At 72.3% G+C, this 115,343-nt stretch carries 93 protein-coding genes (2 of these 93 only partly in view); 41 read left to right on the forward strand and 52 right to left on the reverse strand.

Annotated elements, in window-relative coordinates; translation table 11 throughout:
* A protein-coding gene (locus tag J421_RS28625; protein ID WP_148306606.1) for an AfsR/SARP family transcriptional regulator crosses the window boundary here: on the reverse strand, positions 1-37 show its 5' end (the start). Its footprint begins 2,171 nt before the window's first position; 37 of the gene's 2,208 nt are visible here — the first part of the coding sequence; it begins with the start codon at positions 35-37; its stop codon lies beyond the left edge, outside the window.
* Positions 38-181: 144 nt separating this feature from the next.
* Between J421_RS28625 and J421_RS28630 the strand changes: the two genes are divergently transcribed.
* From J421_RS28630 to J421_RS28675, 10 genes are all read left to right on the forward strand, one after another.
* Complete coding sequence (locus tag J421_RS28630; protein WP_025414550.1) at positions 182-661, forward strand: hypothetical protein; 480 nt, start codon at positions 182-184, stop codon at positions 659-661.
* Positions 662-790: 129 nt separating this feature from the next.
* A complete protein-coding gene (locus J421_RS28635) occupies positions 791-1,204 on the forward strand; it encodes a PIG-L family deacetylase (protein WP_025414551.1) in 414 nt (137 codons plus the stop codon).
* A gap of 386 nt (positions 1,205-1,590) precedes the next feature.
* Complete coding sequence (locus tag J421_RS28640; RefSeq protein ID WP_025414552.1) at positions 1,591-1,920, forward strand: PadR family transcriptional regulator; 330 nt, start codon at positions 1,591-1,593, stop codon at positions 1,918-1,920.
* A 47-nt stretch (positions 1,921-1,967) separates the two neighbouring features.
* A complete protein-coding gene (locus tag J421_RS28645) occupies positions 1,968-4,616 on the forward strand; it encodes an ABC transporter permease (RefSeq protein WP_025414553.1) in 2,649 nt (882 codons plus the stop codon).
* A gap of 4 nt (positions 4,617-4,620) precedes the next feature.
* The gene (locus J421_RS28650; protein WP_025414554.1) at positions 4,621-6,096 is read left to right on the forward strand and encodes a serine hydrolase domain-containing protein; all 1,476 of its coding nucleotides are present in this window, start codon (positions 4,621-4,623) and stop codon (positions 6,094-6,096) included.
* Positions 6,097-6,216: 120 nt separating this feature from the next.
* Positions 6,217-6,612: an SDR family NAD(P)-dependent oxidoreductase gene (locus J421_RS28655; RefSeq protein ID WP_158508958.1), complete on the forward strand. Its 396-nt coding sequence runs from the start codon at positions 6,217-6,219 to the stop codon at positions 6,610-6,612.
* Between the two features lie 81 nt (positions 6,613-6,693).
* Complete coding sequence (locus tag J421_RS28660; protein WP_025414556.1) at positions 6,694-7,041, forward strand: PadR family transcriptional regulator; 348 nt, start codon at positions 6,694-6,696, stop codon at positions 7,039-7,041.
* Entirely contained in the window at positions 7,038-9,758 is a 2,721-nt protein-coding gene (locus J421_RS28665) for an ABC transporter permease (RefSeq protein WP_148306607.1), read from the forward strand. The genes J421_RS28660 and J421_RS28665 overlap by 4 nt, the downstream gene beginning before the upstream one ends.
* A 94-nt stretch (positions 9,759-9,852) precedes the next feature.
* A complete protein-coding gene (locus J421_RS28670) occupies positions 9,853-10,299 on the forward strand; it encodes a hypothetical protein (protein ID WP_148306608.1) in 447 nt (148 codons plus the stop codon).
* Positions 10,300-10,367: 68 nt separating this feature from the next.
* Positions 10,368-12,863, forward strand: a complete 2,496-nt coding sequence (locus J421_RS28675) for an ABC transporter permease (RefSeq protein ID WP_158508960.1) — start codon at positions 10,368-10,370, stop codon at positions 12,861-12,863.
* 187 nt (positions 12,864-13,050) lie between these two features.
* Here the strand turns inward: J421_RS28675 and J421_RS28680 are convergent, their stop codons facing one another.
* Genes J421_RS28680 through mtnK form a run of 3 tightly spaced genes read right to left on the reverse strand, consistent with a single transcriptional unit; the run spans position 13,051 to position 17,472 of the window.
* A complete protein-coding gene (locus J421_RS28680) occupies positions 13,051-15,117 on the reverse strand; it encodes a bifunctional aldolase/short-chain dehydrogenase (RefSeq protein ID WP_025414560.1) in 2,067 nt (688 codons plus the stop codon).
* 16 nt (positions 15,118-15,133) lie between these two features.
* Complete coding sequence (mtnA, locus tag J421_RS28685) at positions 15,134-16,204, reverse strand: S-methyl-5-thioribose-1-phosphate isomerase (RefSeq protein ID WP_104023597.1); 1,071 nt, start codon at positions 16,202-16,204, stop codon at positions 15,134-15,136.
* Between the two features lie 5 nt (positions 16,205-16,209).
* A complete protein-coding gene (mtnK, locus tag J421_RS28690; protein WP_025414562.1) occupies positions 16,210-17,472 on the reverse strand; it encodes an S-methyl-5-thioribose kinase in 1,263 nt (420 codons plus the stop codon).
* Between the two features lie 427 nt (positions 17,473-17,899).
* On the opposite strand from mtnK, the gene J421_RS28695 reads away from it, so the two are divergent.
* Positions 17,900-18,481, forward strand: coding sequence for a hypothetical protein (locus J421_RS28695; RefSeq protein WP_148306609.1), 582 nt, complete (start codon positions 17,900-17,902; stop codon positions 18,479-18,481).
* Here J421_RS28695 and J421_RS28700 read toward each other — a convergent pair.
* The 4 genes from J421_RS28700 to J421_RS28715 form a co-directional block, all read right to left on the reverse strand.
* Positions 18,470-19,282 (reverse strand): hypothetical protein, encoded by an 813-nt coding sequence (locus tag J421_RS28700; protein ID WP_025414564.1) that lies wholly within the window; start codon positions 19,280-19,282, stop codon positions 18,470-18,472. The two genes, J421_RS28695 and J421_RS28700, sit on opposite strands and share 12 nt — an antisense overlap.
* Positions 19,279-20,394, reverse strand: coding sequence for a DUF6544 family protein (locus J421_RS28705; RefSeq protein WP_148306610.1), 1,116 nt, complete (start codon positions 20,392-20,394; stop codon positions 19,279-19,281). Before J421_RS28705 ends, J421_RS28700 begins: the two co-directional genes overlap by 4 nt.
* Positions 20,394-20,636, reverse strand: coding sequence for a hypothetical protein (locus J421_RS28710; RefSeq protein WP_148306611.1), 243 nt, complete (start codon positions 20,634-20,636; stop codon positions 20,394-20,396). The genes J421_RS28705 and J421_RS28710 overlap by 1 nt, the downstream gene beginning before the upstream one ends.
* 66 nt (positions 20,637-20,702) lie before the next feature.
* Positions 20,703-21,293, reverse strand: coding sequence for a porin family protein (locus tag J421_RS28715; RefSeq protein ID WP_025414567.1), 591 nt, complete (start codon positions 21,291-21,293; stop codon positions 20,703-20,705).
* A gap of 296 nt (positions 21,294-21,589) precedes the next feature.
* On the opposite strand from J421_RS28715, the gene J421_RS28720 reads away from it, so the two are divergent.
* Together J421_RS28720 and J421_RS33485 are read left to right on the forward strand one after the other, a co-directional pair.
* Positions 21,590-22,168: an ArsR/SmtB family transcription factor gene (locus tag J421_RS28720; protein WP_236646391.1), complete on the forward strand. Its 579-nt coding sequence runs from the start codon at positions 21,590-21,592 to the stop codon at positions 22,166-22,168.
* A complete protein-coding gene (locus tag J421_RS33485) occupies positions 22,087-22,506 on the forward strand; it encodes an SRPBCC family protein (RefSeq protein ID WP_236646401.1) in 420 nt (139 codons plus the stop codon). Before J421_RS28720 ends, J421_RS33485 begins: the two co-directional genes overlap by 82 nt.
* A 78-nt stretch (positions 22,507-22,584) precedes the next feature.
* Here J421_RS33485 and J421_RS28730 read toward each other — a convergent pair whose 3' ends face one another.
* From J421_RS28730 to J421_RS28755, 6 genes are all read right to left on the reverse strand, one after another.
* Positions 22,585-25,524, reverse strand: a complete 2,940-nt coding sequence (locus J421_RS28730; protein ID WP_025414570.1) for an MEDS domain-containing protein — start codon at positions 25,522-25,524, stop codon at positions 22,585-22,587.
* Between the two features lie 154 nt (positions 25,525-25,678).
* A complete protein-coding gene (locus tag J421_RS28735; protein WP_025414571.1) occupies positions 25,679-25,936 on the reverse strand; it encodes a hypothetical protein in 258 nt (85 codons plus the stop codon).
* A 60-nt stretch (positions 25,937-25,996) separates the two neighbouring features.
* The gene (locus J421_RS28740; protein WP_025414572.1) at positions 25,997-26,977 is read right to left on the reverse strand and encodes an aldo/keto reductase; all 981 of its coding nucleotides are present in this window, start codon (positions 26,975-26,977) and stop codon (positions 25,997-25,999) included.
* A gap of 38 nt (positions 26,978-27,015) precedes the next feature.
* Positions 27,016-27,672 (reverse strand): ferritin-like domain-containing protein, encoded by a 657-nt coding sequence (locus J421_RS28745; protein ID WP_025414573.1) that lies wholly within the window; start codon positions 27,670-27,672, stop codon positions 27,016-27,018.
* Positions 27,673-27,761: 89 nt separating this feature from the next.
* Positions 27,762-28,679 carry an NADP-dependent oxidoreductase gene (locus J421_RS28750; protein ID WP_025414574.1) on the reverse strand — a complete coding sequence of 306 codons (918 nt, stop codon included), beginning with the start codon at positions 28,677-28,679 and terminating at the stop codon, positions 27,762-27,764.
* A gap of 420 nt (positions 28,680-29,099) precedes the next feature.
* Entirely contained in the window at positions 29,100-30,062 is a 963-nt protein-coding gene (locus J421_RS28755) for an AraC family transcriptional regulator (RefSeq protein ID WP_025414575.1), read from the reverse strand.
* A 374-nt stretch (positions 30,063-30,436) separates the two neighbouring features.
* On the opposite strand from J421_RS28755, the gene J421_RS32420 reads away from it, so the two are divergent.
* From J421_RS32420 to J421_RS28770, 4 genes are all read left to right on the forward strand, one after another.
* On the forward strand, positions 30,437-30,730 hold the full coding sequence (locus J421_RS32420; protein ID WP_025414576.1) for a DUF2191 domain-containing protein: 294 nt from the start codon (positions 30,437-30,439) through the stop codon (positions 30,728-30,730).
* Positions 30,731-31,216, forward strand: coding sequence for a PIN domain-containing protein (locus tag J421_RS28760; RefSeq protein WP_025414577.1), 486 nt, complete (start codon positions 30,731-30,733; stop codon positions 31,214-31,216).
* 568 nt (positions 31,217-31,784) lie between these two features.
* Positions 31,785-32,639: an inositol oxygenase family protein gene (locus J421_RS28765; RefSeq protein WP_025414578.1), complete on the forward strand. Its 855-nt coding sequence runs from the start codon at positions 31,785-31,787 to the stop codon at positions 32,637-32,639.
* A gap of 465 nt (positions 32,640-33,104) precedes the next feature.
* On the forward strand, positions 33,105-34,529 hold the full coding sequence (locus J421_RS28770) for a PQQ-dependent sugar dehydrogenase (RefSeq protein ID WP_236646392.1): 1,425 nt from the start codon (positions 33,105-33,107) through the stop codon (positions 34,527-34,529).
* A 373-nt stretch (positions 34,530-34,902) separates the two neighbouring features.
* Here J421_RS28770 and J421_RS28775 read toward each other — a convergent pair whose 3' ends face one another.
* A complete protein-coding gene (locus J421_RS28775) occupies positions 34,903-35,505 on the reverse strand; it encodes a hypothetical protein (protein ID WP_148306612.1) in 603 nt (200 codons plus the stop codon).
* 434 nt (positions 35,506-35,939) lie between these two features.
* Here J421_RS28775 and J421_RS28780 point away from each other — a divergent pair, with 434 nt between their 5' ends.
* The 3 genes from J421_RS28780 (at position 35,940) to J421_RS28790 (ending at position 40,546) form a co-directional block, all read left to right on the forward strand.
* Positions 35,940-36,137 (forward strand): hypothetical protein, encoded by a 198-nt coding sequence (locus J421_RS28780; protein ID WP_025414581.1) that lies wholly within the window; start codon positions 35,940-35,942, stop codon positions 36,135-36,137.
* 200 nt (positions 36,138-36,337) lie between these two features.
* Positions 36,338-37,774, forward strand: a complete 1,437-nt coding sequence (locus tag J421_RS28785) for a sensor histidine kinase (protein ID WP_025414582.1) — start codon at positions 36,338-36,340, stop codon at positions 37,772-37,774.
* A 108-nt stretch (positions 37,775-37,882) separates the two neighbouring features.
* Positions 37,883-40,546 carry an alpha/beta fold hydrolase gene (locus tag J421_RS28790; RefSeq protein WP_025414583.1) on the forward strand — a complete coding sequence of 888 codons (2,664 nt, stop codon included), beginning with the start codon at positions 37,883-37,885 and terminating at the stop codon, positions 40,544-40,546.
* Between the two features lie 152 nt (positions 40,547-40,698).
* Here J421_RS28790 and J421_RS28795 read toward each other — a convergent pair whose 3' ends face one another.
* Positions 40,699-41,475: a hypothetical protein gene (locus J421_RS28795; RefSeq protein ID WP_148306613.1), complete on the reverse strand. Its 777-nt coding sequence runs from the start codon at positions 41,473-41,475 to the stop codon at positions 40,699-40,701.
* A gap of 383 nt (positions 41,476-41,858) precedes the next feature.
* On the opposite strand from J421_RS28795, the gene J421_RS34435 reads away from it, so the two are divergent.
* Positions 41,859-41,993 (forward strand): hypothetical protein, encoded by a 135-nt coding sequence (locus tag J421_RS34435; protein WP_260525871.1) that lies wholly within the window; start codon positions 41,859-41,861, stop codon positions 41,991-41,993.
* A gap of 49 nt (positions 41,994-42,042) precedes the next feature.
* Here J421_RS34435 and J421_RS28800 read toward each other — a convergent pair whose 3' ends face one another.
* The 5 genes from J421_RS28800 to J421_RS28815 form a co-directional block, all read right to left on the reverse strand.
* Positions 42,043-42,588: a hypothetical protein gene (locus tag J421_RS28800; protein WP_025414585.1), complete on the reverse strand. Its 546-nt coding sequence runs from the start codon at positions 42,586-42,588 to the stop codon at positions 42,043-42,045.
* A 295-nt stretch (positions 42,589-42,883) separates the two neighbouring features.
* Positions 42,884-43,324: a PAS domain-containing protein gene (locus tag J421_RS28805; protein ID WP_158508962.1), complete on the reverse strand. Its 441-nt coding sequence runs from the start codon at positions 43,322-43,324 to the stop codon at positions 42,884-42,886.
* Positions 43,325-43,518: 194 nt separating this feature from the next.
* Positions 43,519-43,695 carry a hypothetical protein gene (locus J421_RS33220; RefSeq protein WP_158508964.1) on the reverse strand — a complete coding sequence of 59 codons (177 nt, stop codon included), beginning with the start codon at positions 43,693-43,695 and terminating at the stop codon, positions 43,519-43,521.
* Between the two features lie 71 nt (positions 43,696-43,766).
* A complete protein-coding gene (locus tag J421_RS28810) occupies positions 43,767-45,713 on the reverse strand; it encodes a YceI family protein (RefSeq protein WP_104023459.1) in 1,947 nt (648 codons plus the stop codon).
* Between the two features lie 127 nt (positions 45,714-45,840).
* On the reverse strand, positions 45,841-46,608 hold the full coding sequence (locus J421_RS28815) for a DUF3108 domain-containing protein (RefSeq protein WP_025414587.1): 768 nt from the start codon (positions 46,606-46,608) through the stop codon (positions 45,841-45,843).
* A gap of 603 nt (positions 46,609-47,211) precedes the next feature.
* On the opposite strand from J421_RS28815, the gene J421_RS28820 reads away from it, so the two are divergent.
* A complete protein-coding gene (locus tag J421_RS28820; RefSeq protein WP_025414588.1) occupies positions 47,212-47,496 on the forward strand; it encodes a hypothetical protein in 285 nt (94 codons plus the stop codon).
* Between the two features lie 212 nt (positions 47,497-47,708).
* On the opposite strand, the gene J421_RS28825 is transcribed toward J421_RS28820, so the two are convergent.
* Together J421_RS28825 and J421_RS28830 are read right to left on the reverse strand one after the other, a co-directional pair.
* Positions 47,709-48,008, reverse strand: a complete 300-nt coding sequence (locus J421_RS28825) for a hypothetical protein (RefSeq protein WP_025414589.1) — start codon at positions 48,006-48,008, stop codon at positions 47,709-47,711.
* A 349-nt stretch (positions 48,009-48,357) separates the two neighbouring features.
* Positions 48,358-49,332, reverse strand: a complete 975-nt coding sequence (locus J421_RS28830) for an NAD(P)-dependent alcohol dehydrogenase (protein ID WP_025414590.1) — start codon at positions 49,330-49,332, stop codon at positions 48,358-48,360.
* A gap of 993 nt (positions 49,333-50,325) precedes the next feature.
* Between J421_RS28830 and J421_RS28835 the strand changes: the two genes are divergently transcribed.
* On the forward strand, positions 50,326-50,511 hold the full coding sequence (locus J421_RS28835) for a hypothetical protein (protein WP_025414591.1): 186 nt from the start codon (positions 50,326-50,328) through the stop codon (positions 50,509-50,511).
* Between the two features lie 261 nt (positions 50,512-50,772).
* Here the strand turns inward: J421_RS28835 and J421_RS28840 are convergent, their stop codons facing one another.
* The 3 genes from J421_RS28840 to J421_RS28850 are packed head-to-tail and all read right to left on the reverse strand — an operon-like array spanning position 50,773 to position 53,804.
* Positions 50,773-51,567: an ABC transporter permease gene (locus J421_RS28840; RefSeq protein ID WP_025414592.1), complete on the reverse strand. Its 795-nt coding sequence runs from the start codon at positions 51,565-51,567 to the stop codon at positions 50,773-50,775.
* Positions 51,564-52,487 (reverse strand): ABC transporter ATP-binding protein, encoded by a 924-nt coding sequence (locus J421_RS28845; protein ID WP_025414593.1) that lies wholly within the window; start codon positions 52,485-52,487, stop codon positions 51,564-51,566. The genes J421_RS28840 and J421_RS28845 overlap by 4 nt, the downstream gene beginning before the upstream one ends.
* Before the next feature lie 9 nt (positions 52,488-52,496).
* Entirely contained in the window at positions 52,497-53,804 is a 1,308-nt protein-coding gene (locus J421_RS28850) for a glycoside hydrolase family 53 protein (RefSeq protein ID WP_158508966.1), read from the reverse strand.
* Between the two features lie 170 nt (positions 53,805-53,974).
* On the opposite strand from J421_RS28850, the gene J421_RS28855 reads away from it, so the two are divergent.
* Positions 53,975-55,345 carry an LIC_10091 family protein gene (locus J421_RS28855; protein ID WP_025414595.1) on the forward strand — a complete coding sequence of 457 codons (1,371 nt, stop codon included), beginning with the start codon at positions 53,975-53,977 and terminating at the stop codon, positions 55,343-55,345.
* A 31-nt stretch (positions 55,346-55,376) separates the two neighbouring features.
* Here J421_RS28855 and J421_RS28860 read toward each other — a convergent pair whose 3' ends face one another.
* From J421_RS28860 to J421_RS34440, 10 genes are all read right to left on the reverse strand, one after another.
* A complete protein-coding gene (locus J421_RS28860) occupies positions 55,377-56,576 on the reverse strand; it encodes a pyridoxal phosphate-dependent decarboxylase family protein (RefSeq protein WP_312845258.1) in 1,200 nt (399 codons plus the stop codon).
* A gap of 166 nt (positions 56,577-56,742) precedes the next feature.
* On the reverse strand, positions 56,743-57,501 hold the full coding sequence (locus J421_RS28865) for a LytR/AlgR family response regulator transcription factor (protein WP_025414597.1): 759 nt from the start codon (positions 57,499-57,501) through the stop codon (positions 56,743-56,745).
* A complete protein-coding gene (locus J421_RS28870; RefSeq protein ID WP_025414598.1) occupies positions 57,498-58,640 on the reverse strand; it encodes a sensor histidine kinase in 1,143 nt (380 codons plus the stop codon). Before J421_RS28870 ends, J421_RS28865 begins: the two co-directional genes overlap by 4 nt.
* Before the next feature lie 165 nt (positions 58,641-58,805).
* Positions 58,806-61,280, reverse strand: a complete 2,475-nt coding sequence (locus J421_RS28875; RefSeq protein ID WP_025414599.1) for an ABC transporter permease — start codon at positions 61,278-61,280, stop codon at positions 58,806-58,808.
* Positions 61,281-61,492: 212 nt separating this feature from the next.
* Positions 61,493-63,742: a serine/threonine-protein kinase gene (locus tag J421_RS28880; protein WP_025414600.1), complete on the reverse strand. Its 2,250-nt coding sequence runs from the start codon at positions 63,740-63,742 to the stop codon at positions 61,493-61,495.
* A gap of 74 nt (positions 63,743-63,816) precedes the next feature.
* Positions 63,817-64,836: a zinc-binding dehydrogenase gene (locus J421_RS28885; protein WP_025414601.1), complete on the reverse strand. Its 1,020-nt coding sequence runs from the start codon at positions 64,834-64,836 to the stop codon at positions 63,817-63,819.
* 7 nt (positions 64,837-64,843) lie between these two features.
* Positions 64,844-66,514: an alpha-L-fucosidase gene (locus tag J421_RS28890; protein ID WP_484494439.1), complete on the reverse strand. Its 1,671-nt coding sequence runs from the start codon at positions 66,512-66,514 to the stop codon at positions 64,844-64,846.
* 81 nt (positions 66,515-66,595) lie between these two features.
* Positions 66,596-67,765: a sensor histidine kinase gene (locus tag J421_RS28895; protein WP_148306615.1), complete on the reverse strand. Its 1,170-nt coding sequence runs from the start codon at positions 67,763-67,765 to the stop codon at positions 66,596-66,598.
* Entirely contained in the window at positions 67,762-68,550 is a 789-nt protein-coding gene (locus J421_RS28900; RefSeq protein WP_025414604.1) for a LytR/AlgR family response regulator transcription factor, read from the reverse strand. Before J421_RS28900 ends, J421_RS28895 begins: the two co-directional genes overlap by 4 nt.
* A 407-nt stretch (positions 68,551-68,957) precedes the next feature.
* A complete protein-coding gene (locus J421_RS34440) occupies positions 68,958-69,083 on the reverse strand; it encodes a hypothetical protein (protein ID WP_260525872.1) in 126 nt (41 codons plus the stop codon).
* A 24-nt stretch (positions 69,084-69,107) separates the two neighbouring features.
* Here J421_RS34440 and J421_RS28905 point away from each other — a divergent pair, with 24 nt between their 5' ends.
* The 4 genes from J421_RS28905 to J421_RS28920 all read left to right on the forward strand — a co-directional run bounded on the left by J421_RS28905 (position 69,108) and on the right by J421_RS28920 (position 73,294).
* Positions 69,108-69,830 carry a DUF4397 domain-containing protein gene (locus tag J421_RS28905; protein WP_025414606.1) on the forward strand — a complete coding sequence of 241 codons (723 nt, stop codon included), beginning with the start codon at positions 69,108-69,110 and terminating at the stop codon, positions 69,828-69,830.
* Positions 69,821-70,807, forward strand: a complete 987-nt coding sequence (locus J421_RS28910) for an alpha/beta hydrolase (RefSeq protein ID WP_025414607.1) — start codon at positions 69,821-69,823, stop codon at positions 70,805-70,807. The genes J421_RS28905 and J421_RS28910 overlap by 10 nt, the downstream gene beginning before the upstream one ends.
* Positions 70,808-70,911: 104 nt before the next feature.
* Positions 70,912-72,102 carry a serine hydrolase domain-containing protein gene (locus J421_RS28915; RefSeq protein ID WP_025414608.1) on the forward strand — a complete coding sequence of 397 codons (1,191 nt, stop codon included), beginning with the start codon at positions 70,912-70,914 and terminating at the stop codon, positions 72,100-72,102.
* Position 72,103: 1 nt separating this feature from the next.
* Positions 72,104-73,294 carry a serine hydrolase domain-containing protein gene (locus J421_RS28920; protein WP_025414609.1) on the forward strand — a complete coding sequence of 397 codons (1,191 nt, stop codon included), beginning with the start codon at positions 72,104-72,106 and terminating at the stop codon, positions 73,292-73,294.
* Positions 73,295-73,975: 681 nt separating this feature from the next.
* On the opposite strand, the gene J421_RS28925 is transcribed toward J421_RS28920, so the two are convergent.
* Entirely contained in the window at positions 73,976-75,856 is a 1,881-nt protein-coding gene (locus tag J421_RS28925; RefSeq protein WP_104023465.1) for an alpha/beta hydrolase family protein, read from the reverse strand.
* Between the two features lie 56 nt (positions 75,857-75,912).
* Between J421_RS28925 and J421_RS28930 the strand changes: the two genes are divergently transcribed.
* The gene (locus tag J421_RS28930) at positions 75,913-76,569 is read left to right on the forward strand and encodes a TetR/AcrR family transcriptional regulator (RefSeq protein ID WP_104023466.1); all 657 of its coding nucleotides are present in this window, start codon (positions 75,913-75,915) and stop codon (positions 76,567-76,569) included.
* 8 nt (positions 76,570-76,577) lie between these two features.
* Here J421_RS28930 and J421_RS28935 read toward each other — a convergent pair whose 3' ends face one another.
* Positions 76,578-81,377 carry an efflux RND transporter permease subunit gene (locus J421_RS28935; RefSeq protein WP_025414612.1) on the reverse strand — a complete coding sequence of 1,600 codons (4,800 nt, stop codon included), beginning with the start codon at positions 81,375-81,377 and terminating at the stop codon, positions 76,578-76,580.
* Entirely contained in the window at positions 81,374-82,498 is a 1,125-nt protein-coding gene (locus J421_RS28940) for an efflux RND transporter periplasmic adaptor subunit (RefSeq protein WP_025414613.1), read from the reverse strand. Before J421_RS28940 ends, J421_RS28935 begins: the two co-directional genes overlap by 4 nt.
* A gap of 222 nt (positions 82,499-82,720) precedes the next feature.
* Here J421_RS28940 and J421_RS33225 point away from each other — a divergent pair, with 222 nt between their 5' ends.
* The 4 genes from J421_RS33225 (at position 82,721) to J421_RS28960 (ending at position 87,790) form a co-directional block, all read left to right on the forward strand.
* Complete coding sequence (locus tag J421_RS33225) at positions 82,721-83,458, forward strand: TetR/AcrR family transcriptional regulator (RefSeq protein WP_158508968.1); 738 nt, start codon at positions 82,721-82,723, stop codon at positions 83,456-83,458.
* A 457-nt stretch (positions 83,459-83,915) separates the two neighbouring features.
* Positions 83,916-84,863, forward strand: a complete 948-nt coding sequence (locus J421_RS28950) for an RCC1 domain-containing protein (protein ID WP_025414615.1) — start codon at positions 83,916-83,918, stop codon at positions 84,861-84,863.
* A 13-nt stretch (positions 84,864-84,876) separates the two neighbouring features.
* Positions 84,877-86,490, forward strand: a complete 1,614-nt coding sequence (locus tag J421_RS28955) for an aminoglycoside phosphotransferase family protein (RefSeq protein ID WP_148306616.1) — start codon at positions 84,877-84,879, stop codon at positions 86,488-86,490.
* Between the two features lie 109 nt (positions 86,491-86,599).
* Positions 86,600-87,790: a glycosyltransferase gene (locus J421_RS28960; protein WP_025414617.1), complete on the forward strand. Its 1,191-nt coding sequence runs from the start codon at positions 86,600-86,602 to the stop codon at positions 87,788-87,790.
* 33 nt (positions 87,791-87,823) lie between these two features.
* Here the strand turns inward: J421_RS28960 and J421_RS28965 are convergent, their stop codons facing one another.
* Entirely contained in the window at positions 87,824-88,948 is a 1,125-nt protein-coding gene (locus tag J421_RS28965; RefSeq protein WP_025414618.1) for a radical SAM protein, read from the reverse strand.
* A 306-nt stretch (positions 88,949-89,254) separates the two neighbouring features.
* Between J421_RS28965 and J421_RS28970 the strand changes: the two genes are divergently transcribed.
* Entirely contained in the window at positions 89,255-89,695 is a 441-nt protein-coding gene (locus J421_RS28970) for a hypothetical protein (protein WP_025414619.1), read from the forward strand.
* A gap of 39 nt (positions 89,696-89,734) precedes the next feature.
* Entirely contained in the window at positions 89,735-90,856 is a 1,122-nt protein-coding gene (locus J421_RS28975) for an alpha/beta fold hydrolase (protein ID WP_025414620.1), read from the forward strand.
* Between the two features lie 37 nt (positions 90,857-90,893).
* On the opposite strand, the gene J421_RS28980 is transcribed toward J421_RS28975, so the two are convergent.
* Together J421_RS28980 and J421_RS28985 are read right to left on the reverse strand one after the other, a co-directional pair.
* On the reverse strand, positions 90,894-93,470 hold the full coding sequence (locus tag J421_RS28980; RefSeq protein ID WP_025414621.1) for an ADOP family duplicated permease: 2,577 nt from the start codon (positions 93,468-93,470) through the stop codon (positions 90,894-90,896).
* Positions 93,471-93,508: 38 nt separating this feature from the next.
* Entirely contained in the window at positions 93,509-94,354 is an 846-nt protein-coding gene (locus J421_RS28985; RefSeq protein ID WP_025414622.1) for a DUF4097 family beta strand repeat-containing protein, read from the reverse strand.
* Positions 94,355-94,503: 149 nt separating this feature from the next.
* Here J421_RS28985 and J421_RS28990 point away from each other — a divergent pair, with 149 nt between their 5' ends.
* Positions 94,504-95,211: a hypothetical protein gene (locus tag J421_RS28990; RefSeq protein ID WP_025414623.1), complete on the forward strand. Its 708-nt coding sequence runs from the start codon at positions 94,504-94,506 to the stop codon at positions 95,209-95,211.
* 42 nt (positions 95,212-95,253) lie between these two features.
* On the opposite strand, the gene J421_RS28995 is transcribed toward J421_RS28990, so the two are convergent.
* The 4 genes from J421_RS28995 to J421_RS29010 all read right to left on the reverse strand — a co-directional run bounded on the left by J421_RS28995 (position 95,254) and on the right by J421_RS29010 (position 99,479).
* Positions 95,254-96,312, reverse strand: a complete 1,059-nt coding sequence (locus tag J421_RS28995) for a glycoside hydrolase family 43 protein (RefSeq protein ID WP_025414624.1) — start codon at positions 96,310-96,312, stop codon at positions 95,254-95,256.
* Positions 96,313-96,341: 29 nt separating this feature from the next.
* On the reverse strand, positions 96,342-97,757 hold the full coding sequence (locus tag J421_RS29000) for an FAD-binding oxidoreductase (RefSeq protein ID WP_025414625.1): 1,416 nt from the start codon (positions 97,755-97,757) through the stop codon (positions 96,342-96,344).
* Positions 97,754-98,380, reverse strand: a complete 627-nt coding sequence (locus J421_RS29005) for a DJ-1/PfpI family protein (protein WP_025414626.1) — start codon at positions 98,378-98,380, stop codon at positions 97,754-97,756. Before J421_RS29005 ends, J421_RS29000 begins: the two co-directional genes overlap by 4 nt.
* 85 nt (positions 98,381-98,465) lie before the next feature.
* Entirely contained in the window at positions 98,466-99,479 is a 1,014-nt protein-coding gene (locus J421_RS29010) for a DUF3592 domain-containing protein (protein ID WP_025414627.1), read from the reverse strand.
* A 160-nt stretch (positions 99,480-99,639) separates the two neighbouring features.
* Between J421_RS29010 and J421_RS33230 the strand changes: the two genes are divergently transcribed.
* Positions 99,640-100,146 carry a YybH family protein gene (locus J421_RS33230; protein WP_158508970.1) on the forward strand — a complete coding sequence of 169 codons (507 nt, stop codon included), beginning with the start codon at positions 99,640-99,642 and terminating at the stop codon, positions 100,144-100,146.
* Between the two features lie 82 nt (positions 100,147-100,228).
* Here J421_RS33230 and J421_RS29020 read toward each other — a convergent pair whose 3' ends face one another.
* Positions 100,229-100,987 carry an antibiotic biosynthesis monooxygenase family protein gene (locus tag J421_RS29020; protein ID WP_025414629.1) on the reverse strand — a complete coding sequence of 253 codons (759 nt, stop codon included), beginning with the start codon at positions 100,985-100,987 and terminating at the stop codon, positions 100,229-100,231.
* A gap of 34 nt (positions 100,988-101,021) precedes the next feature.
* On the reverse strand, positions 101,022-101,975 hold the full coding sequence (locus J421_RS29025; protein WP_025414630.1) for a PepSY-associated TM helix domain-containing protein: 954 nt from the start codon (positions 101,973-101,975) through the stop codon (positions 101,022-101,024).
* A gap of 230 nt (positions 101,976-102,205) precedes the next feature.
* Here J421_RS29025 and J421_RS29030 point away from each other — a divergent pair, with 230 nt between their 5' ends.
* On the forward strand, positions 102,206-102,652 hold the full coding sequence (locus J421_RS29030) for a hypothetical protein (RefSeq protein WP_025414631.1): 447 nt from the start codon (positions 102,206-102,208) through the stop codon (positions 102,650-102,652).
* Between the two features lie 14 nt (positions 102,653-102,666).
* Here the strand turns inward: J421_RS29030 and J421_RS29035 are convergent, their stop codons facing one another.
* Positions 102,667-104,442, reverse strand: a complete 1,776-nt coding sequence (locus J421_RS29035; protein WP_025414632.1) for a sensor histidine kinase — start codon at positions 104,440-104,442, stop codon at positions 102,667-102,669.
* Positions 104,443-104,477: 35 nt separating this feature from the next.
* On the opposite strand from J421_RS29035, the gene J421_RS29040 reads away from it, so the two are divergent.
* Positions 104,478-105,191, forward strand: a complete 714-nt coding sequence (locus J421_RS29040; RefSeq protein ID WP_025414633.1) for a response regulator transcription factor — start codon at positions 104,478-104,480, stop codon at positions 105,189-105,191.
* 9 nt (positions 105,192-105,200) lie between these two features.
* On the opposite strand, the gene J421_RS29045 is transcribed toward J421_RS29040, so the two are convergent.
* The 3 genes from J421_RS29045 to J421_RS29055 all read right to left on the reverse strand — a co-directional run bounded on the left by J421_RS29045 (position 105,201) and on the right by J421_RS29055 (position 112,554).
* On the reverse strand, positions 105,201-106,223 hold the full coding sequence (locus J421_RS29045; protein ID WP_025414634.1) for a serine hydrolase domain-containing protein: 1,023 nt from the start codon (positions 106,221-106,223) through the stop codon (positions 105,201-105,203).
* Positions 106,224-106,370: 147 nt separating this feature from the next.
* On the reverse strand, positions 106,371-109,031 hold the full coding sequence (locus J421_RS29050) for a protein kinase domain-containing protein (protein ID WP_025414635.1): 2,661 nt from the start codon (positions 109,029-109,031) through the stop codon (positions 106,371-106,373).
* Between the two features lie 442 nt (positions 109,032-109,473).
* The gene (locus J421_RS29055) at positions 109,474-112,554 is read right to left on the reverse strand and encodes a CHAT domain-containing tetratricopeptide repeat protein (RefSeq protein ID WP_158508972.1); all 3,081 of its coding nucleotides are present in this window, start codon (positions 112,552-112,554) and stop codon (positions 109,474-109,476) included.
* Between the two features lie 297 nt (positions 112,555-112,851).
* On the opposite strand from J421_RS29055, the gene J421_RS29060 reads away from it, so the two are divergent.
* Complete coding sequence (locus tag J421_RS29060) at positions 112,852-114,729, forward strand: M48 family metallopeptidase (protein WP_025414637.1); 1,878 nt, start codon at positions 112,852-112,854, stop codon at positions 114,727-114,729.
* On the forward strand, positions 114,730-115,343 hold the 5' end (the start) of the coding sequence (locus J421_RS29065) for a CHASE2 domain-containing protein (protein WP_025414638.1). Its footprint extends 2,161 nt past the window's final position; 614 of the gene's 2,775 nt are visible here — the first part of the coding sequence; its start codon is at positions 114,730-114,732; its stop codon lies off the right edge, out of view.

A 115,343-nucleotide genomic window follows, 5' to 3' on the forward strand; every position in this document is an offset into this window, starting at 1 on the left:
CGCGACCGGCGTGGTCGGCAACGATGGCGTGGGACACGCGGGCCACGTTCGGGGCCCGCCGGCAGCCCGTCAAGTGACGACGGCGCAAGCCATTGACGCGTTGACGCCCGTTTGACGCCCGGTCGCGATCGTGGACCTGCGTCCACGCTTGTTAGGCCGCCCACACACGGGGACATTCGGAATGCGTCACGCCCGCACTCGTCGACACGCGCTGGCCCTCACCCTGGCGCCCGCCGGCGCCCTCGCGTTCCTCGCCGCGGCATACGCGCCGACGGCCCCGCACCGGGTGCGGGTCGTCGCGCGCGACTACGCGTTCGAGGCCGCCGACACCGTTCCGGGGGGCGACGTCAGCTTCGAGCTCGAGAACCGCGGCGCGCACTTCCACGAGCTGATCGTCGGGCATCTGCGCCCCGGCGCGACGGGTCAGGACATCGTCGCGGCGCACCAGCGCGGGGTCACGCTGCGCCAGCTCCAGGAGGCGTACCTGGCCGACGCCGCCGGCGGGGCGCTGCTCGCCCAGGCCGGCACGCGCTCGCCGGCGCGGCTCGTGATGACGCTCGCGCGCGGGCAGGCGTACGTGCTGCTCTGCCAGCTCCGCGACACCGGCACCGCCCCGCAGCACGCGGTGCTCGGGATGTTCCACCTCGTCCACGTACGATGAGAGGAAGCGGAGCGCGCCACTGCCGATGGAAAACGGCCGGATGCCCATGACGTCGAGGTAGCGGGACTCATCGGCCGGGCGCGTCCTCGTTCCTGGCACGCCGGGTGACGACGTCTCGACGACGAGATCTTGCACGGCGGAGCGCTCGCGCACCTGAGCGAGCGCGGCGTGCGCGTGACGCTCGTCTGCGCCACCGACGGCGAGGCTGGCAAGGCGCATCCATCGGTCGGGCCCGTGGAGGACCTGGGCGCGACGCGCGTGGAGGAGCTCAAGCTGTCGTGCGCGCGACTCGGGATCGAAGCACCCGTGCGGCTCGGCGACGCTCGCCGCGCGCACGCTCGCGACGACGCCCACGATCTCACGCAGCGCGGTGTCGGCGCCCATCGTCGTGCCCACGCGCAGCCGCTGGCCGACGGCCCGCGCGCCGGGGAAGAAGCGGCGTGCGAGCGTCTCATCCACCGCGACGACGGGTCGACCACGCGCAACGTCGTCGGGACCCACAGACGACCACGCACGAGACGGATCCCGATCGCCTCGAAGTAGCCCGGCGTCACGACCACGAGCTGCGCGCGCGGCGTCGAGCGTGACGTCGCGCTTCAACCGCGCGGGCGGGCGGACGCTCGAAGGCATCGTCCCGGCCGTCTGCGTCGCGGCCAGCGGCCGAGAGGAGCGACATGGTGCGGTTTCCGGCGAGGAGAGGGAGCGGCGAATATGCGAGCACCGCCGCCGGATGTCACGGCGACGGGACGCCGCTCGAGCGACCCGAGACGAGTCGCCGCCCGGCCGCCCGACGGCGCCTAACGATACGCGGACGCGAACGCGCGCGGGGCCGAATGCACGGAACACGAGTGCGCCACGCCTTGCTCTTTTCGCGCGCGTGCCGTATGGTATGCCTCGACTACTGAGGCCTCAATCCTCGAGGTATCGGCATGGCCGACGCGTCGGAGCTCCTGCACGGCACGCTCGACACCCTCGTCCTCAAAACGCTCTCGTGGGGGCCGCGCCACGGCTACGGGATCGCGCGGCTCATCCAAACGTCCACCGACGACGTGCTCACCATCGGCGAGGGCGCGCTCTACCCCGCGCTCTACCGCATGGAGAAGAAGGGGTGGGTCGCCCACGAGTGGGGGCTCTCGGAGAACAACCGCGAGGTGAAGATCTACCGCCTCACGCCCGCGGGACGCGCGCGGCTGCGCCTGGAGCTCGCGCAGTGGAACGAGTTCACGACCGCCGTCGGCAAGATCCTGCACGCGAACTGACCCCCGGCGCGCAATACGCAAACGCGAGACACGAGACGGAGGCGTCCATGACGAGGCTCGGCCGCTTCACGCGGCAGCTCCGCGCCCGGATCTGGAAGGTGCCCGTCGAGCGCGAGGTCGACGCGGAGCTGGCGTACCACCTCGAGATGCGCACCGCGGAGAACATCGCCGCGGGAATGGACCCCGGCGCGGCGCGCGAGGCGGCCCTCCGCCGCTTCGGCGACGTCGCGCAGATTGCCTCCACCTGCCGCACGTTAGGCGAGGAGCGGGACCGCGCCATGGAGCTCACCGACCGGATCGCCGAGCTGCGCCAGGACGCGACGTACGCGGCGCGCCACCTCCGCGCGAATCCCGTGTTCGCCGTCGTCGCCGCGCTCACGATCGCGTTGGGCATCGGCACGTCGACGACCATCTTCGGCATCGTCGACGCGGTGCTGCTCCGCCCCCTCCCCTTCCGCGAGCCCGACCGGCTCGTGCGCGTGTGGGAGGCCAACCCGACGATCGACCGCTTCGGGGTCTCCGAGCCGAACTACCTCGACTGGCGTGCACGCGCGCGGAGCTTCACCGAGCTGGCGGCGTACGCCGGCACCGTCACCAGCCTGACCGGGGGCGGGGACCCAGAGCGGCTGCGCGGCGCCGTCGCCACGCCCGCGCTGTTCCGCGTGCTTGGCGTCGCGCCGGCGCTCGGCCGCGCGCTCGTCGACGACGACGCGCGCCCGGGCGACGTGCGCCGCGTCGTGGTGCTCTCGGACGCGCTGTGGCGGCGGAGCTTCGGCGCCGATGCGCGCGCCGTCGGCCGCAGCATCACGCTCGACGGGCGCGCCTACGAGATCGTCGGCGTGATGCCGGCCGGGTTCGACTTCCCCGGTCGCCGCGAGCTGTGGCTGCCGTACGCGCCGTCGACCGAGGCGTCCCGCGGGAACCACATCCTGAGCGTGGTCGGGCGGCTGAAGCCGGGCGTGGCCGTCGCGGCGGCGACCACGGAGCTGCGCGGGATCGCCGGCGAGCTGTCGCGGCAGTACCCGCAGAGCAACGCCGACTGGGGCGTCACCGTCGCGTCGGTCGCCGACTGGATCGTGGGACCGGAGCTCAGGACGCGAGTGCTCGTGCTGCTCGCAGCGGTCGGGCTGCTGCTGCTCATGGCGTGCGTGAACGTGGCGAACCTGCTGCTCGCGCGCGCGACCGCGCGGCAGCGCGACATGGGCCTCCGGGCGGCGTTAGGCGCCGGGCGCGGTCGGCTCGCGCGCCAGCTCCTGACCGAGAGCCTCGTCCTCGCCGCGTCAGGCGCCGCGGTCGGCATCGCGCTCGCGTTCGTGCTCGTGCCGGCGCTGCGCGGCGCCGCGGCGGACACCGTGCCGCGCCTCGACGAGATGCGCGTCGACTGGCGCGTGCTCGCGTTCGGCGTGGGCGCGTCGGCGCTCACCGGGCTGCTCTTCGGGCTCGCGCCGGCGGTGCAGGCGTCGCGCACGAACCTGGCGACGCTGCTGCGCGGCGGCGGTCGGGTGGCGGCGGCGAGCGGCGCGCGCAGCGCGCTCGGCGCGCTCATCGTCGGGTCGGTGGCGCTCGCGACGCTGCTGCTCGTCGGCGCGGGACTCATCGGCGGCAGCTTCGTGCGGCTGATGCGCGTCGACCCGGGGTTCGACCCGGGCGGCGTGCTCACCGCGCAGCTCGTGCTCCCCGACGCGCGCTACGGCGACGAGGCGCGGCGCGACGTCTTCTGGAGCGAGGTGGTGCGGCGGCTGTCCATGCTTCCCGGCGTGCGGGCGGCGGGCGCGACGAACGTCGCGCCATTCAGCGGCGGGAGCACGAGCACGCCGTTCACGGTCCCCGGCCGCGCCGACGCCGGGGCGTACCGCCAGGCCGACTGGCGCGCCGTGACGCCGGGCTACTTCGCGGCGTTAGGCATTCGCCTGAAGCGGGGCCGGCTGGTCGCCGAGTCCGACGCGCGCGACGCCCCGACGGTGATCGTCGTCTCGGAGGCGATGGCGGCCCGGGTGTGGCCCGGCGAGGATCCGATCGGCAGGCAGGTCCTGGCGCAGGGCAACAAGGATCCGTGGACGGTCGTCGGCGTGGTGGGCGACATCCGCGACGGCACGCTCGAGGCGGAGCCGCGCGAGATGATGTACCTGTCGTACCACCAGAACGCGTGGGGCTCGATGTGGCTCACGCTGCGCATGCGCGGCGACCCGATGCGCGCCGCCGACGCGGTGCGACGCGAGATCTGGGCGATCGACAGGGCGCTCCCGGTCGCCGAGGTGCAGCCGCTCGAGCGACTCGTCGCCGACGCGGCGGCGCAGCCCCGTCTCACGTCGCTCGTCTTCGCGCTGTTCGCCGGTGCGGCGCTCGTGCTCGCGGTGGTCGGCGTGTACGGCATCGTCGCGTACGGCGTCGCGCAGCAGACGCGCGAGATCGGCGTCCGGCTCGCCCTCGGCGCGGGTCGCTCGCGCATCCTCGCGCGCGTGGTGGGCCACGGGTTGCGCCTCGCCCTCGCCGGCACGGCGTTAGGCGCGGTCGCCGCGCTCGCGCTCTCGCGCTACCTGACGGGGATCCTCTACGACGTGGCACCCACGGACGCCGCGACGTACGCGGCCGTCGTCGTGGTCCTCGCCACCGCCGCGGCGCTGGCCAGCGCACTCCCGGCCACCGCGGCCGCGCGGCTCGATCCGGTGCGCGCGCTGCGGAACCCGGGGAGCTGACGCCGTGCGCGCGCTGCTCCGTGCGTCGATGATCGCGAGCGTCGGGCTCGTCGCCGCGGCGTGCGCGGCGGCATCGTCCGCCACCCCGCCCACGCGCACGAATGCGGCGACACGGGCCGACGTCGACTCGCGAACGATCGACGCCCGCGACCTCGAGCGGTTCGTGGACTCCGTGGTGACCGCCCATCTCGCGCGCACGCACCTGCCCGGCGCGGCGTTCGCGTTCGTGCAGGACGGCCGGACGCTCGTCCTCAAGGGCTACGGGGTTGCCGACGTCGCGAGTGGCCGCCGCGTCAGCGCGGAGTCCACGATCTTCCGCATCGGCTCCATCAGCAAGGTGTTCACCGCGACCGCGGTCGTGCAGCTCGCCGACCGCGGACGGCTCGAGATGACGCGCGACGTGAATCAAGTGCTGCGCAAGGTGCGCGTCCCCGACGCGTTCGGCGCGCCGGTCACCGCCGAGCAGCTGCTCGACCACACGGCGGGGCTCGACGAGATACGTCCCGGGACTCAGGCTGCGTCGCCGACCGAGGTACTCACGCTCGCCGAGTTCCTTCGCGGACGGCTCGTGCGCGTGCGGCCGCCGGGCGAGACGATCAGCTACTCGACGTACGGCATCACGCTCGCCGGAGAGCTGCTGGAGGAGGTCTCTGGATCGGACTACCAGGACTACCTCACGCACAACGTGTGGGCGCCGCTGCGCATGACGCGCACGAACGTCGCCATCCCGACCGCGTTCGCGCACGACGTCGCGGTCCCGTACGAGGTGAGCAACGGCGCGCCGGAGCCGGCGCCGTGGGAGTGGTATCACACGACGCCCGCGTCGTCGGTCAACAGCACGGCGGCGGACATGAGCCGCTTCCTGCTGGCGCAGCTGAACGACGGCGAGCTGGAAGGCGCTCGCATCCTCAGCCCGCGCGCCACGCGCTACATGCAGCGGCAGCACGCGACGATGCATCCACGTCTCCCCGGGTTCGCGCTCGGCTTCTACGAGGATTACGTGGGCGACGTGCGCGTCCTCGAGCACGGCGGCCAGGTCGCGGGCTTCAGCTCGCTCCTGCTCATGATCCCGGAGGCGCGCGCCGGCTTCTTCGTCGTCTCGCACGGCGAGCAGAGCACGCTGCGCGACGAGTTGAAGTACGCGCTGCTGACGCGCTATTTCCCGCGCGCCCGGACCCACCTCGCGGTCCCGCCCGCGCCGCCGAACGCGGCAGCCCGCGCCGAGCGATTCGCCGGTCGATATGCGTGGACCACGTCGTGTCATAGCTGTGGCGCGCGCGCCGCACCGTTGACGATGACGGTCACGGCGAACGCCGACGGCACGCTCGGCTTCTCCGGACGGCGGTGGATCGAGGCGGAGCCACTGCTGTTCGTGCGCGACGACGGCTCCGGCTACATCGCGTTCCGCGCCGACAGCGCCGGCCGCATCACGCACATGTCGCCCGGGTCGTTCTGGTCGTTCGAGCGGCTGCCGCCGTGAACCGACCGCAGCAGCGCGCGGAGGTCAGACTTCCGGGAGCTCGTTCCCGCTCCTTCGCGTGCTTGCAACCCCGGCACACTCCGCGCGCGCCCGAGACCGATGCGCTATACGAGCCTGTCGATGCGCGAAGTGAGCGCGGCACTCCATGACGTCGCCGAGGACGCGTGGAACACGCTCCGCGGTCTCGACGAGGCCGGCGCGGACGCGGTCGCGACGATGCACGGCATCGTGCATCTGCTCGTAAACAACTCGGTGATCTCGGTCGCCGGCACGGTCGAGGACCTGCCCGTGGCCCGCATCGAGGACGCGATGGCGGTCAACTTCTGGGGCGTCGTGCACGGCTGCCGCGCGTTTCTCCGGCATCTCCGCGCGGCGGTACGACGCGGCGAGCCAGCGGCGATCTGCAACGTGCTGAGTGACTTCGCGCTCTTCGCGCTGCCGACGAAGGCGGCCTACGCCGCGTCGAAGCACGCCGCGCGCTCGGTCGTCGACTCGACGGCGGAGCCGCCGCGGTGACCGGGTGCCTCTTCTCCCATTGACAGTCTACGGGGCGCTCCTACGTTAGCAAAGACATTCTATGGGAGAAGCCAGGCCACCGTGACCTCACTCGACCTCCTTCAGGGCACCCTCGACCTCCTCGTCCTGAAAACGCTCTCGTGGGGGCCCGCCCACGGTTACGACGTCGCCCGCTGGATCCAGGACGTCACGGCCGACGTATTGCGCGTCGAGGAGGGCTCGCTCTACCCCGCCCTCCACCGACTGGAGAAGCGGAAGCTGCTCAAGTCTTCCTGGGGGCTCTCGCGCAACAACCGGCGCGCCAAGTACTACGAGATCACCGCCAAGGGTCGCGAGGCGCTCGCCGCCGAAGCCAGCACCTGGTCCGACTTTACGAAGGCCGTCTCCGCCGTCCTGACGTCGCCCAATCGCCCCGCGTGGGCTCGATGAGCCGCACCGCGAAGTCCGCCTGGCGCTACCTTCGCTTCTGGGGCCCGGATCCGCAGCGCGACCTCGACGACGAGATCGCGTTCCACATCGAGGCGCGCATCGAGGATTACATCGCCGACGGAATCGCTCCCGAGGCCGCGCGCACTGCCGCGCTCGAGCGATTCGGCGACCTCACGCGCTATCGCGGCGAAGTCATGGCGATCGAGAAGCGGGACGCCCGCCGGCGCACGATCGCCGACGTCGTGCATGCACTCGTCGGCGACGTCCGCTTCGGCGCGCGCCAGCTTCGCCGGAACCTCCCGCTCACCTGCGCCGCGCTCCTCTGCTTCGCCCTCGGCATCGGCGCGAACACGTCGATCTTCTCCGTCGTCAACGCGGTCCTCTTCCGTCCGCTCCCGTTCCCCGATTCGGAGCGGCTCGTGATGGTGAGCGAGGGCCTAACGAAGCTCGCCGTCGACTTCAACGCCATCTCCGCTCCGGACCTGATCGACTTCAAGGAGACGGAGGGCCGCACGTTCGACGCGCTTGCCCTCATGCAGGCGAGCGCCGTGACGCTCTCCCTCGGCGGCGACGCCGAGGTCGTGCACGGAGCGGCGATCACGCCGTCGACCTTTCGCGTGCTTCGTGTCGCGCCCGCCCTCGGCCGCGCGTTCGTCGACGGCGACACGCGGGTCGATGCGCCGGCCGTCGTCATCCTCAGTGACGCGCTCTGGAAGCGCCGCTTCGGCGGCGATCGCGGGGTCGTCGGCAAGACGATCACGTTCTACGGCGGGCGTACGGCGGAAGTCGTCGGCGTCATGCCGCCGGACTTCTCCTTTCCCGTCCCGGGGCTCGGCCTCCCGGTCGGCGACGTCTTCGTGCCGTTCGTCTTCTCGGCCGCGATCATGAGCGCACGCGCCGACAACTTCGGCCGCATCGCGTTCGGCCGCCTCAAAGACGGCGTCGGCGTGGCGCAGGCCGAGGAATCGCTCGCCGAGATCGCGCGGCAGATGCCGCGGCGCTATCCGGACAGCTACGGCCCGCTCGCGAGCGTGGACGGCCCGCTGCTCGTGCACGTGAAGAGCCTACGTGAGGCCGCCGTCGGCACGTCGCGCCGGCCGCTCCTCGTGCTCCTCGGCGCGGTGAGCTTCGTGCTGCTCATCGCGTGCATCAACGTCGCCAGTCTGTTCGTGGCGCGCGCGTCGGCGCGACATCGCGAGATCTCCGTCCGCGGTGCGCTCGGCGCCACCCGCGGACGTCTGGCGCAGCAATTCCTCGCCGAGGCGCTGATCCTCCTGGGCGCCGGCTCCGTGCTCGGCGTGATCGCCGCTCACTGGAGCACGCGCATGCTGGTCGCGTCCGCGCCGGGAAGCTTCTACCGCGCGTTCGACGTGCGCATCGACGGACGCGTGCTCGCCGCCACGGCCGGGCTCACGGTCTTCACCGCACTCGTCTTCTCCGTGCTCCCCGGCCTGCGCGGTCGCGCGTCGGCGACCGGTCCGGCGCCACGAGACGGAGGCCGCTCCGGAACCGCGACGCGTACACGCCACCAGGCGCGCCGCGCGCTCATCGTCGCTGAGGTGGCGATGGCGCTCGTGCTGACCGTGGGCGCCGGCCTGACGCTGCGCAGCTTCGCCCGCGCGCGCGCGCTCAGCCCGGGCTTCGACCCCGAGCATCTCGTCACGTTCACCGCAACGTTCCCCACGGCGAGCTTCCCGAACGCGGACCGCGTGAAGCACGCGGAGATGCAGGTCCTCGTGCACTTGCGCCAGATCCCCGGGGTCCAGGCGGCGAGTGGAACGGCTCCGCTTCCGATGCAGGGACTCTGGGAGATCACCTTCGCGCCCGACGGCCCGTCGCTCGAGCATTCGCCCGCGGCAACGAACAGCGTCGTGCTGCCCGGCTTCTTCGAGACCATGCGCATCCCGCTTCGCGCCGGGCGCTACTTCACGGAGCGCGACGTCGAGGGCGCGCGCGATGTCGTGATCGTCAACGAAACGATGGCCACGAAGTACTACGGCACGCCCAATCCAGTCGGCCGCCGCTTCAAGTGGGGCGGACGCGACGCGGAGCACCCCTGGAAGACGATCGTCGGCGTCGTCGCGGACGTGAAGCACCGCCAGCTCGACGCGGAGCCGTCCGCGGCGGTCTACGAGCCGGTGCTCCAGCAGGACACCGGACAGAGCGCGAGTCTGTACCGGGTGATGTCGTTCCTCGTGCGCACGGACCTCACGCCGGCGGCGCTCAGCGCGCCGATACGCACGGCGGTGCGCGAGGTCGATCCGCGGCTGATGGTGGTCGACCTGCAGCCGATGAACGCTGTGGTCGGGCAGACGATCGCTGGGCGCAAGTTCAACGCGCTGCTGCTCGGCCTCTTCGCGCTCGTCGCGCTGGCGCTCGCCGCCACCGGTGTGTACGGCGTGCTCCACTACTCCGTCATCCAGCGCACGCGGGAGATGGGCGTCCGGTTGGCGATGGGCGCGCGCGTGTCCGACATGCTGCGGCTCGTCGTGGGGCAGACCGTGGCGCTTGCGTGCGTCGGTGTGGTGATCGGTCTGGCGGCCGCGCTCGTGCTGAGCCGCGTCATGCGCACGTTGCTGTTCGACACCGACCCGTTCGACGTGCCGACGTTCGCGGTGAGCGCCACGCTGCTGTTGATCGTCGCGGCGCTGGCGAGCTACCTGCCGGCGCGCCGTGCGTTGCGGATCGACCCGACGGTCGCGATCCGCGCCGACTGAGCGGTCGCCGCCGCGGGCCCGTTGGTCACTTTTCTCATTGACATTCTAGGGGACGAGTCTATCCTCCCCAGAGACATTCTATGGGAGGCGGCCGATGCGCGCTCGATCTGTGTCGCGATCTCACGTTCTGCCGTCATGCAGCGGGATCGCGCTCCTCGCCGTCCTCGGCGGCTGCGCGGCGTCCACCGGCCGGGCTGCGCCGCGCACCGCAGCCGGCGCCACCGCACCGCAGACGTTCCGGCTCGACAACGGGACACTCGACCGGCTCGACGTCTACGTGGTCGAGGAGACGCGCGAGTGGTTCCTCGGGCGCGTGGAGCCGGGCACTGTCGCCCGGCTGCTCGTGCCGCCTAACGCCCGCCTCGACGGACGCGCGACGGTCCGGCTGGCGGTCCTCGCGAACGCGCCGCGGACGGGGCGCCCGAGCCGAGCGGCCGGGGCGGTGCTCACGGTTGGGCAGCCCCTCTCGCGGCTGCTTGCCCAGGAATGGCTGTTCGCGCAGGGGCAGCTGCTCGGCGTCGCGGGGCGCCGGCCGCGTTAGGCGGCCGATCGGCGCGCGCACAGGACACGTCGACCATCGGTCGACCATCAACGGGAGCGGAGACGATGATGCTGGAGCGATTCGACACTCTGCGCGGCGACGTCTCGTTCGCCGTGCGACAGCTGCGCCGCACGCCGGTGCTCTCGGCCGCCGCCATTCTCTGCTTCGCCCTGGGCATCGGCGCGAACAGCGCCATCTTCTCGATCGTGAACGGCGTCTTGATCCGTCCGCTCCCGTATCGCGACGTCGACCGCGTGGTCGCCATCAACGACGGGCTGCCGAAGCAGGGGCCGGGCTTCCTGCGCGGCATCTCCGCGCCCGAGCTGCTCGACTACCGCGCGCTGGACGGACGCATCTTCCAGGCGACGGCGATCTACGAGCAGCGCACGTTCACCGTGGCCGCGCCCGACGGCGCGCTCGAGCGGGCGCAGGGCGCGCTCGTCTCCGGAAACTTCCTGCGCGTCCTCGGGCGCGAGCCGGCGCTCGGCCGCGTGCCTGCGACGTGGACCGCGAACGCGAGCGACCCGACTGCCGCGAGCGCCGCGTCGGAGGTCATCGTCAGCCACGCGTTCTGGCAGACGCACCTTCGCGGGGATCCGGACGTCGTCGGCAAGTCGATGCCGTTCGGCAACGGCGTCGCAACGGTGGCCGCCGTCATGCCGCCGGACGTGCAGTTCCCCATCGGCGCCATCGGCGCCGAGCCGGCGCAGGTGTTCGCGCTGTACGCGCTGACGCCGGACGTGCTGAAGACGCGCGCGGATCGCTACGGCACCTGGGCGTTCGGCCGTCTGGCCGACGGCGTGACGGTCGCGCAGGCGTCGGCGGCGGTCAACAGCGTCGCGTCCGGATTGCCGCAGCGGTATCCGGACATGTATCGCGGCGCCACCGAACGGGTGCTGGCGGAAGCGGCGCCCCTGCGCGAGACGATCGTCGGACCGGTCCGGCGGCCGCTGCTCGTGCTGCTGGCCGCCGTCTGTCTCGTCCTGCTCATCGCCTGCCTCAACGTCTCCAGCCTGCTCGTCGCGCGATCCGTCGCGCGTCAGCGTGAGATCGCCGTGCGTCGCGCGATCGGCGCGTCGCGATCCCGCCTGGCGCGGCAGTTCCTCACGGAGAGCATCGTCCTCGTCGCCACCGGCGGCGCCCTCGGGCTCCTGTTAGGACACTACGGCGCGGTGCTGCTGACGCGGCTCGATCCCAACGCCTCGCTGAACGGCTACGACGTCGGGTTGGACTGGCGCGTCGTCGCCGCGACGGCGGCGGTGACGGCGCTGACGGGAATCGTCTTCTCGGTGCTCCCCGGCCTCGCGGGGCACGACGACTTCCACACGAGCCTGCGAGAGCGGGAAGCGTCGGCGCGAGGCGCGGGAACGTCGCGCAGCGGGCTGGTGGTGGCGGAGATCGCGATCGCCCTGTTGCTGACGGTGGGGGCGGGACTGATGGTGCGCAGCTTCCTGCATCTGCGCGCGGTCGATCCTGGCTTCGACGTCGATCAACTCCTGACGTTCCGGGTGAACTTCCCCGAATCGCGCTACCCCACGCACGACGCCGCGATCACGTCGGAGCGGCTGCTCGCCGACCGATTGCGGGCGATCCCCGGCGTCGCGGCGGTCGGCGCGGCCACCGACATCCCGCTCACCGAAGGGTCGCAGATCGTCTTCACGCCGGATCCGGCGGTCGGGCCGCCGCCTGACAAGATGCCCGTCGTCGCGCTCAGTCTCGTGCACCCCGGATACTTCGAGGCCGCCGGGATCCGGCTGCGGCTCGGGCGCGCGTTCACGGTGGCCGACGATCCTGGCAGCGTGCCGGTCGTGATCGTCAGCGAGGCCGTCGCGAAGCGGTACTACGCAGGCAACGCCATCGGCCGGCAGTTCAAGTGGGGCGGGCCGGATTCCCCGCAGCCGTGGCGCACCGTCGTCGGCATCGCGGGCGACGTGAAGCAGGGTGGTCTCGCGGACGAGAACCCACCGCTCGCCGTGTACATCCCGGCGGCGCAGATCAACACGGGACCCGCCGCCGGACAGGTGCGCGGCACGAGCTACCTCGTCCGCACGTCCGGTGATCCGCGTCGATCGATCAACCCGGTGCGCTCGACCGTGAAGGACTTCGACGCGCGCATGCCGGTCGCGGGGCTGCGACCGATGAGCGACATGCTCGCCAGGTCGATCGCCGACCGGAAGTTCAACATGTTCCTGCTCGGCGCGTTCGCGGCGGTCGCCGTCAGCCTCGCGGCAGTCGGCATCTATGGACTGATCGCCTACTCAGTCGCCCAGCGCACACGCGAGCTGGGAATTCGCATCGCGCTGGGCGCGGTACCTCGTGACGTGCTCCTCCTCGTGGTCCGTCAGGGTGCGTCACTCGCCCTCATCGGAATCGTGATCGGAAGCCTCGGTGCGGTCGCCGTGACGCGCTGGATGCGGTCGATGCTGTTTCAGATCGACCCGCTGGATCCGATCACCTTCGGTCTCGTCGGCCTCGGGCTGGCGGCGGTGGCAGTCGGGGCGAGCTGGTTTCCGGCGACGAGGGCGGCGAACGTCGGCCCCGTCGTGGCGATGCGCACCGACTGAACCGTGGTGCTTCGCGCTCCGGTGTCGATACGACACCGACCGGCGCTGGCGATGCTCGCTCCCGTCTCGCTTCGGATGAATCGTGACGGGCGTCGAGCGCTCGATGCCGAGGACGCGCCCATGGATCCCGCGGCAGCACGCGGCGTGAGGCGCCCGGGACGTATCGCGGACATCACCCACATGCCAGCTACCGCAGCGCCGCCGCGATGTTGCCGCCGTCCACCGTGGTCACGCCGCCCGTCGTCTTCATCGCCAGCGCCTGGTGCAGGAACGCCTCGGCGACGTCCTCGGCGCTGACTTCCTCTCGCAACAGGTTCCCTCGCATGTACGCGGCCTCGTCCACGCCGCGCGCCGACGCCCGCGCGGCGATCATCGCGTCGGTCAGCAGCCCGCTTCGGATGCGGTCCGCGTTCACAACGTTGACGCGAATGCCGTCGGCGCCGTGCTCCAGCGCGTACTGCCGCGCGAGCAGGAACGTGGCCGCCTTCGGTGCGCCATAGGCGCCGAGGCCCGGGCCGGGATTGACCGCCTGCTTGGACACATTGAAGAGCAGCGCGCCGCCGGTCCCCTGCGCCTTCATCACCCGCACGGCATTCTGCGCGACGCTCTGGTGCGCGAAGAAGTTGAGTTCGAAGCTGCGCCGCAGCACGTCCTCCGGGAGCGTGGCGATGGCGCCCTCCCACGCGGCCCCGGCGTTGGACACGACGATGTCGACGCCCCCGAACCGTCGGCACGCCGCGTCGAACGCCGCGCGCACGGCCTGCGGATCGGTGACGTCACACGCGAGCCCGAGCGCGTGACGGCCGCACGACTGCGCGACGCGCTGCGCCCCCTCGCCGTCGAGGTCGAGCACGACCACTTCCGCGCCCTGGCGCGCGAACAGGCGCGCGGTCGCCGCACCGATCGCTCCCGCGCCACCGGTGACGAGCGCCGCCTGCCGGGCCAAGGGCCGCTCCGCGGTCTTCCCCAGCTTCGCCTGCTCGAGGGACCAGTACTCCATCTCGAAGAGCTCGGCCTCGGGCAGCGGCTCGAAGCGCCCCACCGCCTCGGCCGCGCCTAACGTGGCGATGGTGGTCTCGGCGACGTCGGCCACGATGTCGGCCTCGGACTTGGACGTGCCTAACGCGACGACCCCCACCCCGGGCACCAAGAGGACGCGCGGCAGCGGATCGAGCATCGTGCGCCTTCTGCCTTCCCCATCGCCGGAACGTGCGTCGTGGCGCTCGAAATACGCGCGGTAGTCGTCGCCGTACTGCGCCACGCGCCGGCGGACGTCCTCACGATACGCGTCGAGGCTCCCGGCCTCGGGCGCGCGCAGCACCAGCGGGCGGTGCTTGATGCGGATGGTGTGGTCCGGCGTGACGACGCCGCGCCACGCGGCCTCCGACAGGTCGGCACGGTTGCAGAAGGCGAGTGCCTGCGGACCGTCGCGCAGGCTCGCCACGAAGCGACGGTAGCGACCGTCCCCCAGCGGCTCGGCACACGCACCGCGCAGCACGGGCAGCACGTCCGCCGCCGGGGCCGGCGAGGCGGGCAACGACGCCGCCGCCGGCACCACCACGCGGCCGCGCGCGATACGCGCCTCGGCCAGCGTGACCATGCGGATCATCCGCTCGTACGCCTGCTCGGCGCTGTCGCCGAACGTGAAGATGCCGTGCTTGTGCAGCACGAGGCCTTCCACGGCCGACTGCTGCTCGAACGCGAGCGTCGCCGCTTTCGCCAGTCGGAACCCGGGCATCACGTACTCGACGACGGTCATCGCGTCGCCGAACACCTCGCGGCAGATCTCGAGACCGTTAGGCTGGTCGGACAGCGCGAGCACCGCGTTGGCGTGCGTGTGGTCGACGTACGCGTGCGGCAGGAACGCGTGCAGCAGCGTCTCCACCGATGGCGTGGGCGCCATGGCGTCGAGCAGGTTGCAGCGGAGCGCGTTGACCATGTCCTCGTCGCTGAGGCGATCCAGCGCCTGCAGCCGGCGCAGCGGCGCGAGCCGCACGGCGGGCAGCCCCGCGGGCTCGATGGCGGCCAGGTCCCAGCCGGAGCCCTTCACGCACAACACCTCGACCTCGTCGCCCGCGATGTCGCGCACGCGCGTCTTCACCGACGTGTTGCCGCCGCCGTGCAGCACGAGCGATGGCTCGGCGCCGAGCAGGCGCGAGGTGTACACCCGCAGCGCGAGGTCCGCACCGTGGCTCTGCCGGCCGTAGTCGTCGACGAAGCGGCGTGCCTCGGCCGCGGACCAGCGGTTCTGCATGAGACGGGGGTGGGAGTCAGCTGAAGAGGGAGGCGAGATTGTGCTCGAACGGCGGGCCGACCAGCCCGCGCTCGGTGATGAAGCCGGCGACCAGCGCGTGCGGCGTGATGTCGAACGCGGGGTTCCTCACCGCCACGCCCTCCGGCGCCGTGCGGCGCGCGCCGAAGCTCGTCACCTCGTCGCTCGCGCGCTCCTCGATCACGATGCCCTCGCCCGCGCGCGTCGCGAGATCGAGTGTGGAGGACGGGCACGCGACGTACAGCGGGATGCCGAAGTGCTTCGCGAGGATGGCCACGCCGAGCGTGCCGATCTTGTTGGCGAAGTCGCCGTTGGCGGCCACGCGGTCGGTGCCGACGATCACCAGGTCGACGAGACCGCGCTGCATCGTGGCGGCGGCCATGTTGTCGGTGAGCAGCGTGACGTCGATGCCCGCACGCTGCAGCTCGAACGCCGTGAGGCGCGCACCCTGCAGGAGCGGCCGCGTCTCGTCGGCGTACACGCGGAAGCGTGTGCCGCACCGGTGCGCGAGGTACATCGGCGCGGTGGCCGTCCCGATGCCGGTGGTGGCGAGCGCGCCGGCGTTGCAGTGCGTGAGGACCCCGCAGCCCGGGCGGATGAGCGCCACGCCGTGCCGCCCGATCCCCTCGCACAGCGCCTGGTCCTCGGCGTGGATGCGCGTGGCCTCGTCGACCAGCGCGTCGTACAGTGCGGCCGCGTCGGCGGCGTCCTCCTGGCGCGCGAGGCGGGCGTGCAGACGTTCGAGCGCCCACTGCAGGTTGACCGCGGTGGGCCGGGCCGAAGCGAGGTAGGCGGCCCGCTCGGCGAGGCGTGCGCGGAAGGATTCGACGCTCTCGGTGCGGCTGTCCTGCATCGCCACGCACAGCCCGTAGGCGCCCGCCACGCCGATGGCCGGGGCGCCGCGCACCTTCAGCTCGCGGATCGATTTCCACACCTGCTCGACGCACGCCTGCCGCTCCACGACGATCTCCAGCGGCAGCCGCGTCTGGTCCAGTAGGTAGAGCGTGTCGTCCCGCCACTCGAGCGTTGCCGGGATCGCGTTAGGCACCGACGTGGCGGCGTTAGGCATGCCGCTCATGCGTCCAGCGGCGTGGCGCCCAGGCGTTCCACGGCGGCGACCACCGCGCCGATCGAGCCGAACGCGTGGCGGCTCAGGATCAGGTGCTCCGCGATGCGCAGCGCGCGCACCTCGGCCAGCGTGCGCGCCGCCACGTCGGTGATGCCCGCGATGTCGGCCACCTTGGCCAGGCCCACGATGCGTCGCATCATCTTGCAGGCGGCGAAGCCGAGCGTGTCGGCGAACACGTGGCGCATGAAGGCGGCGCGGAACACCTCGGCGCTCTCGCCGTCGAGGTCGCGTCCGATGAAGCCCGTGCCATCGGCCTCGTGCTCGCGCCACAGCGCGAGGAACTTGCGCTCGAAGCCCTCCCAGGTCTCGACGGCCGACTGCAGCAGCCACTCGCGATACGGCGCCGGGTCGCGACCAGCGTCACGCTGGCGGTGCTCTTGCGCGACGTAGGCGAGGAACAGGTTGGCGATGAAGGCGCCGACATCGAACCCCATCGGCCCGTAGAAGGAGAACTCCGGGTCGATGACGAAGGTCTCCTCCGCGTTCGCCATCACCGAGCCGGTGTGCAGGTCGCCGTGCAGGCGGGCTTCGGTGGCCGTCATGAATGCGTATTTCATCTCGCCCACCGCGGCGCGCAGCGGCGGGTTTCGCTGCAGGCGCTCGATGGCCCGCGGCGGCAGTCCCGGCGGATAGGCGTTGGTGGGGCTGTCGTCGTAGGGATGCGTGAAGACCAGGTCCTCGGTGATCCGGCACAGTTCCGGGTTGCTCGCGCCGGCCACGGCGGCCTTCTTCGCGTCGGGCGCCAGGTAGAGGTCCGAGGTGAAGAACAGCGTACGGGCGAGGTACGTGGAGATGTGGTCCGACATGCGCGGGTACACGAGGCCATCGATCAGCCCGAGGCGCAGAATGCGGTGATTGCACAGCCGCTGCATCACCACGAGCGACATCTCGCTGTCGGCGGCATACACCGCCGGCACGTGCTGCGGGCACAGGGCGCCGAACTCGCGCAGCGCGCGCACCTCCACGTCCATGCGATGGCGTGTGAGCGGCCAGCTCTCGCCCACGCAGCGCAGATAGGGCACGGCCTGCTTGACGCACACGGTTCGCTCCGGCGCGCCGCGCTGCGTCACCAGGAAGACGAAGTTGACGTTGCCGTCACCCACCTCGGCGACGTCGAGCGCCTCGAAGTCGGTGAAGCGCTCCTGCATCGGCGGCAGGGTGGCGAGATACGCGGGTAGGGCGGCGGCGGTCAGGACCTGGAAGGGCATGGCGCTGGACGGCCTCGATGTCTTGGTGCAGACCTTGGCCCCAATCTGGACCGGACTTGCACGGGCTCGCCAGTGAGCGCAGGTCCATCGTGACGTTACGGAAGTGCGGGAGCCTCCATGCTGCAGAGGCGTCCCGTGAGCGTACAGGCCGGTGCTCAGGGCATTCACGTCGACCGGCGCGAAGCATCCGACGCAGCGCCTGATCATTGCCGTTCACGAGCGCGTTGCCCGACGAATCTTGTTGACACGCGGTCTGGCATGCCGGAGGTTGGAGGCGGGTCGCGTGTCGCCGGACGTCGCGATGCTCCTGGCAGACCAACGCGTTCACGTCGGCACCGAGGTGAGCTCGGCGCGACGCGGGTGCGCTGTGGCGAGCGCCGGTCCTCGGGACCGGAGGCACATTCACCGTGTCGCTCGTGAGGGCCCCATGCACGCATCAGCGCGTCTCGTGTTGGCGCTGCACGGCCTCGACGCCCTGCACGAACGAATCGGCGACGAGTTCGTCTCTCTCTGCCGACATGAGCTCGATCCGCTGGTGCAGGCGGCCGGTCGGAGTCTCGGCATCACGCTGCGACACACGGCACACGGCGATCTCGAGCTCCACTTCGACGTGCGCCCCGAGATGGGGCCGGAGCGCCCATGTGGTTTCGCGATGCTCGGGGAGGGCGGCGACGTCGTGGTGGTCGAGGCGCACCGCTCGCTCGGCGTGTGCACGACGGATCCCGTGACCGGCAAAATCCATCGCCGAGGCATCCTGACGTACGACGTACTCCTGGCGCGCGCACTGTTCAACACAGGCATGCATGAGCTCGGGCATTTCGTCGCGGCGCTGCCCCATGTACACGACCCCAACAACTACATGGTGACGGGTAACCCGCCCGTGGACATGCGCACGCGGCGTGGGCGACGCGCGTTCTTTGCGGGCTCGAAGCGCTTCACCTCGGAACAGCGTGGTCGGCTGGTCGAGCAGCTCCGGTCGGGGACATGGCTCGAAGGTTCAGAGGAGTAGCGACCGTCGGATCGTGTCGGCGGCCGGCGGCTCGGCGCGATCGTGCACGTCGACCGCGGTTCGCGTGAGCCCTCCGGACGGGTCAGCGCGCGCGCTGGCGCCGGTGTTCCGGAGTAGAGGCCTCCGCTCCCTCGCTGCCAAGGCCGCGGCGAGCGTCATGGCGACCACCAAAGCGTTCCACACGCCGAACGCAGCGAGGCCGACGCCGCCGAGTACCCACCCCGGCCGTAGCGCTGTCAAGACCGCGGTCGCGACGCTGAGCGGACCGTTCCAGACGAGCAGCACCGCCGCCGTGTGCGACCATCGTCCCGGCGCCGCGCTGCGCAGCACCGGCGCCGCGAGCCACGTGGCGGCGCCGAGCACGGCGTAGCCCCACATCTCGAGTGCCCAGCCGAGGGACCGCGGGTTCGCCATCGTGAGCGTGCCTAACACGGCGCGCGCGCCCGGCGACGCGTCGCGGACGAGCGCCGGGACGAGCGTCGTCTGCACCGCGTAGTTCGCGAACACCATGGCCGCGAACGCGGCGGAGAGCGCGAGCGCCACCGCGGCGCGCGGCCGGAGCGCCTCGGGCGCGGCCGCGTGTAGACAGCCGATGAGCGCGACCATCCCGCCGACGAGCGCGAAGCCGCAGAAGAACGGGACGCTCTGCACCGGGTGGAACGCGCGCGCGAACGTGTCCGCGTCACGCCACGCCGGCTGCGGGTGCGTGGCGGCCACCAGCCAGAGCCCGAGCGGCCCGGACGCCAGCGTCCCGGCCAGCGCGACCCACGCGGACGCGGAGAGCGCGCGGCGCGGTGTCACGGGGTCGCCCCGGACGGCGCGACGTTGTACGCGACGCGCTCGAGCACGAGCCGGCCGTAGGTCCACGTGCGGCCGCCCTCCGTCCACCGCGCCTCGCCGCGCGAAGCGAGCCGCGCACCGCCGAACTCGCGGTAGTCGCGCAACGGTGTGGTCCACGTCGCGGTGCGCATCGTGACGCCGTCGGCGCGCAGCCGGTCGTCGGAGCGGAAGTCGACCAGGTCGCCGCTCGCGTCGAACGCGAGCACCGCGCTCACCGTCTCGCCGGCGTTCGTGAACGTGGCGCGCACGCGATCGTCCTCCACCGGGGTCCACGTCACCGGCGCGTCGACGAGCGCGGCGGGCGCGAAGACGCACAGGTCGTTGAGCAGCGTGACCGTCTCGCTGCGCGTCATCGCGCGGCCGCCGAGCTGCGTCACGGGGACGATCCCCGCGACGCGGGCCTCCATCGTCGCGCGGTCGCCCACGTAGCGGTGCAGCACGTCGACCGGCACGCCGCGCCGCGAGGCGCGCATGAAGAAGAGCCGCGCGTTAGGCGCGAACAGCTCCACCTGGTCGGCGCGCGCGTGCATCCACGGCTCGTCGGGCCCACCGCGAATGTCCATGGCGAACTCGGCGTGCACGCTGCGCACGCGCGGGCGGCCGACGACGCCCGCGCGCCGGAGGTAGCGCTGCACCAGCGGCGGCAGCGGCGCGAGGTCGCGCTCGGTGACGACCGGCGCCGCGCGCGGGCCGGACGCGAGCGCGGCGCGGACGTCACGCCGGTACGTCGAGCGCAAGCTGCCGGCGCGGAAGTCGAGCAGCACGACGAGGAGCGGCACGAGCGCGACGAGGTTCGCGACGGTGCCCCACTTGGCATCGGCCCACGTCGCGACGACGAGCGCCTGCGAGAGCACCACGCCCGCGAGCGCCGGCGCCCACCACGCGCGCGCGCCGAGCGCGACGAGCGCCGCGCCGGCGAGGAGGAGCAAGCCTGCGGCGAGCCACAGCGCGCCGGCGCGTGGGCCGATCGGCTGCCGGAGCTGCGCGACGTCGGCCAGACCGAGCCCCTTCGCCGCGCCTAACAGGTGGATCGCGCCGTGGAGCGCGAGCAGGAACGCTAGTGCGAGGCGCATCATATGCCCAGCGCCTCGGTGTGCTCGCCGACGCGCCGCGCGTACTGCACGGCGTAGATGCGGATGAACGGCGACACCGGCGAGAGCTCGACCGCGTTGTGCTCGGCCGGCGAGTCGTTAGGCGCCGCCATGTTCGTCGCGGTGGGTGGTTGCGGTCGCGCGTCGGCGGCGCCGAGTGTGGCCGCGAGGAGCGGCGCGGCGCACGACGCCGCGAGGCGCGACACGTCAGGGTGACCGGACATGGACACTCCCTGTTGACGGCCTGGCGCCGCGCGCCGGTCGACGGCGCGCGGCGTGGGCCCGAACGGTCAGAAGCTGAAGGCGACCCCGACGCCCGTCGTCACGTACGAGAGCGTCGACGACCGCGTGCGCCCGCCGACGGTGATGTCGCGCGAGAGCTCGCGGTACCGCACGCCCGGCGTGAGCGCGAACCGGGTGCCTAACGGCAGCGTGAAGCCGGCGCCGCCCTCCCAGCCGAGCCCGTGGCCGCTGTCGTGGATCGTCTTGCCGTCCGCATTTTCGACCTCGATGTGGTCGTACAGCCCGCCGGCACGCAGCCAGCCTTTCGTCGTGCCGACGATCGGGTGCTCGAAGCGCAGGCCGAACGTGTAGCCGTTGTCGTTCAGGTCGAGCGTCTCACCCGGCAGCAGCTGCTTCGTCTGCTGCATGTGCCACTCCCACCCCGCGTACGCCGCGAGGTGCGGCTGCAGGCGGACGCGCACGTTCGCGCCGAAGCCGCCGCCCGTCTGCAGGTCCGCGCCGGCGAGCGTGCGGGTGGGGAACGCCGCGTCGCCGGAGACTTCGGCGGACCACCGCGGCAGCGTGCCGGGCTGCGCGAGTGCGACCGTGGAGATGAGCATCATCGGCACGGCGGCCGCAATCCGATTGAGGCGCCGCATGGGTGTATCCCTCCAGCCACTGGTGGGAACCCGTCGGTCGAGCGCGCGCGAGGCGATGCGCGAGCGAACCGGGGTCCACCACGCGCGACACGTCCGGATACCCGCGGTGTGCGGGTGGTCACGCGTGGCGACTCCATGATGGCCACGCGGTCGACCGGGCGCCGTCAGGCGCTACCAGACACGGTGGCGGAACCCATGCGCCGCGCCACGCTCGGCGGCGCCGAGCCCGCCGGGAGGGTCCACGCGTAGACGCGCCGCCTAACGAATCACCCCGATGTGCCGGCGAGAAGCCGAGCGTGCGCGTACTCGACGTCGCCCGCGGCGCTGGCGTCCTGACGGCTCGCCGCCGCCTCGCCGACGGTGTGCCGCCATTGACGGCAGCCGGGCCGCATACAATAGTAAACCATATGGTTTACCATTCGCCGACGCTCGACGCCACGTTCGCCGCGCTCGCCGACCCGACACGGCGCGACATCCTCGAGCGGCTCGCGGCGGGCGACCGCACGATCAGCGAGCTCGCGTCGCGGTTCGACATGACGCTGCCCGCCGTGTCGAAGCACGTGCGCGTGCTGCAGCGCGCCGGCCTCGCGCGCGTCGAGCGGCAGGGGCGGGTGCGCCGGGCCACGCTCGACGCGGCGCCGATGCGCGCGGCGCTCGCATGGATGGCGCGCTACCGGAAGTTCTGGGAATCGGAGCTCGACCTGCTCGCATCGTACCTCGAAACCCCCTCATCCTCGGAGCCCACATGGCCAAAACCACCGCCGCCGTCCCCGCCCTCGAAGTCCGCCGCATCATCCGCGCGCCGCGGCAGCGCGTCTTCGACGCGTGGACGCAGCCGGCGCAGCTCAAAGCGTGGCACGCGCCGGGACCGCTGACGGTCTCGCTGGCCGAGATCGACCTGCGCCCCGGCGGCGCGTATCGCATCCACATGCGCGCACCCGACGGGACCGAGCACCGCGTGACGGGCGTGTACCGCGAGGTCGACCCGCCCAGCCGAGTCGTCTACACGTGGGGCTGGGAGGGCGACCACGTCGTGAAGGACAGCGTCGTGACGGTCGAGTTCCACGACCGCGGCGACACGACGGGCGACGCCACCGAGGTCGTACTCACGCACGCGGGCATCTTCGACGACACGGAGCGCGCGAACCACGCGAAGGGGTGGACGGCGATCCTCGACAAGTTCGAGGCCCTGTACCCGGGCGGTGCCGCATGACGCCGAAGGAGCCGTTCGCCCAGGTCTTCGCAACGGAGCGATCTGAACGACCCTCTCGCTGATCCGGATCGGCGTCGGTCAACCCGCGTCGAGGACCTCGCGCACCCGACGCGCGAGCTCGTCAGGCGTGAACGGCTTGGCGAGGAAGCTCACCCGCTCCTCGTTGATGCCGTGTCGTGCCATCGTGTCGTCGGCATAGCCGGACATGTAGAGAACGCGGAGCCCGGACTGCGAGGCCTCGAGCCGCTGGGCGAGCTCTGGGCCTGGCATCCCCGGCATGACGACGTCCGTGATCACGAGGTCGATCGCGCCGTCGCGGCCGGCGGCGAGCCGCAGGGCGTCGCCGCCGTTCGGCGCCGTGAGGACCCTGTAGCCCGCACGCTCGAGCGTCGCCTCCGCCAGGCGACGGACCATGGCGTCGTCCTCCACGAGAAGTACCGTCTCCGAGCCGCGTGCGCCGGGCTTCGTCGCCGCCGGCATCGGGGCGGTGGCCGGCTCGCCGGCCTGGGGGAAGAAGATCCCGAACGTCGTCCCCTTCGCCGGCGCCGAGTCGACCCGCAGCCGCCCGTGCGACTGGGTCACGATCCCGTAGACGGTCGACAGCCCGAGCCCCGTGCCTTTCCCCGGCTCCTTCGTCGTGAAGAACGGCTCGAACGCGTGCCGCAGCACCTCCGGCGACATCCCCGTCCCCGTGTCGCTCACCGTTAGGCGCACGTAGCGACCCGGCGAGAGCGGCGTGGGCTGTGCCGGCGCCTCGCGCTCCAGGACGGCGCTCTCCGTGGCGATCGTGAGGCGTCCGCCTAACGGCATCGCGTCGCGCGCATTGACCGCGAGATTCAGCAGCACCTGCTGCAGCTGGCCGGCGTCCGCGCGGACGGCGCCCGCGTCGGGCGCGAGCTGCAGGTCGAGCGCGACATCCTCGCTGAGGAGCCGGCCGAGCATTCGGCTCGCCTCGCCGACGACAAGGTTGATCTCCATCACTTCCGGCCGGAGGACCTGTTTGCGGCTGAACGCGAGGAGCTGCTGCGTGAGGACCGCCGCGCGGTCGGCAGCCTGGCGGATCTCCTCGGCGTCGGCGCGGTGCGCATCGTTAGGCGCGCCGGCGGTCCGGATGAAATCGCTGTAGCCGCGGATGACGGTGAGCAGATTGTTGAAGTCATGCGCGATCCCGCCGGCGAGCTGGCCGATCGCCTCCATCTTCTGCGCCTGACGCAGCTGCTCCTCGAGCAGCAGTTCGTCCGTCACGTCGCGGCCGTTCCCGATCACGCCGCCGACCGCGGGGTCGTGCCGGCGGTCGGTGAACGTGAGGAGCACGTTCCGCACGCGGCCGTCCTTGGTGACGACCCGCAGTGGTCGTGGCAGACTGGCGACCGATCGCCGCGGGACCTCGGCGAACTGCTCGCGCACCCACGCGAGATCCTCCGGGTGCACCAGCGACGAGAGGCTGGGCATGACGTACAGCTCCTCGGCCGTGTATCCCAGAACCCGGGTGTGCGACGGGCTCACGTAGAGCGCGCGGGCGCGCTCGTCGATGATCGAGATGAGGGCGTCGTTGCGCTCGACGAGGGCGCGGAACCGCGCCTCGCGCGCCTCGATCTGCTCATGAGCCCTGACCCGGTCGCTCACGTCGCGGATGATGGTCAGAACGTGCGGCGCGTTTCGGTACTGGACCCGCGAGCTCCACGCCTCCATCCAAAGCCACGCGCCGTCCGAGCGATGGTAGCGGAAGGTGAAGCTCGTCCGCTCGCCGGCGAGGAGCCGCTGCCAGGCCAGGTGCGCCGCATCGAGATCGTCCGGGTGCACACCGTCGAACGGGTTCTCTCGGAGCTCACCGAGGATCTGCCGCGCCGAGGGACTCGCGTAGACGCGATGCCCGGCGGCATCGTACAGCCCGATGATGGTGCTCGGGTCGTCCGCGATGACGCGGAACACCTCGTCGCTCTCGCGCAACGCCGCTTCCGCGCTTTCGCGCTCCCGCATCTCTCGCCGGAGCTCCTCGTTCGCCGCCGCGAGCTGCTGGGTGCGTTCGGCGACGCGTCGCTCCAGCTCCTCGTTCTGGCGCTGCACCGCAGCCCGAGCCTGCGCGAGCTCGAGGACCTCGATCGCCTCCCAGCGCCCCCCGCGCCGCACTACCGCGGACTGGTGTGCACGCGCCACGTCGAACATCTGCGCGGCCGTGGCCGTGTCGAGCGGATAGGTGCAGAGGACGATCATGCGCTGGCCAGCGATCGCCGCACTCAACGCATCTTCGTACGCCATGAAGGCGGCGCGCGTTTGCTCCGTCAGCCACGCCTCGATCCCGCTCACACGCAGGCCGGCGTGGCCGCGCTCCAGCGCGTCAGCGAGCCTGGCATTCCACGCGTCGATGACGCGGCTGGTGTCGAACGTGCCACCGTCCAGATAGCAGTGCACGTGAGACACGACTTCCAGGTTGCCGGCGGCCAGATGGTGATCGGCGTCCACGATGCCGCGCCGGAGTGCGTCCTTCGCGGCATCGACCGTCAGTGGATCGCAAACGGCCCATACGCACTGCTCGTCGCGCTCCAGACCCGCGCGGAAATAGGGGAGCGCGATGTCGAGGACGTCCTGGACGGTCTCATAGAACTGGCAGATGTGCGTGCCCCACGGCAGATCCGCGACGCCCGCCACACCCGTCTCGAGTACGTCGGGGGTGACCGCGGCGCAGCGCGGGCACGCGGCGTTAGTCACGTCGGCGAGCGTGATGAGCAGACCGTCCGACGACGGATGCAGTCGCACATCGAAGCACCGCTCATCCGCCGCGTCGTAGGCCTGCAGCCGGCGGCCTTGCCCGGTCGCCATGGTCTGCGCGGCCGGCTCCCGGATCGCGGCCGCTATAGGGCCGGGTACCTCGTCCCACAGGCTGCGGCCGAGAAGCTGGTCAGGGGAACCGCCGAAGACGCCCCCTGCCGCCAGGTTGGCGTAGATGACGCGCAGGCCGCAGTCGAGCACGACGCAGCCATCCGAGAGTCGCGCGAGGACCTCATCGAACACTTTCATCTGCTGCGTCGCGTCTCCGTCGCGTTTCCGTCGCCAATCACTTCCAGCGGGCTTCACGGTTTCGTCATCGTGCCACCCCGGGGTCGGGGTCAAGTCTCACGGCGAGCGCCGCGTGTGCGGCATACCTCAGGCCACTCGAGCTATGACTGCGTCGTCAGGTCGCGCGTTGCTCCTCCAGCGTGTCCAGCGTCGTCGCGTCGACGATCACCACGTCGTCGCGCACGGCACCCAGCCGCTCGAGCGTGTCGGCGACCGCGATTCTGCTGCCCACGAGGATCAGCAGGTCGGACGCGCCGTAGGGTGTCGCCGTCCTCGCGTCCTCCTGTATCTGGCCAACGGTGTGTCCGGCGCGCTTCGAGAGCTGTGTGAGCGGAGCGGCGAGCGCTCCGTCACCGAGGATGGAGACATGCATCGCAGTGGATGTCGCGTGTGGAGGACCCTCCGCGCGGGCGGAGCGCCCAGGAGCCGCAGATCAATTCCATGGAAGCGCGCCGCGCTCGCGCCAGTACTCCTCCGGTTCCATCGTGAGCGAGCGGAGGCGCGCGTCGGTCTCCGCACTCCACGACACGTCGACCGCGCGAAGGTTCGAGCGGAGCTGCTCCGGCGTCGCGGCGCCGCTCAGGACGACATCCGCCCACGGCAGCGCGAGGGCCGCGGCGAAGGCGAGTGCGTCGACGGTAGCGCCGAGCCGCGCCGCTTCCGCGCCTAACGCCGTGAGGCGCGCCGCGAGCGCGGGATCGGTCTGCGGTCCGGCGAGCCGCCCGTTCGCGAGCGCCTCCTTCACGATCACGCGCATGCCGGCTCGGTGGGCGTCCTCCAGCGCAGCGCCCGCGCTGCGCTCGAGGAGATTCCATGTCGCCTGCACGCTGTCGAACACGCGCACGCCGTCGCGTGTGATCTCGAGTGCGCGGCGGAGTACCTCGGCCTGTGATGCGCCGGACAGCGTCAGGCCCACGCGGAGCCCCGTCGCCTTGAGGCGCGCCAGCCCGTCGATCACGGCCGCGTCGTCGAGCACACCGCTCTCGAACGTCGCCGAATGGATCTGATAGAGCGCGAGGTGCGAGCCGAGCCGCGACTTCGTCTCGGCGAGCTGCCGCCACAGCGCGGCAGCCGAGTGGTCCTTCACCTCATGCCGCTCGGCGTCGACGCGCCAACCGGCGGTGTACGTGTAGCCCCACTTCGAGGCCACGAACACCGCGCCCGGCGTGATACGCCGCGCCGCCAGCCACGACGCGAGGAAGTCTTCCGCCCGGCCGTAGGAGCGCGCTGCGTCGACGTAGCGCACGCCCGCGGCGTAGGCGGCGTCGAGCACGGCGTGCGTCCGTCGCTCCATCGCGCTCGGCTCGTAGTCGCGTGTGAGATCATGGGCGTGCGCGATCGTGATGTACCCGGGCCGGCCGAGGGCCGCGAGCCCGAGCCCGACGCGGCGAATGCCGGGCGGGACCACGTTCATGTCCGCTCTCGTGACGCCGTCATGCCCCGGCGATCGGCTCACGCCGGGACGGAATGGCTCACCGGTGTCCCGACGCCGCGCGCGACGGGGTCGCCCGCATACTCGTAGAACCGGCCGGCGCCGCTGCCTTGCCTGCCGTATCCGATGCCGAGCCGCTCGAGCGCGTCGCGGGCGGCGGCCACCGTGGGCCCGCCGAAGTGCTCGAAGCCGACGTCGTTAGGCACGCCGACGTTCTTGCCGAGCTGCCCCTGGGCGAAGCGCACGAGCGCCCGGTGCACCGCTTCGGTGCCCATCGCCTCGGCGCACAGCCGCGCGCCGAACTCCTCGCCCGCCCGCGCGTACGCGCTCACGCCGATGAGATAGAGGCTGATCTCCACACTCTCGACGATCTCCGCGGTCGAGAAGACCCCGACGCCGCCGTTGTCGAAGGCCGCGTCGGGGATCCAGTACTTCGTGGTCAGTGGCTGCGCACCGACCTTCTCGAGCGCCTGGACATGGTGGAACTCGGTCGTCACCGCGTTGCGCAGCACGGGCAGGAACGCGGCCGACGGCGTGCCGCCGGCGCGCTCGATGGCGGCGCCGACGAACGTCACGCTCAGCTGCTCCTGCGTGACGAGGAAGTCCAGGATGTCCTGCAGGCCCTGGTCGGTTCCGGCGTACGCCGCGTTCGCGGCGTCGGTGATGATGGACGACATGGTGTCTCCTCGCTGCGAGCGGACGGAATGGACACCCACGTTAGGCCCGCTCGGAGCCTGACCGGGTGATGGGACGAGGCGTTCGGCCTTCACGGACGAACGCGGATGATCGTCTTCCCGGAGCGCCGTGCGGTCGGGTTCAACGCGGCGACGGCATCGTCGAGCGGCGCGACGGTGCCGATGTTCGTCCGCAGCCGTCCGTCCCGCACCCGCTCGACGATCTCACCCAGTTGGGCGCGGTCGGACTCGACGACGAAGTCGATCGCCAGGCCGTCGGCAGGCCGCGCCTCGACCGGCCCGACGACCGACACCAGCGTTCCACCGGCTCGTATCAGACCCGCGGATCGCTTGCCGATGTCGCCGCCGATGACATCGAACACCAGGTCGACGCGGCCGACGTCTTCCAGCGTGTCGTCGTCCAGGTCGACGAACTCGTGGGCGCCGAAATCGAGCGCCTTCTGGCGGTCGCCCGCGCGTCCGGTGCCGATCACGTACGCGCCCGCCGATCGCGCGAGCTGCGTCACCATCGTCCCGACGGCGCCGGCCGCGCCGTGCGCGAGGACGCTCTGCCCTGCCCGGAGACGACCGTGGTCGAACAGTCCCTGCCACGCCGTGAGGCCGGAGATCGGCAGGCTCGCACCCACGGTGAAGTCGACGTCGCCCGGGAGCGGCGCGAGGTTGCGTGCCTCGATCGCCAGATACTCGGCCAGGGTGCCGTCGCGATACCAGTCCGCGAGGCCGAACACCCGCTGTCCCACCGACAGACCGGTCGTGCCATAGCCGAGCGCCGTGACCACGCCGGCCAGCTCGTGTCCGGGGATCGCCGGTGTTCGCGCGCGGCCGACGCGATCGGTCCACGTCGACGGCCACGTCAGCTCGGTCGGGACGAACCCCGACGCATGGACCCGAACGACGACGTCGTTGATCGATGCCTGCGGCTCTGGCCGCTCGACGAGCTTCATCGCGGCCGCTCCCGCCGCCTGGTCCGTGACCACGATTGCCTTCATCTCATTTTCTCCTCGGTGAATCGACGCTGAGGGAGGCGACTCCGTTCGCCAGCATCAGCGTCACGGCGCTTCCCACGAGAGCGGCGGCGACGGCGATGCCTAACGTCCTCGAGATGTTCGTGCGCGGGCTCCTTCGGTGTTCGCCCACCGGATCGGGGCGACGGTCTCAGCGCGCTTGGCAGCTGGCGTGTGTGACCGTGCGCGATAGCGGACTGGAATGCTCTCGAAGAGTAGGCTGAACCGTCGGACCCGGAGACCTGAAAACGTGTCCAGAAGTCCTTCACCACACAGGCGCATAGCCGAGCACGATCACCTGAAGCCGCACTGCACGGACCCTGCGTCCGCCCCGAGGGGGCCATGCAGAGCGGTGGCAGCGCACGAACGAAGTCCGTCGGCAGCGTCGCCGACTCGCCGGTGTGGCTACTCGCTCCGAGCGTGCGACCTGCGGTACGAGGCCGGATCGCAGCCATGCGCCTTGCGGAACGCGCGCACGAAGCTGCTTCGACTCGCATAGCCCGCATGGCGTCCGACTTCGTCGATCGTCATCGTGGTCGAACGGAGGTGATCGGCTGCCTGCCGCATCCGAAGATCCCGCAGGATCATCATCGGCGACCGGCCGACGACGCTGCAGAATCGCGCCACGAACGCCGACCGACTGAGGAACGCGCTGCGTGCCAGGCTGTTGACCGAATGCCGTGCGCCCGGATGCGCGACCATCTCGGCAAATGCGCGCGCGATCTGCGGATCGCTCAACAATGAAAAGCGCTCCACCCACAGATCCATCGAACGAAGCGAGCGACGCAGCAGTGCCACGATGACCTGCTTCAGCAATGCGGCACTCATGGCGCCGAAGCCGACTTCCTGCGCCACGAGCTCCGCGAGCGCGGTCCTGAGCGTTCCATCGACCTGATCGCCCTCTTCGAACTGTTCGACGATCGGTCCTTTCAGAGTTCCGAACAGATCGGTCGAGGCTCCATACGATGCGTGGAAGTATCCACAGATGAGCACGATGACGGGCTCCCCATCGTTCGCGACGTAGCGACGCACCGCGCCCGGCTCGCTCGGCATCGATCGCCCGTTCACGGTCCTCCACGTGCCGCGCGGGCCGCGCCGTGACGGCACCTCGATCCGGAAGAGCGTGTTCGCAGGAAGGACGACCAGCGTGTGCGGCTGCAGCGGGATCGGCTCGCGGTTGCCGACGATCAGCCGGCCGTTGCCGGAGAGGTTGTAGTGGAGCCCGGGCGCGTCGATGCCGCCCAGCTCGAGGCGATAGCCCTCGCCGACGAGGCATTCCGACAGCCGGACGAACTCCACCATCAGGGCGTCGAGGAGCCGGTCGAGCTCCGCCGCGGCGATGGGTACGACTGGACGGTTGTCGCTCATGAGCGCGGTGTCCTCATCGCTGGAATCGTACGGCGCGTGTCGATGCAGCCCGCTGCACCGACAGGCACAACGCGGTGACCATGGAGCTTCACCATGCCGAGGCGCGCAGGAGGGTCGGCGAGCAGCCGCTCACCGATAGATTCTGGCTGCCCGATGCCGCGTTCGACAGCGGCGGGGTCGGACTCTTCTCGCCGATAGATCGTGGCCATCCCGGATGGCGTTAGGCGGCCCCGAGGTGCGGGCACGTCCGACGGTTCCGTGCCGCGCGCCCAGCGCACCCGAGGGCGCGGGCGGGCAGGAGACCGTCCGCGGCGCGGTGGCACGTGCCATCTACACCCGTTATTCTATTTTCATACACACCACCGGGAGCTCACGTGCCGAAGACCACCTCGAAGTCACGCCGGCGACGCACGCCGACGACATCGAAGCCCGGGAAGCCCGGGAAGCCCGGCCGCCCCGCGCGGGCCGCCGGCCGGGAGCGTCGCCAGATCGTCGTCGACGCTGCGCTGCTCGACGCGGCCATGCGGCTCACCGGCCGGGGCCAGTCGGACACGGTGAACGTGGCGCTCGCCCAGCTCACGGAGAACGCCGCCATCCTCGAGGGCCTCTTCGCCCTCCACGGCGCGTTCCCGACGCACCCGGACCACGAGGCGGCGGAGGACCGCTGAGTGGCGGCCGGTGGCCGGGGTGCGCGCGACGCGCGCGACGCGCGCGAGACGCGCTACATCCTCGACACCCAGTTCTACGTCGACGTCCTGCGTGGTGCCCCGGGCGCATCGGACACGCTCCGGCTCCTGGCCGCGCGCGTCGCGGCCGTGGATTTCCACGCGCTCGTCGGGGCCGAGCTGCTGATCGGGGCGGTCGACGCGGCCGCGGCGGCGGCCATCCGGCGGAGCCTGGTGGACCGCTTCAAGCCCGCGCGGGTCCTCGTGCCCGACTGCGACGACGTGCTGGCGGCGGGCGACGCGCTGCGCGCGCTTCGGGAGAAGGACGGCGCGCACCCGGAGCACGAGCGGCGGAGCTTCTGGAACGACGTACTGATCGCCGTCTCCTGCCGCCGGCGCGGGCGCGTGCTCGTCTCGCGCGACCGGGACCACGACCGCATCGCGCTCGTGGTGAAGCACCGCGTCGTCGCGAGTCTGCCGGAGCTCTGACGTTAGGCGCCGAGGCCTGACGTCCGGCAACCGGCCGCGTGTAGTCGACGGAGAGGTCGTTCACGGAGGCGTCGCGACCGGCCAGGCTGGGGTTGTCTGGGATCCACTCGACCGGCAGCCCGCCAGAGGCCCCTCTGAGCACCCACTCTCGTCCACCGCTCGAGCCGCCCGCATCCGCCCGCATCGCCTCGCGCGCCGGCGCCCCCGGCCCCAGCGCCGATGCTGCTGGCTAGCGCGGCTGAACGGCAAGCGCCGTCGATCCTCGGGCGTTGGATGTCGCTACGGGCGAGTGCATGAGGTGCCTAACGGTACACGGCCGAATCACGCGCGAGAGTCCGCACGTTCGCTCCACGCCTAACCATCCGTGCCGTGCCGGGGTGCCGACAGCGTGCGGCGGGAGACGATGAACCCGGAGCGTTCGGCGAGCGTCTGGTACGCCGAGCCGACGCGGCGGCCCCGGGGGGCAAGGCGTCCGACGTGGACTGGCGCCTGCGGCCAAGGAATGCCATCCATAGGCGAACGCGTGCCCGAACCTCTACCTGGTCGCGCCATGACGAACACTGGGCCCATGGATCACCTCGACGATTGGGAAGAGTCGCTCGCGGCCCGCTACCCGGCCGGCGACTCGCGCCCGGCACCCGAGCGCAACAGTGCGGGCGCCGCGTTCCGCGACTACTCGCCGAACGTTCGTCCAGGGATTCGCGAGTTCTACCGGTTGAACCATCGCCATCAGACCGTCGCCTTCGTCGAAGCCAAGAAGCGGCAATACCTGCCGCTGCGGACGAGGCGCATGGGCGTCTGGGAGGCGATGGAGTTCCTGAACACGCTGGTGGACGACAGCGACCCGGACGCGGACTTCAGCCAGATCGAGCATCTGCTCCAGACGGCGGAAGCGATCCGCCACGACGGCCATCCCCGGTGGTTCGTGCTCACCGGACTGGTGCACGACCTCGGCAAGATTCTATGCCTCTTCGGCGAGCCCCAGTGGGCCGTCGTCGGTGACACGTTCCCGGTGGGGTGCGCGTTCAGCGACACGGTGGTGTTCCCCGAGTTCTTCGCCGAGAACCCGGACAGCCGGACGGCCGAGTACCGGACGGCCTGCGGCATCTACACGGAGGGCTGCGGGCTCGACGCCGTGCACCTCTCGTGGGGACACGACGAGTACATGTACCACGTCGCGAAGCCCTATCTGCCGGCCGAGGCGCTCGCGATGATCCGCTATCACTCCTGCTACGCGATTCACCGCGAAGGCGGGTACGCCCATCTGCTGAACGAACGGGATCGCGAGCTGCTGCGCTGGGTACGGGCGTTCAACCCCTACGATCTCTACTCCAAGGGCGACGAACGGCCCGACGTGCGCAAGTTGCGCCCGTACTATGAGGAGCTGGTGGCCGAGTACTTCCCGTCGGTGCTCGATTGGTAGGTCCGCACTGCCGGGCGCGCGCCGGATGACGTGCGGGTAGCGCTGGTACCCGGGCGGGACGTCGCCGGGCGTCTCGAAGTTGGGCAGTGGATGCCTAACGAACAGCAGGCCCTGGCGCCGCAACATGTCAGCGGCCTAACGCTACGATAACCACCTCGGGGCGCGCGTGCGCCCGTGAGCGCCGGACGGACGGCGCCACGGCCGCCGGAGGACGAGCGGCTCGCCGGTGCGCGACTCGCCCGGGCGCGACTCGCCGGGTCGCGGTACGCTTGCGTTAGGCCACGCGCCATCGCGCCGGACTCGGCTGGGAATAGCCGTCGACTTCGCGGCGACGGTTCGGACACTCGAGGTGGGCTCTCGCGTCGCGCCAGTTCCGGTCCGAGTCGTCGCGGACGCGTTCCGGACGCGCGGAGCTGCGCCACCGTAGAGGGCCGCACCGCTGAACCCGAGTTTCCGGAGGTCCCGATGCGAAGTCTCGAACGTGCCATGGTCCTCGCGCTCGTCGTGAGCGCCGCCGTCGCGTGCAACGACGCCCGGCCACCGCTGCAACCGCGTGCCGTCGCAGCGGAACGTGGCGAGCGCGGCGAGCGCGGGGCGACGGCGACCGGCCCGAGCCCGATGCTCGGTGAGGGACCTGCGATCGGCCTGACGCTGGTTGCGAGCGGCCTCGTGCACCCGGTGGCCCTCGTGCAGGCGGCGGACGAGAGCGGTCGGCGGTTCATCGTCGACCAGGCCGGCGTGATCCGCGTGCTGCTGCGGGACGGGACGCTCCTCGCGCAGCCGTTTCTCGACGTACGCTCGAAGATGACGCCGCTCATGCCGCAGTACGACGAGCGCGGGCTCCTCGGGCTGGCGTTCCACCCGGACTTCCGCACGAACGGCAAGTTCTACGTCTACTACACGGTGCCGCCGCGCCTCGCGGGCTACGACCACACGAACGTCGTCGCGGAGTTCCACGCCGCGTCGCGCGCGAACGTCGCCGACGCCGCGTCGGAGCGCGTGCTGCTGCGCGTGGACCATCCGCAGTTCAACCACACCGCCGGCCAGCTCGCCTTCGGGCCGGACCACTTCCTGTACATCTCGATCGGCGATGGTGGCGGCGCGAACGACGTCGGGTTCGGGCACGTGCCCGACTGGTACACGTTCAACGAGGGCAGGAACGGGCAGGACGTCACGCACAACCTGCTCGGCAACATCCTGCGCATCGACGTGAACGGCGGCACGCCGTACGCCATTCCGTCCGACAACCCGTTCGTCGGCAAGCCGGGGCTCGACGAGATCTGGGCGTACGGGTTCCGGAACCCGTATCGGTTCTCGTTCGACCGCGGCGGCACCCACCAGCTCTACGTCGGCGACGCGGGGCAGAACATGTGGGAGGAGGCCGACGTCGTCACGCGCGGCGGCAACTATGGCTGGAACGTGAAGGAGGGCACGCACTGCTTCGACGCCGCGCATCCGCTCACGATCCCGCCGAGCTGTCCGAGCGTGGACGCCGAGACGGGCGATCCATTGATCGACCCGATCGTGGAGCTGCCTAACGAGGAGAACCCGGTCGCGCAGCCCGGGATCGTCGTGATCATCGGCGGCTTCGTGTACCGCGGCACGACGCTGCCACAGCTCGCGGGGCAATACGTCTTCGGCGCCTTCAGCAAGGACGAGGACGCACCCGAGGGCGCGATCTACCGTGCGCTCTCGCGCCCGGGCGGGCTGTCGGCGGTGCAGGAGCTCCCGATCGCCGGACACCCCGACGGCGAGCTGGGTCACTACGTGCTCGGCTTCGGCGAGGATCTGCACGGTGAGCTGTACGTGCTGACGACGGACAACGCGGGGCCGTCCGGCACGACGGGAAAGGTGTTCCAGCTCGTGCCGACGGGCGGCAGGAGCAAGTAGCCGCCGCGCCAGAGGTGAGGCACGCCTGACGCTGCGCGGGCGGGCGGACCACCGACGTGGCATCCGCCCACCCGCGGAGCGTCGGCATCACGGCGCCACGGCGTGCTGCGATGTGCCGAACCGGGTCACGGCATTGCGGCTCACGATAGCACGCCTTGACGGCACCGCGACGTACTGCTTGCCGCGCACGCTGTGCGTGACGGGGCTACCGTGAATCCCGCGCCGCGTCGCGCGATACGACACTGGCATCGCGCCTAACGGCAACGCATGCTGTGAGGCTGCGCGGCGGTGGCGGACGATTAGGCGACCATCGATGGAATTGTGGGCTCCGATCGGTGTCGAACCAAACGCGGGCGCGACGTCGGACGTCAGCTCATGGCCGCGCCCTCTGCGGCAGGTCGGCCCGCACGAGCGCGTCGATCTCCGTCTTGTGCGCCGTCACGAACGCGACCTGCGCGGGCGTCACGGGGAAGAGCCGGTCCATCTGCGCCTTCGCGTTCGGGGCCAGTGGCCTCCCTCGCGCCTGAAAGTTGGCGATCGCCTGCGCGCCTCCATACGCTCGGCTGCCGATCGCGAACTCGTGCGCGGTCAGCCGACCAGCGCGCAGCGCCGCCGCGGCCTTCGGCAGGTGTTCCAGCAGCTCGCCTTGCGCGGTGATGCTCTCGTTCGACATCCCCTTGACCGATGCGTCGAACGCGGGGTCGGTCGCCTGCAGCCGCAGGAGCGTGCCGGCCGTGGCGATGATCCGCTTCACGTTGTCCATCGACAGCGGGTAGGCGCCGATCTCCCCGCGCTCGGTCGGCGACAGGGCGCGTTGCTGTTGCGCACCGAGCCGGTGACTGGCCCCGGCGAGGGCGGCGAGCGTGAGGAGCAGTACGCCGAGCGTGCGCCGGGAGCGGCGCGCGGAAAGCATGCGGGTCATCGAGGACCTCCGGGGTCCGGCCGGCAGGCACACCGGCGGTGCGCTCGCGGCCACGGAGGCCGGCAGCCCGGCGCACAGTCGTGAGAGACCTGCACGATGCGGCCGGCCGCACGCGCGCGCCATGGCCGCGGGGTCGCGATCTACCGAGCGCTGGCGCTCGGGCTCGACGGTCCGGAGCGGGTGCGTACGCGTAGAACGCGCTGATTCGCGGCGAAAAAAGACGTCGGAGTCTCGGTCGAACGCCGGTTCGTGGCGATGGGAGCGCAGGAGCTCCGCTACTCCATGTCGCCGACCGCCGAGCGTCTCCACTTCGACGACGCGTTAGGCCTGCGGCTTCAGGACGTCAAACCTCCGGGCAGCTCCGCCACAACTGGCAGTACACCGCCGGGCTGAGCATCGGCCTCGGCCGCCGGCTCTCGCCGCCGCGCGTCGCCACGCGCACGCGTACCGACATCGTCTACCTCGACCCGACCGGCGCGCGCGTCGTCGTGGGCGCCGACTCGCTGCGCGCCGACACGGTTCGCCGGCGTGACAGCCGCACGGTCCTCATCACCGCGCGCAGCGACACCCTGCGCGGCGCGGCGGCCGACAGTGCGTTAGGCAGGTACGCGTCGGGCGTCGGTCCGCCGGTGCGGGCCGCCTCTTACGTCAACCGGCTCCTGTTAGGCATCACCGCGCGCCGCTAATGACGCCGCGTCCGACCATCGCGACTCGTGTCGAGCGGGCGGATCAGCGCGATTTCTTATGCGCGCTGCCTCACTTAGTGCCCGCCCGGAGGTAGATTGAAGATCCTGCGGTACTCCACCAGCGCAGGGCGACGCTCCTCCCGGCGGCGTCGCGACCGACCGTCTGGCGCTCCTGGCGACGCCCCTTCGAGGAGCGACGCATGCCCGGACCACCGAACGACCGGCCACCGCTTTCGGCGTTCGCGCTCGCGGCGCTGCGCCTGACGCATCCATCTGCCGACGAGTCTGGGGCGGGGATCTCGGGGGCGAGCGTGCGTCTGCGCGCGCTCGCCGCCCTCAGCGGCTCGCTCACCGACGCCCTCGGCCCGCAGGACGCCGCCGACCTCGTGGAGCAGCAGGCGCTGTTCGCCCTTGGCGCGACGAGCGCCGTCGTCGTCACGTTGGGGACGTTTCCCCCTCGCACGACCGTGGTCGCCGAGCGCGGAGTGCCGGTGGAGACGGCACTGCACGTCGTTCACGCGATCGGGCTGCCCCTCGAGGTCCGCGCGGCCCTGGACGAGCTGCCGCTCGACGCGCCGGTGCCGTTCGCCGAGGTCGCGCGCACCGGAGCCCCGCTGTTCCTGCCGAACGACGACGCGCTCCGGCTCTACCCGGACTGGGGCGCCGCGATGATCCACGCCGGCGCGCGCGCGGCGGCCATCGTGCCGGTGTGGGCGAACGGCGAGCTGCGCGGCGTCCTGGGACTCTCGTGGGCCGCGGCGCGGACGTTCGACGAGGACGAGCGCGCGTTCGTGCTCACGTTGGGCACCATGTGCGCGCAGGCGATCATGCGCGCGCACCTCCGCGACGCCGAGCGACTGGCCCGCGAGGCGGAGCGGCAGGCACGCGAGGCGGCGGAGCACGCGAACCGATCGAAGGCGCACTTCGTCGCGACGATCAGCCACGAGCTGCGCACGCCGATGAACGCCATCCTCGGCTACACGACGCTGATGGGCGAGGGGATCTACGGCCCGGTCAGCGCGGACCAGCAGGACCATCTCGGGCGCGTGCGATCCTCGGGCGAACATCTCCTCGGCCTGATCGAGGAGCTGCTCTCCTACGCACGCGTCGAGGCCGGCGAGGCCGTCGTCCGGCCCGAGCCCGTCGCGCTGCTCGACGTCGTGGAGCAGAGCCTCGTGCTCGTGCGGCCGATCGCGGAGCAGAAGGGGCTGCGCGTCCGCGTCGAGGGCCCCGCGGAACCGGTGGAGCTGTTCACGGATCCGCACAAGCTGCGGCAGATCCTCGTCAACCTGCTCGCCAACGCGGTGAAGTTCACCGCCCGGGGCGAGGTCGTGGTGCTCCTCCGGGTCGAGGGCCGTGACGCCGCCGTCCGCGTCGTCATCGAGGTGACCGACACGGGCCGCGGCATCGCCCCCGAGTCACACGAGCACATCTTCGACCCGTTCTGGCAGGCGGACCCGACATCGACGCACAGTGGCGGCAGTAGTGGGCTCGGGCTCTCGGTCGCCCGGCAGCTCGCCCGACTGCTCGGCGGCGACCTGACCGTGTCGCGCAGCGCACCGGACGAAGGGAGCACGTTCGTCGTCTCGCTGCCGGCGCACTACCCCGGACGGCCGGAGCGCCGCGCGGTCCACTGAGGCGGCGGGCACCAAGCCGTGGGGCGGCGTCGTGGACCGTCGGCGGCGTACCTCGACCACGATGGATCTCGCGACGGTGTGGTCTTCCCTCACACGCGGTCTCATGTCATGCCCAGCGGCGTCCGCTCGGTACCTTCGGTCGGCGCTCGCGGCGTCGCTCGTACCCGCCGTCGCCGCGGCCCAGCGGACGGGTTCCGCTGCCGCGCTCCTGGCGGTCGAGCCGTACGTGTTCGTGAGTCACGCGGGCGACACCGTGCGCGCCGAGCTCGGTCACCTGGGTGTTCCGGAAGACCGGCGCGTGCGCGGCGGGCGGACGATCACCCTCGCGTTCGTCCGCTTTCCCGCCACGTCCGGCACCCACTCGACCGGCCGCTTACGCGCGCCGCCGAGACGGCGCGGCTCCGCGCGGCCGCCCGCGCGTGCGCCGCGTACTGGGGGACGCAGGGCGTCGACCTCACGGCCTACACCACGGAGGCGAGTGCGGACGACCTCGAGACGCTCCGCCGTGCGCTCGGCGCCAAGCGGGTCGTGCTCTGGGGCGCGAGCTACGGCACCCACCTCGCCCTCGCGGCCATGCGGCGGCACCCGGCCCTCGCCTCACGCGCGATCCTCGCCGGCGTCGAAGGGCCCGACGACACGGTGAAGCTGCCGAGCAGCTCGGACCGTCAGCTCGACACCCTCGCCTCCCTCGCCCGCGCCGACCTCGCATTGCGGGCCGCGATCCCCGACCTCCGTGGCGCGCTCGGCGCGGTGCTCGCCCGGCTCGACCGCGCGCCCGTGACCGTGCGGCTGGCCGACCCGGCCGCGACCACCGGAGACGGCACGACCGCGCCCGACAGCGTGACTCTGGTCATCGGGCGGTACGATTTCCTGGGCTTCGTGAACGGCGCGCTGGGAAACGGCGAGGGGATGGCGTTCGTGCCGGCGCTCATCGCCGCGGCCGCACGTGGCGACTTCACGGTGCCCGCCCGCTACATCCTGGCGGACCGGCGCCTCACGTCCATCGGCTCCGCGATGGGCTACGCCATGGACTGCGCGTCGGGCGCGTCCCCGGCGCGGCGCGGACGCATCGCGCACGAGGCCCGCACGTCGCTGTTCGGCGCGGTCGCGGTCGACCCCATGTCCGGCGCGTGCGACGCGTGGGGCGTCCACGACCTGGGGAACGCGTACCGTCGTCCGGTGCGCTCGGCCGTGCCAGTGCTGTTCATCAGCGGCACGCTCGACCTGAACACACCCGTCGCGAACGCGCGCGCGGTCGCACGCGGCTTTCCGAACGCGCGCGCGCTCCTGATCGACGGCGCGAGCCACGGCGACGCGCTCTTCCTCGCCTCGCCGGCCATCCCGCGCGCCATGCTCGACTTCCTCGCGGGCCGCCCGACGCCCGCGCGCGTCGGCGCGCCGTTCCGGCTCGCACCGGATCTCTCGCCCTTGTCAGGCGCACGACACGCGGCCGGCGATACGGGGTCTGTCGCGTTCGCGCACGTCACGGTGATCGACGGGACGGGCGGGCCGCCGCGCGCGGGAATGACCGTCGTCGTCAGCGAGCGCCGAATCGCGGCCGTCGCCTCCGACGACGCGGTGCACCTGCCCGCCGGTGCGCGCGTGGTGGACGCCCGCGGCAAGTACCTCATCCCCGGCCTCTGGGACATGCACGTGCACCTCGCCAAGGCCGGCGCGACCTCGCTCGCGCTCTTCGTCGCCAATGGCGTGACGAGCGTGCGCGACATGGGCGGCGACTTCGCGATGATCCGCGCGCTGCGCGACAGCGTGCGCGCGGGCCAGCGGGTCGGGCCGCGGATCGAGACGCCCGGCCCGATCCTCGAGGACGCCGCCAACGTCGCGCGCATGCTCCGCGAGGGCACGGTGGAGCCGGTCGCGCGGTTCCGCGTCCCGTTAGGCACCCCGGCGGATGCGGAGCGCGTGGTCGACTCCGTCGCACGCCTGGGCGTCGACTTCGTGAAAGTGCGGACCGTCGCCTCGCGCGAGGTCTACCTGGCCATCGGCCGAGCGGTGCGCCGGCACGGACTGACGCTCGTCGGCCACATGGTCTCGACCCCGGACGACATCCTGACGGCCCACCAGCGGAGCGTGGAGCACACCATCCTGCCGCAACTCGCCGCGCTGCCGCCGGTGGAGCGCCGGCGTGCGCTCGACGCGTTCCTGGCCGCCGGTATCGTCATGGTGCCGACGCTCGTCGTAGGCGAGAAGTCGTTGTTCGTGCCCGACAGCCTCGCCGCCGCGCTCGTGAACGATTCGGCGGGCCGGCTCGATCCGCGACGGCGCTACATGTCCGGGTACCTCGTCGCCGACTGGCGGGAGCAGATCGCCGAGCGCGCGCAGGGCCCGCCCGTCCCGTGGGCGACGGTCGTGCCCGGCCTCCTCGCGCTCCAGCGGGAGATCCATGCGGCCGGCGTGCGGATGCTGCCGGGAACCGACGTCGCGACCGCGCTGCTCTATCCGGGGTTCAGCCTGCATGAAGAACTCGAGCAGATGGTGCGACACCTCGGCATGACGCCCGCGGACGTGCTCGTGAGCGCGACGCGCTACCCCGCGGAGTTCTTCGGCATGCAGGACTCGTTAGGCACCATCGCCCCGGGGAAGCTCGCCGACCTGGTGCTGCTGGACGCCGATCCGCTCGCCGACATCCGCAACACGACGACGCTCCGCGCGGTGGTCACGAACGGGCGCTACCTCGACCGGGCGGCGCTCGACGCGCTGCTGGCCGCGGCGGCGATCGCCGCCGCCAACCAGGGCCCGAGGCGAACGCCGTAACCACCAGTTGGCACGGCGGCCGTCGCGTTTCACCGACGCGTCGTGGGTCCGTCCGCCCAGTGCCGCGGGCGAGACCAGAGCGCATACCGGCCGCCGCTGAGCCGACCACGTCGGTGCCTCAGCGGCGGCCGAGTTGCGCTCCGCGGAGTCGACTACGGCGTCCGCGTCCCTTCGAGGAAGCCGAGGTTCACGGGGCGCAGGAGCGCGTCCCGGTACACCACCCTCTTGTGGCGCAGTCGCAGCGCGTCCTGGCGGAGCTCGCCCGGCGAGTTGCCCGGCGCGACGACTGGCCCGGGTCGGCCGGTCAGCGGGACGTCGAGCCCCACGGGCTCGAGCGCCACGTCGTCGAGCCAGACCTGTCCCTGGCCCTCCAGCAGAGCGCCGAGCGATATACCTACCGCGTTAGGCGGCACGTCCAGGACGACCTCGTACCGCGCCCAGGCCGTGTTCTGCATGATCGGGCGATCCTGCATGTAGTCGGTGCTCTCCAACCCGGACGGCCCGTCGACGCGCATCCACAGCGAGGCCATGCCAAACGTCCCGGCCTGCGCCCCCGTCTTCAGGAACCCGGAGAGGCGGACACGTTGCCCGCGGTAGAGGTCGGCCCGAATGCTCTGCTGCAAGGTCGCCACGTGGCGGGGTGTCGCGACGAGCGAGCGGATCGTCCCGCCGCCCTCGCCTTGTCCGCCGTCGCGGCGACTGAGGTCGGTGCCGACGAGGTAGTCGCCGGTCCCCGCCCCGACCGCGTACCAGCCCGTGGGCATGCGCCCGACCTGTGCGTTCGCGGCGCTGGTCGCCACCGCGAACGTGGCGACGAGGGCCGCCCCGACAGCGGTGGCTGCCCTGACATAGCGTTGACGCCACCTGTGCGGCGCGGCCGTTGGAGCCTGCACGCCCGTGAACGACGCCACGCCATCGATGTACCGCATGAATCCTTGCATGGTGCTCCTTGTTCCACTTCTCTCCCCAGAGACCTCGGGGGTCGTAGGGTCACCGCACGCGGCCAGTGTGCCGCCCCGCGGTGGCGCGACCATCGACTCGTGTTAGGCTCGTACGAGCCCGTGAGCGGGTGGGTCGCCCTGGTGCTCTGACCGGTCGTGTCGGCGCGACCGCGTTCGCGGTGCACGACGAGAAAACCGGCCGAGCAGACGAGCGTCCTGGGAGAGGACCCTCGTGCTCAGCCGGTTTCGCGATTAGCTCCGCCCGACGCTAGGGCGATCCAGAAAACGGCGCGTCGGGCATCATGGCTTCTGAGAGTCGAAAGATACCTGCGCGGCCCAGCAATAGCGAGGATTCGCGGCCACCAAGCGCGGTGCCGCAGACGCGCCACCGGGCAAGCTCCATCGACCACTGTCGCGTTAGGCACCGGCACAGCGCGCTGCGCCAGGATCCCGTGGAGCGGCTCGATCTGTTCGTGCTACAGCGCGCCGAGCCCCGCCGCGCCTAGCGCAGTGCGTCGAGTGTGTCGTGCAGCGCGCGGATCTCAGTCGTTCGGATCATTTCGCACGGGGCGCCTCCGGTCGCTCGTCCGAGACGGCGTCATCACGGGTGAGGAGCTGACACAGCTCCTCGTCGCCGCGGGCGCGCCAGTCCGGCGGATAGTCGGAGATCTGGCGGTGCACCGCGCCGGAGTGAAACCCGAGCCATCGGGGGCTCGCGCCGCCGAACAGATCATTCGGGCCGGCTTCGGAGATGGTCCAGCTACGGCCGCTGGCGTCGCGGACCTCGCGTGCGGTCGCGGACGTCGGCAGGTCGGCTGCCCGGCGGGTGGCCCGCGCGGTCCGGCGCAGCGCGGCAGCTTCGGCGCGCGCGGCGGCCGCGGCCTCGCGGGCGCGCTCCGCCCGCCAGCGCAGATAGATGAACGTCTCTCGCCCGATCTCGACGCGGAGCCGCGCGAGACCCGCGCGCAGCGCGCGATCCAATGCGTCGCCGTCCCCGGGCGACGGCCTGCCGGGTGGGACCACCGCCTCGTGTGCCAGGAGTTCCGGCTCCAGCTGCGACAGAAGCTCGAGCGCCCTGACGACGTCTACGTTCGGACTCATGGGCCGAACCCTCCGTGCGGGGTGCCCGCCCGCGTCGCCATCGGTGTCGACGGACGGTGTGCATGCTCGGGCCGTGCTCCGCGGCGGACGCCGAAAACGGAGGACGGGCGGAAACGAAACGACGCCCCCAGTCGTGGAAGGCGTCGCCAGTAGCGCCCATCGGTCCATCGAAGTTTCGCCGCGCGCTGGTGGCGTTCCGCGGAGTCCTGCGCTCCGCTGCAGGCGAGTGAAGTGTGCGATACCCGACATAGCGTTCGCAAGGGCGGCAGGCGGCCACCACGTCGGTCGCTGCGGCTCAGAGGCGGACGAGCGACGCGATCACCGGCCCCCACGTCTCCCACCGCCTCCGGTCGGACACGTCCGCGAGCGTGAGCACGGCGGCCGTGCCCTCCGCGTCGCCGCTCTGCACGAGCGTGATGCTGACGCGCATGTGCCGCTCCGACCCGCCGGTGCCGGCAATCGTTATCGGCGCGTCGCCCAGGCCGTCGCCGGTGAGCAGCGCTCGCGCCACGGGCCACTCCAGCACCGGCGGGAGCTGCGCCACGTCGGGCCACGCCGACGGCACGCTGCGCGCCTGCAGGTGCCCGGCCGCCTCGTTCGCGTACGTCACGCGGCCCGATCGGTCCACCAGCAGCACGGCCGTCGGCAGCTGCGCGAGCAGGGCGCGCACCACCACCGGCTCGAAGATGGCTTCGAACGCCGGCCGCGCGCCATCGCGCTGTTCGGCGCGGGGCACGGCACGATCGATCGAGAAGGGTTGGCGCGTGGGTCGATCGGTCGTCGCTGCGAACATGGGACACCTGTCGAAGAATTGCCCGGACCGGGACTGAATTCCGCCTCACGCGGTTCCACGAAGGATACCGGCCTCACGTCGCGGGGAGGGTCGCCGTGTCCAACTGCCCGCCACGGAGAACGCCTGACGGCGCGCGGTCAGAACGCGATGACGCCCTCGGCGAGGAAGCCCTTGAACCGGCCGCCATTGCGGATGTCGCTCGTCGGGAAGTCGTGATACTTCTGGTTCACCCACTCCACCTTCGTGAGGAGCAGCGGTGTGATGAACCAGCCGCCGCCGACCTGTGTGCGCTTCACGTTGATGTCGTTCGTCATCCCGGCGAGCCGCCCCGACACGGTGTTGTACCGCCCGCTCGCGTACAGGTGGTCGCCGAAGAAGCGGTACGTCAGCTCGTTCGACTGCTGGGTGACCGTGCGGTACGACGTCTCCGCCGCGCCGCGTCCGCGCGCGCGCGCTCGAACGTGCCGAAGTACTCGAGCCCATGGTACTTCACGAACGGGTTGACGACGACGGAGTGCTGGCCCGTGCTCTGGCCGTTGAACGGCTGGATCGCGCCCGACCATGCCTGCGCGCTCTCGGTCGACGCGGTGTTCTCGAGCACGTCGTAGTAGCGCGAGCCGCCCCGGTCGCCGTTGTAGAGCGTCTGCGCGTTCGCGCGCGACTGGCTGAACAGCGAGCCCGTGAGGCGGACACGGAGCGCCTCGCTCACCTGCCGGTCGACTCCGAGCTTGCCGTAGAACGCCGGCGCGCGCTTGCCCGGGTTGAGGATCGTGCCGCGCACCTCGCCGTTGGTCACCGCGCCCATGACGAACGCGCCGTCGAGCAGACCGCGCCCGTGGACGTACGCCTCGCCGCCGACCTCGGTGGTGAACGCGTCCATGATGTAGTTGCCGACGAGCGGATTGAACATCGCGTTCCCGTTGTCGGTGCGGCGGAAGTGCGCGTCGCCGTAGTTGATCTCGAAGTGGCCGGCCTTCAGCGTGACGTACCGCATGAGGCGATTGAGCGGCTCGAAGTCGACCGGCGACGCGTCGATGAGCGCGTAGCCGTCCTTGATCCACACCTCGTTGTGGTGGCGCGACGAGAGGTAGCTCGTGAGCGCCACGCGCACGCCCTTCGCGAGCTGCACGTTCACGTAGGCATTCGCCGACGCGTTGTTGAAGCCGTGACCGATCGTGATGAGCTGGTTCGCGTTCACGCCGTTGACGACGTTGGCGGCGGCGGTGTTGGAGTGGCCGAGCCCCTGGAACTGCTGCGTGAACGCGGCGCCGAACGCGAGCCTGAAGCCGGTGAACGGCATCGTGTCGTTCTTCGGCGCCTCGAACACGTTGATGCCGCGCTGGTCGGCGGGGCGCAGCCGCTGGATGGTGATCGGCGGGACGTTGCTCGGCGCCGCGGTCGTGGCCGCGGGAACGTCGGCGGGCACGGGTTCCCCCGCCGACGAGTCACGGACGATCGCGACCACAGTCGTCGTATCGCTCACCGTGGGCACGAGCGCTGGCGTGGCGACCTGCGGAATCAGGACGACCGGGTCGGCGCGATCGCGAACGCCAGGTGACACCGTGGTCGCCGCGGGCGCCGTCGCGCGGACGGCCGGTTTCACCGGCGAGGCCGGCCCGCGAGCGGGCGACACGGCGCTCGCGGCCGGCGCGGCCGGCACGGTCACCGGGGCCGGTGGCGCCGCGCGCGGCGCGGGCGACGCGATGGGGACCGGACGGGCGGCCACGACCATCGCGCCCTTCAGCACGAGGTCGAAGCGCACCGTGATGAGCTCACCGACCTTCATCGCGCCGAGCATGAGCGTGGGCGGCTTGAGGGCGAACTCCTTCATGTGCAGCGCGTAGCTGCCGGTCACCCGGAGCGCGCCGTCACCGGCGGCCACCGCCTGCGTGGCGATCGCTATGGTGTGCTGCGCGCCGCCGACCGAGAGCGTGCCGTTCAGGGTGCCCGCCGCGCCCGCGCCGCTCGTCGCGACGTCGTAGCCCGTGAGGCGGAACTCGATCGTCGGCGCCTCGTTCGCCTTGAGCGCCTTCAGCATGTGCTCGTTCATCGTGCCGTTGCCGCAGTCCATCTTCGCGGCGCTCACGCGCACCACCGCGGTGTGGACGGCTTTCGTGCCGGCGAGCACCGCGGCCGACGCGCCTGGCGCGGCGTCGACGTCGACCGTGAACGCGGGCGCCGTGCACGAGAACTTCTTCACGGTCGAGGTGCCGTCGATCCAGAGTCGGCTCTGTGGCGCGAGCCGCAGCGGCTCGGCGGCGGAACGCCACGCGATCACGGCCGGCGTGAGGCACAGGAGCGCGAACAGCTTGGTGTGCGGGGTCGTGCGCATAAGGTCCTGGGTTCGAGTCCCGCGTGTGTGCGGGTCCCGATGAGTCGTGCAGGGCGGCCACGTTCGGACTGCGGGAGGGACGCCCTCGTCGTGCGTGCGTCGTGCAGCGTGCGTCGTGCGTTCTTCCTCAGGGCACGGCGGCAATGTGGTCCGCGGCCGGGTGGTTCTGCGAGGCGAGCGTCATCCGCGTGCGGCCGACGACCGGCATGTCGCTCTCGATCTGCACGGGGATTCGCCAGTCGTCGTCGGTGAGGTCGAGACGGATCACCCCTTCCCCGTGGTAGCGCCGCTCGTCCTGCACGCGCATCTCGACGGTCACGGTGCGGAACGTCCCGGCCTCCGTGGTAAGGGTGCGTCGGCCGACGACGCGCAGGAGCGTCGGGTTGCGCGCCGCGTCGAAGTGGCGGTCGTAGCGCACCGCAGCCGCGGTGCTGCCGCCTAACGGCAGTGTGCGGAGCACGTACATGAACGAGAGCTCGTCGAGCGGCGCGTCGGACGCGATCACGCCGCTCGTCCCGCCGTCGCCGGTCCACCGGTGCGCCGCGCCGTCGATCTCGACGTGCTCGTCGTGCTTCGAGAGCGGGTCCCGCTCGTGCTTGTGGAACCGCAGGGCCGTCAGGCGGACCGGGTCGAGCCACGACTCGGTCCGGTCGACCGCCTTGAACGGGCCGACGCGCGCCTGGAAGTCGAAGCGGAGCACCCACGTCGCCGTACCGCGGACGACCTCGGTCGTGTCGACGAGCATCGAGAGGCGGCCGGAGGCGCCGAAGTGCGCGGCATGGACCCGGTACGTGAGCCGCTCGCCGACGAAGAAGGGCAACCGAGCCGCGGCCGTCGTCGCCGCGCCGGCGACGTCCTGGGCCGCGACGACACGGGCGGCGGTCAGGCCGAGCATGGCGCAGCACACCACGGCGGCGAGCCGCGTTCGTCGTAGGACGTCGCGTATCGGCCAGCCCATGATGTCTCCCGCAACCTGGTGTCGTCGACCCGGGCGGCGTGAGGCGGAGAGTCCGCGACGCTCGCGCGGGGACGCGTGCTGTGCCGCGGCGGGCTCGCGGTGTGCTGATCGGCGCCTAACAGAGGATCGGCGGCGTGGCGTCGCCCGCGGACTGCCACGGCTCGTGCGCGATCGGTCGCGGCGCGTCGCCGCAAGGCCTCCTTCGAGGGGAACACGTCGACGCACATCGACGTGTCGGCCGCTGGAGCATCGATCACGATGTGGTCGCGGCTGATGACACGAGGGGCACGAACCGAGCCGTCCCGGTGTCTGACAGCCCTCATTGTAGCTGCACCGCCGAATTGACCCGGGAATGGCCCGCGTGGGGGCCACGCCGGTGTCGCGACTGGCCTGCCAGCGACTTGGATGGACCACCAGCGGCCGAGTTAGCTCGATGGTCGCGCTGCCGGGGCCGGCATCGTGTATTCGGCGCGCTCCCAAGCAGCAGGGCCTCGTCGGGAGTCCGACGTCGTTGGCCTGTCACGTGCGCCACGGCGCGACATGACCCATTCTGACGCCTTCCACGCGCTCGCGGAGAGCCTCGGGGCGGCTCGGCTGCACTTCCTGCGGGTCGAGCTCCAAGTCGGCCGGACGATGCTCGATGCAGCAGATCACTCACGCGGTGACGTCGACCGCGAACGCCGGCGCGCACGCGCGCAGGAGGCGCACGACGAAGTCGGCCGGCATCTCGCGAAGGGCGCCGAGCTCGGCCTCACGGCCGCGCAGTGGACGGAACTGACGACGGGACTCGCAGTGCTCGCGCGGCGACTCAGCGACCGGAGCTGAACGGCGGTTCCGTGCACCCGCGCAGGCGGCGCGCGAGCGTGCCTAACGCATCCGTTAGGCACGACGCGCGAAGCCGGCCGACCGCAGGCGCGTCGAGCGGCGGGCGAGAAGCCGAACCCGCGCCTGTCGACCGACGCGTAGTGACGTGACGACGTCCTGGGGCGCTTCCCCGACGCTTGCGCCGGAGTCCGTTGGCAGCACGTTCCTCGGCGTCAGCGCCGACGCAGCAGACCGGGCCCGAGCCACGGGAGATGCGCGAGCGCCGCGACGAAGCCCACGACGACGAGCGGGGTCCGCCGCAGTGAGAGCGCGGCCGGCTCCACCGCCGCACGCGGCCGCGGCCCGACGGCCGTGTCACAGGCGCCCGACGTGCTCGGGATCTGGTGGACCCGGCCGCCGAGGAGCGCGGTCGTTCCCGCGTGGCCGAACCCTTCGTGCGCGAGCGTCGCGACGAAGCAGCACACGACGGCGATCGCGCCGAGCCGACTCGAGACGAACGAGGCGATGCGCACGCCGGCAGAGGCAGCGCGGCGTGGGGCTGGCCCGCGCGCGCCCGCGCACCGTCCCGCGTGATTGCCTCCCAAATTCTCGACGTGCAGCGCGCGAAATCCGATGGGGCGAGGGCGCCTAACGACGCGACGCTTCGAACACGCGAGAAGCGGCCTTCCCGCATCCAGCGCGTTAGGCGTCGGTGACCGTCAGCGGCGAACGGTCAGGCGCCCGTCGACACTCTGCAACGGAGCATCGCGCTCCGGCCGTCAGTACGGCGCGGCGACGATCGCTGTGGCTCGCGCTTGTCGCCGAGGTGCGCGAGCGTGACGCGGATGTCGGCGTCCTCGATCGACAGCGTCGACGCCCGCGCTACGCGGCGATCCTGACGACGACACTGCCGCGCTTACGGCCGGTCTCCACACGCCGGTGCGCGTCGACGATCCGCTCGAGCGGAAACGTCTCGTCGATGACGGGTGTGAAGTGCCCTTCCGCCGCGATCGCGGCGAGCCGCTGCAGGTCCGCGACGCGCGAGGGGGCGGTCCCGGCGATCACGCGATGTCCGCTGCCGCGGCCCGCGAGCGGGGCGAGCAGCAAATCCGAGAACCCGCTGAGCACTCCGAGGAGGCGTCCGCCGCGCGCGAGCGAGCGTCTGACCCTCGCGTAAGGAGCGTTGCCGATGGTGTCGACGATGACGTCGTACTGCGCCCCGGTCGCCGCGAAATCGACGCTCGCGTAGTCGATCACGTGCTGCGCGCCGAGGCCGCGCACCAACTCGACGTTCGCGGCGCTGCAGACGCCGGTCACGTCCGCCCCGAAGTAGCGCGCGAGCTGTACCGCCGCAGAGCCGACGCTGCCGGACGCGCCGTTCACGAGGACGCGCTCCCCGCGCGCGAGCGCGGCTCGCCGGAAGAACTTCAGCGCCGTCATCCCGCCGAAGGACAGCGCCGCGGCCTGTTCGAACGACAGCCCGGCCGGCTTTCGCGCGATCAGGCCGCTCGCCCGAATGCTGTGGAACTCGGCGTGACATCCCATCCTCGCGTCGGCAAAGGCGAAGACCTCGTCGCCGACGCGGAACCCGGTGGCGTTCTCGCCGACCGCTTCGACGACTCCCGAGAGCTCGGTGCCGAGGATCGGCTGACGTGGGCGGGTAACGCCGAACACCAGCCGGCCGAACGGACCGAAGCCCGGCGGCATGGCGAGGCTGCGCGCGCGCCAGTCCCCACTCGAAACGGTGCTCGCGCGCACGCGTACGAGCACCTCTCCGGGTCCGGCGGAAGGCGTCGGGACTTCGCGGACGTTCACAACCTCCGGGGGACCGTACCGCTCGTAGATCGCCGCTCTCATAGTCTCCTCCTTGTCGTGTCCGGAGGATGCGACGCCTGGCCACGCGCGGCTTGAACGCAGGGGCTGACTCTCGCGGGCGCCGCGACGGTGCGCCGCGCCGAGGACGTGCACCGATCTGCCCATCACCGCGAAGCGGAACGCGAGTCAGCCCCTTACCGGCTTCCCACGTGTACGACCATCGCACAAGGAACCGCGCGCGACCGCGCTACGCCGGCGCGCTCTTGCGAGCCGCCGGATGACGGCATGGATCGGTCACGGCCGTTAGGCGCGCGATACCGCGGGACTTACGTCTACGCGACCGGGTGTACCGGACGGCGCTGTTCGCGCTGACGCGCGGCGGCTACCCGGCGCGGCCCCCGCCACCCCGCGCACGTGAACGCGAGCAACCCGCGCTGCCTAACGTTTGTGGACAACTTCGCTCTTGCGGGACCGTCGCGGAACTGTATTATGGCACTGCGCGCGCGGGACGGGTTCCCGCGAGCGGAAGTCCTCCCGCGGGACGCCGATCGGAGGACATGTCCGTCGGAAGTTTGGCTCTGACGGATGGGTTGTGAGGTCGCTGGACACAACTGCCTGCTCCCGCAGAACGCGGGACATCCTGACTCGGGCCCGTCCTGACGAGGGAAAGATCGCCCGCCTGACCACGCTCTCGAAGGCCTAACCGTCGTCGAGAGGTGGCGCCAAAACGAAGGGCAGCGATCGCCAGCCGAAGCGAATCCCCGCGTGTGGTAGCGATACCACCGCGGGGATTCGTCGTTTCCATCACAGCCACCGGCGCTCGCCCGCCGATGCGCGCGTCGCAGCGGCCCCGCTCGAGAAGCCGCCGTCGGGCGGCAGCGCGGCGGTACGCCGGCGCGCTCGCCGCTCGCCAGTGAACTCGAGCAATCTGCAGCACCGGAGCTCCCGGCTTGGCATCTCGCCAGGCATCGCCCGCCGCCCATTTCCCGCGCGACTACCATGCAGCCACCGACTTGCCCGAAGTGCGGCGCCGTAATGGAGTCAGGATTCGTCATCGACAAGACCGGGAAGGAATTCGCCTCCGCGCCGGAGTGGGCAGAGGGGGCGCCGGAGCGGTCGTTTTGGATGGGGCTGAAGCTGGCCGGCCGTGAGCGCCACGCGATCGTCACGTATCGCTGCTCGGCCTGCGGCTACCTCGAATCGTACGCACCGTCGATGTAGCATCAGCCGGCGCTCGTCCGAACGCGTTGTCGCGCTGCGTCCGAATCTGCTTCGACGCCCTACGGCGGTTGTGAACCGCCTAGCAACGCATGAGAAGTCGAACGCGCGCGCGCGGAATGCCTGACGAGACGCGGCCGACCTACGCACGAGAATCCGAACGGTCACCGAGACGTCTGCTGTTAGGCGCCGTCTCGACATCCGTTAGGCAGACGCCGCCGTCCGCCGGCACCGGGCCGGCGGCGCATTCGCGGCGGCGCGCGCTCAGACGCGCGTGGTGTCGCGCGCGAACAGCGACGCCGCCGCGGCCCCGAAGGCCAGCGTCCAGCCGGCGACGCTCACGATCGCACCGGCCGTGAGACCGCCGACGAGCGGCGCGCGCGCCAGCTGGCCGACCCCGTACACCGGCGTGAACGCGGCGACCGTGCGCAGGGCCGGCGGGAGCAGCGGCAGCGGCACGAACAGGCCGCCGAACATCGCGAGCAGGGCGAGCATCGGCCCGACGAACTGCATCACGTTCTCGGACGGCAGCAGAAAGCCCATGAACAGGCCGAACGCGGCGAACACGAGCGACGCGAGCCACGCGGCAAGCCCCGAGAGGATCCAGACGCGCGGCTCCATGCGCACCCCGGTCGCCGCGCCCACCGCGTACGCCACGGTCACCGCCACGAGCCCGAGCACCATCGCGGTAGCCACCTTCATGGCGATGTACGCCGCGGGCCGCAGCGGCGTGAGCCGGAGCTGCCGGCTCCAGCCGAGGCTCCGCTCGACCGCGACCGACGCCCCGCTCGCCGTCATCGCCGACATCGCGCCGTAGACGGCCATGCTGATCAGCAGGTACGCCCGCGCCATGGGCGTCGCCCTCGGTCCGGTGCCGCCGGTGCCGAAGATCAGGAAGAACAGACCCGGGAACACCAGCACGAACATCAGGGTGCGCCGGCTGCGCAGCATCCGCCGCACCTCGAGGCGGAGCGCGGTGAGGTTGAACCCGCCGAGCGGTGGCGCGCGCCGCGCCCCGTGCGCCGTCGTACCGCGCGTCTCGGTCGTCCGCTCGGTCATCGCGTCGCCTCCGCGTCCGCGGCGTCGGCGGCGCCGGCGGCGGCGCCGCCGGACGTGAGGGCGACGAACGCCGCCTCGAGATTGTGGGACGAGATCTCCACGTCGCGCGCCTCGGTGTGCAGGAAGAGGTAGCGGGCCACGGCGTCGGAGTCCGTGCACTGCACGAGCACCGTGTCGCCGCGCGCTTCCACCGACGCGACGCCGGGCAGCGCGCGCAGCAGCGCGAGGTCCGCCCCAGGGACCGTGGCCCGCACGAGCCGACCCGACGCGAGGTTCTTGATCTCCGCCGTCGTGCCGTCGGCGACGACGCGCCCCTCGCGGACGAGGACGATGCGGTCGGCGTACGCGTCCGCTTCGTCGAGGTAGTGCGTCGCGAACACCACCGTGCGGCCGCGCGCCGCGTCCTCGCGGATGGCGCCCCAGAAGTCGCGCCGGCCGGCGACGTCCATCCCCGTCGTGGGCTCGTCGAGAATGAGGAGCCGCGGGTCGCCGAGCAGCGCGAGGGCGAAACGGAGCCGCTGCTGCTCGCCCCCGGAGCACTTCCCGACGAGCCGTGCGCCGATGCCCGCGATCCCCGCGCGCTCGAGCACCTCGGCCACCGGCCGCGCGCCGCCGAAGAGCGACGCCGTGTACGCGACCGTCTCGGCGATCGTGAAGTCCTTCAGCAGCCCGCCGTTCTGCATGACGGCGGACACCTCGCCCACGGCGACCGCCTCCGCCGGCGAGCGGCCGTAGACCCGCACCGTCCCCGCGTCCGGCCGCGCGAGGCCGAGGATCATGTCGATCGTGGTCGTCTTCCCCGCCCCGTTCGGGCCGAGAAAGGCGACGATCTCTCCCGGCTGTACGCGGAGCGAAAGGTCGTCCACGGCGGTGACGTGGCCGTAGCGCTTGGTGACGTGCTGGAGGTCGACGGCGAGCATGGGCGGAGATTAGTGCGGACGCGACGCTCCGGCAGGAGGGATTCGGCTCGCCGGCGATGCCCTCAGCTCATCGAGATGGTCGAGGACATAGATCGCAGGCGCTGCGCTCCCGTCGGGACTCCACATGCCGTCGCCCCACGTCCCTTCGGGTCCCCAGTAGAACACGCCGAGTCCGTGATTACGACGTACCGTGTTGATGACGTCGGCCATGTACTGCAGCTGGCCCTGCGGCGTGCCGGGCCACTGCATGAATCCCCTCGCCTTCGGACCCTTCGCCGACAGCACCGGCCGCGCGATCGCTTCCGGTGACGACATCGCGCCCGTGTCGTTCTGCACGTAGCCCGTCTCGACGACCATGAACGGCTTGTGATAGCGCCGCCGGCTCTCGATCATGTTGCGCTGCAGCATCGCGAGGGTGCCGTGATACTTGGGATAGAAGCTCAGTCCCATGATGTCGTAGTCGACCTTCGCCGCCGCGACGTGATCGAACCACCACCTGGTCACCTGCCAATCGCCGCCGGTGTCGGTGTGCAGGATGATCTTCGGCGGCGCGCCGCCCGAGGCGGCCTTCACGCCGCGAATGCCGGCCTTCAGAAACCGCGTGACGTTCCCCCACACCCTGGCTTCGTCGTACGGCTCGATGAATCCGCCGCGCATCGGCTCGTTGCCTTCCTGCTTCACCTCGGAGCTCGGGACGTGCAGGTGGCCGAGCGGCCAGAGCAGGCCGCCGGTGATCTCGTTGCCGATCTGCACCATGTCGGGCATCGCGCCGGCGGCCTTGAACTGCGAGATCACGTCCCTGGTGTACTCCTCGACCTTCTGCTCCATGGCGGCGGCATCGAGCTCGCGCCACGCCGCGGGCGTGTCCTGATGGCCGGGATCCGCCCACGTGTCGGAGTAGTGGATGTCGAGCAGGAACATCGCGCCCGCGTCCTTGATCGCCCTCGCGAGGGGCAGCGTGTTCTCGAGGCTGTTGTCGGGCGCGTTCCGCACCGGCGACACGAAGACGCGCAGCCGGAACGCGTTCCAGCCGTGCTTGCGCATGATCGCGTACTCGGTGGTCTCCACTCCGTTCTCGCGATAGACGAACGACGCCCGGCGCGCGCGCGCGCTGGGCACGGAGGGCGTGGCCGACGTCGCCGCGGAGTCGGGCGGCCGCAGGGGGGGACGGCTTCCCGCGAGGGCCGAGATGTCGGCGCCGAGGTAGAAGACGCCCGACGGGCGCGCCTGCGCGAGCGAGGTCGCCGGCATCGCGGCGACGCCGAGGATCGCGACGAGTACCGCGCCCTTGCGGCGCCAATGGATTCGGTTGCTCATGGTAATGGTCATTGTGCGCTCGCCCGTGGTCGACGCGAGCATGCCGGACGTCGCATGTCGCGTGCGCGGTCCGTCGCTCGTCACATCCCCGCTCGTATGTCAGGCACCGCACCCGGAATGCGGTGTGTCGAATCCCGTATGGCTTCGCCGGACCGACCCGTGGAGGTACCGTGAATCAGCCCACCCGCCGCTCGTTCCTCGTCGTCTGCCTCGCCGCGACGGCGGCCGCAGCGGCCGGCGCATCCTGCGCCGCGCCGCGCACCGCGCCGACGCCGTCGCGGTCCGCGACGGCGTCGCTCAGCGACCGTGAGTTCTGGGAGCTGTTCACCCGCGCCTCGGAGCCCGGCGGCAGCTTCCTGAGCGAGAACTTCGTCTCGAACGAGCTGGCGTTCCAGAACCCCATCCGCCCGCTGCAGCGCGTGGTGCGCACCGGCGACGCGTACCTCGGCGTCGGGCCCGAGCAGAACTTCACGTACATCGCCAACCTCGACCCGGGGATCGCGATCATCTTCGACATCCGGCGCCAGAACGCGATGGCGCAGCTGATGTACAAGGCACTGTTCGAGCTGTCGCCGACGCGCGCCGCGTTCCTCGCCCGGCTCCTCTCGCGCGCGCCCGCCGGGACGCCGGCGCGGGACGCGGGCGCCGCCGAGCTGTTCGACGGCGTCATGGCGGCGCCGCGCAGCGACTCGCTGTATCGCGTCAACCTCGCGGCCGTCGTGCACCGCCTGACTCGGACGCACGGCTTCGCGCTCGACTCATCGGACATCGCGTCGATCGAGCACGTGTACCGGACGTTCTACGACGCCGGCGCGGACATCGACTACGCCTACTCGCCCGGCCGGCCGGCGATCGGCGTCTACCCGACGCTCGCCGACCTGCAGCGCTCGACGAACGCCGAGGGCGAGCACCTGGCGTTCCTCGCCGACGAGCGCCGCTACCAGGCCGTGCGCGCGCTCGAGCTGCGGAACCTCGTCGTCCCGATCGTCGGCGACTTCGCCGGCCCGACGGCGATCCGCGCCGTGGGCGCGTGGCTGGCGTCGCGGCGCGTGAACGTGGGCGCGTTCTACGTCTCGAACGTCGAGCAGTACCTCTTCCAGCGCGCCGACGGCGGCCGCGCGTTCTACGCGAACGTCGCCACGCTGCCGACCGACTCCACGACCACGTTCATCCGCTCCGTGCCGCGCTTCCCGGCCGCGTCGTTCGTCACCGGCGGTGCGGCCGTCGCCCCGCAGTACGACGTGCAGGTGCGCGACAGCGGCAACGCGAGCATCATCGAGATCACGCGCTACAGCGACGGCCGTCGCGTGACGACCCGCTCCGTGGACACGAGCGCGACGCGGCCCCGGTCCGCGCTGCAGGTCTTTCGCGCGCTGCAGCCCCCCACGCAGCCCGGCGTCCCGTCCGGCCCGCGGGTCCTCCGGAGCGCGCTCTTCTCCGGCACCGCGCCGCTGCGCGAGACCGTGCAGCGCGTCCTCTCGGGAGCGATCGCGACCTACGCCGATCTCATCGCGTCGACGAGGACCGACGGCGCGCCGTGAGGTGACGAAGGCAGGTCACCGCGGCCTCGCCTCAGAATGCCCGGGCGATGGAGATCATCGCGCCGAGCGAACGGTCGACGTCTTCGTCCGTGGTGGCCCATGACGAAACGCTGATGCGCATCACGGCGCGGCTCTTCCACACGCTGCCGCCGCACCATGACGTACCGTCGCGCTGCACGGCCTCGATGACGCGCCTCGTCATCTCGTCGCTGCCGAACGAGACCAGCACCTGGTTGATGGGCACGTCGTTGAGCACCTCGTACCCGGCCGCTCGCAGCCCAGCCGCGAAGCGCCGGGCCTGCGCGCAGCTTCGCTCGATCATCTCGGCGACCCCATCCCGCCCCAGCGAGCGCAGCGCCGCCCACACCTCGACGGCGCGCGCGCGGCGAGAGGCCTCGGGTGTCCAGTGCGCGGGCTCGCGCTGCGCGTCCGGTGCGAGATACGCCGCAGGTTGGAGCTGCATCGCGTGCTGATGCGCCGCCGCGTCCCGCACGAACACCAGGCCGCAGTCGTACGGCACGTTGAGCCATTTGTGCGCATCGGTCGCCCAGGAGTCGGCTCTCGACGCGCCGCGAACGAGCGGGGCGAGCGATGGTACCGCCGCGGCCCACAGGCCGAACGCGCCATCCACGTGCACCCAGGCACGAGCGCGGGCGGCCCGGTCGCAGATCTCCTCGAATGGGTCGAACGATCCGCTGTTCACGTTGCCGGCCTGCGTGCAGACGATCGTGAGCTCGTCGAGCGGTGGCAGCGCATCGGCGCGCATACGTCCCTGCGCGTCCGACGGAACGCGAACGACGCGCTCCCGCCCGAGCCCGAGCAGTCCCACGGCCTTCATCACCGAGACGTGGACTTCCTCACCGACGACGACGTTCAGCCGCGGAGCATCGAAGAGCCCCATGCCTTCCACGTCCCAGCCGGCGCGCGACAGCACGGCGTGCCGCGCGGCGGCGAGGCCGGTGAAGCTCGCCATCGTCGCGCCGCTAACGAACGCGAAGCTCGCGGTCGCCGGTAGGCCGAGAAGGTCGAGCAGCCAGCCGCCGGCGATGTCCTCGAGGACGGCCGCCGTCGGAGACATCGAGCGGAGCGCCGCGTTCTGATCCCAGGCGAGCGACAGCACGCTTGCCGCACGCGCGGCCGGCAGCGATCCGCCGTTCACGTAGCCGAAGTAGCGCCCGCCAGAATTCGCGATCGTTCCGCGCGATCCCACCTCGTCGAGCAGCGCGAGCACGGCCGGCCCATCGAGTCCTTTCGCGCCGAGCGGTCCGCCGAGCTTCGACAGACGTTCGATCGCTCGCTCGTCCGGCGCGACCGAACGGTCTCGGATGCCGGAGAGATACCGTGCGCCGCGGTTGGCGGCGTCGAGAAACAGCTCCCGCTCGGAGGCGCTCATCGTTTCATCCCAGCGCGGCGATCGCGTCGCGCACGTCGCACTTGTACCGTCGACTCGACATGAGCGACGTCCCGCAGTCGAGCACCACCTCGTGGCGACCGCCCGGCCGCCGATGAATCGCGCGGATGCGCGACATGTTCACGAGGTCCGACCGGCTGATGCGGACGAATCCCCCGTCGCGCAATTCGTGGCTGAGCTGCGCCATGGTGCGGCGGACCAGGTGCTCGGAATCGCAGGTGAACACCCGCAGGTAGTTGCCCTCCACCGACACGCGGCGGATGTCGACGGCGTCGACGAACACGCTGCCGTCCGCTGTATTGAGCAGCAGCCGGTCGGCGCGCGCCAGCGTGGACGCGGCGATTGCGCCTTGCAGATGCCGCACGACGCGCTGGATCGTGCGGCCGAGCCGCGCGTCGCTGAACGGCTTGTGCAGGTAGTCGACCGCGTCGACCTCGTACGCCTCCAGCGCGCGATCGGCATGCGCCGTCACGAAGACGTACGCCGGATGCCGGCTCATCGCTGCGAGCTCGCGCATCACGCCGAAGCCGTCGCGCCCCGGCATCTGGATGTCGAGGAACACGACGTCGGGCCGCAGCTCCTGGATCGCCTTCACGGCCTCCTCGCCGTCGCGCGCCTCGCCCACCACGCGCAGCTGCGTGTAGCGCGACAGCATCGCGCGCAGCCCGGCGCGGGCGATGCGCTCGTCGTCCACGATGAGGGCGCGGTAGTGCGCCGACGCGGTGACGGCCGCGGCGCTGCTCACGTGAGCGTCGGCGGTGGGGCGGAACGGATCGGGAGCCGGAGGCGCACCAGGAGCCCGCCCCCCGACGATCCGTTGCCGTCGAACTCGATCGGCGTCGCCCGGCGATTCGCGGCGCTCAGACGCTGTTCGACGTTCGTTAGGCCGATGCCGAACGCCGGCCGGGTGCCATGCCCCGCGAGTCCACCGCCGTCGTCCTGCACCTCGAGGATCAGCTGCTGCCCGACGACTCGCGACCGGACCGTGAGATGCAGCGCGCCGCGCTTGCGGGCGAGACCATGACGGATCGAGTTCTCGACGAGCGGCTGCAGGATCAGGCTCGGCACCAGCAGGTCGGCAGTCCGCTCGGCGACGTCGAAGCTGACGACGAGCCGGTCCTCGAACCGGATGCGCTCGATGCCGAGATAGCGGTCGAGAAAATCGAGCTCGACGCGAAGCGGAACGTCGATGATCGACGACGTCTGGAGCGTGAGCCGGAACAGCTCTGCGAGCTGGAGCAGCAGCGTCTGCGCCCGCTCGGGATCCGTCCGCGCCAGCATCGCCGCGGAGTTGAGCGCGTTGAACAGGAAGTGCGGATGCAGCTGCGCCTTCAGCGCGCCTAACTGCGACTCGGCGAGCTGCCGCTCGAGCTCCGCGGCACGGACCCGCGACTCGTGGGTCGTGCGGTACGAGCGGGCGGCCGTGATGACGGCGATGATGACGACGTACTTCCAGAGCGCCGTGATGACCTGCGCGGGAAACGACCGTCTGAGCGAGGCGGCCACGAGCAGCGTCTCCCTCGCGTGCGGCCCAAACCGGGCGCTCGCCGCGGCGTTGATCAGCAGGTCCGCCAGCGTCGGTTGCAGGAGCCCGAACGTCACCCCGGCCAGCGCGTGAAAGACGAGGACGCGACTGCGATCGACCCGGCTCGCGCCGGCCTCGATCGGAAACCGCGACGCCATGAGCGCGAACAGCGGCGACGCGAGGAGGAATGGCACCCAGTAGAGCGCTTCCTCCTGCACGGAGCCGAACCAGCGGATGGGGCGATCGGCGGAGATGTCGGTCGCGATGTTCGTCGACACGAACACGAGCAGCACGACCGTCCAGATCCCCGCCCAACGCAGGGCACGGCGGACCGCCTGCCGGGTCGACGGTGGCGTCATCGCTGGATCCGTTCGTGTCTCACTGGGACGTCTTCGACCGCGGAGGACGCATCAACGTTGTTGCGTGGTGGTCGAACCGCAGAGGACGCGGGAGGACGCGGAGGAGTGTCTTGTGCAGTCCTCTGCGTCCTCTGCGGTTCGAGCTCTTACACCGGGTGGTGAGGCCTACGCCTCGCCACGCAACGCGCGGATCGGCGCGACCTTCGTGGCCCGCCGCCCGGGTACCACGCAGGCAACGCCGGCGACGAGCAGCAGGACGGCCGGTACCGCGACGAACGTCGCCGGATCCGTGGCGCTGACCCCGAAGAGCATCGCCGTCAGCAGTCGCGTCGCGACGAGCGCCGCCACGAGCCCTACTGCCGCCCCGATCGCCGCCACCGCGAGGCCCGGCTTCACCGCGACCGCGAGAATGTCACGCGGCGTCGCACCGAGACTGCCCCGGACGGCGAACTCCTGCTTCCGCTGACTGACCGAGTAGGCCACCACCCCGTAGATGCCTAACGCCGCGAGCAGGAGCGCCGAGGCGGCGAAGGCGGTCATCAGGAACAGGGAGAACCGCCGCCGCGCGATCGACGCCGACATCATGTCGTCGACCGTGCGGACGTTGAACACCGGCAGCTCCGCGTCCACGTCTCGCACCGCGCGCTCGAGCTGCGTCCGCGCCGCCTGGACGTCGAGCCTCGTGCGCAGCAGCACCGCCAGGCTCGTCGTCGGACGCTGCAGCATCGAGAAGTACACGTACGGCTCGGTCGGCAGGTCGAGTCGGTCGTTCTGCACGTCCGCCGACACGCCGACGATCTGCACGTCGCGCGTCCGCGGGGCTCGGCCGAGTCGGATCACGCGGCCGATCGGATCCTTGTCGGCCGAGAAGCGGCGCACGAACGCCTCGTTCACGATGACGACCTGCGCGTGCGTGGAGTCGTCGTGCTGCGTGAACGCCCGCCCCTTCCTGATCGGCGTCCGGAGCGTCGTGAAGTAGTCCGCGCTCACCGCTCCGAACTGCGCCGCGCGGTTCTGCTCCTGGGTGGTCGGCTCGTCCGGGAGCGCGAACGGCGCGGCGTTGCCGGAGGCGTTGCGTGACGGCAACGCGCCGAGCGTCCCGAGCGCGACGTGCTGCACGCCGGGCATGACGGCCATTCGCGCGAGGAGGTTCGTGACGAGTCCCGCGCGCGACGGGAAGTCGCGATACGGGTTCAGCTCCGGATGGTTAGGCACCGGCACCCAGATCTGCGCCGCGATCAGATCCTTCGGGTCGAGACCCGGGTCGCCGCCCACCGCGCGCGCGAAGCTGCGGATCAACAGCCCCGCCGCCGCGAGCAGCAGCACCGACAGCGCCACCTCGGCCGCGACGAGGATCCCGCGGAAGCGCTGGTGCCGGCGGCTCTGACCCGCCCCGCTGCCGCCGCCGTCCTTGAGACCGATGGTGAGATCGAGCTTCGACGCCTGCAGCGCCGGGACGACGCCGAAGAGCAGACCGGTGAGGGTGGAGAGCGCGAGCGCCGCGAGGGCGACGGTCCAGTCGGCGTGGATCTCGGCCACGCGTGGAATGTCGGGTGGAATCATCGACACCAGGGCCGCGCTCGCGAGACCCAGCACGACGAGCGCGAGGGCGCCGCCGGCGAAGGCGAGCACCAGCCCCTCGGTGAGCAGCTGCTTCGTCAGGCGCGGCCCCGACGCGCCGATCGCCTGCCGGATCGCGAACTCCCGCGAGCGCGCCGACGCCCGCGCGAGGAACAGGCTGGCGACGTTGACGCACACGATGAGGAGCACGAATCCCACGGCGACGAGCAGGATGACGAGCGTCGATCGGACGTTGCCCGTGAGCGCCGTCTGCAGCGACTCGACGCGGAGCGTCCAGCCGAGATCCTTCGGATACTCGGGATAGGTCTGCGCCAGCGTCGTCGCCAGCAGCCCGAGCCTCGCCCGCGCCGCGTCGATCGACACGCCGGGCGCGAGTCGCCCGATGGCGCCGGGAAGCATGCGCTGGCCGCGCACGGGGGGCGACGCGAACGGATCGGCGACGAAGCCGGCGGCCGCCCAGATGTCGACGTCGCCGCTCGTCGTCGGACCCGGATGCCGGAAATCCGGCGGCATGACGCCGATGATCGTGTACGGGTCCATGTCGGCGCGGATGCGGCGGCCGAGCACGTGCGGATCGGCGCCGAACTGCCGTCGCCAGAGGGCGTCGCTGATGACGACGCCCTCGAAGAAGCCCGGCACCCAATCCTTCTGGGCGTACGCTCGTCCCAGCGCGGGCTTCACGCCGAGCAGCTCGAAGTAGTTCGGGCTGGTCGCGAGGAGCTCGATGCGCTCGACGTGGTCCGCGCCGCCTAACGCCGCGTCGACCGGCCAGATCGCGCTCACCCGGGAGAAGACGCCGGACTTCTCGAGGTCCTGCATCTCGGGCACGGACATACCCGCATCGCGCGCGCCGGCGCCGGTGAGGTCGTCGAAGATGCGCACGACGCGATCGGGCTCCTGGATCGGCAGCGGCCGCAGCAGCACCGCGCCGACGACGGTGAAGATCGCGAGGTTCGCCCCGATGCCCAGCATGAGGGTGAGGAGGGTGACGGCGACGAAGCCGGGCGTCCGGGCGAGCGTCCGGAGTGCGTAGCGGAGGTCCTGCGCGAGAGGTGCCATGTGGGCCTCGACGGGTGTCGTTCGACGACCTCAGCGACATGCGGATCGTCTTACCGCCGCGCGGGGGCCGCCGCAACGAGACGCGCCGCACGTCCCGTCACATTGACCGCTCATCCCGCGGGCGTCGCCGGGATGAACGGCGCACGAGCGGGGGCTGTCGGCAGCTCGTTAGGCGGCTTCGACCCGGCCGCCCGTTCCCCGCCGACGTCGATCTAGTAGCCCAGCGCCCGCAGCATCGCCGCGCCAGCGGGATCGGACTTGAACGGCGCCCACGCGGGCGACTTCGAGAACTGCCAGCCCGTGTCGTGCTCGGCGATCCCGCGCGCGACGAGCGCTCGCGCCTCGGCGAGCTCGCCCGCCGCCGCGAAGACGCAGCCGAGCACCGACGACTCGACGTACGCGCCGGCCGCGCGAGTGCGCAGCTCGTCGAGGATCGCCCGGACCGCGCCCGCGTCCTCGTGTCGCGCGTGGATGGCCGCCATCTCCGCGAGCACGCGCGGATTCCGCCCCGACATGGGGAGCGTCTCCTCGGCGACGGCCAGCGCCTCGTCGTCCCGGCCCAGGCTCGAGAGCGCCCAGACGAGGGCCCACCGCCCGGTGAAGGCGTGCGCGTCGAGCGAGACGGCCTGCCGCGCCGACCGCAGCGCGTCCTCGTGGAGGCCGACGCACGAGAGGGAGAACGACTCCAGCGCCGCCGCCCACGCGTTGAGCGGATCGGCGCGCCGCGCGGCGCGCAGGTCCTGCAGCGCCCGCGCGAGCCGTTGCGGCGACGAGTCGCTGCGCAGCGCGACCACGAGCGCGCGCTCGCACAGCGCCTGCACGTTCAGCGGCTCGCGGGCGAGCACGCGGTCGGCGAGCGCCACGCTCGCTTCGATGTCCACGTCGTGGACGGACTTGATGTTCGCGAGCGTCGTCAGCGCCTGCGGATGCTCCGGATCGAGCGCGAGCGCACGGTCGATCGCGCCTAACGCGTGCGGGATCGTCTCGCTCGCGGGCGCCATGCCGTACACGCACACCAGGCGGTGGGCGTCGCCGAGCAGGGCGTGCGCGTCGACGAGCTCCGGGTCGAGCGCGACGGCCCGCGCGAAGCACGGCAGCGCGTCGAGGATCGCGCGTCCGCGCTGCCAGAGCAGGACCCGCCCCCGGAGCAGCAGCTCGTACGCCTCGACGCTGCGCGGCCCCGCGCGCTCGGCCGACCTGCCACGCCCGTCGAGCAGCGACAGCCGCAGCTTCGCGGCGATGGCGCCCGCGATCTCGTCCTGCACCGCGAACACGTCGACGAGCTCGCGGTCGTAGCTTTCCGACCACCGGTGGTAGCCGTCCGCGACGTCGATGAGCTGCGCGGTGATCCGCAGCCGGGGGCCGGCCTTGCGCACGCTCCCCTCGAGCACGTGCGCCACCCCGAGCTTCGCGCCGACGGCGCGGAGGTCCTCGTCCTTCCCCTTGAACGCGAAGCACGACGTGCGCGCCGCGACGCGCAGCCCGTCGACGTGCGCGAGGACGTTGATGATCTCCTCGGTGATCCCGTCGGCGAAATAGGCGTCGTCGGCCGCGGCGCTCATGTTCGCGAACGGCAGCACGGCCACCGACGGCCCGGCCCGAGGCGCCGCGTCGGGGACGCCGCGCGCGTCGGGCGATTGCAGCGCCGCGACGACGTGCGCTCCGGTCGACGTGCGCGAGGCCGGGTCCCTCTCGAGCAGGCGTTCGATCACGTGGCAGACTCCCGGCGGAACGGCGGGCCGCGACGCACTGACGGGCGGCGGGGTGTGCTGGAAGCGCCTGGCGATCACGGCCTGCACCGTCGGCCCGGTGAACGGGGGCTCGCCGGTGAGCATCTCGTACAGCACGCATCCGAGCGCGAAGAGATCGCTCCTGCCGTCGACGTCGTCGCCGGCCGCCTGCTCGGGACTCATGTACGTCGGCGTGCCGACCGTCACGCCGACCTGGGTCAGCGTCGGCGCACCCGACGCCGACGCGGCGACCACCGCCTTGCCGATCCCGAAGTCGGCGACGAGCGCGTGCCCTTCGTGCAGCAGGATGTTCTCGGGCTTGATGTCGCGATGGACGACATCGTGGCGATGCGCGTAGTCGAGGGCGTCGGCGACCTCGCTCGCGATGCGCACGGCGGCGTCCACCGGCAGCGGACCGTCCCGCCGCAGCCGGTCGCGGAGCGTCAGCCCCTCCATGAGCGGCATGACGAAGAACAGGTCCCCCGCCGCCTCTCCCGAGTCGTGAAGGGCGAGGATGTGCGGGTGGTTGAGGCGCGCCGCGAGTCGGATCTCGCGGAGAAAACGCTCGCGGCCGAGCGACTCGGCGAGCTCCGGGCGCAGGACCTTGATCGCGACGTCGCGGTCGTGCCGGAGGTCGTGGGCGAGGTACACCGTGGCCATGCCGCCCACGCCGAGCTCGCGCTCGACGGTGTAGCGTCCGGCGAGCGCCGTCGCGAGGGAGCCGGCAGGCACGGTGAGGTGGATCGTGAGAGGGCGGGGACGGGCTGCCAGCGGGGCGCGAACATACGGCGCGGCGCGTTAACGCGTCAGTCCAAGTCCACGTGGATGCGCGTGACCGCGCCCGGGTCGGCGTCCCAGGCGCGGAGCGCGTCGGCGGCCGCGGCGAGCGGCACCACGCGCGTGACCGCGTCCGCGACCGGGAAGCTCCCCTCGCGCAGCAGCGCGACGACCGCGCGGAAGTCGTCCGCCGTCGCGTTGCGCGCGCCTAACACGTCGAGCTCCTTGCGCACGAACTGCGTCGTGTCGAAGCTGACCGGCCCCTTCGCGTACCCGATGTAGATCACGCGGCCGGCGACCGCCACCTCGGCGACGGCCGCGAGGAACGTGTCCGGGTGGCCGACCGCCTCGATGATCACGTCGGGGCCGTCGCCGCGCGTGAGCTCGCGCAGCGCGTCGTGCAGCGGCGTCGCGCGCGAGTTCACCGCGTGGGCGGCGCCGGCGCGCCGCGCCACGGCCAGCTTGCGCTCGTCCACATCCACCGCGATGACCGTCCCGCCCGCGCGCGCCGCGGCTGCCACCGCGCCGAGCCCCACCGCGCCGGTGCCTAACACCGCGACGACGTCCCCCGGCGCGACGCGGCCGCGCGCCGCCGCGTGCGCCCCCACGGCGAGCGGCTCGACGAGCGCCAGCTCGCGGCGCGACAGCCCGTCGGCGGGAAGCACCTTCTGCCACGGGACCGCGATGAGCTCCGTCATCGCGCCGTCGCGCTGCACGCCGAGCGTGCGGTTGTCGCGGCACGTGTTGACGCGCCCGCGGCGGCAGGCGGGGCACGCGCCGCACGCCGTGTACGGCACGACCGTGACGAGGGTGCCTGGATGTAGACCCGCGGGCACCTCGCTGCCCAACGCCGCTACGACGCCGGCGATCTCGTGCCCCGGCACGCGGGGGTACGCCACGAGGGGGTTGAGCCCGCGAAACGTGCTCAGGTCGGAGCCGCAAAAGCCGACCGTCCGCACGCGCACGAGCACGTCGTCCGGCGCGAGGGTCGGCTCCGCGCGCGCCCCGAGCCCGACGTGGCCTGGGCGCTCGATCACGACTGCGCGCATGTGCGCCTCAGGTATGCGAGAGCCCCTGCCCCGAGATCTCGAGCGTGTACACGTACTGGCCGACGCGTCGCTCGGGCAGCGTCACGGTCAGGCCGGCCGGCGTCCGCGCGAACGCCAGCGGCGTCGGGGCGCCTAACAGCTCCACCCGCTCGACGGCGCCCGCCGCGTGCGGCGCGCCGGCGCCGAGGGCCGTGATCGTCAGCTTCCCGTCCGCGGGCCACGCCAGCGCGAACGCGTAGACCTTCCCGTCCTTCTGCACGAAGCGGAGGTCCTCCGCGGTGTAGGGACGGTTCTGCCCTTCGTTGAACCCCTGCGCCCGCAGCGGCGCCTGCGCCGCGGTCGACGGACCCTCGCCGTAGACTGCCCACGGCCGGCTGCCGTAGATCGCGCGGCCGTTCGCGCGCATCCAGCGCCCGAAGTCGGTCACGAACGAGACCTCGTCGTCGTCCGGCTCCCCCGAGCCGGGGAGCGGCACGTTGAGCATCAGGTTCCCGTTCTTGCTCACGATGTCGACGAGCATCTGCGCGACCGCGAGCGGCGTCTTGTAGCCGTGCCGCATGTAGAGCGGGCGCGAGTAGTGCCACTCGCCGATGCAGGTGTCGGTCTGCCACGGGAGCGGGAGCACGTCGGTCGCCACACCGCGCTCGATGTCCCACACCATGCACCGGCGCTGCTCCTCGGTCAGCACCTTGCCCGTGAGCACCGCCTCGAGCCGGCCGCCGCGCCGCGCCATGTTGCGGTTGTAGAAGTGCGCCGCGATGCGCAGGCCCACGTCGCTCACGGGCCACAGCGGCAGCGCGGTGTCGTCGAAGTAGACGAGGTCCGGGTCGTACTTGTCGATCAGCTCGATCGTGCGGGCGCCGAACTTCTCGCAGTAGGCCGTGCTCGGCACGCTACTCCCCTTCGCCGCGTCCCACTCCCACTGGAGGCCGCGCCCCGGTGCATGCGCCTGCGCGTAGAGGTCCTGTGGGTCGAGCCCCTCCCACCACGTCCCCTTCCCCTGCGCGAGCGTGAGCGTGCCGTCGTAGGGCACACCCTTGAACGGGCCGCTCGTGTCGGCGCCCTGCGACGGCTCGTACCAGCTCCACGCGTGCGCCGCGTGCACCGACACGCCGAACTTGAGCCCCGCCCGTCGCGTCGCGCGCGCCCAGCCGCCGACCAGGTCCTTTCTCGGCCCGAGCCTCACGGAGTTCCACGGCTGATGCGCGGAGTCCCAGAGGTCGAAGTTGTCGTGGTGGTTCGCGAGCGCCATGAAGTACTGCGCGCCGGCCTGGGCGTAGAGCGCCAAGAGCTCGTCCGGGCGCCACGACTCGGCGCGCCACTGCCGGATGACGTCCTTGAAGCCGACGCGCGACGGGTGGCCGTAGCGCGCGACGTGCGAGACGTAGGCGCGCTGGCCCTCGATGTACATGTTGCGCGCGTACCAGTCCCCCTGCTCGGGGACGCACTGCGGGCCCCAGTGCGCCCACATGCCGAACTTCGCGTCGCGGAACCAGTCGGGCACGCGGTACTGCGCGAGCGACGCCCACGTGGGCTGGAAGGCGCCCGGCTGCGCGGCACCGGACGGTGAGGCCCCTGACACCGAACCGCCACCCGGCAGCCAAAGCCCGGCGGTCGCGGCGGCGCTGGTGCGCAGGAAATCCCGGCGCGAGATCGACATGCGGTGGGGAGGGAGCATTCGCGGACCGACGGCGTCGATTCGAGTGTGACGCTCGCGTAGCCTATCGTCGGTCCACGCCGTGGTCCACCGGTCCGGTGATCACCCGGCGCGACCAGGCGAGAACGTTTCGCACGGAAGGACTGAGGCCGCCGCGTCGCCGGTCCCTGCCGGCAGCGACACGGTGACGCGCGCGCCACCCCCGGGTGGGTTCTCGAGGCGCAGCTCGGCCCCATCGCCGAAGAGCGCGGCGAGCCGCTCGCGCGTGCCGCGCAACCCGAACCCCGCGCCGGCCGCACCGGTCGTTGGGCGCGCCCCGCGGAGTGTCGCGAAGCCCGCGCCGTCGTCCGTGACGCTCAGCTCCAGACGCCCCCCGTCCACCCGCGCGAGCACGGCGACCCGGCAGACGCCGTCGGCACTCATGCCGTGCGTGATCGCGTTCTCCACCAGGGGCTGGAGCAGCATCCAGGGCACGCGCGCCTCCTCCGCCCTCGCCTCCACGGTGACGCTCGCGCGCAGCGCGTCGCGGAACCGCGCCTCCTGCAGCGCGAGGTAGTCGCGCAGGAACGACACCTCGTCCGACAGCGGCACCAGCGCGCGCGTCTCGGCGCCGAGCGCGCGCCGCAGCAGCCCTCCGAGGCGTGTGACGAGACGACGCGCGAGGACGGGCTCGCGCGTGATGAGCGACGCGATCGTCGTGAGCGCGTTGAACAGGAAGTGCGGCTCGAGCTGCCGCTGCAGCGACTCCACGCGCAGGAGGGCCACGCGCTCGCGGAGTCGCATCTGCTCCATGGCGACCTCCCGCAGGAGCTGCTCGCGGCGCACCACGTGGAGGATCGACGCGATGCTCGCGTACAGCACCACCGTGAACATCGGGTCGACGCGGAACAGCGCGCGCCCGAGATGGAATGGCGGCAGGGACGGTCGGCCGACGACCGCGATGAGGGCGCGCGTGCCGACCGACAGCATGGCGTGGAACACCGGCAGCGCGGCCGCGTGCAGCCCGAGGCGCGCGAAGTCGCGGCGGGACCGGACCGGCCACCGTTCGCAGAAGAGCACGATCGGCGGCACGATCGCGATCAACACCGCCCACTGCGCCGCCTGATCGACGACCAGTCGCACGATGCTCGCCGTGCCCGGCGGGGCGAAGAACGATTCGTACAACCAGCTGCGGAGCACGCCGACCGCGCAGAGCAGCGCGCCCGCGGCCGCCCCGATCAGCGCATACCGTCCGCGCCGCCCCCCACCCGACGTCCGCACCCCCCCCGTCACGCGCCGTCGAGCAGGCGCTGCACCGCCGCGCGGTAGCCGCGGGTGGTCACCACCTGGTGGCCGGTCCGCATCACGAGCACGTAGTCGCCGTGCGACCACCGCTCGATGTGCTTGACGTGGTCGACGTTGACGATCGACGAGCGGTTCACGCGCAGGAACCGGCGGGGGTCGAGGCGCGCCTCGAGGCCGTGCGTCGTGTGTCGGACGACGTGCACGACGTTGTCCACGTACAGGCGCACGTACTTCCCGTCGGCGCCGAACCAGCTGATGTCTTCGACGCGCAGGAGCGCGATGCGGTGACCGACGCGCACCGCGAAGTGCCGCGTGTACCGGTCCAGCTGTGACAGGACCTGTCGCAGCGCGTCGGCCGGCCCCGCGACGGAGGTCGCCTCGGCCCCCTCGGCGGCCGACCGCGCCTGCGCGACCCGTGTTCTCGCGCGGGCCACCGCGCGCGCGAGCCGTTCCTCGTCGACAGGCTTCAGCAGGTAGTCGGTCGCGCTCGCGTCGAACGCCGCGACGGCGTGCTGGTCGAACGCCGTGACGAAGACGACCGCCGGCGGCACGCGGTCGCCGAGGGCGTCGAGCAGGTCGAAGCCGGAGAGCCGCGGCATCCGCACGTCGAGGAACAGCAGGTCGGGCGGCTCGGCGGTGATCGCCTCGACCGCCTCGGCCGGATCCGCGTAGACCCCGACGACCGCGACCTCGGGGTGCTGCTCGACGAGCAGCTGCTCGAGAAACTCGCCGACCGCCGGCTCGTCGTCGACGATCACTGTACGGACAGGCATCGCGTGCGGCATGTCGGAATCGGCAGCCGAGTGCAGTGTGACGGGCAATCGAGCGGCATCGCCGCGCGCCAACATGGCGTACGGCACGGCCCCCGAGCAACTCCATCCCGCGCACGCGCGGGAGCGCGGTGGGCCGCCGGTCCGCGGTGCGACCGCGACGTCACGCCCCGCGCGTGATTCCGACGGCACGACGCGCGGCGACTCGTGGCGCGGGTGCGCGCGCTCGTGCCGCGCAGCGTGCGTCTCGTGCCGCGTTGCTTGTTCGCGCGTCGGTCGCCCCGTAGAGTCGCCACACCTGTGTGGCATACGCCGCTCATCGGCCCGGATTTCACCGCGACGCACGCCGAGCACGGCGAGATCATCGACGCGCTGAGAGTCGGGAGCGCGCGCCGCCCCGAGGGCGGCGTTCAGGCGAACTGGGAGAGCTCCGCGAGCCGACTCGCGCCCGTGATCGACGAGATCGACGCGAGCATGCGACCGTCGGTCGGCCCCATCGCCGTGTCGCGGGCGGGCGAGGCGAGAAGATCGTTCATCACCAGAGACGCGGGGAGAATCGGATGAAGACGGCGTCAGTCATGCCCGTGGTTGCGACCGTGCTGTGCGCCGCCGCATGTGGAGACAGTCCGACGGCCGTCGCCACGCCGGCGAAGGTGCGGTTCTTCAACGCGGTGTGGCCCACGCAGGACAAGATTGGTTTCACGACGAACACCCAGTTCGCAGCCGGCTCCGCCCTCGCATACTTGCAATCGACGCCGACCTGCTCGACACTCGATGCCGGAACCACGACCTTCGGCATCGGTCTGGCCAACGCGAGCGGTACGGCCTTGAACAGCAACACGTTCGTCACGTTGAACGACCAGACCATCACGGACGGCGGCGATTACATCGTCCTCGCGGGCGGCAACATCAATCATCCGTCGGTGGTCCTGCTCGACAACAGCTTCTCCGGCACGCTGGGCGCCAACCAGGCGGCCGTTCGTTTCGTGAACCTCGCGGGGGGAAGCGAGGGCCCCGTGGATGTGTCGAAGGGCACGGCCGGAAGCGGGCCCACGACGGTGGTGCGAGCCAACATGGGATTCCGCGACGCGACGCCCTTCAGCACCGTGACGAGTGGCCCCAATCCTTATACGATCACGTACACCGACACCAACCAGCCTCTCGTTTCAGGTAGCGATGCCACGCTCAACCTGCAGGCTGGGACCGTCAACACGATCGTGATCAGTCGCTTGAATCCGCCAACCGGCAACTTCCAGTTGATCAACGTTCCGCGATGCAACTGACGAGACACGCCACGGCGCTGCTGATTGCATTCGCGTCAGCCGCATGCGCTGGCTCCGGTCCAATCAGCGAAGCGATCACCCAGCCCACCGTCGGCCTCGATTCGTGCACGGTCGCACGGCCGGATCTGGGCGGCCCGGCGACGCAAGCGGAACTGAGTCTGTTCGCCTACGACGCCAAAGCGCCGCTCAACCTGCAGAGGGTCGCCGAGAGCACGGCGGGCGGCGTGGAGCTCAGTGGGATCTCGTACGACAGTCCGGCGGGCGGCCGGGTCACCGGCATACTGGTCGATCCGGTCGATCGCTCGTCTCTGCGGCCGGGCATCATCATCATGCATGGCGCGCCAGGCAGCTCGCGTGACGCGTGGCTGATCGACTATGCGCGGAATTACGCAGCCTCCGGTGCCGTGGTGATCGCGATCGACGCGCCGTTCGCTCGACGCACGGGATCGACGTTGCTGATGACCAGGCAGGATCGCGACGAGCAGATCCAGTTGATGAAGGATCTGCAGCGCGCCGTCGACGTTCTGCGCGCACAGCCCAACGTCGACAAGGATCGCATCGCCTTTCTCGGCGTCAGTTACGGCGGCGCGATGGGCGTGCAGTTCGCCGCCATCGAACATCGCATCAAGGCCGTGGCCCTCGTCGTGGCAAACGGCGGGTGGGTCACGCTGAAGACCCAGCCGAAAGACCTGCCCTCGCTCGCGACGCTGTCCTGTGCCACGCGTGCCGCCTGGTTTCGCGACATGAAGCCCATCGAGCCGATTCGGTTCATCGGGCTGGCGAAGGGAACGCCGTTGCTGCTGCAGAACGGACGGCTCGACGAGCTCGTGGCGGAGGCCGACGCGCAGTTGCTGCACGACGCCGCGCCGGATCCCAAGAAGCTTCTCTGGTACGACGCGGGACACAACCTCACCGCACAGGCCAACCTCGATCGGCACGATTGGTTCGTGCAACAGATCGGTCTGGACCCCCGATGAAACGCGTACGAGCGTCGCTGATCGGACTGGTGGTCGCTGCGTCGTGCGGCAGAGAGCCGACGACGCCCGTCACTCAGCCGGTCACGCCTCCCGCGCAGCAGGAGATGCCGACCACCGGCACCGGCATGCCGGGAATGACGTCGTTCGATCAGCGCGTCCGCGATCTGATGCGGCAGTACGGCATTCCCGGTGGCGCGGTCGCGCTGGTGCGCGACGGGAAGCTGATCTACGCGCGCGGCTTCGGCTACGCGGACGCCGAGAACAAGACGCCCGTGCAGCCCGACGCGCTGTTCCGGATCGCGAGCGTGTCCAAGCCGATCACGAGCGCCGCGATCATGAAGCTCGTCGAGGACGGAAAGCTCGGGCTCGACGATCGCGTGGCGCCGCTCATCGCGGACCTGAAGCCCGCGCCGGGAGCGAAGGTCGATCCGCGGTGGGAGCAGATCACGATTCGCCATCTGCTGAACCACACCGGGGGCTGGGATCGCGACAAGCCGAATGGCGGATTCGACCCGATGTTTCAGTCGGCGGTCGCCGCGGCCGCCGTCGGCGCGCCCGCACCGGCGTCCGCCGAGACGATCATCCGCTACATGAAGGGCATGCCGCTCGACTTCGATCCCGGCACGAAGTGGGCCTACTCGAACTTCGGGTACGACATTCTCGGTCGCGTGATCGAGCGGTTGAGCGGCATGCCGTACGAGGAGTTCGTGCGCACACGCGTGCTGCAGCCCGCCGGCGCCAATCGCACGCGCGTGGGCAAGACGCGCATGAAGGACGCGCTCGCGGACGAGGTGAGGTACTACTACCCCGGGGCGGCGCTGAACTGGCCGCTCGTGCCATCCGTCTTCCCGGGCGAGGGCATCGTGCCCGCGAACTACGGCGGCTACTACCTCGAGGCGACGGACTCACACGGCGGCTGGGTCTCCTCGACGGTCGATCTCCTGCGATTCCTGACCCACGTCGACGGCCGCGCCAGTCCCGCGGACATTCTCAGCCCGCAGCTCGTCGCCGAGATGACGGGCAGCGGCGCGACGACGTGTCCCGACGGCAGCTGCTATTACGCGGCCGGATGGTGGGTGCGCCCCGGCCAGGGCGACGCGACCTGGTGGCACGGCGGAGACTATCCCGGTACGAAGGGCATGCTCGTGCGCTCGGCCAACGGCTTCGCGTGGGTCGCGCTGTTCAACGCCGGTGCGCCTAACAGCCTGGTCAACGAGCTCGATGCCGCGCTCTGGAACGCGCTCGGCGTCATCACGTCGTTTCCGACGCACGACCTGTTCTCGAGCTTCCGATGACATGAGCCGCGGACGAGCCATCGCCGTCGCGACGTGGGCGGCAGCCGTCATGCTGGCGGCGTGCGGGGCCGGCGATCCTGCCGCACCCGACGCGCATGCCGCCCAAAACGCCGACTCGGCCTTCGTGGCCGCGCTGCGCACGCGGCTCGAGACGTCCACGCAAGCCGGCCAGTTCTCCGGGGCCGTGCTCGTCGTCCGCGACGGCCGCACGCTGTTCGAGGGCGCCTACGGCCTCGCCGATCGGGAGCACGGCGTCCCGAACACGCCGACCACCCGGTTCCGCGTCGGGTCGATGTACAAGATGCTGACCGCCGTCGCGGCGCTGCAGCTCGTGCAGGCCGGGACGCTGCGCCTCGACGCATCGTTAGGCACGTACCTGCCGGACTACCCGAACGCGGAGGTGGCATCGCAGGTGACGCTGCACCACCTGCTCACCCACACCGGCGGCACGGGCGACATCTTCGGGCCGGAGTTCATGGCGCACCGGTCCGAGCTCCGCGACCCGTCGGACTACCTCCGGCTCTACGGCACGCGCGGCCTGCGGTTCGCGCCGGGGACGCAGTGGGAGTACAGCAACTACGGCTTCATGCTCCTCGGGGCCGTCGTGGAGCGCGCGTCCGGGACGCGCTACGACGACGTCGTCGCGGCCCGCGTGCTCGGGCCCGCCGGGATGACGGCGACCGGCACGGCCCCCGAGGATTCGCTCGTGCCGGGTCGGTCGGCGGGCTACACGCGGCAGCTGGTGCCTAACGCACTCGTGTCGAACGCGCCGACGCTGCCCTACCGGGGCACGCCCGCGGGCGGCGGGTACTCCACCGTGGGAGACTTCGCGCGCTTCGCCGCCGCGCTCCAGCAGCGCCGACTTCTCGATTCGGCGCACACGACGCAGCTCCTCACCGGGAAGATCGCGATCGGCCAGGGAACGCAGTACGCGTACGGGTTCTTCGACCTCGGCGTCGTGGGCGGCCGGCGATTCGTCGGGCACGACGGGGGTGCAGCGGGGATGAACGGCGACCTCGAGTTCGAGCCCGACGGCGGGTACGTGATCGTCGCGCTGTCGAACCTCGACCCGCCGGCGGCGCAGCAGGTGTCGGCCTTCATCCGCAACAGCCTGCCGGCCACGCCCGCGGGCGCCAGCCGTCAGTACGGCGCGGCCGCGATCGGAGTAGGCTGGACGCCCTCGCCTCAGTAGAGCGACGCGGCGGCGAGCCGCCGCGCGCTGCGGACGGCCCCGCGGCCCGTCACGGCGCCGGGCCGTGCGAGACGGCGGTCAGGCGAGGTGTTGCGCGACGGAATCGTCGCGCGACGCGCGAGACGCGCGGCGTCTGCGTGCTGCCTAACGACGTGACTCGGTCGGCGTGCGTGCGGAACGCCGCCACTCGTGAACGCGAGCAAGCGCGCCGCCTAACGGTTGTGGAAAACTTCGCTCTTGCGGACGCGTCGCAGAGTTGTATTATGGCCCTGCGCGCGCGGGACGGGTTCCCGCGAGCGGAAGTCCTCCCGCGGGACGCCGATCGGAGGACAGGTCCGTCGATAGTTTGGCTTCGATGGATGGGTTGTGAGGTCGCTGGACACAACTGCCGGTTCCGCAGCCGCGGAACGACCTGAGTCGAGCCCGAACGACGAGGGTAAGATCGCCGAACTGACCACGCTCACGGACGCCTAACGGTTTCCGGGAGGTGGCGCCAAAACGAAGGGCGGCGGTCGCCAGCCAAAAGCGAAGCCCCGCACGCGGTAGCGATACCGCGCGCGGGGCTTCGTCGCGCGAGCGAGTCGCGCACGGGCCGTTGTCGCACCGTCCCGCGGCCACCGCGTCACACCACGCGTGCAACCTGCGTGTGCTGCCTAACGAGACGCGTCGCGGCATCGGCGCTCAGCAGAGGAACGACGCGAACGCCTCGTCCGGCTGCGGTGGCTCGATGCGACCCCCCAGCGCGGCGGCCAGAAAGGCCTCGGCCAGCGCGGCGAAGCGCTTCAGGTTCGCCGGGTGGGCCAGCCCGTGTCCCTCGTTGTCGAAGACCAGGTACTGCACGGGGACACCGCTCCCGCGCAGCGCCTCGACGAGCTGGTCGCTCTCCTGCTGCTTGACCCGCGGATCGTTCGCGCCATGCACCACGAGCAGCGGGACGCGAATCGATGGCGCGCGGAAGAGCGGCGACTGCGATTTCAGGAACTCCGGGTCGTCGCCGACGCGCTCGGTCAGCAGCTGCCGCATCGGCTCCCAGTAGGCCGGAATCGCAGCGAGAAAAGTCCGCAGGTCGGAGGGGCCCACGATGTCGACGCCGCACGCGAACGCGTCCGGCGTCCACGCGAGCGCCGTGAGCACCGCGTAGCCGCCGTAACTACCCCCGAAGATCGCGATGCGCGCCGGATCGGCGTAGCCTTCGGCGACGGCCCAGTCGCGCGCGTCGAGCAGGTCGGTGCGCATCGCGCCCGCCCACTCGCGATTCCCGGCGTTCAGGAACGCCTTGCCGTAGCCCGTCGACCCGCGGAAGTTCACCTGCAGCACCGCGTAGCCGCGATTGGCCAGCCACTGCACGATCGGCTCGTAGCCCCACCGGTCGCGATACCACGGACCGCCGTGGACGTAGAGCACCATGGGCAGCCGGCGCGGCGCCGCGCCGACGGGGAGGGTGAGATAGCCCCGGAGTGGGAGACCGTCGCGCGCGGGAAAGGCCACGGGCCGCATCGGCGCGAGCTCGTACGCGAGGAGCGGCGGCCGACTGCAGAACAGGAACGATGCGCGGTGCCGTGCGCGATCGTACGCGTAGAACTCCTCCGGTCGCGCATCGTGCCGATACCGCACGATCAGCGTGGCGCCGTCCGCGCTCGCGTCTTCGATCGAGAAGTCGCCGTCGTCGACCACGCGCAGCGCGTCGAGCTCCTCCGCGAAGCTCGCGGTGAGCGCGGCCCAGACCAGCCGCTCCTTGCAGACGGCCGCGGCGACGACGTCGTGCGTCGCCGGATCGACGAAGACGCGCTCGACGTCATACTCGGGATCCTCCAGCACGACCACGCGCTCGGCGGTCGCCAGGTCGTACCGCACGAGCCGATTCGCGTTCGCATCCTTCGCGCTGATCGCGAAGAGCGCACGATCGTCGGACGAGAACGCGACGAGTCGCGGCGCGCCATCGGCGAAGGCCACCTCGTCGAGCACGCGCCAGGGCGCCGACGCGCCGTCGCGGACGCGAATGACGTACGATCCGCCGGCCACTTGCGCGACGGCCGCGCGCACGACGAGCGCGTTGTCGACGAGCCAGGCGATGACGTCGCCCGAGTTCTCCGTGTCGAGCTCCGCGAGGCCCGCGGCCAGGTTCACCCGATGCACGTCGAGCAGCCGTGGCGTGCGTGCGTTCAGGGTCACGAGCGCCTCCTGCGGGAACCGCGCGTCGAGGGCGAGCGGCAGTGCGCGCAGGTGCTCGCCCGGCGTCAGGTCGCGCGGGGCGCCGCCCTCGAGGTCGACCTGATAGAGGTGGTAGTTCTCGTCGCCGGCGCGGTCCTGCAGATACAAGATGTGCCGCCCGTCGCCCTGCCACGTCGCCCACGGCAGCGGACGCACCGGGTCGTGCGCGACGACTCGATCGTCCCGCGCCCCGATCGTTCGCACCCACACGCTCTGCTTGCCGTCGTGCGGCGCCAGGTAGGCGAGCCGCGCCCCGTCGGGCGACACGCGCGCCGAGTCCCCCTCCGGGTTGCCGAACAGGGTCTCGCGCGGAATGAGCGGCGGCGGGCACAGCTCGAGTGAAGTCGTCATGATGCGAATGTAAAATCACATTCGTGTTACAGCAAGAGGGCCGTTAGCCTGCAACCATGCACAACAGGACCCCCGATGGCGTGATCGCGCCGCAGCAGCAGCGGAGCCGCGATACGCTGGCCCGCCTCCTCAAGGCCACGACCGAGGCGCTCGAGACCCACGGGCTCGACGGCGCGACGATCCCGCGCATCGCCGCCGCCGCCGGCGTCGCGCCGGCGAGCATCTATCGCCGCTTTCGCGACCGGAACGCGCTCGTCCGCGCGGCGCTGGTGGACGCGCTGGAAACGGGCGCCACGGCGCGCCAGACGATGCTGCGCCTCGAGGCGTTCCCGGATCGCACGCTGGAGGGGGTGGTGCGTGGGCTGGTCGCGATCACGGCGCGGCAGTACCGCGCGCAGCCGGGGCTCATGCGCGCGCTGACGCGCTTCATCGAGACCGACACCGATGACGAGTTTCGATCGAGGGCCCTGGCGCTCGTCGCGGGGAACTTCCAGGGGATCACGGACCTGCTGCTCGCCTTCCGCGACGAGATCGCGGCGCCGGATCCCCGGCGCGCGATCATGTTTGCGCTGCTGACCATGGCCACGGTCATCGAGGTCCGCGCGTTGGAGACGGTGTCGATGTGGCACGAGCTGATGCCGGTCTCCGACCAGGAGCTCGAGGCCGAAGTGACGAGGACCGTCCTCGCGTATCTCCGGCTTCCAGCCCGTTAGCCGCCACGCTACGGCACCGAGCGGCCGACCAGCCGACGCAGCTCCGCGCGGGCGACGCGGACGCCGAGCAGCGCGGCGTAGCGATCCGCATCAGCCGTCGCGCGCTCGGCGTCGGCCTCGGCCCTCGCGCTGACCATCGCCAGCCCGGTGCCGGCACGCTCGCTCGCGATCCGCGCCGCGGCGGCCCGCGCGTCGGCCGCGGCCGAGGCTGCGTCGAGCAGGCGCTCGGCACGCACGGCCGCCCGCCACGCGCGGCGGACCGCGACGGCCACTTCCTCGTCGACACGCGCCAGGTTCTCGTCAGCGGCGCGGCGGCGCGCGACGGCCGCCTCGGTCTCGCGGCCGCGACGGCCGAAGTCCCACGCGGTCCAGGCGAACCGCACCCCGCCCGTCCATAGCTGGCGCCCGATGATCGGCGAGAGGTTCTGGCGGACGAGCTGCCCGTAGAGCGCCACGTCGGGGATCCACGCGGCACGTGCCGCAGCCTCCCCGGCCGCCGCCTCGGCGACCTGCTCGCGAGCGGCGTGCACCTCGGGGCTCCCGGCGTGGGCGGCCTGCCGCCACGCGTCCAGCACCGCGGTATCGCCACGCACTGGCGTGTCGACGTCGTCGGTCGCGAGCGTCGATCCGCCAAGCGACACGACGCGCGCGGCGGAGACGTCCGCGCGACGTCCCGACGGCGTCGTCGGGTCGTCGGGGTCCGCGGCCGGCACGGTCAGACGCGGCAGCGGCGCCGGCTCGGCGAGCGTGAGCGGCGCGTCCGGGTCGATCCCGAGAAGCAGCGCGAGCTCGGCCCGTGCGTCCTCGGCCGCGTTCTCCGCCGCGACCACGGCCTGCCGCGCGTCGAGCACGCCCGCCCGCGACGCCGCGCGGTCGGCGTTCACCGCGAACCCTGTCTGCACGGCGCGCGTGGCGTCGAGGTCGCGGGCCTCTCGGGCGGCGAGGGTGAGGCGCGCCGCCGCCGCGCGGCGGTCGGCGATCAGCACCGTCAGGTAGAGCCGCTCGACGTCGAACGCGACGTCGCGTGCCGTCCCCTCGCGCGCGGCCTCGGCCCGACGTGCCGCGGCGTCGGCGGCGCGCACGCCGGCGCCGATGCGAACGAGTGGGGTGAGCGGCTGCGTCACCGTCGCCAGGCCGAACCACGCGGCACGCCCGTCCTGCGCGAGCACGCGGTCGGTGTACGGCACCGGCCGATCCGCGGCGTCCATGCCGAGCGCGCCCTGCGCGATCGCGATGCGCTGCGTCCCCGTGTTGCCGAGCCACTGGCCGCCGACCTCCAGCCGCGGCAGCCGGTCGGCGCGGGCTGCTCGCGACAGTGCGGTCCGCTCGGCCACGCGCTCCGCGGCGATGCGGGTCGCTCGACCGTGTTCGGCGGCGAGCGTCAGCGCCTGATCGAGGGTGAGCGCGATCGTCCGCGGTGAGTCCGGCGCGGCCTGGGCGGCGGCGCGGGTGACACTCGCGGCGAGCGACGCACCGAGCATCGCGAGGACGAGCGCGCCCGTCGCCAGCGATCCGGCGAGCGGCGACTCGCGACGGTGCGCGGCGACCGGAAGGGATACGGGCGCCGCCGTCTGCTCTGTGCCGGCGACCGCCCGACGCTCGGCCCTCCGATCGGCCGCACGCTCGGCGCGCACGAACAGGATCGGCACCACCACCAGCGTGCCCACCATCGAGAAGACGAGGCCCACGGCCAGCACGCTGGCGAGCGGGCTCCAGAGCCCGGAGCCGCTGACGATCAGCGGCACCACGCCCACGGCGGCGGCCATCGTCGTGAGGAAGATCGGGCGGAGCCGGCGGCGTCCCGCGTCGAGCGCGGCCCGCTCGAGCGGCACGCCCGCCGCGCGCAGTGCGAGCGCGTAGTCGACCAGGATGATCGCGTTGCGCACCACGACGCCGGTGAGCGCCGTGAGTCCGAGGTTCGCCGTGAAGCCGAACGGGTTGCCGGTGAGCACGAGCCCGAGCGCGCTGCCGAACAGCGCGAGCGGGATCGACACCATCACGACGAGCGGATGGCGCAGCGTGCGGAACTGCACGAACAGGATGAGGAAGATCCCGAACAGCGACACCGAGAGCGCGACGCTCATCGGCCGCTGGATCTCCCCCTGATTCTCGGTCTCGCCGCCGTAGGTGAGCGTGTAGCCGGGCGGCAGGGTCAGCGCGTCCAGGCGTGGCCGCGCCGTCGCGAGCACGGCGCTCGCGAGGAGCCCAGGTCGCGCGAACGCGAGCACGCTCACGGTGCGCACGCCGTTGCGGCGTACGATGCGACTCGCCTGCCAGTCGGCGCGCACGTCCGCCACCTCGCGCAACGGAAGCCGCGCGCCGGTCGTCGGCGACGTCACGTACGCGTCGGCGATGTCGGCGGGGCCGCGGCGGCTCGCGCTGTCGAAGCGCAGGCGCACGTCCACCCGTCGGCCACCCTCCCAGAGCGTCGTCGCCGGCACGCCGTCGAAGCCGGCGGCGAGCTGCTGCGCGAGATCGCCTTCCGTCAGACCCAGGCGCGCCGCGGCGTCGCGCCGCAGCGCGAGCGTGAGCGCCGGCTGATCGTCACGCCAGTCGGTGCGCACGTACTCGCTCCCCGGCGTCGCGGCGAGGACGCGCACCGCCGAATCGGCGAGCCGGCGCAGCGCCGCCTCGTCGTCGCCGGCGATGCGGATCTCGATGGGCGCCTTCAGCGCGGGCCCCTGCTCCAGCTGCTTCACGAGCACCGTCGCTTCCGGCGCGAGGCGCGCGAGCGGCGCGTGCAGCGACGCCTGCAGCCTGGGCGTGCTCTCCATGTCCGTGGTGTTGACGACGAGCTGGCCGAAGTTCGGGACGTTGAACTCGGGCTCCACGTTGTAGTAGAAACGCGGCGCGCTCCCGCCGACGAACGCGCCGACCTGCGCCACGCCGGGCGTGCGCTCGAGGCGCGCGGCGAGCCGCCGCACGACCGCGTCGGTGGCCTCGAAGCGCGTCCCCTCGGGCATCCACACGTCCACCACGAACTGCGGCCGCTCGGCGGGTGGGAAGAAGCGCTGCGGACGCGTGCCTAACAGCGCGGCGCCGGCCACGACGGACAGCGTCGCGACGGCGAGCGTGAGGCGCTGGCGCGGCATCGCCGCGGCCATCACGCGCGCGTAGGCGCGCTCCATCACGTCGAGCGGGGAAAACCTCCGGGACTCGGGACTCGGGACTCGGGGCTCGGGTGCGGGTGCGGGTGCGGGTGCGGGTGCGGGCGCGGGTGCCGTCCGCTCACGAGTCCCGAGTCCCGAGTCCCGAGTCCCGACGCGCGGCCGCAGCCCCGTGCGGATGAACGCGAGGCAGAGGAGCGGCGTGAGGAACATCGCCACGCCGTAGCTGCAGAGCAGCGCCACCGCGACGGTGAACGGGAGCGCGCGGATGAACTCCCCCACCGTGCCGGGCAGGAGGAGCCCGAGCGGGAGGAAGCTCGCGACGATCGTGAGCGTCGCGCCGAGCACCGGCGTGGCGAGGTCGCTCGCCGCGCGCCACGCCGCGTCGGCGGGCGACACGCCCTCGTCGAGCAGCTCCACGTAGTTGTCGGCGATGACGATCGCGTCGTCCACCACCATGCCTAACGCGACGACGAGTCCGGCGAACGAGATCTGGTGCAGCTCGATGCCTAACGCCCGGAGGGCGGCGACCGTGACCGCGACGGTCGCCGGAATGGCGACCGCGGCGATCGTCGCCACGCGCAGCGGCAGGAGCAGCACCGTCACGAGGATCACCGACAGCACGGCGATCGTGAACTCGCGCCCGAACGCGAACACGCGCTGGCGCACCTGCGTCGGCTGATCGGCGACCCGGGTGATCTCGAGATCGGGCGGGAGCAGCGGGCGCACCCGATCCAGCGCGCGCGCGACGTCCTGGCCGAACGCGACGATGTTGCGCCCCTCCTGCATCTCGATCGACATGAGCACCGCGGGCGAGCCGGCGACGCGCGCCGCGTACGTCGGGTCGACGTAGCGGCGTGTGACCTCCGCGACGTCGCCCAGGCGCACCGGCTGCCCCGTCGGGGCGCCGCCGAGCTGCACGGCGCGCACCTCCTCCTCCGAGGCGAACTGTCCCTGCGGGCGGAGTCGGAGCTCGGCGCTTCCCACGTCGAGCGCGCCGGCATTCACCACGGCGTTGCGGGCGCGCAGCGCGCCGAGCACCTGCGCGGGCGACAGGCCGTACTGCGCGAGCCGCTCGGGACGGACGGTCACGGCCAGCTCCTCCTCCTGCTCGCCCCAGCGGCGCACCTTGGCGGTGGCCGGCACGGCGCGCACCGCATCCTCGATGCGGTCGAGGAAGGTCCGCAGCTCGCGCGGCCCGTAGCGCCCGTCCGGGGCGCGCACGGTGAGCAGCACGGCGGCCACGTCGCCGAAGTCGGCGTCGACGATCGGACCGACGACGCCAGGCGGCAGGTCGAGCGCCGCGGTCTCGTTGAGGTCGTGGCGCAGCATCGCCCAGAACTCGGCGGGCTGCCTAACGCCGTCCTCGAGCTCCACGTTGGCGACGAACAGCCCGGGGCGGCTCGTGGTGTACGTCTTCGCCTTCTTCACCTCGGCCCGCGCGAAGAGACGGCGCTCGATGCGGCGGGCCACCTGCTGCTCGACCTGCTCCGCCGTCGCACCCGGGTAGAGCGCGAGCACGAGCCCCTGGCGGATCGTGATCTTCGGATCCTCGCGCCGCGGCATCGTGAACAGCGCGGTGACGCCGAGGGCGACGAGCAGCGACAGGAGGACGTAGACGACCTGGCGGTTGCGGACGGCGGCGCGGATGACGTTGAAGCGCGCCCCGTGGACGGCCGCGTCGTTAGGCGTGTGCATCATGGCGTGGTCCTCCCGGTGGAGGCGACGGGACCGGCGACGGGACCGGCGATCGCGGCGACACGCGCGCCGTCGCGCAGGCGCTCCTGGCCGGCGACGATGACCGGGTCACCCGCCGCGAGCCCGTCGACGATCTCGACCGCGCCGCCGGCGAGCGGCGCACCCACCGTCACGCGGCGCGCCCGCGCCCGCCCCGCGCCCGCGTCGAGCACGTAGACGCGCGGCGCTCCTTCCGGATCGTGCGCCACCGCCGACACGGGGACGGCGACCACCCGGCTGGAGGCGCCGGTGGCGACGGCCACGCTGGCGACCATGCCGGCACGCAGCACGCGGTCCGCGTTAGGCACCACGACCTTCACCGTGTAGGTGCGGCTCGCCGGGTCGGCGGCGACGCCCACGAGCTGCACGCGTCCCCGCACCGTGCGGCCGAGCGCCGCGAGCTCCACGCGCGCCGGCTGCCCCGGGCGCAGCGCCCCGACGTCCGCTTCCGGCACGCCTACGCGCACCTGCACCTCGTCGAGGGCGACGAGCGTGAACGCGGTGCCGCCCGGCGAGACCGACGCGCCGATCTCGGTACGCTTCGCCGCGACGACGCCGTCGAACGGCGCCGTCAGCGTGGCGTCGCGCAGCCGCTTCGCGGCGAGGTCGCGCACCACCTCCGCCTGCCGCGCCGCGGTGAGGAGCCGCTCGTAGTCGTTAGGCGCGATGCTCCCGGCGTCGAGCAGGGGGCGGGCTCGGCGCAGCTCGTCGGCGGTGCGCTGGGCCTGGAGCTCGGTCTGGCGCAAGGCGAGCGCGTAGTCGGTGGGATCGAGCGCGGCGAGCACCGCGCCGCGGGTCACGGCATCTCCCTCGTCGACGGCCACGCGCGCGACGCGCCCGCCGACCTGGAACGCGAGATCGGCGGTCGCGCGCGCCTCGAGCGCGCCGGCGGCCCGCACCTCGACCGGCCGCTCGACCAGCGCGGCCGGCGCGACGCGCACGGCGGTCGTCGCTTCGCTCGCCGCGTGGGATGCGGAGTCGTCGGCGCGGGCGGCGGCCCCGCATCCGCCGATCGAGAGGAGCGGCAGCGCTGCGACGGCGGCGAGCGCGAGCCGCGACGCCGCGCGCGGCGCCCGGGCCGGCACGACGCGGACGATGTGTTCGCAGGGGGCAGCGCCCAGGGGCGGACGGTGGGGGTAGCGCATACGAGCTCTCCGGGTGGGCGGCAGGCGGCGGTGCCGGCCGTTCTGGCCGCGCCGCGCACGTGCCGTAACGCGAGCATTCGCTCATATGAGCGAATGCTCGCGTCTATATATGAGCGAACGCTCGCCTTGTCAATAGGTGAGTCTTCGCTCATATTTCCCGCCATGCCCTCGCGCCCCACGACCCGCCGCCGCGCGCCCGCTCCCGCCGCCACGCCCACGCCGCCGCTCCCGGTGGTGCCGGACGCACCGCCCGCCGCGCTGCTGCGCCGAGTGCCGCAGCAGGATCGCGGGCAGCGGCGGGTGGACATCATCCTCGACGCCGCCGCGGAGGTGATCGCCGAGGTGGGCGTGGACGGCGCGACGACGAACGCCATCGCCGCGAGAGCGCACACGTCGGTCGGGTCGCTCTACCAGTTCTTCCCGAACAAGGACGCGATCGTCCAGGCGCTCGCGGTGCGGTACACGTCCGCGTTCGAGCAGCTCAAGGACCGGGTGATGGCGCTGGAGGTGGCCGACCTGCCGCTGCACGAGATGATGCAGGGGATCGTGCAGCCGATCGCCGCCTACTGCGACGCGAACCCGACGTACCGGCACGTGTACGCGGCCACGAACGACGCCGTCCGGGGCCCGTCCGCCGAGGAGGCTCGCCTCCACGAGGCCGTGGTGTCGCGCATCGAGGCGCTCATCGCCCGGCGCTGCCCGTGGGTCCCTGCGGCGCAGCGGCACGCGACGGCGGTCGTGCAGGTCGAGACGGTGCACGCGATCCTCTTCCACGTGCAGCTGCGCCCGCCCGAGGAGCGCCCTGCCCTGCGCGAGGAGCTCGTGCGCATGCTCGTCTGCGCGCTCGAGCCGTTCGACCGCATGCGTCCGGCGGGGTGGCCAGAAGGACGCGCCGGCTGACCCAACCGCGAGAGAGCGCCCGCCGCTTCCCGCCGTTTCGACGCCGACACGCGTCGCCAGCGTCCGACGCCCGTCAATGTCCCGCTCCGTACCGCTCTCGCGCGCACGTTTCCAACGTGCGCGTACCGCATGTGGCCTCCGCTCGGCCCCGCGAATCGTAGCGTCGCTGCTCGGATGGGCGCTTTGTGCGTCCGCAGGCTGCAGCGCCGATCCAGCTGTCGGACCGAAGGATGCCGGAGTCTCGGGCACACCGGCTCCCCTCGCGTCCGGAGCGACGGTGGTCGCCGGTACGTTCATGAGCTGCGCGCTCGGTAGTCCAGAGGCGCCCGCGTCGCGCGGCGCAGGGTCCGCAGCATACTGCTGGGGCGATCCCGAGTTCGGTGCGTTAGGCAACCCGGCGGTGACTCGCGACACGGCCCTCCCGGTACCGATCGCGGGCACGCGTCGGTACGTGGCCTTGGCGACCAACGCCGCGATCGCGTTCACCGGGCCGTCCACCGTGTGCGCGCTGACCGCGGCGGGCGAAGCCGACTGCTGGGGCAGCAGTCCCGCGGAGCTCATCGGCCCCGCGGAGAGCGGCTGCACCGGGTGCGTCCGTACACCGCGCGCCGTCGCGACGGCGTACCGATTCCGCCGCTTGAGCGTCGGGTCGGGGCACATCTGCGGCGTCATCGCGGACTCCACGGCCGTGTGCTGGGGACGCGGGACCGAAGGGCAGCTCGGTAACGGCGGTCTCGTCACGTCGTCGACGCCGACACCGGTTGCGGGAGGGCTGCGGTTCGCCGACATCGCCGCAGGCGAGTCGTACACGTGCGGGATCACCGCCGCCGGCGTCGCGTACTGCTGGGGCGCGAACAACCGCGGCCAGCTCGGTGACAGCACGCAGGCGACACGAAGCACACCCGTACGCGTGCGCTTCCCCGGCGCGTTCCGCGCGATCGACGTCGGATCCCTGACCACGTGTGGCGTGTCGACGACCGGCGCGCCGTTCTGTTGGGGACGCACCGACGGTCGCATCACGGCGACGGACAGCGCGTTCTTCTCGCGTACGTCGGTCGCGCCCGTCCCCGTCGAGCTGCCGACCGCCGTGCGCGTCGTGGACATCGGGCTGCTCAACCTGTGCGCGATCGGACAGGACGACGTGACGCGCTGCTGGGGATGGGGGACGCACGGAGAGACCGGCCCGACCGACGAGACACGATGCCGGCAGGCGTCCGTGGAGCTGTACTGCTTTCCCGGGCGGATCGACGCGCCGACGCTGACAGAGGTGCACGTCGGCGTCTATCACGCCTGCGGGCGCGCGCGGGACGGTGCGATCTACTGTTGGGGCGGCAACTTCCATCTGGGTGCCGGCGGGCCGACCTACGCGAACCAGCCCACACCGCAGCGCATCGGCGTGCCGTGAAGAGCCCCATCCGGTGATGCGACCCATCGCCGCCGATCGCCTGCTGCGCCGCGCGGACTGGTGCTGGCTGTTGCCCGAGGGACGTGTCGCGCGGGTGATCTGTCTCGCCACCGACGACCTCTGCGCGTCGGCTCGCGTCGTGGCGGACGACGCGACGGCCTGCGGTACCATCCGTGGCGTGGAGCGGGTCGACATCGCGAGCGTGTCGACGCGCGACGGGCAGTACGACCTGGCGCTCGCCACGAACTGCGACGCGTCGACGCTGTCGCGTGCACGCCAGGCGCTGCGCGCAGAGGGCGCGCTGTACGTCGAGTGCGGAGCGAGGACGGTCGGCGGCGTGAAGCGTCTCGAGCGGCGCCTGCACGCCGCAGGGTTCGGCGATGTGCAGCGCGTGATGCGTTGGGATGCGTCCGACGCAGACCGTGCGTGGCTGCCGCTCGATTCGGCGCGGGCCCTCCGGCACTACTTCCTTCGGCACCACGTGTCGGCACGGCATCCGATGCGCCGCTTCTGGCTGCTGATGCAGCGGCGCGCGGCGTTGGTCCTCGTGGCCGGTGGCTGGCTTCCGCGCGGCACGGTACTGATCGCGCGCGCGGTCGACACGCGGCGGAGTCTCCGGGCGCCACAAGGGAAGGCTGCGAACCGCGGCACGGTGCCGTGGTGGGTCGGTGCGGCGTCGCGGTTGCTCGCCGAACCCGCGTCGAACGATTGGCTGCTCCTGACGCCCGGGTCCAATGCGGAGGCGAAGGCGGTGGGCCTCGTCCTCGATCGGGCGGCGAAGTGGCCCCGTGCCGCGGTGAAGCTCGGTCGCACTGGGGAAACCATGGCGCGTTGCGAGCGTGGCCTGCGCGCGCTCGAACGACTGCGCGAGTATGGGGTCACGGCGCTCGGCCACGCACCGGAGCCGGTCGGGCGACTCGTGGACGCGCACGGCCGTCTTCGAGGGACGGTCGAGAGCGCGGTGAGCGGCCGGCGCCTCGACACGGCGGTACGGTCCGACACCGTCTCGCGGCTCACCGTCGAGACGACCGACTGGCTGACCGCGCTGGCCATCGCGACACGTGGCCCACCGCGAGACGACGCCTGGGAGCGACTGCTCCGCCCGACGGTGGACCGCTTCCGTGATGGCGCGGGTGGCCTCGTCGATTCCGCACTGTGCGAGGAGGCCGTGGCCCTCCTCGCGGGAGTGAAGTCCCTGCCCACGGTGTTCGAGCACCACGACTGCCGGCCGTGGAACATCTACCGCACGCGCGACCACCGCCTCGTGGCGTTCGACTGGGACAACGCCCGCCCCCACGGGCTGCCCGCGTTCGACCTGCTGCAGTGCCACGCCTATCTCGCGTTCGCGGTCGACGGCACGCTGGCGACGGGGCGCTACGCGTGGTCGCACCGCCGCGCGGAGGCAGGGCGGCTCGGCGGCGTGCGGCGAGCCTGCCGCGCGCGGTACGCGGACGCGGTGGGTCTCGACGACTACGCGATGCGGGCGATGCGTGCGTTCGTCTGGATGCGGCTCTGCGCGGACGAGGTGGAGGTGCGCCGGGCCGGTGGCGCGCCCCTCGCCAGAAGCGACGTCGCGCAGTCCCTGCTCGGGCTCTGGGAGGCCGAAGCGCGCGCAGCGCTCGCCTGAGCGGACGCCCGCCCGCGGCCTTATGTTGGGCCCGTCCCCGTTCGCCCCTGAAGCTGCGACGCGATGGTCGCGCTCCCGATCAACGAGAACGCCTAACGATCACGAAGCCGTGACCGCCCTGACCGGTGCGCACGAGCGACGCGACACGACACGCGTCGAGGAACCAGCGCGGGACGCGCGCGTGATGCTGCTGCTCGATGCGCTGCAGGTGAACGGCCCGTCCCGGCTCGTCGTCGCACTCGCGACGTCGCTGCGCGACCGCGGAATGGACGTACGCGTGGCGTATCTCGGGCTTGGCGACTGGCCGGAGGGGGCCGAGACGCTGCGGGCGCGCCGCATTCCAGTGCTCGACCTCGGGTTGCGCAGTCTGCTGGATCCTCGTCCCTGCCTCCGGCTCGCGGCACATCTGCGTCGCGACGCGGTCCGCGTGCTTCATACGCACAACCGGTACGCGCACCTCGTGGGGCGACCGGCGGCGGCGATCGCCCGGTGCGGCCTCGTGTCGACCGATCACTGGATCGTCGAGACGGACCTCGGTGTTCGCGGATGGATCCGGCGGCGGCTGGACGACATGAGCGTGCGGGCGTTCCGCGGCGAGATGGTGATGGTCTCGCACGCGCAGCACGCCGAGCACGCACGGCGCGGGCGGCTGCGATCGTCCCACACGGAGATCGTCCACAACGGCGTCGATGCCGACGCGTTCCAACCGGACGCGGACGCCCGTCACCGCGTTCGCGCCCGACTGGGCATCGACGACGCGACCCCGGTGCTCATGTCGGTGGCCGTGCTGCGGCCGGGAAAGGGACACGAGCACCTGCTCAAGGCCATGCGCCGGCTCCATGACCGGGTGCCCAGGGCGCGACTCGTCATCGTGGGTGACGGAAGCGAGCGCGTTAGGCTCCAGCAGGCTGCGTCCGCACTCGCGTTGGACGCGGTCGTCCACTTCCTCGGCACGCGCCTCGACGTCGCCGAGCTGCTCGCGGCGGCCGATGCGTACGTGCATCCGTCACAGTTCGAGAGCTTCCCGACGAGCGTCATGGAAGCGATGGCGACGGCGCTGCCGGTCGTGGCGACCGCCGTCGGCGGCGTGCCGGAGCTCATTCGGCACGACGACACGGGCCTGCTGGTGCCGCCCGGGGAGCCGGACGCACTGGCGAGCGCCATGGAGCACGTGCTCCGTCCCGCGGTGGCGGCGCGGCTCGGCGCAGCGGCGCGATCCTGGGTCGAGACCCACGCCTCGCACGACGCGTGGGTCGAACGGCACCGGGCGCTCTATCGACGCGTCGCCGCCGCGCGATAGTCGCGAACCGTCAGGACGCGACCGCGTCGCACGTCAGGAGATCTCGGGCTGACGATAGCGCTTGAGCGACGGCGCGTGCTTGGCGATCCGCGTGTCGAGCTCGCAGTGGCAGTTCGGGCAGTTCAACTGGAACGCGTCGCGCGCCGCCTGCCGGTGGGTCTCGGTGAAGACGATCTCGGACAGCCGCTGCTCGTGCAGGTTCCCGAGTCGGAACGTCACATAGCACAGCTTCACCGTGCCGTCGGCTCCCACCCAGATCATCTGGTAGTTGTCGCACGGCACGCGCATGTCGGGGCCCTTCAGCAGCCAGTCGGGCATCGACCGCATCGCCTCGACCGTCTGCGTGAACCGGGCCGGGTTCTCCGCGCGACGGCGGAGCATCTCGCCGACCACGGCGCGGATCGCCGGCTCGTCCTCGGGCCGGAACTGCAGGCAGCGGTCCGGGCCCTCGTCGAAATACGGCAGCGAGTAGTGGATCAGATCCGTGCGTACGGTAAGGTCGTACTTCTCCGCGAACGCGAGCATCGCGTCGAACGCCTCGACCGAGCAGGTCGGGCGCATGAGGAGCCAGTTGATGCGCAGCGACACGGCGCTGCCGTAACGCTCCCGCACGCGCGCGATGCTGGCCTCGACGCGCGCGAAGCGCCCCTTGCGCTGCGCGTATTGATCGTACGCGTCGCCCACGCCGTAGAAGCCGATCGTGACCCGCCGCAGACCGGCCGCATAGAGCGTGTCGATCTGCTCCCCGAGTCGGATGGCGTTGGTCGTGACGTAGCACTCGAGACCGAGACCCACCGTATGCTCCACCATCTTCGGAAGGTCAGGATGCAGCAGCGGCTCGCCGCCATAGAGGCGGACGTCCCACATGCCGATCTCTCGCGCGTCGTCGAGGAGGTCGCGCACGATCGGCCAGGGCAGCTGGCTGCCCGGCATGAAGTCCCGGCCGTACCGGCACCCGACGCACCGCTGGTTGCAGTGCGCGGTGATCGCGATGTGGAGGCGCCGGGGCTCGGGCCGGATCAGAACGGGGAGCGCCCGCGCAGCGGAAAAACGCGTGCGCTCGATCTGCTCGTCGATGGCCCGCGCCCCCTGCCAGAGTCGCGGGTGCCGCTTCAGCGTGTCTGCCAGCGCCGTGCGCAGGTGAGAACGGATCGACATGGGCAGATCCTCGGGATGGCCCGCGGTGAGGCGCCTAACTTGTGCCTCATGCCGACAGACCGCAAGGTCGGCACTGCGGCGACTGGGCCCAGTCGATCACAGTGACTGTCGACAGTCGACGCGATTGTGCCGCGCATTGGCCGCAGTCGCTGCAACGGCCTAACGAGACACGTCGGATCCGTGCGCTCGGGCGACATGCGCGCGTCCGCCCACATGTCGCGTCCCCTCACCTGGGGCTAGCTTACCGGCACGGCGCGACGTCGCGATGACCGTCGCAGCCGCCACCCTGTCCGGAGAGATGTCCGCATGCGCACGTGCCCTACACGCTGGCTCGGACTCCGGTGGCGCCTGGCGCGCGCGGTCGCCGCCGCGGGCGTCGCGCTCGCGGCCACCGCATGCGGGGGATCCGGCGCGGCGCGCCCGTCCGCCGACTCCGCCGCGGCATCCGGAAGCGCTACGCCATCGGGAAACGCCGCGGCGCCCACGCTCGTCGTCGGCGGCCGCTACGAGACGCTGCCCGGGACGATCGTGTGCCCCACCGCGGCCGCGCTCGGCCGGGTGAGCGACGTCGCGCGGCAGCGCGACACGTCGGCCTTCTTCAAGGCGCTCGAGGACGCCGGCTGCTCGCCGGTCGTCGCCGGCGCGATCGTGCAGGTCGCCGAACAGCAGCAAGCGGTCGCGCGCGTGCGCCGCGCCGGCGACACGAGCACGTACTGGACGAGCGCCGACAAGCTGTCGCCGCGCTGACCTTCCCTGCCCCGCCGTCCGCGCCCCGCCATCGCCCCCATGCGCCGGATCCTCCGCACGGCCGCCGCCGTCCTCACGCTCGGCACGCTCCCCGTCGCGCTCTCCACCGCGCCGGCCGCGGGTCAGCCGACCGCGCGCGTGGACCACGCCGAGCACCACGAGTTCGTGCTCGAGCAGTTCCGCACCGAGAGCGGCGTCGTGCTGCCGCGCGCGCGGGTCGTCTACGGGACGTACGGCCGACTCGATGCCGCGCGCGACAACGCGGTGCTCGTCCCGTCGCACTACATGGCCGACCATCACGGCTACGACTGGCTGATCGGGCCGGGCCGCGCGCTCGACACGGCGCGAGTGTTCGTGGTCGCGACGGAGCTTTTCGGCAACGGACACTCGTCGTCGCCGAGCAACACGCCCGAGCCGTTTCACGGACCCCGGTTCCCCGTGACGACGATCCGCGACAACGTCGAGGCGGTGCACCGGCTACTCACCGAGGAGCTGAGGATCACGCACCTGCGGGCCGTCGTCGGCTTCTCGATGGGCGCCGAGCAGGCGTTCCAGTGGGCCGTGAGCTACCCGGACTTCGCCGACCGCATCGTCGCGACCGCGGGCACGGCGAAGACGTACGGACACGGCGTCGTACGCCTGGAGGGGCAGATCACGGCGCTCACCGCCGACTCGGCGTTCGCCGGCGGCGACTATACCGCGCCACCTCGCCGCGGCCTCGATGCGTTCGCGATGGTCTGGGCGGGATGGCTCTACTCGCAGGAGTGGTGGCGCCGCGAGCTCTGGCGGGGCACCGTGCCGCCGGGGACCACGTTCGCGCAGGTGCTGGAGAACTACCGCACGCGCTTCCTGCACAACGCCGACGCGAACGACCTGATCCTCCAGGCGCGCACGTGGGAGCGCCACGACGTGGGCGGCACACCGGGCTTCGGCGGCGACGTGGAGCGCGCGCTCCGGTCGATCCGCGTGCCGGTGCTCTACATGCCGTCGGAGACGGACCTCTACTTCCCGGTCGGCGACGCGCGATACGAGGCGCAGTTCATCGCGCACGTGGAGCTGGTGCCGATCCCGTCGCTCTGGGGACACCCGGCGGGCGCGGGCGCCGGCCCGGGCGACGCGCAGTTCCTCAACGAGCACATCGCCCGGTTCCTCCGCTTCTGAGGCTGCCCGACGCGCGCTCGAACGTGGCCGCGTCGTGTCAGTCCGCACGGAGCACGATGTTCGGGTCGGTGCGCGCGGCCCGCAGCGCCGGCCGCGCGCACGCCGCCGCCGCGACGACGAGCAGCACGCCGGCGACGGCGCCGAAGACACGCACGTCGCGCGCAGACTGCTGAAAGAGCAGCGGCTGCAGCCGACTGCTCCCCGCGAGCGCGAGCAGCGTCCCGCACGCGACGCCGCCCGCGGCGAGCCGCACGCCCTGGCCGACGACGACGCGCACGATGTCGGTCGATCGCGCGCCTAACGCGGCGCGCACGCCGAGCTCGTGGCCGCGCTGCGCGACGTCGTATGCGACGACGCCGTAGAGCCCCGTCGCCGCGACGACGACGGCGAGCACGCCGAGAGCGACGAACAGCGACGCGCCGATGAGCCACGAGCGACGCTTCGCATCCATCAACGCCTGCGCCGGCCGCACGACGACGAATGCGGCACCGGGGAGCGCGGCCTGCAGCGCGCGGCGCACGCCGCCGGCCGCCGCGTCCGGATCGGTGCGCAGGCGCACGAGCATCGTGTTCGCGCGGAAGTCGAGCTGGCCGTCGGGCACGTAGTAACGCATCGGGTGGTCGGCGACTGGGTCGTGCAGCGCGTTCTCGGCGACGCCGACGACCGTGGTGCACGGCATCGTGTCCGCCGAGGCGCGCCACGCGATTCGCACGCAGCGGCCTAACGGATCGCGCCCCGGCCACAGCGCGCGCGCCATCGCCTCGCTCACCACGAGCACGCGCGCTGCGCCGACGCGGTCCTGCTCGGTGAGCGCGCGGCCACGCACGATGCGCGTGCCCATCGTCGCGAAGTAGTCGCCCGAGACGGTCTGGAAGGTGAAGCGCCCGCGCCGCCGCAGCGAGTCGACGCCCGGCACCGCGAGGCTCAGCGTCGACGTGCCGGGCGCGAACACCGGGTTCGTCACCCACGCGACGTGGGTGACCTCGGGACGGGCGAGCGCGGCATGCGCGAGGTCCGCGCGGACGCGCGCCTCGCCGAGCGAGTCGAGCGGCGTGCCGCGTCGCTCCCACCGCGCGACGAGCAGTGGTCCGAGGTCGTAGCCGAGCCGCAGCGCGCGCACGTGCGCGAGGCTGCGCACGAACAGCCCGGCGCCGACGAGCAGCACGACCGAGAGCGCGCACTGCACGAGCAGCAGCACCGCACGGGCCGGCGAGCGACGGTAGCTCATCTCACGCTCGCCCGCGCGCAGCGTCCCGATCGGATCGGTGCGCTCGACGAAGAGCAGCGGCGCGACGCCGGTGAGGATCGCCGTGCCGACGGCGGCCACGAGCGCGGCGACGAGCGTGCGCCCGTCGATCACCGCGCCGGCCGACGTACCGGCGGGTGCCGCGTCCGCGAGTACGAGCCGCTGCAGCGCGGCGCCCGTCCATCGGGCGACGACGAGCCCGATGCCGACGCCGAACAGCGACAGCAGGAGGCTCTCGGTGAGCGCCTGCGCGGCGAGCCGCCAGCGCGAGACGCCTAACGCGAGGCGCAGCGCCACCTCGCGCCGGCGCCCCAGCGCGCGGGCGAGGAACAGGTTCGCGACGTTCGCGCACGCGATGAGCAGCACGGCGAGCGCGACGCCGGCGACCCAGCGCAGCGTGCGCGCCTCGAGTCCGGGGTCGGGGCCGATCGCGGTGCGGATCGGTCCCGCGATCGCGCGGACGCGCGCCGAGTCGAGCGACGCATAGCTCGGATGCACGACGCGCGACGCGACCCAGCTCCGCTCGAACGCCCGCGTCAGATCGGCCGTCGCCGCGTCGCGCGTCACGCCGGGGCGGCGGCGGACGAGCATCTGGACCCAATCCCAGCTGTATCCCACGTAGTACGGATCGCCGACGCCCGCGCCGAGGTGCGTCGCGTACGCGGTGATCGGCACGTACACCGCCGGCGCGCGTCCCTCGGCGACGCCGGCGAAGTCGCGCGGCGCGATGCCGACGATCGTGTACGACCCGTCGCCGACCTGCAGCCGCTCGCCGATCGCGTCGCGCCCGCCGAGTGCCGACTGCCAGTACGCGTAGCTCACGACGGCGACGTCGCTCCCGGTCGGCACGACGTCGTCGGAGGGCGTGATGAAGCGGCCCGACGTCGGGCGCGCATCGAACAGCGCGAAGAAGTCGCCGCTGACGCCGAACACCATCTCCTCGCGCGCGCCCTCGCCGCTGCCGACGCCGTGCGTCGCGGCGGTGAACGCGGCCGTCTGCGCGAGCGACGTCGACCAGCGCGCGAGGTCGCGGTAGCGCGTGTAGGGATACAGCGTGTATGGCCTGTCGTCGTTCCACCCCGCGGTCCTGAGGTAGACGCGGTCGACGTGGCTCGCGTCGCGAAGGTAGGGAAACGGCCGCAGCATGAGCCGGTCGATCGCGCCGAACAGCGCGGCGTTCCCGCCGAGTCCGAGGCCCAACGTGAGCACGACGGCGGCGGTGAAGCCGGGCGACCGCCGCAGCCCGCGCAGCGCGTGCCGCACGTCCTCGCTGCGTCGCTCGAGCCAGGGCACCGACCATCGCGCGCGCGCCCCGGCGTTCACCGGTAGCGTGCTCCAGCCGCGCACCGTCGCGAGCAGCTCGCGCATCGCGGTCGAGGCGCCACCACGCCCCGACGCCAGGCCGCCTAACGCACGCGCCGCAGCGACACGCTGCCGTTGCCGGTGGAGATGTCCACGCGACGACTGCCGTGGCCGATCCGGCCGCTGATCCGGCTGTTGAAGTTGCCGCTCCGCACCTCGATCGGAAAATCGGTGTCGAAGCCCCGCTGTCCGCTGACCGACACGTCCCCGCCGAAGTCGTCGGGCAGCCACAACACGACGGAGCCGTTGCCGGTGCTGAAGTGCATGTCGCCGTCGCGCAGCGCGAGCATGCGAGCCTCGATGCGCCCGTTGCCGGTGGATGCCGTGACGGGACCGGTGGCCGTCGAGACGTCGATGTCGCCGTTGCCGCTCGAGGCCTCGACGGGGCCGGTCGCGTCGGCGACGCGCACGCGGCCGTTGCCCGACGACGCCACGACGTCCGCGCGGACGTTCTCGACGGTCACCTCGCCGTTGCCGCTGCTGGCGTCGATCCGCACGCCGGCGGGCAGAGACACGAGGAGCCGGGCCCGCGTCGGCCGGCGCCCCCAGTCGCGGCCGCTCCCGTTGATGCCACGCGCCGAGCACTCGATGTCGTCGCGGTCCGGCACGGCGCAGATCGTCACGCCGTCGTCGTCGCGAATCACCCGGTAGACGACGTCGGTCCCCCGATCGGCCGACGCGATCGCCCGGCCATGGACTTCCGCGCGATCACCCGTCGCGGCACGGACCTCCACGGGTCCGTTCCAGTTGCGGATGCGGAGCCACGCGCCGGCCCGCATGGCCTCGGACCAGTCGAAGTCGCCGCGTGTGACGCCCTGCGCCGAGGCGAGGGCGGGAGTCACGACGGCGAGGAGCGTGGCGGCAGCGAGCGCGCGGGAAGCGGTTCTCATCGGAAATCGGGCTCGGGTCGGGGCGGCGGGATCGGTCGCCGGGGTTCGACAGTGCGACTGCACGGAGAGTTTGGGCTCCGTGCGAGGTCCACCGGGGTCTCGAGCCGGCCGGTTAACTTGCAGCCGTCCCGCCTTCCGCGTTTCCGCCCATGCTCCTTCAGCTGCTCAGCGTCGCGCTCCTCGGCGCTCCTCGCGAGGCGTCCGCCGACACGGTTCCCGCCGTGGCGGCGCGTGTGCCCCCTGCGGCCGTCGTGCACATCGCCTCCGACGACGGCCTCGGGGAGCTCGGCGTCTTCACCGCGCTCGGCGCCGAGCTGCGGCTCGAGGCCGCTGGCCCGGCGCGCGCCGGCAAGAGCGGTTCGCCGGCCGAGCTCCACGTCAGCAGGCGGCCCGACTCGCTGACGGCGCTCCTCGCGGCGCGCCTCGCCTCCGGGCGGCGCCTGGCCGCCGTCACCGTGGAGCTGCCCGGTCCGAGCGACACGCTGCGAGTGCGCCTCGTGGACGTGACGGTCACCGCCGCGCGACTCGTCATTCCCCCCGCGTCCGACGTCGAGGCGCAGCGCGTGACGCAGGAGATGGCGGTGAGCCAGGCCGCCGCCGACCGCGCAGAGGCGGCGCGCCAGCTCGCGGAGGCGGAGGCGCTGGCCGCGCTCGAGCCGCGCGAGCGGACCAGGCTCGTGCCCGCGAACGCGCTCGCGCGAGCGCGTGATCAGGTGCAGCTCCTCGACCTGCGGCTCGCCGCGGCCCGCCGCCAGCTCGGGCTCGTGAACGAGCGCGCGGCGCGCGAGGCCGCACCCACGGAGGACATCACGCTCCACGCCGAGCGCGCGGAGATCGTCAGCGCCGCCGGGCACTAGCGCGGGCGGCGCGCCGCACCGCCATCGCGTTCCGCGAGGTGCCTAACGCGCCGCGAGAGCCCGGAACGCGCCGAGGTCCCACCGCGGCACGAGCTCGATGCGCAGCGGCTCGCCCGGCCGCACCACGAACGGCAGCCACACGTAGGTCGACCGCTCGAGCGCCCGCGGCTCCCAGCGGTCGGCCATGAAGACGAAGCAGCGCGCGCACGCCGACGGGACCGGCAGCACGAACGCGCTCTGCGAGCGGAACGTCGTCGCCGAGTCGGGGCCGACCGCGGGGTTGCCCACCGTGCGCCACGGCCCGAGCACGCGCTCGGCGACGTGGTAGCGCGCCGGGTTCGGGTCCCAGCCCGACTGCCCCGACGTGATCAGGTAGTACGTGCCGTCCACCTTGAACGGCGCCGGCGCCTCGCGGCGCGCGTCGGGAAAGAGTCGCGCCCACGTCCGTCCCTCGACGATCGGCCGCGCGACGTCGGTGTAGTCGTCGGAGAGCCGCGACACGTACATGGTCCGGTTGCTCTCCGACGCGTAGAACACGTACGCCCTGCCGTCGTCGTCGGCGAGGAGCGCCATGTCGCGGAACGTGTTCCCGAGCTCGCGCTCGCGGAGCTGCGCGCTGTCGGCGCCGTAGCCGTAGTCGTAGCCGATCGGGCGGAAGACGCGGACGAGGCGGAACGGGCCGTTAGGCGACGCGCTCACGGCGACGCCGGCGCTCGCGTCGCTGTAACGGTTCGCGTCGAGGTGCATCCACATCACGTAGCGCTTCGTGCGCCGCTCGTAGATCACCTTCGGCCGCTCGGCGACGCCGCGGTCGCGGAACCGCTCGGGGAGGCTGTCCTTCGGGAGAACGACGCCTTCGTTCTTCCAGTGCAGCAGGTCGGTGGAGGAGTACGCCGAGATGCCGGTCTTGTTGCCGCCGCCGAGCCGATGGTTCTCGCCGTACCAGTAGTAGCGCCGGCCGACGCGCAGCACGCCGCCTCCGTGCGCCTCGATCGGCGCGCCGTCGGTGTCGCGCCATTCGACCCCGGGGACGAACGCGTCCCGGCCGTCCACCGGCGTCGGCGGCGGCGGCGCGCGATGGCAGGCGAGGAGCACGATCACGAGTGCTCGGTAACGCGGCGCAGCCTTCGTCACGCGTGCGACGCCGACGCCCGCGCGGGGATCACCTTGCCCGGGTTCATGAGGTTCTGCGGGTCGAGCGCCGTCTTGATCCGTCGCATCGTGTCGATGGCCGCTCCGTGCTCGCGCTCCATGAACTTCATCTTGCCGATGCCGACGCCGTGCTCGCCGGTACAGGTGCCGCCGAGGCGCAGCGCGCGCTCGACGAGCCGGTCGGCGAAGCGCTGCGCCTCCGCGAGCTCCGTCGGGTCGTCGCGGCGAACCATGAATGCGAGGTGGAAGTTCCCATCGCCGACGTGGCCGAGCAGCACGACCGGGATCGACGCGGCGACGAGATCGGCCTTCGTCTCGGCGATGCACTCGGTGAGGCGCGAGATCGGCACGCAGACGTCGGTCGTCAGGCCGCGCGCGCCGGGGCGCAGCGCGAGCGCCGCGGGGTATGCGTCGTGGCGCGCCTGCCAGAGTCGGTCCCGCTCCGTCGTGGTCGTGGCGAATCGGAACCGCTCCCCACCGCGCTCCTCGGCGAGGCGCTGCACGTGGTCCGCGTCGGCGCGCGTCTCGGCGTCGCTGCCGTGGAACTCAAAGAAGAGCGTGGGCGTGGACGCGTAATCGAGCCGCGAGTAGCGGCGCACCGCATCCATCGCGCGCTCGTCGAGCAGCTCGGCGCGCGCCAGCGGGATGCCGAGCTGGATGGCGGCGATGACCGTGTCGACCGCGCGCTCCACCGACGGGAACGCGCACACCGCGGCGACGACGTGCTCGGGCACCGGGTGCAGGCGGAGCCGCAGACGGACGATGATGCCTAACGTCCCCTCGGAGCCGACGAGGAGGTGCGTGAGATCGTACCCCGCCGACGACTTGCGCGCGCGGCCGCCGGTGTGGATCAGCGCGCCGTCGGCCAGCACCACGTCGAGACCGAGCACGTTCGCTCGCATGGTGCCGTAGCGCACCGCCGTCGTGCCCGACGCGCGCGTCGCCGCCATCCCGCCTAACGTCGCGTCGGCGCCCGGGTCGACGGGGAACGTGAGCCCCGTGTCGCGGAGATGGCGATTGAGCTGGAGGCGCGTCACTCCCGCCTCGACGACGACGTCCATGTCCTCGGCGTTGACCTCCAGGATCCGGTCCAGGTGTCGCATGTCGACCGTGACCCCACCGCGCAGCGCGAGCACGTGCCCTTCGAGGGAGCTGCCGGCGCCGAACGGGATGACCGGCGTGCCGTGCCGCGCGCAGAGGCGGACGATCTCCTGCACCTCCTCGACCGACACCGGGTACGCGACCGCGTCGGGCGGACGAGGCGGGTGGTACGACTCGTCGCGCCCGTGCTGCGCGCGCTCGTCGGCCGACGTGGTCAGCCGGTCGCCGAGGAGGGCCGCGAGGTCCGCGACGACGCCGGAGGCCGCGCCGTGTGCGTCGATCCGCTCGCTCAACTCGCGGCGGCGGACGCCGCTCGGGGCGCCGCGAAGGTCGAGGCGAGATCCGGGACGGCGCCGGGCTCCCCTTCGCCGAGGCACGACATCACTTCACGGTAGAACTCGGGGTGCGACTGCCAGGTCTGCGCGGTGACCATCCGCCCGTGTCGCACCGCCTGCCGGTCGGCGACGTACTCCCCGCCGCCCAGCTCCACGTCGGTGCGGCAGTGCTCGTACGCCGTGACACGCGCGCCCGCGGCCAGCCCGGCACGCACCAGCACCTGCACACCGTGGCAGATCCCGAACACCCACTTGCCGCGCTCGTGAAACGAGCGGACGATCGCCAGCACGCGCGCGTCGTGCCGCAGGTACTCCGGCGCGCGCCCGCCGAGCACGAGCACCGCATCGTAGTCGTCCACCCGTACGTCGTCGAACGCGAGGTCCGACTCGAGTCGATAGCCCGCACGCTCCACGTACGTGTCCCAGCCGGGCTCGAAGTCGTGGATCACGAGGTGCAGCCGCTTGCGCGTCGGCGCCGCGATGCGGGGCTCGTGGCCGGCCTCGCGAAGGCGATGCACGGCGTAGAGCGTCTCGTAGCACTCTCCGCCGTCGCCCGTGATGATCAGGATGCGCCTCGCCATCGAACGACCTCCGGCTGGGTGAAGTGATGTGATGGGTTGGCCACGTTACAGCGGCGCGCGGCGGCGCGTCAGAGTCGAACCGTCGTCACGTATCCGTCGTACCCGTCGCCGCGCGCGAGGCGGCGAGGGCGACGAGCAGGAGCACGGCACCAGCGGCCGGGAGCAGCCACGCCTCCCGCGCGATCCCCGGCTCCAGCACCGACAGCTCCGGATGTCCGGGGGCATGGCGCACGACCACCCTCGCCCCCGCAGGGTAGCGCGCCTCGACGCGCTCCACCCACCCACCGCCGCGCGTGGCGCGCGCCGCCGCGAGCTGCCCGAACGCGCGCACGTTGTTGAAGTACGTGTGCCCGTCCACCGCGTATCGGTAGACGAGCGGCACGGCGTCGCGGCGCGCCACGTAGTCCGCCGCGCCCGGGCCGAAGACGATGACGCCGGGCACCGATGGCCAGCGCGCGCTCGCGTGCGCGCGCCAGAGCCGACGGACGCCGACGCCGAGCAGCGCGAGGCCCGCGACGCCGAGCACGCCGGCGACGAGCGGGAGCAGCGAGCCGCCGGGGCGGTCGCGTGCGTGGCGCGCCGCCAGCAGGACCGTCAGCAGGCCGAGCCCGATCCCCGGCAGCAGAAGCACGAGCGGGGTGAGGCCGGGGTGGACGACGGCGAGCCCCGGGTCGCGCGGAGCGTACGACACGCGCACCCGCGCACCGACGGGGTGGCGCAGCAGGCGCAGCTGCGCCCACGTCGCATCGCCCGAGGCGGCCCACTCGCCGAAGTGCAACGTCTGCGTGGTGTAGGTCCGCCCGCCGAGCCGGTACTGCACGGTCACGCGGCCGTTCGTCATGCGCGTCTCGCGCACGCCCCCATCCGCGTCGCGATCTCGCTCCGTCGATGCGACATCGACGGCGTCGACGACGACGCCCTCGGTCGTGGGCCAGCCGCTGCTCGCCGCGGCGCGCCACACGTTGCGCAGTCCCGCGAAGATGGGAATGCCGACCATCACGAGCAGGAAGAGCGCGACCAGGGCCAGGCCTGCGTACTCGAGGCCCGAGCGCTGCGCCGCAGCGGTCGCCCCCGTCGGGAGCGCGGTGTCGGAGCGCATGGCACGCACCGGATCGTGGTCGGAGAGGTCGCCCGCATGCGGAATCGACGACGCGGCATGCCGGGCGCAAGGCCTGCCCTGCGTCATGGGAACCCTCCGCGGCGTCCCCGTGACCAACGACGAGTCAGCCGCGCCGAGCGAACCTCTTCCCGGAGCTCCCGTGATCGCACGACACGCGCGCGCAGTCGTGGCGCTGGCCGCACTCGTCCTCGTGGTCCCGGAAGCGCGCGCACAAGGCGGCGCCGCGTGCGCGCCTTCGGACAGCGCCGCCGAAGCGACGATCCGCACGCGGCTCGCCGATTGGGTCGAGGCGACGAATCGCGGCGACCGTGCCGCCGCGCGCGACGTGTGGGCACCGGCCGTCGTCGGCTGGTTTCCGAGTGCGGCGGTGTTCGGCGACAGTGCCGCGTTCGCGGAGGCGGGGCTCACGTTCGACCGGTCCGCGCCGCCATCGGCGACCACGTTCGAGCTGCGGATCGATCAGGTGGACGTCGGCGGTCGCATGGCGGCGGTGCACGACGTGTGGACGGAGACGCGACGACTCCCGGGCGGTCGCAGCGTCCGGCGCGTGATCCGGGGCTCCGAGCTGTGGCGCTGCTCCGCGGACGGGAAATGGCGCATCGCCAGATACGTCAGCGCGCCCGAGCCGTGGGCGGTCGTTCGCTAGCGACGCACGGACGAAACGGGCGCGGGCCCGTCGTGAGCACCCGCGCCCGTTTCAGCGGCCTCGCGCGGCCTAACGAATCCGGTCAGACGCAGCCGGCGAGCGGTGGAACGACGCCGATCGGCCGGAACAGCCCGCCCAGCACGGTCACGTTGGCGGAGCGGAAATACGCCGTCACCAGATCCGCGTGCCCACGCACCGCGGGCAGCGCCTGGCGCGCCGCGTCGATCGAGGGGAACTGCACGTAGTCGATGTAGAACTCCGGGTATTCCACGAACTGGCCGGTCTCGCCGTAGCGCGCCCCGGCGCCGCGCAGCAGCTCGTGGAACGCCCGGCTGTGCCCCGTGAACGCGGCCTGCTCCCCCGGCTTGAGCCCGACCACACGCAGCATCGCGACGCTGCCCGGTGCCGGCGTCGGGATCGCGCAGACGGGCGCGTCGTCGAGCGCCACCGCGTGGCCGAAGAACGGCACCTGGTCCATGAGGCCGAAATAGACCCCCGCCACCTCCGGATCGGCGACGGCGCGCGACACCGCGTCCTCGGCCTGTCGGTACGTGGTCCAGAGCGTGTAGTCGAGGAACACCGTCGAATCGGCGACGCTCTGGTAGGAGAGGTTGCCGAGGAAGCCGGGGTAGCTCTGCATCGCCCCGCGGATGTGCGCCTGCGCGTCGGCGACGAGATGCACCTTCTGCGGCGGCACGTGGAAGTACGCCATCTCCACGACACGGTGCGGCGCGGGCGCCGTGACGGGCTCGATCGCTCGCGACGCGGGCGACGGCTGCGCGAGCGCGGACCGGAGCGCGACGAGCGCCAGGGCAGGAGCGGGAAATCGGAGCTTGGGCATCGGTGTGTGAGGTGAAGGGGATCGTGGAGGATCGTCAGGCAGCGTCGGGCACGCGGTCGACCGCCGCGACGCGCGCACCACCGCGCCGCGCCGTGCGCCGCCGGGCGAACGAGAGGAGCCCCGACGTCAGCATCCAGAGCATGGCCGCGGCGGCGAGCAGGTTCAGCATCCCCGACCAGCGCCCGGCCCACGTCCCTTCGTGCAGCGCGCGGCCTAACGTCGACACGCCCGTGTCCAGGCGGCGCACGCTCCCGTCGTTGTAGACGTAGCGCACCGCGCCACTCGGCTCCTCGACGATGAAGAACGCCGCACCGCCGGGCAGACGCTGCATCCCGTCGAGCCGCGTCAGATCGGCGACACGCGCCACGTCGGCGAGCGTGCGCGAGAGCGGTACCCGCGTCGCCGACGACGGCGTGACCACCGGGAGGTGCAGCTTCATCATCACGAGCGAGAGCGGCAACAGCGCGACGAGCGGCCACAGGATCCACCCCGCGCGGATGTGCCGCCCGAGCGGCCCGGCGCCGTGCCCGAAGCGCGCGAGGAACGGCCCGGCGACGACGAGGAAGATCATCGCGAGCGAGGCGAGCGTGACGACCGCGCCGGCGCCGAACCACATGTCCTTGTGCACGCGCATCGCCACGTCGAACACGTCGACCGTCGTCTGCGGCCGCGGTATCGGCGCGTCGCGGCCGGTCGCCACGTCGTAGGCCGTTAGGCCGCGCGGCCCCGCGAGCACGATCGTGCGTGCGTCGTCCGGCAGGCCCACGAAGTCCACCGGGCCGGCGGCTTCGGCGCGCGCGACCATCGCCGTCACCCTCGCGAGATCGACGTGTCGCGACGTCGGGGCGATGCGCTCGACCGGATGGAGGATCGGCCGGAACGCGAGCACCGCGCCCGACAGGATGATGAGCGCGACGACGGGCGACAGCAGCACGGCGAGCCAGCGGTGGAGGCTCGCGACGCGAGCGCGGGTGCGGGAGCGGGGCATCGGACGTGGCGTGAGGGAGCGTGGCGATCCGCATGCCGCGTACGGCCGATCGTCGCTCCGGTTTCCGGCAGACCGGTGCGCGGGTCGATGCCTAACATCGTCCTCACATCGTCCTCACATCGCCCTCGCATCGCCCACACGTGGCGCGGACGACGGCGATGCGGCGCACACCGTAGGGAGTCCCGCGTCATCCACCGTCCCACGCCACCCGACTCCCGGAGGATCACTCCATGCGCACACGTCCCACGCGGTCCACGCTCGGCATCGCCCTCACGCTTCTCTGCCTCGTCGCTCGACCGGCCGCGGCGCAGTCGCCCACCGCATCGCCGGCCGTCCCGCCGTCCACCGTGACCGTCGGGTCGACCCGGCTCACGCGCTGGGATGCACGGCCCGTCGGCAGGTACGACGTCGAGCTCGCGCTGCCCGACGGCCCGATGCCGGTGACGCTCACGGTGTCCGACTCGGCGGGCCGTCTCACGGCGACGTTCTGGAAGGTCGGCGACCGCGACGGACACGAGATGAGCGTCACCGTCAAGGACACCGACCTCCTCCTGCACGCCGAGACGCCGCGCGGTCCGCTGGACATCGTGCTGCAGCGGCAGGGCGAGCGCGTGGCCGGACGCTGGACGTTAGGCGCGGATCACGGCAGCGTGCAGGGCAAGGTCGCCAGTCCGTGAGCGCACCGCCGTCGTCAGGACGCTGAAGCGTCGGGCACCGGGGCGGGCTCCCGCTCGCTCGCCGCCGGTGCCGCGCCCTCCACCTCGACGATGGGCAGCGCCACCACGAGGCACGCGCCACATGCGTCGGCGCCGTCCTCCGTCGCGACCGTGCCGCCATGCTGCGCGACGATGGCGCGCACCACGCCGAGCCCCAGCCCGCTCCCGCTCGCCCGGCGCTGGCCGTCGCCGAGGCGCGTGTAGAGGTGCCAGATGCGCTCGCGGTCCGCCGGCGCGATCCCCGGCCCCTCGTCGCACACCCGGATCGCCGCGGTGGTGCCTAACACCTCGAGGCTGACGCGGATCCGCTGCCCCGTCGGCCCGTACTTCACCGCGTTGTCGAGCAGGTTCGTGACCACCTGGCGCACGAGCGTCGCGTCGCACTCGGCGCCGCACGGGTCGAGACGCGTCACCTCGATGCACGCGTCGCGCGCGAGCGCCTGCGGCTCGAAGTCGCGGACCGCGTCGGCCACCAGCGCGTCGAGACGCTGCGGTGTGCGGTTGATCCGCCAGTCGGGGAGCTCGGCGCGCGTGAGCGTGAGCACGTTCTCGACGAGCGCCGTGAGATCGCGCGTCGCGCGCTCGATCACGCCGGTGACGCGCTCGCGCTGCTCGGCGCTCCGCGCGCGGCCGAGGCGCAGCATGTCCGCGTGCAGACGGAGACGCGTGAGCGGCGTGCGCAGCTCGTGCGAGAGCTGCGCGAGGAAGGAGATCTGCTGTTGCGCGACGCGGTGCTCGATGCGCAGCATCCACAGGCTGCTCAGCGCGAGCCCGGCAGCCACCGCGAGCAGCAGCCATGGCAGCGCATCGTGCGCGCGCTCCGGGGCGGCGGTCACGAGCTGCGCGGCGAGACGCTCGGCCAGGCGCACCTCGATGCGGACACCGTGGTCGCCGCGTCGGTTGTCGACCACGCCCTCGACGGCGTAGCGTGCCGGCCAGCGCGCCGGTCGCGTGTACAGCGGCACGTTCGTCTCGCGATCGACGACGCGGATCGCGACGAGCGTCGAATCCACGGCGAACGGCCGGTTCACGTCCCACTCCGGCCCGGCGTACGTGGCCGGCAGCACGGGAATGGTCGCCAGCACGTCGGGCACGAGCATGCGGTAGAAGTCCGGCCGGTACGCGAGCGCGGCATACCAGATCGGCGCGCGCGACGTCGGCACGTGCGCCGCGTGAGCCACCCCGCGAAACAGCGGCCCGCTGCCCCCGGCGCGGACCCAGAGCTGGACGGCGCGGTCGTCGCGGCGCGGCCCCGCGCGATCGGTCCCCGCCGCGGTGGCGCGGCGCAGCACGTCCTGCACCTCGCGCGCGGCGGCGGAGTCCTCCGCCGGCGACGTGCCGGCGGGCAGGAACTCGAAGCGCCCCGTGGCGGCGTCGAGGCGTGCGACGGCGACGCGCGTCGGCACCGGCGGCGCGACCGAGTCGCCGTTCCACCACGCCCGCCGCGCGAGCCGGGCGAAGTCGGCGAGCGACGGGAGGCGCGCCGGCTCGGGGCGCAGGTCGTCGAGCACGAGCTCGAACGGCGCGGCCAGCGCGTCGAACCCTGCGTACTGCACGCCCGTCGCGACGCCGCGCGCGATCACCGCCGCGTCGTCCTCGAGCGCGCGGCGCGTCTCCCGCGCGAGCAGCCGCCGCCCCCAGAGGCCGTCGAGCACCGCGATCGCGACGAGCACCACGGAGCCGAGCAGCGCACACGCCACGTAGAGCGAGCGCCCGGAGCGGCGCGTGCGGAGTGTGTGTGACAGGTGCACGATGACATTATGGAGCACGTGCCCCGGTACCGACCATGGCCGACATCCTGATCGTCGAGGACGACGCGGACATCGCGAGCGGGCTCCGAGAGAATCTGGAGCTCGAGGGACATGCCGTGCGGATCGCGCCCGCGGGCACGATGGCGCTCGCGCTGGCGCGCGACCGGCGCCCCGACCTCGTGATCCTCGATCTGAGCCTGCCGGACATGGACGGCCACGAGCTGCTCCGCCGCTTCCGGATGCAGGGCTACACGAGCGCCGTCGTGATCCTCTCGGCGCGCGACGCGCAGGCCGAGAAGATCGTCGGGCTCCGCCTCGGCGCCGACGATTACGTCACGAAGCCGTTCGGCGTGCTCGAGCTGCTCGCGCGGATCGACGCCGTGCTGCGCCGCACGGGCACCGAGACCGCACGCTCGGCCGCACCACCGGCGGAGCACGGCCCGACGCGCGACGTCGAGCGCGTGCGCGACGTCGAGGTGGACCGCGACGCGCGCGTGGTCCGCGTCGCCGGGCAGCACGTGGCGCTCTCGCCGAAGGAGTTCGACCTCCTCGACGCGCTCCTGCGCCGGCAGGGGCGGCTCGCCACGCGGCGCGAGCTGCTGCGCGAGGTGTGGGGCTACTCGACGCTCGTGAGCAGCCGCACCGTCGACACGCACGTGGCGCAGCTCCGCCGGAAGCTGGAGCGCGACCCGGTGCAGCCGGAGCTCATCCTGACCGTCGCGAAGTCGGGCTACCGGCTCAACATGTGACGGCTCCGCTCACCGCCCCTGGTCGTGCGCACCGAGCCAGCCGCGCACGAGGCCAGCGATGTCCTGCGCGGCCGGCGGGTCGAGGTTCGCGAGCACGACGATCCGATACCCATCCGGCAGCGCGCCGTCCATCGCCACGTTCACGCCCGGCGCGCCGCCGGCCGGGATGCGCACGCCGCGCGGCAGGCGCCCCGACGCGACCGCCGACAGGTAGCGGAGCAGATCCGCCGCCGTCGAGTAGCCGCCGCCGGCGGCGCTGCCGCGGCCCGGGAGCAGCGCGGCGTTCGGGTGCAGCGTCGTCACGCCGTCACCGTCGTAGTCGATCTGCCGCGTGTAGCCGATGGCCGTGTTGGGCGGCAGCGAGTCGACCGACCACGACGCGGTCTGCGTCATGCCCGCCGGGCGGAAGACGTGCTCGCGCACGTAGTCGTAGTAGTCCTCGCCGCTCACCCGCTCGACGAGCGCGCCGAGGACGACGAACCCCGCGTTCGAGTACCGCTGTCGCGTGCCGGGATCGAACTCCAGCGGCTCGCGCGCGAACAGCGGCACGTAGTCGCGGTTGTGCCGGACGTCGTGGCGCGAGCCGCCCGGCGGCGCGCGGAAGATGTCGCCGCCGATGCCCGAGCGCATCGCGAGCAGCTCACCGATCGTGACGCGCCGCGCGACGTCGGCGTTCGGGTAGTCGGGCCAGTACCGCGCGATCGGCGCGTCGAGGTCCAGCTTTCCGGCGGCGGCGAGCTGCGCGATCGCGGTCCCGGTGAAGTTCTTGTTGAGCGAGCCGATGTTGAAGTGCGTGTCCAGATCGTTAGGCACTCGCCGCTCGCGGTCGGCGAAGCCGTACGCCCGCTGGAACACCGGCGTCTCGCCTTTCGCCAGCACGACGACGCCGGAGAACGCACCACTGGCGGCGACGCTGTCGAGCGTCGTTCCCAGACGGGACACGAGCGTCGCCTCGTCGATCGCCTGTGCGCGCCCGGCGGCGGGCACGCACGCGAGCAGCGACAGCGCGACGCGAGCGGAGCGGCGTAGCATGGAGCCTCCTGAGCAGAGCACGGGCGCAAGCTAGGGGCTCGATTCCCTCACCGGCGTGTCGGTGGTGTGCGGGAGTTGTGCGGTCGAGGCGAGGAAGACGTCGTGCACGATCTCCTCGGCCGTGGACCGAGCGGCCCGCCGCCCGGCCTACCGCTTCGCCGCCGCGTCACGGCGGAAGTGCTCGAGCCAGTTCGCGGTCACGACGATGCGCGTGTCCCGGGACGCGACGGTCTGCGTCAGCAGCATGCGGCCGTGCCGGTCCACGTCCCACGCGCCGCCGAGGCCCGGGATCGTCGCCACGAGCTCCCGCGCGCCGAACGTGAGCGGCGGGCCGGGGTGCACGGGCACGCGGTAGATGGTCCTGCCGTCCCGGCCGTGGTAGAACACGGTGCGGCCGTCCCCCGACCAGCGCGCGCGCTGCCCGCCGCCGGCCGAGACCTTCCACTGGCCGCCGGCGTCCGCCACCGGGAACGGTCGGATGTAGATCTCCGGAACGCCCGACTCGTCCGAGGTGAACGCCGCGTAGCGCCCGTCGGGGGAGACGGCGGCGTCCGACTGGCTCCAGGGCGACTTGAGATACACGCGCGGCGTCGGCGTGCCGGACGCCGGGTTCACGACCCCGATCCCGGCGCCGGTGATGCCGTTGGCCGGCCCCCCGAACGCGCGCGGCGTGCCGTTGTCCGTGAACACGAGCACGGTGTCCGACGGCCACGCCGTCGCGTGCTGATCGTTGGGCCGGCGGAAGAGGTGCACGGGCCCGGTGTGCCGGTCCACGGGGAGGATGAAGAGGTCCTCCGCGTCCGTGTTCTCGCCCTCGGCGGTGAACGCCAGCCGCTTGCCGTCCGGCGACCAGATCGGCGAATGGCCGCCCCCGCCGGAGGTGACGCGGCTCAGCGTGCCTAACGAGAGGTCGAAGATCGCCGTGTAGCGGTTGGTGCCGCGGGCCGAGCCGACGGTGAGCGCGAGCGCACGGCCGTCGGGGGAGAAGCGGGCGTAGCCGAAGACGCTCGGCGGGATGCGGAGCGTGTCGAGTCGTCCCCCCGGATCGCGCAGCAGGAGCCTCGCCTCCGATTCGACGCCCGACCGGTAGACGAGCGTGCCGCTCCGCGTGATCACGAAGGGGGCGATCGCGCCGTTCTGCTGGACGTCCGACACGATCGGGATCGGCTCGCCGGACACCGCGTGCCGCGCCCGGTCGAAGCGCATCGCGAACAGGCCGCCGTTCGGATGCCCGTACACGATGTGACCGGTCGCGACGTACCGGCCCTCCGTCGCCTCGTCGAGGACGACGTAGGCGGTGTCGGACGCGACGTCGTAGTACATGAGCTTCGTCCCGCGCTGCTCGCTGACGAACAGGACGCCCCGGCCGTCGGGCATGACGTGCGGCGACTGGGCGTCGGGCGCGCCCGCGAGCCGGCGCGGCGCGCCACCCGCCGGCGGGATCAGGTAGAGTCGATTGCCGCTCTCGAAGACGATCGTGCCGTCGTCCCCCCAGTCCACGCGACCGGCGAGCAGCGAGTCGCGCGGCACCAGCCCCAGCGGGGTCCCGCCGTCGACGGCGACCTTCTGGAGATGCCCGTTCGCCGCGAAGACGATCCACGCGCCGTCCGGCGAGAAGGCCGGCGACTCGGCGCCCACGGTCCCGGCGAGGAGGCGGTAGTCGCGCCGGCCCGGGTCGCGCACGGCGATGCCGCTGTCGGTGGCGAAGGCGAATCGCGCGCCGTCGGGGGAGACGGCGAAGCGCGCGAGCTCGGGGCTGGCGCCCGGAAGCTCGAGCGTGAGCGGCACCAGCGGCGGCGGCTCGACCGCGCGCGTACGGCCCCACGCCCACGCCGCGGCGACGAGGCCACCGACGAGGCACACGGCGCCGCCGGCGAGCGCGAGACGCGACGCGCGCGGGACGATGCGCACGGCCGGTGCGGCGACGGCGGCCGAGACCGTGCCCGCGGGGAGGAGCGACGGGTCGTGCAGGGCGGCAGCGAACTCCCGCGCGCTCGCCGGCCGGTCGGCGGGGAGCTTCGACAGCGCCAGCGCCACGGCGGCGTCGACCTGCGGCGGCACCGAGTCGCGCGCGCGGGCGAGGGAGATCGGCCGCTCCGTGAGCACGCGCGCGACGATCGCCTGCGCGTTCGGCCCGGTGAACGGCGGCGTGCCGGCGAGCATCTCGTAGGTCACCGCGCCGAGCGCGTACACGTCCGCCCGTGCGTCGATCGTCCGCTCGCCCATGGCCTGCTCGGGTGCCATGTAGTGCGGCGTGCCTAGCGAGAGCCCCGTCTGCGTCATGCGGGACCCACCCGCCTGCTGCACGGCGAGCGCGATCCCGAAGTCGGCGACCACGACGTGCCCGTCCTGCAGGAGGATGTTCTCCGGCTTGATGTCGCGGTGGACGACACCGTGGCGGTGCGCGTAGTCGAGCGCGTCGGCCACTTCCGTGGCGAACCGCACCGCCTCGGGCACCGGCAGCTGACGCTCGCGCTCGAGTCGCGTGCGCAGCGTCTCGCCCTCCACGTACGGCATCACGTAGTACAGCAGTCCCTCGGCCGATCCGGAGTCGAACGGCGGGAGGATGTGCGGGTGCTGCAGGTTCGCCGTGGTCCGGATCTCGGCCAGGAACCGCTCCGGGCCGAGCACCACCGAGAGCTCCGGGTGAAGCACCTTGATCGCCACGCGCCGCCGGTGCCGTTGATCGTCGGCGAGCCACACGGTGGCCATGCCGCCGGCCCCGAGCTCGCGCTCCAGCCGGTAGCGGCCCGCGAGCGTGGTCGCGAGTCCCGTCAGGTGCGCTGCGCTGAGCGATCCGGTCGTCATGGGAGGTCCCTGGTCGATGCGCGGCAACATACGGCCGTGGCCTCGTCTCGCCAGCGGCGCCCGGTTCGAGCAGCGTGGACCATCGGGCACCATCGTGGACCATCGTCCTCGCCGGGTGCGCCGCGGCGCCCAACGCTCCCGCCCCGAGTCCGAAGCGCGGAGGTGCTCGCGGGAAGCCGGAGCCGCGAGCGCATCGCGCGGGACGGCGCGCGGTCGCGTGCTGTCTAACGGCACCGCCGAGCGCAGGTACTATGCGCGAGAATCCGAGTGGCGCGAGGCCGCCGCCGATCAGCCGCCACCGCCTGCCGCGACCGCTGTGACGCGCGAGGACGCTCGTGACGCCTCCGACGACGATCGGAGCAAGGACGGCTAGCGCCAGCCACGCGAACGCCGACAGTCGGTAGCGCGCGTCGTTGCTCATCGCGCGCGTCGGGTACCCGCCCTACCTCGCGCCGACGAGCTGGAACGCGGCCCAGTAGCGCGGCGACGCAAAGCCCGGCGTCAGGCGTACGTCACGTTGCGCGAGTCGCAGCGCTTCCGCCTTGCTCCGCGCGGGCGTGCCGTCGCTGCCTAGCCAGTGCGCGTAGAAGCGCTGCATCAGCAGCGCCGTCGCCCGGTCGTCGACGCTCCACAGGCTCACCAGCACGCTGCGCGCGCCCTTCGCCAGCAGCGCGCGCTGGAAGCCCACCGTGCCCTCCGCCTGCTCGAGGTCCCCGAGCCCCGTCTGGCACGCGCTCAGCACGACGAGATCCGCACTGAGTGACGGCACGTCGTCGAGCAGCTCGCCGATCGTGAGGAGCCCGTCGTTCGTACCGTCCGGCGCCAGCGCGACGTAGGAGTCGCGCACGCGCGCCGCGCTGCCGTACGCGAGGCCGTGCGTGGCGAGGTGGACGAGCCGCGCGCTCGGCAGCGCCTGCCTAACGGCGGTCTCGGTCGCCACGCCGCCCGTGAGCGCGGCGACGCCGAACTGTCGCGCGACCGCGTCGCCCTCGACCCGCGCCGCGGGCAGGTCGCGGAGCGCGGCGCGTCGGCCGTCGACGCCCGCCACGGTCGGCATCACCGGATCGCCGACGACGAGCGCGCGCGCCGCGGCGTTCGCTGGTCGCGCCTCGGCCGCGGCGAGCGCGCGGAGCGACGGCGCGTAGCGCACGGCGTAGCGTATGCCTAACGGCACCGTGTCGCCTGGCGCGGGCAGCGCGGCGAACGGCACGTACCCCAGCGCGTCGAACGGCACGATCACGAGGTCGCCGCCCGCCGGCACCATGCGCGCGAACGCGTCAGGCAGGAGCAGGGCGCCTAACGCGGCGGTGGCGGCGCGAAACCGGGCCGGTGCCTCGGGGCTCGCCTCGTCCTCGACGCCGCGCACGTCGGTCGCGCTGTGTTCCTGCTCCAGCGGTGCGCCGCGCGCCATGCGCGTGCGCGCGGCATCGGCGCCCAACGCCGCGCGCAACGTCAAGATCAGCCGTCCGAGGCTGTCGCCCGTCACGGCATGGCGTGTCAAGCGCGGCACGCCCGCCGGCGGAACGAGCCACGTCGTCAGGGTGTCGCGGCTGTAGAAATAGTACAGCACCGTCGAGCCGGACCGCGCGAGCGGCGCGAGCTCGAGCGCCGCCTCCCTGGCGAGGTCGGCGCCGGCGACGGTGTCGCGCGCCCAGAGAGCGTCGGTCGGCGTGGCGCCGCGCGCGGCGCGAGAGCGAGCGAGCAGGTCGCGCAGTCCCTGCGCGCGTCCGCGCTCCGCCGCGGCGAGGGCGGCAGTGCCGGCCGCACCGCCGGACGACGTGCGCTCGAGCCACAGCCGGACCCACAACGCGGCGGTGCCGCGCGCCTGCTCTGCGTACGCGACGGCGCTCGCGTCGTTCCCGGCGTGCAGGCGGCTCTTCGTGAACAGGACCAGCGCCGTGTCGACCACGGCGAGCGCCGAGTCGACGCGGCCCATCTCGGATAGCACGGCGCCGATGTTGCCCAGCGTGTTGGCCTCGTCGTCGCGGTCGCCACTCGCGCGGTAGAGTCGCAGCGCGGCGCGATGGTCGGCGAGCGCCGAGTCGAGCTGGTGCCGGACGGAGTGCACGAGCGCGAGGCCGACGAGCGTGCGCGCCTCGACGCGCGGGTCGCGCGTCGCGCGGGCGAGCGACAACGCGACGCCGTAATACGCGAGCGCCGAGTCGAGGCGACCGAGCTTGCGGTGCGCGTCGCCGATGCACTGGAGCGTCGCCGCCTCGCCGTTGCGATCGCCGATCGCGCGGCGCAGGGCCAGCGCGACGCGGTAATACGTCAGCGCGGAGTCGGGGTGGTTCGTGCGCTGGAGGATGGTGCCGACGTCCTGGACCGTCGTCGCCATACCCGGGCGATCGTCGATCGCGCGCTGCAGCGAGAGCGCGGCGAGGTCGTATGCGACGGCGGAGTCGGGCTGCCCCATCTGGCCGAAGACGGCGCCGATGTTCTGGAGCGTCGCGGCCTCGCCGTGCCGGTCGCCGACCGCGCGGCGCAGGGGGAGCGACGCTCGGAAGTACGCGAGCGCGGAGTCGGCCTGTCCGAGGCCGGCGTACTCGACGCCGATGTTGCCGAGCGCCGACGCTTCCACGCGGCGGTCGCCGACGGCGCGGAGCAGTGGGAGCGCGGCACGATAGTACGCGAGCGCGGAGTCGGGGTGGCCGACGCGTTCGTGGAGCGTGCCGATGTTGTTGAGCGTGTTCGCTTCGCCGTCGCGATCGCGCGCCGCGCGCTCGAGCGGCAGCGCGGCGCGGTAGTACACGAGCGCGGAGTCGGGCAGGCCGACGTCCGCGAGCGCGCTGCCGATGTTCGCGAGCGCCGTCGACTCGCCGCGCCGGTCGCCGAGCGCGCGCGCGATCGGGAGCGCGGCGCGGTGGTACGCGAGCGCCGAGTCGGGGCGGCCGATGGCGGCGTAGAGCAGGCCGATGCTGCCTAACGTGCTGGCCTCGCCGTGCCGGTCGCTGATCGCGCGCTGGATCGGAAGCGCCGCGCGCAGGTAGCTGAGCGCCGAGTCGGAGCGCCCCGTGCGCGCGAACAGCAGCCCGATGCCGCCGAGCGTCGCCGCCTCGCCCTGGCGGTCGCCGGCGGCGCGCGCGAGGGGCAGCGACGCGCGGTAGTAGGCGAGCGCCGAGTCGGAGTGGCCGATCTCGTAGTGGACGACGCCGATGTTGCTGAGAAGGAATGCCTGCCGCGCGGGGTCGCGCAGGGCACGGGCGATGCGCAGTCCCGCGTGATAGTACGCGAGCGCGGAGTCGGGCTGCCCCGCGTCGTCGAAGGTGAGGCCGAGCTTGTTGAGCGTCAGCGCCACGCTCGCGCTGTCGTGCCGCGCACGCAGGATCGCGAGCGCGGCGTGGAACGACGCGGCCGCCGAGTCGTAGCGAGTCTGCGCGAACTGTTGCATGCCGCGGTTCACGAGCGCCGTCGCGCTGTCGACGGGCGTCTGTGCACGGCACGGCGACGCCGTGACGGGGAGCGCCGTGACGGCGAGCGCCGCGAGCAGCGCGACGGCTTGCATCGGTGGCAGCGACGGCATGATCCCTCCCGATTCCGATCGGCTGACGCTGCGCGCGGTGGCGCCGTCGCGCCAGTCCACACGCAGCATCTCGACGCAGCATCTCTCGGTGGACACGCACGACGCGCGGCCGTTACGACGTGCGGTGGGCACCAGGCCGTCGGTAACGCGGCGCGAACGCGCGTGTCGACCGTCGCAGCACCGCGCACGAACTCGCGCTCAGCTTGACACTCACTGGACCGTGCCGCAGCCTGGGGCTCCGGGCGCCCCCTTCCGCCTCCGTCGATGCGCGGCCACCCATCCCTCCGCCCCGCTCCGATGTCGCTCCGTCGCCACCGCTGGCTCATCGCGCTCGCCGTGACCGCGGGCATCGCCGCACCGTACATCGCGCCCGCGCAGGCGGCCGCGCCGCTCCCCGATGTGCCGTTCGCCGTCGCGCGCGCCCAGGGCGAGCGGATGCTGCGCATGCTCGTCGAGCACTACGGCGTGGTGCGCGACTCGCTCTGGCGGCGCGACGTCGACATGGTGATTCGACGGCTCGTGCGCGCGACCGGCGTTCCCAACTTCGACGTGGAGTGGCAGATCGTCGGCGACCCGGAGATGAACGCGAGCGCGATGCCGGGCCACGTGCTCGTCGTCAACGCAGGGCTGCTCGCCGCGGTCGACACGATCGTACGCCGCGAGGTCCCGAACGATCCCGTTCGCCGCCGCGCGCGTCGTCAGGCGTATGTCGCCGCGGTGCTCGGCCATGAGATCGCGCACGCCACGCTCGGGCACCCGGACTCGACGCTGCGCGAGGCGCTGGCCGGCCGGCAGGGCTTCGACATCGATCAGGTTCCCGAGCAGGTGCTCGCCGAGAACGCGGAGCGGCTGCTCGCGGACGCGACGGTGATGCGCGATCTCGAGCGGTCGCGCGCGCACGAGAGCGCGGCCGATCGCGCCGGCGCGCTCTACCTGCTCCGCGCCGGGTGGACGATCCAGACGGCGATGGACTTCTTCGGTGTGCTCGACAGCCTCGAGCGCGCCGCGCGCCACGAGGCCGGCCCCGCGACGACGCACGAGATCCGCTGGTTCCTCTCGCACCCGCACTCCGCCCGGCGCGCGGCGGACCTCGAGATGCTGCGCGCGAGGCTGCGCGGCGACCAGGCGACGTTCGACGATGCGCTGACGCTCGTGCAGACGGGCAAGGCGCTCGACAGCGCGGTCGTGATGCTCGACAGCGTGCTGGTCGACTTCCCCGAGCTGCCGCAGGTGCATCACGCGCGCGCGGTCGCGCTCGAGCGCATGTGGAGCGACGGCGCGTCGGTCGCCGCGCTCCGCGTGCGTGCCGCGTTCCCGACGTACGACACGCCGTTCATCCAGAGCGTCCGCGGCAGTGTCGGCGACGAGCGACTGCTCGAGCGCGCGCGCGCCGCGTACCACGAGGTGCTCGTGCGCGCGCGCCTCCCGTACGCGCTCGCGAACCTCGCGGTGCTCGACGCCTATGCCGGCGACGTGCCGCTGGCGCTCGCCCGCTCCGACAGCGCGCGCCGGCTCGCGCCGAACGACACGTCGGTCGCCGTCAATCGTGCGGTCGTGCTCTACCTCGCCGGCGAGCCCGCGCAGGCGCGCGCGCTGCTCGCGCCGATCGCGCGTGGCGATTCGTCCGCCGAGGCGGTGTACGACTTCGCGCGCGCGTCGCTCGCGGCGGGCGACACGGCGGCGGCGCGCGCCGCGTTCCTGCACTACCGCGCGCTCGATCCGCGCTCGAGCTGGGGGCGCGCGGCCGGCGACGCGCTCGCGCTCACGGCGACGGCTGCGCGGCGCACGGATGCGACGGCCGCATCCAACTCCGCCGCGCCTCCCATGGTGATGGGTATCACGCTCGGTACGCGGCACGATGGCGTGCTGGCGGCGCTCGGATCTCCGGACGCGAGCGGACGCGGGAACGGCGCGCTGGTGCTGCACTACGAGTCGCGCGGCCTCGCCGTCGCCTTGGGCCCCGACGGCAGCGTCGTCGCGATCGGCGTGCGCGCGCCGGCGACCGTCGCGTTCGACGGCGTCACGGTCGGGATGCCGCTCGCCCAGGTGGCGGCGCGGCTCGGCGCTCCGGTCGGGCGTTCCGGCGACGCATTCGTCTTCGACCGCGGCCGCTGGCTGCTGTTCGTCACGCCGGCCGGCGGCCTGGTCGAGTCGCTCGTGATGGCGACGCGCTGAGTGCGCGACTGGTCCGACTCGAGCGTCGTCGTCGCGGCGGCATGCGCGGTCGTCGCGTGCGCGCTCGTCGGCGCACTGCGCGAGACGCGCGCGCTGGAGCCGGCCGGGCTGTGGGCGTACGACGCGCTACTGCGGCGCATCCCACCGGACACGACACCGGTGCCGCACGTCGCAGTCGCGCGCATCACGGAGCGCGATCTGCGGCGCGCCGGCTGGCCGCTCGCCGATAGCACGGTGGAGATGGTGGCCCGCCGGCTCGCGTCGTTAGGCGCGCGCGTGGTGGCGTTCGACGTGTATCGAGAGCGCGTGCCGCCGGCGATCGCCGCGGCAGGCAGCGCGATCGGCGGCACGGCGGTCGTGTTCGCGTCCAAGCTCGCGTCGGCCCGAGACGGCGGGTTCCCCTGCCCCATCGGGTCGAGCGAGGACGCGTGCGGCTTCGCCGACGCGGTGGCGGCGCGCGGCTCGCCGACGCTGCGACGCGCGCTGTATCATGTGCAGCTCGCGGGAGATTCCGCACCGCGCGCGTCGCTCGCGTACACGGCCGTCGTGCGCTACGTGGCGCCTGACGTGCTCGACACGTCCGCCGAGCCGCGACTCGGACGTTGGCGCTTCGC

This window comes from Gemmatirosa kalamazoonensis, assembly GCF_000522985.1.
GTDB classification, from domain to species: domain Bacteria; phylum Gemmatimonadota; class Gemmatimonadetes; order Gemmatimonadales; family Gemmatimonadaceae; genus Gemmatirosa; species Gemmatirosa kalamazoonensis.

What these genes read in the sequence shown, in the direction of transcription:
- J421_RS28755 (WP_025414575.1), bottom strand. Translation starts at nt 30,062, where the DNA reads ATGAGCGACAACCGTCCAGTCGTACCCATCGCCGCGGCGGAGCTCGAC.
- J421_RS28730 (WP_025414570.1), bottom strand. Translation starts at nt 25,524, where the DNA reads ATGAAAGTGTTCGATGAGGTCCTCGCGCGACTCTCGGATGGCTGCGTC.
- J421_RS29040 (WP_025414633.1), top strand. Translation starts at nt 104,478, where the DNA reads ATGGCCGACATCCTGATCGTCGAGGACGACGCGGACATCGCGAGCGGG.
- J421_RS28815 (WP_025414587.1), bottom strand. Translation starts at nt 46,608, where the DNA reads ATGCTCGGCCTGACCGCCGCCCGTGTCGTCGCGGCCCAGGACGTCGCC.
- J421_RS28810 (WP_104023459.1), bottom strand. Translation starts at nt 45,713, where the DNA reads ATGCGCACGACCCCGCACACCAAGCTGTTCGCGCTCCTGTGCCTCACG.
- J421_RS28695 (WP_148306609.1), top strand. Translation starts at nt 17,900, where the DNA reads ATGCACGCATCAGCGCGTCTCGTGTTGGCGCTGCACGGCCTCGACGCC.
- J421_RS29045 (WP_025414634.1), bottom strand. Translation starts at nt 106,223, where the DNA reads ATGCTACGCCGCTCCGCTCGCGTCGCGCTGTCGCTGCTCGCGTGCGTG.
- J421_RS28790 (WP_025414583.1), top strand. Translation starts at nt 37,883, where the DNA reads ATGCCCAGCGGCGTCCGCTCGGTACCTTCGGTCGGCGCTCGCGGCGTC.
- J421_RS28910 (WP_025414607.1), top strand. Translation starts at nt 69,821, where the DNA reads ATGCAACTGACGAGACACGCCACGGCGCTGCTGATTGCATTCGCGTCA.
- J421_RS28850 (WP_158508966.1), bottom strand. Translation starts at nt 53,804, where the DNA reads ATGAGCAACCGAATCCATTGGCGCCGCAAGGGCGCGGTACTCGTCGCG.
- J421_RS28745 (WP_025414573.1), bottom strand. Translation starts at nt 27,672, where the DNA reads ATGTCGTCCATCATCACCGACGCCGCGAACGCGGCGTACGCCGGAACC.
- J421_RS28900 (WP_025414604.1), bottom strand. Translation starts at nt 68,550, where the DNA reads ATGCCTGTCCGTACAGTGATCGTCGACGACGAGCCGGCGGTCGGCGAG.
- J421_RS28765 (WP_025414578.1), top strand. Translation starts at nt 31,785, where the DNA reads ATGGATCACCTCGACGATTGGGAAGAGTCGCTCGCGGCCCGCTACCCG.
- J421_RS28640 (WP_025414552.1), top strand. Translation starts at nt 1,591, where the DNA reads ATGGCCGACGCGTCGGAGCTCCTGCACGGCACGCTCGACACCCTCGTC.
- J421_RS28785 (WP_025414582.1), top strand. Translation starts at nt 36,338, where the DNA reads ATGCCCGGACCACCGAACGACCGGCCACCGCTTTCGGCGTTCGCGCTC.
- J421_RS28915 (WP_025414608.1), top strand. Translation starts at nt 70,912, where the DNA reads ATGCCGACCACCGGCACCGGCATGCCGGGAATGACGTCGTTCGATCAG.
- J421_RS28990 (WP_025414623.1), top strand. Translation starts at nt 94,504, where the DNA reads ATGCTCCTTCAGCTGCTCAGCGTCGCGCTCCTCGGCGCTCCTCGCGAG.
- J421_RS28710 (WP_148306611.1), bottom strand. Translation starts at nt 20,636, where the DNA reads ATGTCCGGTCACCCTGACGTGTCGCGCCTCGCGGCGTCGTGCGCCGCG.
- J421_RS28890 (WP_484494439.1), bottom strand. Translation starts at nt 66,514, where the DNA reads ATGCTCCCTCCCCACCGCATGTCGATCTCGCGCCGGGATTTCCTGCGC.
- J421_RS28705 (WP_148306610.1), bottom strand. Translation starts at nt 20,394, where the DNA reads ATGCGCCTCGCACTAGCGTTCCTGCTCGCGCTCCACGGCGCGATCCAC.
- J421_RS28905 (WP_025414606.1), top strand. Translation starts at nt 69,108, where the DNA reads ATGAAGACGGCGTCAGTCATGCCCGTGGTTGCGACCGTGCTGTGCGCC.
- J421_RS28820 (WP_025414588.1), top strand. Translation starts at nt 47,212, where the DNA reads ATGACCCATTCTGACGCCTTCCACGCGCTCGCGGAGAGCCTCGGGGCG.
- J421_RS28835 (WP_025414591.1), top strand. Translation starts at nt 50,326, where the DNA reads ATGGAGTCAGGATTCGTCATCGACAAGACCGGGAAGGAATTCGCCTCC.
- J421_RS28930 (WP_104023466.1), top strand. Translation starts at nt 75,913, where the DNA reads ATGCACAACAGGACCCCCGATGGCGTGATCGCGCCGCAGCAGCAGCGG.
- J421_RS28980 (WP_025414621.1), bottom strand. Translation starts at nt 93,470, where the DNA reads ATGCGCGAGCTGCTCGCGACGGTGCGCGGCTGGAGCACGCTACCGGTG.
- J421_RS28670 (WP_148306608.1), top strand. Translation starts at nt 9,853, where the DNA reads ATGCGCGCTCGATCTGTGTCGCGATCTCACGTTCTGCCGTCATGCAGC.
- J421_RS28800 (WP_025414585.1), bottom strand. Translation starts at nt 42,588, where the DNA reads ATGAGTCCGAACGTAGACGTCGTCAGGGCGCTCGAGCTTCTGTCGCAG.
- J421_RS29030 (WP_025414631.1), top strand. Translation starts at nt 102,206, where the DNA reads ATGCGCACACGTCCCACGCGGTCCACGCTCGGCATCGCCCTCACGCTT.
- J421_RS28875 (WP_025414599.1), bottom strand. Translation starts at nt 61,280, where the DNA reads ATGGCACCTCTCGCGCAGGACCTCCGCTACGCACTCCGGACGCTCGCC.
- J421_RS29025 (WP_025414630.1), bottom strand. Translation starts at nt 101,975, where the DNA reads ATGCCCCGCTCCCGCACCCGCGCTCGCGTCGCGAGCCTCCACCGCTGG.
- J421_RS28630 (WP_025414550.1), top strand. Translation starts at nt 182, where the DNA reads ATGCGTCACGCCCGCACTCGTCGACACGCGCTGGCCCTCACCCTGGCG.
- J421_RS28665 (WP_148306607.1), top strand. Translation starts at nt 7,038, where the DNA reads ATGAGCCGCACCGCGAAGTCCGCCTGGCGCTACCTTCGCTTCTGGGGC.
- J421_RS33225 (WP_158508968.1), top strand. Translation starts at nt 82,721, where the DNA reads ATGCCCTCGCGCCCCACGACCCGCCGCCGCGCGCCCGCTCCCGCCGCC.
- J421_RS29020 (WP_025414629.1), bottom strand. Translation starts at nt 100,987, where the DNA reads ATGCCCAAGCTCCGATTTCCCGCTCCTGCCCTGGCGCTCGTCGCGCTC.
- J421_RS28845 (WP_025414593.1), bottom strand. Translation starts at nt 52,487, where the DNA reads ATGCTCGCCGTCGACCTCCAGCACGTCACCAAGCGCTACGGCCACGTC.
- J421_RS28830 (WP_025414590.1), bottom strand. Translation starts at nt 49,332, where the DNA reads ATGAGAGCGGCGATCTACGAGCGGTACGGTCCCCCGGAGGTTGTGAAC.
- J421_RS28680 (WP_025414560.1), bottom strand. Translation starts at nt 15,117, where the DNA reads ATGCAGAACCGCTGGTCCGCGGCCGAGGCACGCCGCTTCGTCGACGAC.
- J421_RS28715 (WP_025414567.1), bottom strand. Translation starts at nt 21,293, where the DNA reads ATGCGGCGCCTCAATCGGATTGCGGCCGCCGTGCCGATGATGCTCATC.
- J421_RS28735 (WP_025414571.1), bottom strand. Translation starts at nt 25,936, where the DNA reads ATGCATGTCTCCATCCTCGGTGACGGAGCGCTCGCCGCTCCGCTCACA.
- J421_RS28870 (WP_025414598.1), bottom strand. Translation starts at nt 58,640, where the DNA reads ATGACGCCACCGTCGACCCGGCAGGCGGTCCGCCGTGCCCTGCGTTGG.
- J421_RS28965 (WP_025414618.1), bottom strand. Translation starts at nt 88,948, where the DNA reads ATGTCGATCCGTTCTCACCTGCGCACGGCGCTGGCAGACACGCTGAAG.
- J421_RS28840 (WP_025414592.1), bottom strand. Translation starts at nt 51,567, where the DNA reads ATGACCGAGCGGACGACCGAGACGCGCGGTACGACGGCGCACGGGGCG.
- J421_RS28885 (WP_025414601.1), bottom strand. Translation starts at nt 64,836, where the DNA reads ATGCGCGCAGTCGTGATCGAGCGCCCAGGCCACGTCGGGCTCGGGGCG.
- J421_RS28975 (WP_025414620.1), top strand. Translation starts at nt 89,735, where the DNA reads ATGCGCCGGATCCTCCGCACGGCCGCCGCCGTCCTCACGCTCGGCACG.
- J421_RS29060 (WP_025414637.1), top strand. Translation starts at nt 112,852, where the DNA reads ATGTCGCTCCGTCGCCACCGCTGGCTCATCGCGCTCGCCGTGACCGCG.
- J421_RS28750 (WP_025414574.1), bottom strand. Translation starts at nt 28,679, where the DNA reads ATGAAGGCAATCGTGGTCACGGACCAGGCGGCGGGAGCGGCCGCGATG.
- J421_RS28920 (WP_025414609.1), top strand. Translation starts at nt 72,104, where the DNA reads ATGAGCCGCGGACGAGCCATCGCCGTCGCGACGTGGGCGGCAGCCGTC.
- J421_RS28970 (WP_025414619.1), top strand. Translation starts at nt 89,255, where the DNA reads ATGCGCACGTGCCCTACACGCTGGCTCGGACTCCGGTGGCGCCTGGCG.
- J421_RS28985 (WP_025414622.1), bottom strand. Translation starts at nt 94,354, where the DNA reads ATGAGAACCGCTTCCCGCGCGCTCGCTGCCGCCACGCTCCTCGCCGTC.
- J421_RS29005 (WP_025414626.1), bottom strand. Translation starts at nt 98,380, where the DNA reads ATGGCGAGGCGCATCCTGATCATCACGGGCGACGGCGGAGAGTGCTAC.
- J421_RS28925 (WP_104023465.1), bottom strand. Translation starts at nt 75,856, where the DNA reads ATGACGACTTCACTCGAGCTGTGCCCGCCGCCGCTCATTCCGCGCGAG.
- J421_RS29050 (WP_025414635.1), bottom strand. Translation starts at nt 109,031, where the DNA reads ATGACGACCGGATCGCTCAGCGCAGCGCACCTGACGGGACTCGCGACC.
- mtnA (WP_104023597.1), bottom strand. Translation starts at nt 16,204, where the DNA reads ATGCCTAACGCCGCCACGTCGGTGCCTAACGCGATCCCGGCAACGCTC.
- J421_RS28675 (WP_158508960.1), top strand. Translation starts at nt 10,368, where the DNA reads ATGCTGGAGCGATTCGACACTCTGCGCGGCGACGTCTCGTTCGCCGTG.
- J421_RS34440 (WP_260525872.1), bottom strand. Translation starts at nt 69,083, where the DNA reads ATGAACGATCTTCTCGCCTCGCCCGCCCGCGACACGGCGATGGGGCCG.
- J421_RS28655 (WP_158508958.1), top strand. Translation starts at nt 6,217, where the DNA reads ATGCGCGAAGTGAGCGCGGCACTCCATGACGTCGCCGAGGACGCGTGG.
- J421_RS28645 (WP_025414553.1), top strand. Translation starts at nt 1,968, where the DNA reads ATGACGAGGCTCGGCCGCTTCACGCGGCAGCTCCGCGCCCGGATCTGG.
- J421_RS29010 (WP_025414627.1), bottom strand. Translation starts at nt 99,479, where the DNA reads ATGCGCTCCGACACCGCGCTCCCGACGGGGGCGACCGCTGCGGCGCAG.
- J421_RS28935 (WP_025414612.1), bottom strand. Translation starts at nt 81,377, where the DNA reads ATGATGCACACGCCTAACGACGCGGCCGTCCACGGGGCGCGCTTCAAC.
- mtnK (WP_025414562.1), bottom strand. Translation starts at nt 17,472, where the DNA reads ATGCCCTTCCAGGTCCTGACCGCCGCCGCCCTACCCGCGTATCTCGCC.
- J421_RS29055 (WP_158508972.1), bottom strand. Translation starts at nt 112,554, where the DNA reads ATGCCGTCGCTGCCACCGATGCAAGCCGTCGCGCTGCTCGCGGCGCTC.
- J421_RS28770 (WP_236646392.1), top strand. Translation starts at nt 33,105, where the DNA reads ATGCGAAGTCTCGAACGTGCCATGGTCCTCGCGCTCGTCGTGAGCGCC.
- J421_RS28740 (WP_025414572.1), bottom strand. Translation starts at nt 26,977, where the DNA reads ATGAACGTGGTCCCGCCCGGCATTCGCCGCGTCGGGCTCGGGCTCGCG.
- J421_RS28795 (WP_148306613.1), bottom strand. Translation starts at nt 41,475, where the DNA reads ATGCGGTACATCGATGGCGTGGCGTCGTTCACGGGCGTGCAGGCTCCA.
- J421_RS33220 (WP_158508964.1), bottom strand. Translation starts at nt 43,695, where the DNA reads ATGACGAACGACATCAACGTGAAGCGCACACAGGTCGGCGGCGGCTGG.